The organism is Pantoea nemavictus (assembly GCF_037479095.1).
GTDB classification, from domain to species: domain Bacteria; phylum Pseudomonadota; class Gammaproteobacteria; order Enterobacterales; family Enterobacteriaceae; genus Pantoea; species Pantoea nemavictus.
In genome coordinates, this window is record NZ_JBBGZW010000001.1 from 2,647,062 (window position 1) to 2,762,404 (window position 115,343).

Sequence of the window (115,343 nt, forward strand, 5' to 3'; positions counted from 1 at the left end):
ACCTGCGGCCGGCGCGCTCTGCTTGTCTTCTAATACCAGCAGGCGCGAATGGAGACCGGCGAGAAAGCCCGCCAGCCAGTATTTCTGCTCACCGTTAAACGGTGCATCTTCAGGAATGTAAGGAATTTTCATCGGTAAGGCACTCAATCCTGTTCAAAATTTTTTCCCCGTCATACTTCAAGTTGCAGATGCGTTGGCTGCTCTCGCTCACCCGAATCACTTACTTGAGTAAGCTCATCGTGATGCCCTCGTTTGCCGCCTTCCTGCACCCCGAATTATTTAGGGGAGGGTCTAAATTACACATGTTCAGTAGTGCTGTAATCAGGAAAGTTTCCCGACCGCAGCAGCGATTTCTGGCAATGCAGCACGGGCAAACAGCTCTTCAAAATCAGGGAGATGGCCAAGGACTTCACGGTTGCAGGCATCCTGATAAATGATCCAGCCGTAAGTCGCCAGGCTATCCATGGAGCGAATGTTACGTTGCGTCAATGCCGCTTTGTAATCTGCCATACGTTTCGCGGCGATCAGGCTGGCCAGCTCGTCATCGCTGTAGCTCTCAATCGCGGAGCGCGCGTGACGTTGCAGCTTGCTAATCAGCGTAAAATCTTCGGTCATCAGCAGATTACGTACCGCTTTCTCGACTGCCGCATCCTCCACCGCGGTGCCTTTCGGCAGCTTGCCCAGCGCCAGCTGCTGCGCAAGGCTGAGAACGGTGTAGTTGTTCAGCAGCACAAACATCTCCAGCGTGTCGGTCGCGCCGTAAGCCGGTACTGCGCCGTTGGCAATGGTTTTACCGTCACGCCAGGCGGATTTGAACTTCGCTACCTGATGCGCAGCCAGCGACGTCGACAGCTCTTCGAGCAGATCTTTGCGCGATTTGGCCTTCAGAATCTCGGTGCCATCCTGATACAGCAACAGCGAACGCGGCATCACGTAAACAAAGTGGTGGCACTCGGTTTCCCAGTTATCCAGCAGCCATGCGGCACGTGGGGATTGGGTCGCTTCCAGATGCCAGTTCAGCATGGTCAGCACCGCTTGTTTATGCACCTGCGCCATTTCATCTTCATCGGCGATGGATCCAAACAGTACTGAATCACCCGCTGCGTGTGCCGCCAGCGATCCATACGGGTCGTACTGGTAAGCGAAACCGCCGCTCATGCCGTTGCCGAAGCCTTTACCGAAGGTGCCAAGGTTGAGGATGGCGCCGTTGGTCATGTATTCGCAGCAGAAGTCGCCGACGCCTTCCACTACCGCGGTTGCGCCAGAGTTACGCACCGCGAAGCGGTCACCCGCCTGGCCCTGAACAAACAAACGACCACCGGTAGCACCAAACAGGGCGAAGTTACCGATCAGCACGTTGCCGTCGCTATCCTGTGCGCCGCCGCCCGGTGACATCACCACCAGCTCGCCGCCGCATTGGCCTTTACCGACGCCATCGTTACAGGTGCCGTAATGTTTCATCTGCATGCCGTCGTTGCAGAATGCGCCGAACGACTGGCCGGCAGAACCGCTGGTGTTGATCAGCACGGTGGCTGGCGCCAGATAGTGACGACCGCGATCGTCTTTCAGCACCGCTGGCAATGCTGCCAGTTGCTCTTTCGAGAGTTCATGGTTCAGCATGCGTTCGATATCGATCGCCAACTGGCCACCCACGCTCTTGTTACGGTTGTTCAGCGTGATGCCGGCGCCCAGCGCGATTTCACGGCTTGCCTCGCCAACCAGCTGGGTTTTCAGTTCGTTGACCCAGCCATCATCCAGTTCAAAGTCTTTTTCCAGATAGACCGGCTTAGCAATTTTCTGCTCTGGCACCACGGTTAACATCGCGCGCAGATCCAGTTTGCCGACTTCCAGCGGGTGATCCATCAAGTGCAGCAGATCCGAACGGCCACGCGCTTCACGCAGTGAACGCAGACCAAGGCGGGCAAGAAACTCACGCACTTCCTGCGCCACGTTGATGAAGTACTGCGCCAGCTGACGTGGATCGCCATCAAAGGCTTCGGCGTTAGTGGTTAAACCGGCCGGGCATTTGACGTTACAGTTTTTCGCCATCACGCACTTCAACATCATCAGCGCGGTGGTGCCGAATTCGAAGCTGTCGCCACCGAGCAGGGCAGATTTGATGACATCGCTGCCGGTCTGCTGCGCGCCGGAGCAGCGCAGCTGTACTTTGTCGCGCAGGCCATTGGCACACAGCGCCTGGTGTACTTCGGCGATACCGATTTCTGCCACGCGGCCGGTATATTTCAGGCTGGTAACCGATGCTGCACCGGTACCGCCGGTGTTACCCGCGACGTTAATCACATCGGCGCCGGCTTTTGCCACGCCGACGGCGATGGTGCCGATGCCTTCAGATGAAACCAGTTTTACAATGACGCGTACGCGCGCGGCTTTGCAATCGTGGATCAACTGAGCCAAATCTTCGATCGAATAAGTATCATGGTGCGGTGGCGGTGAAACCAGCTCAACGCCCGGCGTACCGCCACGCGCTGCCGCAATCTCAACGGTCACTTTCGGTGCCGGCAGCTGACCGCCTTCACCTGGCTTCGCGCCCTGACCGATTTTGATCTCCAGCTCTTCCAGCATTGGGTCAGCCAGATAAGCCGCCCACACGCCAAAGCGACCTGATGCCAGCTGTTTAATACGTGACGCGCGGATGGTGCCGTGACGTGAATAGTGCTCGCCACCTTCACCACAGTTACTCATGCCGCCAACCATGTTAGTGCCGTGTGCAACCGCTTCGTGCGCAGGCGCCACCAGCGCACCGTGGCTCATCGCGCCCGACGCAAAGGTCCGGGTGATTTCATGTGCCGGTTGAATCTCTTCCAGCGGCAGCGATGGCAGCGCGGTGAAGATCAGTGATAGATAATCCGCGGCTTTGCCGTAAGCGGTGATGTGCAGTACACCATCAGCCACATTGCTGCTTTCGATATCATCGATAAAGCGGGTTTTCAGTGCACGTGACAGCGCTTCCAGACGCTCATTCTCTGGCTTCAGGCCAGCAATCGCATCAATCAGGCGCAGCTCAAACTGGTTCAGGCTGCCATTCACCGCTTCGCATTGCAGACCACGCGTAGCGAAGCCGTTGTTGACCAGCGAGTAGCGGCCCAGCTTGCGACCGAATTCGGCTTCGCTATCCACGTGCGTTAAATCGCACGGCAGCGCGAGGATGTCACGCAGCGCCGCAGGACGACGTTTACGTTCAGCGTGCATCAGGCCGGAGAACTGACGGTAATCTGGTGTGATGGCAAAGGTGTCGATCACATCATTCGGGATGCGCTCGAAGCTGCTGTCTTTAAAGGCTTCCGCTTTGATATTGAAAGCGTTATCCAGCTTGGCCAGCGTCATCAAACGAATAAAGTTGTCCTCTTCGCGCTCTTTGTTAGCAAAGCGAATCGGTTGTTCCGTCATATCAATGAAGGTACGTACCGCAATGGTGCCGTACGAGTGGCCAGCACCTTCTGCGCGCTCTTTGAACAGGCCGAGCAGCGGGACTTCCGCTTCGCCCTGAATTTTTAACGAACTCTGATGCCAATCAACCGCCATCTGGGCGATAGCCGGGAAGCCTGCGCCGCCGACCGGCGTTTTGATATTCGGGAAGTATTTCTTCAATACCGGATCTTCAGTATCGAGGAAATTCGGCTCAAAGAACTCGCCGCAGCTGTAGCTCTCAACCGTACACAGGCCCACTTTGCCCATGGTTTTCATCAGCGCTTTTTCAGCGGCTTTGGCATAGCGTTTAAACGCTTTATTGCCCTCTACACCTTCACCGAACTTCTCTTCCGCACGCATCTGCACGCCGAGTGGGTAAACGGCAGAAGCACCGAAGCCCAACGTGGCGGCGATATGGTGTGAAGAGATGCTCTGACCGCTTTCTACTACCAGCGAAACATCCAGACGCAAACCTTCCTGCACCAGACGCTGGTTGATCGCCGACACCATCAACAGCATCGGGATCGCTGCATGGGTTGAGGAGATATGGCGGTCGGTAATCACGGCGATGCCGCCTTGCTGGCGTGCGAAATCCACCACCTGCTGCGCTAAGTCATCGATGGCTTTTTCCAGCGCGTTGGCGTTGGCTGCACGGCTGACGATATCTTTACCGACTACCGGCTCATACAGCATCTCGAAGCGCGCGTAAGGAGCGACGGTTTGCTCGCGCAGGCGCAGCATGTCGAGGTGCGTCAAAATCGGTGTTGGCACAATGATCTGCTGGCCCTTGCTGCGGCCAAGGTGCGGCTTAGCGCCGAGGGCAACACGCAGCGTCATGCCGTCCGCTTCACGGATGGAGTCGAGCGGTGGGTTAGTCACCTGCGCAAAGCGTTGCGAGAAGTAGTGCGCCATGCCGCCTTCATGGTCGGACAGGCCGTTGATGGCGTTGCCGTAACCCATCGCCGAGATCTTCTCAGCGCCGGTTTGCAGCATCGGGTCCATCATGAATTTGAAGCTTTCCTGGTTGTAGTAGTAAGCGACAAAACGCTGATAGGTTTGCAGGTCACCACGATAACGCAGCGGAGAACCTAACTGTTCAGCCTGGATTTCTGGCAGATCTTCCAGATCGACGCGTGCTTTGCTCAGCAGGGAGAGGTAATCCTTCTCTGCTGCCAGTTTTTCCAGCGCTTCCACGGTGGTGTAAGAGCGCTTCTCTTGGTGATCGTAATAAAGCATGCCGCCGGCTTCGATACGGCCACGACGCAGCACGCTTTCTGGTGGGAAGGCGATCTGGCCCGCTTCAGACATGGCACCGATATACTCCGCCGTTTCAACGGAACGCAGCGGACGCAGGCCAAGGCGGTCCAGACGGGCGCCAATCACTTCTCCGTTACCAAAGATTAGCGCGGCAGGGCCATCGTTCTTCTCTTCATATAATGAGAAGTACTCGAGCATGGCGCGTACTTCATTAGAGAGCGAGGTATCGTTCTCCCAGGCCGGAGGCATCATGGACACCACCGCGGTGATCAGGTCGAGATTATCTTCCATCAAACGGCTGTGGATGCTTTGGTCCAGACGCGAGCTGTCGGACTGACCTTTAGGACGGACAATTTTCTTACCGCGCGCCAGCATCAGTGCCGCTTCGGCGATACGGTTTTTACGATCGGTGTTCAGCTCGCCGTTGTGCGCCATCAGGCGGAACGGCTGAGCCATGGTGGTATGTGGATCGGTGTTGGTGGAGAAGCGGGTATGGAAGAACAGCCCGCGCACCTGATGGTCCGCATCGGTTAAATCTTTGAAGTACGGAATCACTTCGTTGGAGTTCAGGCGGGCTTTAAACACCTGCGTGCGCGAGGAGAGCGACAGCGGATACAGACCGCCGAATTCGCTTTCGGTAAAGGCACGCGCTTCGATATCCAGCAGCGCGCGATAAATCTGGCGTTCGAACTCCAGTTGTTCAGTCACTTCCTGCGGCGCAGCAAACACCCACTGCACAATTGGCAGCTGGAATGGCAGGGCGGCCGGTCGTGTTACGCTGCCGTCGAGCGGCATATCGCGTTTCACTAATACCGGGAAGTTGTGTGCCGCCAGCGTTTCTTCTACCAGACGCTCAGCATTGGCTCGCAGTTCAGCGTCTTTAGGCACAAAGAAGTTACCCACGCCAAACCGACCGGCTTCCAGCGCCATGCCCGTAACCTTACGGAAGAAGTTCAGGGAGAGATCGACGTTAACACCCGCACCATCGCCCACGCCTTCGGCAGACATGCCGCCACGGTGCGGGACCGTGCAAAGCGCGCTATGGGCCATCTGCAGGATCTCATGGGTCTGCTCGCCGTCCTTACGGGTAATGAAACCTACTCCACAGCTGTCACTTCCGGCTGATGGATCATACAAACCATAGGGATTCGGTTTTTGCGTGGACATTGAGAGTCTCCTTAAACTTCTTTTGACATTACCTGCATTATTTCGCGCACTGCCGCGTTACTGAGTCAGACAACGTGGCGGTATCAATTCTTGTGCCGCTCATAAAGAGCAGGCGTCGCAACACCGAGCAAGGGCTCTCCAGACACTGTTGTCACGTCCTTAATGAGCTGCTCTTTAATCCGGTCTCTTTCGGGAGATAGCTTGCATCTAGAGGGAGTCTTCTTGCTGCATAGATATGCCGAGACACAGGCCCACAAGGAAAGCTCCCAGTGGAATTCCAACTTATCGGGAAAGCGAACTCAGGTCAAATAGCCAGCTTTGTTGAGGGTAATTGGCTTTTATGTCACTTAACTAAATGATTAAAAAGACTTTATTGCGTAAATATATGTCAATCTCCCGCTGCGCATTCCCCCAGGAAGTGTGAGCCGTCTCACTGTGACCCAGCCCTCTGATATCTAAACAATGCTGGCAGGTATGCTTATAACAGCATTTAATTCTGCTGAGGGGGGTTCACACACAGCATGTATCTGTTTTTCTTATGGCGTCATATTTGAATCAAAATGGGGCTGCCATTAGTAAAATTAATCATGCGGGGCGTGATTAAAAAATCATTTAAGTTGAATGGGTATGCAATAAAGGCGCGCAACCATTACGACGAATGGCTGCCAGAGTGCTGATTAGCACAGGATGTTGAGAAAAGGCCCGCAAAAGCGCGGCCCTCCAGATTATTCAGTTGGCAGAATTAGTCAAGCGCTTTGCGCATATAGAAGGGAACGTCGGCGAAATGCCGCTGTGGTGCACCATTACAGGGCATAACCCGCGCGATATGGCAAGGTGAAGCGGCGCGGCGCGGCGATAAATACGCTATCATGAGCCAGATTTCGTTCAGGGAGCTCGTAATGAAACAGATTCGTCTTTTAGCGCAGTATTACGTTGATTTGATGGTCAAACTCGGCCTGGTGCGCTTTTCACTGCTATTGGCATCGGCGCTGGTGGTACTGGCGATGGTGGTACAGATGGCGGTCACCATGGTGTTGCGCGGCCATGTTGAGAGCATCGACGTGGTGCGTTCGATCTTTTTCGGTCTGTTGATAACGCCTTGGGCAGTCTATTTTCTTTCGGTGGTGGTCGATCAATTGGAGGAGTCACGCCAGCGCCTGTCAAAACTGGTGGATAAGCTGGAAGAGATGCGCACGCGCGATCTTGAGTTGAATCAGCAGATGAAAGAGACCATCACCCAGCTTAATCAGGAAATTAACGACCGTATTAAAGCCGAACAAGCGCGTGAGCAGGTGATGGACAAGCTGCGCGAAGAGATGGCGCGGCGCGAGCAGGCACAAATCGAGCTGGAACAGCAATCCTCCTTCCTGCGCTCCTTCCTGGATGCATCGCCGGACCTGGTGTTCTACCGCAATATTGATAAGCAGTTCTCCGGCTGTAACCGCGCCATGGAACTGTTAACCGGCATGAGCGAAAAGCAGCTGATCGGCCTGACGCCGCGCGATATTTACGATGATGAAGCCGCCACCAAAGTGCTGGAAACCGATGAGAAGGTGTTCCGTCACAATGTGTCGCTGACGTACGAACAGTGGCTGGAATATCCCGATGGGCGCAAAGCCTGCTTCGAGATCCGTAAAGTGCCCTATTACGACCGCGTGGGAAAACGCAGTGGCCTGATGGGCTTTGGTCGCGATATTACCGAGCGTAAGCGCTATCAGGACGCGCTGGAGAATGCCAGCCGCGAGAAGACCACCTTCATCTCTACTATTAGCCACGAGCTGCGTACGCCGCTTAATGGCATCGTTGGGCTGAGCCGCATCCTGCTGGATACCGATCTCAATCAGGAGCAGCTCAAGTACCTCAAAACCATTCATGTTTCGGCTATCACGCTGGGCAACATCTTTAATGATGTCATCGAAGTGGACAAAATCGAACGCCGCAAAGTGCAGCTGGATAATCAGCCGCTGGATTTCACCGGCTTCCTCGCCGATTTGGAAAACCTCTCCGGTCTGCTGGCGCAGCCCAAAGGACTGAAGTTTGTCATGGCGCCAGAGTTGCCGTTGCCGCATAAAATCTCGGCGGATGGCACTCGCTTGCGTCAGATTCTATGGAACCTGATTGGTAACGCGGTGAAATTTACCCAGCAGGGCGAAATCGTGGTGCGTGTTGCTTATCGTCAGGACGAAACGCTGCACTTTGAAGTGCAGGATTCTGGCATGGGCATTCCGCAGGAAGAGCAGGATAAGATCTTCGCGATGTATTACCAGGTGAAGGATCAGCATGGCGGCAAACCGGCGACGGGCACCGGTATTGGTCTGGCGGTATCGCGTCGGCTGGCACAGGCAATGGGCGGCGATATCAGCGTGAGTAGCGTTGCGGGGCAGGGTTCCTGCTTCACCGTCGAGATCAACGCGCCACGCGTCGCTGAGGAGGTTGAGGACGACAATCTGGATGACAGCATGCCATTGCCGGCGCTGCACGTACTGCTGGTGGAAGATATTGAACTCAACGTCATTGTGGCGCGTTCGGTTCTGGAGAAGCTGGGCTGCAGCGTTGAAGTCGCAATGACCGGTACGGACGCGCTGGCGATGTTTGATCCGCAGGAGTTCGATCTGGTGTTGTTAGACATCCAGCTGCCGGATATGACCGGGCTCGACGTATCGCGCGCCATTCATCAGCGTCATGCTGGCACATCCTTGCCGCCGCTGGTGGCCCTGACGGCAAACGTGCTGAAAGACAAAAAAGAGTATCTCGATGCAGGCATGGATGATGTGTTGAGCAAACCGCTTGCCGTACCGGCGTTGACGGCGATGATCAAAAAGTTCTGGGATTATCAGCCGGAACAGGAGGCGTTAGTTATTGAGTCCTCAGCCGAGCAATCACGCATGCTGTTAGATGTGCCAATGCTGGAGCAATACATTGAACTGGTTGGCCCAGGATTGATTACGCAAAGTCTTACCATGTTTGAGCAGATGATGCCGGGCTATCTCGAGGTGCTGGATTCCAACATGATGGCGCGTGACCAAAAAGGCATTGCGGAAGAAGGGCACAAAATCAAAGGCGCGGCGGGTTCGGTTGGTTTACTGCATTTGCAACAGTTGGCGAAGCAGATTCAGTCGCCGGAGTTGCCAGCGTGGTGGGACAACGTACAGGAGTGGATCGACGAGCTAAAACAGGAGTGGCTGCAGGACGTGAACGTGTTACGTGAGTGGGTTGCGGAGCGGGAAAAAGTACAGGACGTTAGAAAAAAATGACCCCAGTCGAAACTGGGGTGCGCGAATACTGCGCCAACACCAGGGAAATCGGTACTGCTGCTATTATTAGAGGTCGAATAAAAAAGCAACAGTTTGGTATTGGTTAACGCTTCAAAATCACCTTAACAAATTCGCCAATGCTTGCGACAAGATTCATTAAATTGTGTGATGTTGAGCAGCGATTAAATACAGAAAACATTAATTTGCTGACACAGTCAAGCAAGGAATTAATTTCTTTGCCATATTGCACCTTTTTTGACCAATTAATCTGTTTTTTGCCTGGTTTTGCTTCACTCGACAGCAGGAAAAGGCCGGCAGATGCGGCGAAAAACTCAATCGGGCGAAAAATTGAAGTTAAGTAAGATTAACGTGCTGATATTAAATAGTAAATTTCCATTTCCCGCTGGGTTGTCCAAAACGTTTTGGAAACCATCAGCAGAAAGTTCCAGTTTCCAGTTTAATGAATTATGTAAACCAAACGTGCGATAAATCGCTTTACCAATACTGCGCCAGAATGTGCACAGGATGGCACCAATTCAGCGGTGTTTTTCAGAATGGTCTTGCTCAACAATGAGCATCTTCGAACACTACTAAAAATTATAGTTAAGCTTTGTGAAAGATTTTACGTGAGCGATATCACATTTAGTTAAGTGTGCAAGCCTGCAGCATCTGCCCGGTGTAACGCGATGGAACCGATTCCTTTTTAATGGAAGTGCTTGATGTGATTGGCTCTAATAGAGGAACGTTGGTTGCGTAGGCAACAATTAACCCTCATGGCATTGGGTGTATGTGGATAAATTTTGGTGGTGAGACGCGAGTGTTCGCTATCATGACTTGGGTGATTGATTAATACAGGGAACAGGTAAGAGAAAATTGCATGAGTAAGAGTAAAGGGACGCTGGGAAAACGAATTAAACTGCTGATTGCAAAAGTACTGCTCGCCTGGCTTGGCATCTGGCTAGCGGGCATTTTGTTGTTTGCGTTTATACCTGTGCCGTTCTCCGCGGTGATGGTCGAGCGGCAGATTGGTGCCTGGTTCAATGGGCGCTTTGATTATGTGGCGCACTCGGATTGGATCGGCATGGATGAGATTTCACCGTGGATGGCCCTGGCAGTGATTGCTTCGGAAGATCAAAAGTTTCCTGAGCATTGGGGTTTTGACGTCGATGCCATCCAGTCAGTGCTGGATAACGAGGGTAAAGAGCGCATGCGCGGCGCATCAACTTTGTCACAGCAGACGGCGAAAAATCTGTTTCTCTGGGATGGGCGTAGCTGGATGCGCAAAGGGCTGGAAGCGGGATTAACGGTGGGAATTGAAACCGTCTGGACTAAGCGTCGTATCCTGACGGTTTATCTGAATATTGCTGAATTCGGCGACGGCGTGTTTGGAGTCGAAGAGGCTTCCCAGCGCTACTTCCATAAACCCGCCAGCCGCCTGACGATGTCGGAAGCGGCGTTATTAGCGGCGGTATTGCCCAATCCGATCCGTTTCCGCGCCGATGCGCCCTCAGGCTACACTCGCCAGCGTCAGCAATGGATTATGCGTCAGATGCGGCAGTTGGGCGGAGAGGGCTTCCTGAATCGTTACAAGCTGCACTAAAACGCTCAGTCTTCGTCGAAGCCCGCTTCAAACAGTTCAATAACTGCTGCCAGTGCCTGCACTTCCTGCGGACCACTGGCTTCGATTTCAATATGGCCGCCTTTGGCTGAGTCGAGCATCAGCAGCGCAATCACGCTGCTGGCTTCGGCTTCAGTGCCGGACTCATTGCGCAACAGCACTTCCGCATCAAAGCTCTGCACCAGCTCAAACAGCTTCATTGCCGGGCGCGCGTGCATGCCCAGTTTGTTTCGAATCTCAACGGTTTGCTTCACGCTCATGATTTACGTTTTTCCAGAGTGCGATGACGAGACTGCACGTTTTTGCCGCGTGAGCGGAAATAATCTGCTAGTTGTTCAGCGATATACACTGAGCGATGCTTCCCGCCGGTACAACCAATGGCGACGGTCAGATAGCTACGGTTATTGGTTTCCAGCATCGGCAGCCACAGTTCCAGATAGCTGCGCGTTTGATAGATGAAATTATGCACTTCAGTGTGACGATCTAGGAACGCCGCTACTGGACGATCCAGACCGGTCATTGGACGTAGTTTGGGATCCCAGTGTGGGTTCGGCAGGAAGCGCACGTCGAAAACATAATCGGCGTCGATCGGAATGCCGTGCTTAAAGCCGAACGACTCAAACACCATGGTCAGCTCACGCTCACGTTTGCCTAGCAGGCGCGTGCGCAGCATTTCTGCCAGCTCATGGACTGACATTTCTGATGTATCAATGATCAGGTCCGCGCGCGATCGCAGTGGCTCCAGCAGATCGTTCTCTTCATCAATGGCGCTTTCCAGCGACAAATTTTTGCTCGAAAGCGGATGCAAGCGACGTGTATCGCTGTAGCGACGGATCAGTGTATTGCGATCGGCATCAAGAAAAAGTAGCTGCGGCGAGAAGGTGTCGGGCAAATTATTGAGCGCGGCTTCGAACACTTCCGGCGATTCAGGCATGTTACGCACGTCAATGCTAACCGCCGCAGAGATGTTGCGTTCAGTTAAGGTATTCGCCAACTCTGGCAACAGCACGACCGGCAGGTTATCAACACAGTAAAAACCCATGTCCTCAAGGGCACGCAGCGCAACTGACTTTCCTGAGCCTGAACGACCGCTAACGATCATCAGCACCATCACATTTCTCCCGTTTTAAACCGGCGAAGACGCCGGTAAAAGTATTTGTCGCTTAAGAGTGTGCTTCCTGAGCTTCTGTGATAATGGCGTAGAGCTCTTCGTCGCTTTGTGCCGCGCGTAAACGACGGCAGACGGTTTTATCCGCCAGACGCTTGGCGACAAGCGAAAGCGTATGCAAGTGGGTTTTGCACTGGTCCGCAGGCACCAGCAGAGCAAACAGGAGATCAACCGGCTGGTTATCAACCGCATCAAAAGCGATAGGCTGATCAAGGCTGATAAATACGCCTACAGCGCGTAACGTGTCCTCCTCCAGCTTGCCGTGTGGAATGGCGATGCCGTTGCCAATGCCGGTACTGCCCATACGTTCGCGGGTGAGGATTGCTTCGAAAAGCGTCTGGTGCGGCAGATTGAGCTGCTTCGCTGCCAGCTCGCTGATAATTTCCAGCGCGCGTTTTTTACTCTGGCAGTGTACGCCGCTACGGGTACAGTCCAGGGAAAGGACCGAGCTCAATTCCAGTGTTAGATCGTTGTTCATCATCGTTTCACTTGCGAGTTCACATAGCCGCGAGGAGCAGACAATGGGTTTCATTGCCCTACGCCCGTTGGCGCTTGCGCAGATGACAAAACGGGGCGGTTAAATCCGCCCCATCCTGGCTCTAAGTGCCGAATCAGTCAGCACTCTGCAAGCGTGAAGGTTAGTGTTTTTTCAGTTTGTCTTTGTGTTTGGTCAGCTGACGGGAGAGCTTATCGATTAACCCGTCGATGGCCGCGTACATGTCTTCCGCTTCCGATGTGGCGTGCAGCTCCCCGCCGTTGACGTGCAGTGTTGCATCCGCAATCTGCGTTACCTTCTCTACTTTTAGAACAATATAAACCTGATTGATACGATCAAAATAGTGTTCCAGTTTGGCAAATTTGCTATTTACAAATTCACGCAGAGGTTCGGTAATTTCAACATTATGTCCGGTAAGGTTTAGCTGCATAGGTCTTCCTTCTTCGTTCGGTCAAACCAATTGCTTACGCTGGTTTGATGGCGGTATAGATAAAGACTCGCGATATTTAGCAACCGTACGTCGCGCTACCATGATGCCCTGATCGGATAACATGGAGGTCAGTTTGCTGTCGCTCAAGGGTTTTGCGGGATTTTCCGCAGAGATCAATTTTTTTACCAGTGCACGAATCGCCGTGGAAGAGGCTTCGCCGCCGCCTTCGGTGTTGACGTGACTGGAGAAAAAATACTTCAATTCAAAGATGCCACGCGGGCTGTGTAAATACTTCTGCGTGGTGACGCGGGAAATGGTGGATTCATGCATATCAACGGCCTGAGCGATATCCGCCAGTACCATCGGACGCATGTGCTCCTCACCTTGCTCAAAAAACGCCTGCTGCTGTTCAACGATACAGCGTGTCACCTTCAGCAGCGTGTCGTTGCGGCTCTCCAGGCTCTTAATCAGCCACTTGGCTTCCTGTAAGTTGCTGCGAATAAACTGATTGTCACTGTCATTACGTCCGGCACCGCCCATCGCAGCGTATTGCTGATTGATCTTCAGGCGCGGCATGCTGTCGGAGTTGAGTTCAACCGTCCAGCGTTTGCTGACTTTGCGCACCAGCACATCGGGAATCACATATTCCGGCTCGCTGGTATTGATCGACTGGCCTGGACGCGGATCGAGCGACTGAATCAGCAGCATCGCGTCCTTTAGCACCTCTTCCTTTAGACGCGTGACGCGCATCAGGCTGCGGAAGTCGTGATTAGCCAGTAAATCGAGATGTTCGCTAACAATCAAACGAGCTTCTGTCAGCATGGGTGTTGCGGCGGAATATTGCGATAGCTGAACTAACAGGCAATCACGTAAATCGCGCGCACCTACGCCCACCGGATCGAAACGTTGTACGCGTTTCAGCACGGCTTCGACTTCTTCCAGCGTCAGCTCTTCATCGCCAATACTGTCATAAATGTCTTGTAAGCTGACGGTGAGATAGCCGGTGTCGTCAATGGCATCGACAATGGAGGTGGCAATGGCGCGATCGGTATCGGTGAAAGGCGTCAACTCAACCTGCCACATAAGGTAATCCTGCAGCGATTGAGTCGTTTCACCCTGATAGACCGGCAGTTCGTCGTCCTGATAATCGGTACCTGTGCCGGAAGGGGTGCCAGCGGTATAAATTTCATCCCAGGTCGCGTCGAGCGGCAGCTCCTCGGGCATATCCTTCTGTTCAAGTGCTTCGCGCGTGTCTAACGAATCGCTTTCCTGATCCTGAAATTCGCGTGCGTCGACTTCTTCATGCAGATCGGTTTGTTCAAGCAGCGGATTGCTTTCCAGCGCCAGTTGGAGTTCTTGCTGGAGTTCAAGCGTAGAGAGTTGCAGCAAGCGAATTGCTTGCTGCAACTGTGGTGTCATCGCCAGCTGTTGGCTGAGCCTGAGTTGCAAACCTTGCTTCATAATTCGGTTAGAATTTCCTAAGCAAACGTAGGGTGTTACAACACCTTATCAGAGTCTGAACTCTTCGCCCAAATAAACACGCTTAACCTGCTCATCTACAAGAATTTCATCAGGCGTGCCATGGGCAATCAAATGTCCCTGGCTGACGATATAAGCGCGTTCACAGACTGCGAGGGTTTCACGCACATTGTGGTCGGTAATCAACACGCCAAGGCCACTGTCGCGTAAATGCTCAATGATTTTTTTGATGTCGATAACCGAAATGGGGTCAACGCCAGCAAATGGTTCATCCAGTAGAATAAATTTCGGATTCGCTGCCAGTGCACGAGCAATTTCCACACGACGACGCTCACCGCCTGACAGCGCCTGGCCCATGCTGTCGCGCAAATGTGCAATATGAAACTCTTCCATTAGCTCGTTGGCACGATCCTGGCGCTGCTCTTCCGTTAAGTCATCACGAATTTGCAGTACAGCCATCAGGTTGTCGTACACGCTCAGGCGGCGGAAAATCGAGGCTTCCTGTGGCAGATAGCCGATGCCGCGACGTGCGCGTGCGTGCAGCGGCAGAATGCTGATATCTTCATCATCAATCACGATACGCCCCGCATCGCGCGGCACAATACCTACTACCATGTAAAACGTGGTGGTTTTACCCGCACCGTTGGGGCCCAGCAGGCCGACAATCTCACCGGATTTTACCTGCAGGCTAACATCTTCCACCACGCGGCGGCCTTTGTAGGCTTTCGCCAGGTTCTCAGCGATTAGTGTGGCCATAGCAATCAGTTACTCTTTTTAGGGCTCGCGGAGGAACCGTTTTTATCCTGCAGCTGCGACGGTACCAGAACGGTGGTCACGCGCTTGCTCTCACCCTGGCTGAAAGCCTGCATCTTCTGCTCTTTCACCAGGTATGTGATGCGGTCGCCTTTAATATTGCTATCCTGCTGCTGAATAAAGGCATTTCCCGTCAGCTCAACGAAATCGTTCGCCAACTCATAGTGCAGCTTACTGGCATGGCCTTGCACCGGCTTACCGTTATCCTGCATTTGATAGAAGGTGGCTGGATTACCGTAGGCATCAACGATAGTTTTCTTACTGTCGCCACCAGGACGTGTTACCACCACTTTATCGGCGGTAATCTTGATTGAACCCTGGGTCACAATCACGTTGCCGGTAAAGGTCGCGACGTTGCCTTGTAGGTCCAGCGCCTGATTGACCGAGTCAATATTAACGGGCTTGTCTGAGTCGCCAGTTAACGCCAGCGCGGGCAAACTGGTTGCCAGCAGGGTACTCACCAGCAATAACTTAAGGCTGTTTTTGTTCATTTTGAATTTCATAGGAAGTTTTGACCTTTTCAAGCAGCTCAGCATGTTTCGTCCGTAAATTGCCGCGCATTTTCATGCCAGTGGAATTAAAACTGCGGCCAAAAAGGGTGACTTGATCGTCAGACGTCACGTCCTGGGTGACCAAATTTACCTGAGCATTATCGGTAAGGATGCGCTCAAGCTGTGAATCCTGAGTCAACGTATTGACGACAACGTTGCCATACAGATAAAGCATACGATCTTTAGTCAGCTTTGCCTTATCGGCACGCACCGACCACGTCGGCACTTTATTTTCGTCATACGTGGTCATCACCGGATGATCAAACCAACTTACCTCATCGGCTGAAAAGTAGGTCACTTTATCCGAGACAAGCTTATAGCCCAGCGCACCCGTAGGGTTATACACCACCGTATTGGATTTCTCGCTGGTGTAAGTTGGCTCTTGATCGTTGGTCGCCACCGGCGTTTTGTCGTCATCCTGGTTGGTGAGATTCCAGCCGATCAGCACCAAGGCGATCAAGGCTAAAATCAGCGTCATCCAACGCCTGCTCTTACTCATATTGATTGCCCTTTGGCATCCTCAAATTTGTTCTGCGCGATCAAAATCAGATCGCACAACTCACGTACTGCACCGCGTCCGCCGGCAATGCGGGTAACATAATGCGCGCGCGGCAGTAAAACCGGGTGAGCATCGGCAACGGCAACACTTAACCCCGCCTGCGCCATTACCGGCCAGTCGATCAGGTCATCGCCAATGTACGCCACCTGCTCGGCCGTTAGTGACAGTTTATCCAGGAGTTCACGCCAGGCCAAAAGCTTATCTGATTGTCCCTGGTAAAGATGCGTAATGCCGAGCGTCTTGCAGCGATCTTCCAGCAGTTTTGCTTTGCGGCCGGTAATAATAGCCACTTCAACGCCGGAGGTCAGCAGGCAACGCACGCCATAACCATCGCGCACGTTAAACGCTTTCAGCTCTTCACCGCTGTTACCCATATAAATCACACCATCGGACATGACGCCATCGACATCACAAATCAGCAGGCGAATCTGCGCGGCACGCGCCATCACCTCTGCGCTCACCGGACCGTAGCAGGTCTCAACCATCGCCGTTTCAGCACTCATTATCTCTTCCTGTTCAGACCACGCCAGCGCGCAGCATGTCATGCATATGTACCACACCGAGCAGGCGATCGTCATCGGCCACCAGCAGGGCGGTGATGTTTTTGTTTTGCATCAGATTAAGGGCGTCGACCGCCAGCATATTAGGGCGTACGCGAATGCCGCCGCTGGTCATGACATCCTTAATGCTGGCCGTCTGGAAATTGATGCCCATATCGAACACGCGACGTAAGTCACCATCGGTAAAAATGCCTTCGATTTTCATCAGGTCATCAACAATTACCGTCAGGCCGAGATTCTTACGCGTAATTTCCAGCAGGGCATCGCGCATGGACGCATCCCGGCTCACGTGCGGGATCTCATCGCCGCTGTGCATAATATCGCTGACGTGCAGCAGCAATTTGCGGCCCAGCGCACCGCCAGGATGCGAGAGCGCAAAGTCTTCCTGGGTAAAGCCGCGTGCTTCCAGCAGCGCCACGGCCAGCGCATCGCCCATCACCAGCGTTGCCGTAGTGCTGGTGGTCGGCGCCAGGCCAAGTGGACAAGCTTCCTGCGGTACTTTTACGCACAGATGCACATCTGCAGCGCGGCCCATTGCGCTATCCGGGCGGCCGGTGACGCAAATAAGTTGCACCTTCTGGCGCTTTAATACCGGTATCAGCGCCAGAATTTCACCGGATTCACCGCTGTTGGAAATCGCAATGACCACATCGTTAGTGCTCACCATGCCGAGATCGCCATGGCTGGCTTCACCGGGATGAACAAAAAATGAAGGCGTACCGGTACTGGCAAAGGTCGCGGCCATTTTTTTACCGATATGCCCGGATTTACCCATGCCCATCACCACCACTTTGCCGCGGCAGGCAAAGATCATCGCGCAGGCGCGATCGAAATCATCATTGATATATTGATCAAGCTGCTCCAGCCCTTCGCGTTCGATGCGCAGCACCGCTTTTCCCGCTCGCTGAAAATCGAAATCCGGTTGCTGATATGACATGCCAGTCCGTCCTTAATAGCTTGTGATAAGCATGGGGCTGAACCACAACCACAGCACCCACGCGACAAATCCACCTAATAATAGCGTGCCTGCGATACGACCAATGCGGCGCTTGCGCAGCAGACAGAGCAGGGCGAACAGCACGCTAACTGCCAGCATCACCCAGTAATCACGCGCAAAGGCATGCGCATCAATGCTGCCGGGATGAATCAGTGCCGGCAGACCGAGCACAATCGCCAGATTGAAGATATTGGCGCCGATCAGGTTGCCGATGGCGATATCGTCTTCACCTTTCAGCGCGCCTGCCACGACGGTCGCCAATTCAGGCAAGCTGGTGCCAACGGCAATCAACGTCAGGCCCATTACCAGTTCGCTCACACCGAAGTAGTCGGCAAAGACGGTGGCGTTGTCGATTACCATGCGTGTCGACATCGGCAGAATAATCAGCGCGACCGCCAGCCAAAGAAAAGCCACGGTATTGCCAGCTTCATCGCGCGGCAGTTCGGCCAGCTGTTCGCGGGTGAGAGTGTCGTTATTATCACGTTCAGCACGGCGGGCGATGCGGATCACCACCAAAAGATAACCCAGCGCAATCAGCAGCAGCGCGACGCCGTCGAGACGACTGAGATGATTATCAAACAGCATGATGCCGCTGAGCAGCGAGACGAGCAGCATTAATGGCAGTTCGCGCCGAATCAGATTGGAGTGTACTGTCAATGGGTGCAGCAGCGCCGCGCCACCCAGAATTAAAAGTATATTTGTGATGTTGGAACCCAGCGCGGTGCCAACCGCTAAATCCATTTGTCCGTGCTGTGCGGCCGAAAACGAAATAATCAATTCCGGTAATGATGTGCCAATGCTCACCACCGTCATGCCAATAATCAGCGGTGGGATGCCAAAGGATCGACAAAGGATCGCGGCACTGAATACCAGACGGTCAGCACCGTAAACCAGTAAAATCAATCCGATAAACAGCAAGGCAGAGGCTACGAACATTAAAAATCCTTGATGGATGGAGGTGTCGGCGAACCTTGTCCGACAGGTAAATAGATGCTGCGTGCGGTAATAGGCGCTGATTTTGACTGTCTGAGAGGCAAAAGTAAATTTTAAGGCCGTTTTCGCCACACCAAGTGGGTAAGTTTCTGTAAAACTATCGTGCATTCGAGGTTAACAGGCTAACATCCACAGCTTTGATAACGCCCGATCCGCATAAAAGAGGTAAAGATGATCCAGCAGCAAACGAATCTGGTTGAGGTTCGTGGCGTCAGTTTCACGCGCGGAGATCGTACCATCTTCGACGACATCTCTTTAACCGTACCCGCCGGTAAAGTTACGGCAATTATGGGTCCGTCAGGTATTGGTAAAACCACGCTGTTGCGTCTGATTGGTGGACAATTGCAGCCTGATAAAGGTGAGATTTGGTTCCGCGATCAGAACATCCCGACGCTCTCACGCACCAAATTGTATGAAGCACGCAAAAAAATGAGCATGCTTTTTCAGTCAGGTGCACTTTTTACCGATCTCAACGTGTATGAAAACGTGGCCTGGCCTTTGCGTGAACATACGCGGTTACCGCCGGAATTATTGCATAGCACCGTGCTAATGAAGCTGGAAGCGGTGGGTTTGCGTGGGGCAGCTAAACTGATGCCAGCAGAACTTTCTGGCGGCATGGCGCGCCGTGCCGCACTGGCGCGCGCAATTGCGCTGGAGCCGGAACTGATTATGTTCGATGAACCCTTTGTGGGGCAGGATCCGATCACCATGGGCGTGCTAGTTAAGTTAATTGATGAGCTTAATCATGCATTAGGTTTGACATGCATTGTGGTTTCACACGATGTGCCTGAGGTCTTGAGCATTGCCGATCATGCCTATATTGTTGCCGGACAAAAAATCATTGCCCAGGGCAGTGCGCCGGAACTGCGGGAAAATCCTGATCCGCGCGTGCGCCAGTTTATTGAGGGTCATGCGGATGGTCCGGTGCCGTTCCGCTTTGCCGCTGGCGATTATCTCAGCGACTTGACCCGCTCAGGGAGAACGTAGACTGATGTTGTTACAGGCGCTAGCGTCATTTGGACGTCAGGGGATTAATACCTGTGCCGCTTTTGGCCGCGCAGGCCTCATGCTATTTCATGCGCTGGTGGGTAAGCCGGCGTTTCGTCGACATGCGCCGCTGCTGGTAAAACAGCTATATAGCGTGGGCGTGTTATCGTTGCTGATCATCGTGGTATCCGGGCTATTTATTGGCATGGTGCTGGGCCTACAGGGCTATCTGGTGCTCACCACCTACAATGCGGAAACCAGCCTTGGCATGTTAGTGGCGCTTTCGCTGCTGCGTGAACTGGGGCCCGTGGTGACGGCGTTGCTGTTCGCGGGTCGTGCGGGTTCCGCATTGACGGCGGAAATTGGGTTAATGAAAGCGACTGAGCAGCTCTCCAGTATGGAGATGATGGCGGTGGATCCGCTGCGTCGCGTTGTCTCTCCACGTTTCTGGGCTGGCTTCATCAGCATGCCGTTGCTGGCGCTGATTTTTACCGCGGTGGGTATTGCGGGTGGTGCGCTGGTTGGGGTGAGCTGGAAAGGTATCGATCCCGGCTTCTTCTGGTCGGCGATGCAAAACGCAGTGGATTTCCGCACGGATGTCGTTAACTGCATGATCAAAAGCGCGGTCTTTGCCGTCACGGTAACCTGGATTGCGCTGTTTAATGGCTATGATGCCATCCCGACCTCGGAAGGGATTAGTCGGGCGACGACGCGTACTGTAGTGCATGCTTCACTGGCGGTACTCGGTTTGGATTTTGTGCTGACAGCACTGATGTTTGGGAATTGATGCAATGCAAAGCAAGAAAAGCGAAATCTGGGTAGGCGTCTTCATGCTGGCTGCGCTGTTAGCGCTGTTATTCCTCGGTCTGCGCGTTGCCGACCTCAAAACCATCGGCACCGAGCCGACGTGGAAGATGTATGCCACCTTCGATAATATCGGCGGATTAAAAGTTAGCTCGCCGGTAAAAATTGGCGGTGTGCTCATTGGTCGGGTAGCGGATATTTCATTGGATGAGAAGACGCTTTCGCCGCGTGTGACCATGGATATCAGCGATAAATATGCCAATAAAATTCCGGACACCAGCTCATTAGCGATTCGTACTCAAGGTCTGCTCGGCGAGCAGTTCCTGGCGCTTAATTTAGGTTTTGACGATCCCGAACTAGGTTCGGCCATGTTGAAAGATGGCGGTACTCTGCGCGATACCAAGTCGGCATTAGTACTGGAAGATCTAATTGGTCAATTCCTTTATAAGAGCGGTGACAACAAGCCCGACGATAAATCCCAGGGTGCGGAGAGCGCACCAGCAACACCTGCAACAACGGAATAACCTACGAGGTAAAACATGATGTTTAAACGTTTCCTGATGATTGCCATGTTGGCAATTGTACCGCTGGCTGCGACGGCTGCGGACCAGAGCAATCCTTATAAGTTGATGAATGAAGCGGCGGACAAAACCTTCACGCGCCTGAAGAATGAACAGCCGAAGATTAAGCAGGATCCCAACTATTTGCGTGAAGTAGTGCGCCAGGAATTGATGCCATACGTGCAGGTGAAGTATGCCGGTGCGCTAGTCCTCGGCCGCTATTATCGTGATGCGACGCCCGCTCAGCGCGATGCCTACTTCGCTGCGTTCGGCGATTATCTGGCGCAGGCCTATGGCCAGGCGCTGGCGCTGTATAACGGCCAAACTTACCAGATTCAGCCGGAGCAGCCGATTGGTGATGCTAAGATCGTGGCGATTCGCGTTACGATTATTGATCCAAATGGCCGCCCACCGGTGCGCCTTGATTTCCAGTGGCGTAAGAACAGCCAAACGGGCAACTGGCAGGCTTATGACATGGTCGCCGAGGGCATCAGCATGATTACCACCAAACAAAATGAGTGGGGCGATCTGCTGCGTACCAAAGGTATTGATGGCCTGACGGCTCAGCTGAAAACCTATGCAGCACAGCCGATCACCCTGGATAAAAAGCAATAATGAGTGAACCGTTACGCTGGCAGCGCACTGCCAGCACGCTGGCCCTAAGCGGCAAATTAGATCGTGATACATTGCTGACGTTATGGCAGGAACGTGACACCGCGGTAGCAGATATCGCTACTATTGATGTCTCGGGGCTGGAAAGAGTGGATTCAGCTGGTCTGGCGCTGCTGGTGCATTTGCGTGAAATCGCGCGGGCACAAGGCAGCGCACCGCTTTTCAGCGGGATCTCCGATAAACTCCAGTCATTAATTACGCTGTATAACCTGCAGCAGATTATTGTTTCTGCAGAAAAAATCGCCTGATTTCCGCACATCCATGCTAAGCCCCTGATTTATTCAGGGGCTTTTGCGTATTTAAGAGTCAGGCGCTTTCCTCTAAGATGTCTCCCTTATTATTATTAAGTGAAGTAACGAGCGATGGAAAATAGTGAAGTTCAGGCCGTGCTGATGCAGGCGCTACCATTAGAAGAAGTACACGTACTCAGCAACGATGGCAGTCATTTTCAGGTCATCGCGGTGGGCGAAATGTTCGGTGAACTGAGTCGCGTGAAGAAGCAGCAGGCTGTGTACGCGCCGCTGATGGAATACATTGCGGATAACCGTATTCATGCGGTTTCCATCAAAACTTATACCCCAGCCGAGTGGGCGCGCGACCGTAAACTCAACGGTTTCTAAGCGTCCTGTCGGTTGTTTTGTTGATAGATAATTGAGAGCCGTGTTAATGGACAAATTTCGTGTGCAAGGCCCCACCCGTTTAAGTGGTGAAGTGACCATTTCCGGGGCGAAGAATGCTGCGTTGCCGATTCTGTTTGCTGCGCTGCTGGCTGAAGAGCCGGTAGAGATTCAGAACGTGCCGAAGCTGCGTGATATCGATACCACCATGAAGCTGTTGAATTTGCTGGGTGCTCGCGTTGAGCGCAATGGTTCGGTCCACGTTGATGCTCGCGAAGTTAATGTCTTCAGTGCGCCCTATGATTTGGTAAAAACCATGCGCGCATCAATCTGGGCGCTAGGTCCATTAGTGGCGCGTTTTGGTCAGGGACAGGTTTCTCTGCCAGGCGGCTGTGCCATTGGTGCACGTCCGGTTGACCTGCACATTACTGGCCTTGAACAGCTGGGTGCGGAAATTAAGCTGGAAGAAGGCTACGTTAAAGCTTCGGTAAATGGCCGCCTGAGAGGCGCGCACATCGTAATGGATAAAGTGTCTGTCGGCGCTACCGTTACCATCATGAGCGCTGCGACGCTGGCAACCGGCATCACCATCATTGAAAACGCCGCGCGTGAGCCGGAGATTGTCGATACGGCAAACTTCCTCAACACGCTGGGTGCGAAAATTAGCGGTGCGGGCACAGACAAAATCACCATTGAAGGCGTTGAGCGTCTGGGCGGCGGCGTTTATCGCGTGCTGCCAGACCGCATCGAAACCGGGACTTTCCTGGTCGCGGCTGCGATTTCACGCGGTAAAGTGCTGTGCCGTAATACCCAGCCGGATACGCTGGATGCGGTGTTGGCGAAACTGCGTGATGCAGGCGCCGACATTGAAGTTGGCGCAGATTGGATTAGCCTTGATATGCACGGTAAGCGTCCAAAAGCGGTTAACATCCGCACGGCGCCGCATCCGGGCTTCCCAACTGACATGCAGGCGCAGTTTACGCTGTTAAACCTGGTGGCCGAAGGAACCGGTGTGATCACCGAAACCATCTTCGAAAACCGCTTTATGCATATCCCTGAGCTGATTCGTATGGGTGCGCATGCGGAAATCGAAAGCAACACGGCGATTTGTCACGGTGTTGAAACGCTGTCGGGTGCGCAGGTCATGGCAACCGATCTACGTGCATCTGCGAGTCTGGTATTGGCGGGTTGTATTGCTGAAGGCACCACCATTGTGGATCGTATTTATCACATTGACCGTGGCTATGAGCATATCGAAGACAAATTGAAAGCGATGGGTGCAAATATCGAGCGCGTTAGCGGCGAATAATTGTTTCCAGCGTGGATTAAAAAAACCAGTCACGATAACGCGGCTGGTTTTTTTTCGGCTGTATGAATGTCAGACTTTTTTACGATCCTTAGGCGATCGTATGCGTTGCTTACGATCCAGCAGCATGCCACTGGCAGGATCAAAGTAACGACTTGGCCAGATCTCTGCAGGATGAACCTTGATCGCATTGGCAATCAGCCACTCACCTTTTGGCCAGGGGCGCGACAGCGCATTGGCAAGCGTTGAAGAGCTCAGCCCTGATTGCCGTGATAATGCCGCCAGTGATGTGCCTTTCTTGCGTAGTGCAGCAATGATATCTGCCGGGTGCCAATCCTCTTTCCTTGTGTACATAACTTTCTTCTCCGTGTCCGTGTTGTTGCTTCATCTCTGCTGCAAAATATCTCTCCTATCGCAGAGCTATTTGGAAAAATATCCGGAATTTTATAGCAAATGTTTCCCATAAATTTCCAGTAATTGTTTGACCAGCACGCGAAACTGCGTCGCTTTTCGCAAAAGCAATGCAAGGGATGTAAGTTAAAGAGGAGAAGGGGAGGAGAGGAAACGGGGCCAATGCTGGCCCCATTGAAATCAGAAGTCGCGCTGTACTGACATGTGCGCCAGCGCTTCCAGTGCGCTACGCCACGGGCTTTCGGGTAATACCTGCAGCGCCGAGATGGCTTTATCAGCCTCTTCCTCAGCGCGTTTGCGGGTCCATTCCAGCGATCCCGTTTGTTGCATCGCCGCCAGTACCGGTTCCAGCAGATGGCGACCGTTGCCTTCTTCAATGGCTTTACGAATCATCTGCGTCTGTTCTGGCGTTCCATTGTGCATTGCATGCAGCAACGGCAGCGTCGGCTTACCTTCGCTCAGGTCATCACCGGTATTTTTACCCAGCGTTTCACCATCCGCGCTGTAATCCAGCAAATCATCGATAAGCTGGAAAGCCGTGCCAAGGTAGCGACCATAATCCTGCAACGCCTTTTCCTGCGCTGGCGTCGCATCGGCTAAAATCGCAGAAGCCTGTGAAGCCGCTTCAAAAAGGCGCGCGGTTTTGCTGTAGATCACCCGCATGTAGCTCTCTTCGGTGATATCCGGATCGTTGCAGTTCATTAACTGCAGCACTTCCCCTTCCGCGATCACGTTGACCGCTTCAGACATCAGCGCAAGGATCTTTAAGGATCCCATACTGGTCATCATCTGGAATGAGCGGGTATAAATAAAATCCCCTACCAGCACGCTAGCCGCATTACCAAATGCCGCGTTGGCCGTTGCTTTGCCACGGCGCATATCGGATTCATCCACGACATCATCGTGCAGCAGCGTGGCCGTATGGATAAATTCAATCAGCGCCGCATTGGTGATATGCAACGATCCCTGATAATTCAGCGCGCGTGCAGACAGCACAGCGATCATCGGACGGATGCGTTTTCCCCCGCCGCTGATGATGTAATAGCCCAACTGGTTAATCAGTGAGACTTCTGAATTCAGCTGCTCGAGGATGGTCTGGTTGACGGCCGCCATATCCTGCGCGGTTAATTCATTAATCTGTTCTAAGTTCATTCGTCTTTTCAGCTTTACTCGTTTTTTGCATGGTAAGCGCTTTACACAGCGTGAGTTCAGGTAATCTGTTACTGATTGTACTTGAAAAATCGGGTTGCGAAACGTTTGCATTCGCCTTGCGCTTTTTTTCTGCAAGAGAGTGCAAAGTGCTCTTGTCTTCTGCTGGAGTATTGCGTAGAATTCGCGCCCTATTGTGAATATTTATCGCGCCGCCTGATGAACAGAAAGGCACGCGCAGAAGCGGAGTTTTATATGTACGCGGTTTTCCAAAGTGGTGGTAAACAACACCGAGTAAGCGAAGGTCAGACCGTTCGCCTGGAAAAGCTGGACATCGCAACCGGTGAAACCATTGAGTTTGACCAGGTTCTGATGATCGCAAATGGCGAAGACGTGAAAATCGGCGCGCCACTGGTTTCAGGCGGTGTGATCAAGGCAGAAGTTGTTGCTCACGGTCGTGGCGAGAAAATTAAAATCGTTAAGTTTCGTCGTCGTAAACACTACCGTAAGCAAGCTGGTCACCGTCAGTGGTTCACAGATGTGAAAATCACTGTGATCGGCGCGTAAGAGGAGATCTGACAAATGGCACATAAGAAGGCTGGTGGCTCGACCCGTAACGGTCGCGACTCCAATGCAAAACGTCTGGGTGTAAAACGTTTCGGTGGTGAATCTGTTTTGGCAGGTAGCATCATCGTTCGTCAGCGTGGCACCAAATTCCACGCAGGTAGCAACGTAGGTTGTGGTCGTGACCACACCCTGTTTGCCACCGCAGACGGCAAAGTTAAATTCGAGATTAAAGGCCCGAACAACCGTAAATATATCAGCATCGTTGCTGAGTAAGGTTGTCGTGCTGCAGACGTTTACCGTCTGAATACACGAATGAAAGGCCCCGCAGCTTTGCGGGGCTTTTTACATTCTGCTGAAGCTTGCTGGATAACAGCGACGTTGCAGCACAGTTCTTGTACAATTTATGTACTCCTGGCTTTGCCAGTTTTGTATTATCCGCCGTCGGTCAGCGCAGAAGACCCTGGCGGACCCGTTTGCGGCCTGCAAGCTGCCGTGAACGACAGCGTGACGGAGAAATAAAATGAAGTTTGTAGATGAAGCGACGATCCTTGCGGTCGCGGGTGATGGCGGCAACGGTTGCGTAAGCTTCCGCCGTGAAAAATATATTCCAAGAGGCGGCCCGGATGGCGGCGACGGCGGCGACGGCGGCGACGTATATCTGTTGGCGGATGAAAACCTCAACACCCTGATCGATTATCGCTTTGAAAAGTCTTTCCGTGCCGAACGTGGCCAGAATGGCCAGAGCCGTGATTGCACCGGTAAACGTGGTAAAGACATTATTGTTAAAGTGCCAGTCGGTACCCGCGTAATTGACCAGGGTACGGGCGAAACGCTGGGCGACATGACGCGCCATGAGCAGAAGCTGATGGTGGCGAAGGGCGGCTGGCATGGACTGGGTAACACCCGCTTTAAATCATCCGTTAACCGTTCACCGCGTCAGAAAACCATGGGCACACCGGGCGAAAAGCGTGATTTGCAGCTGGAACTGATGTTGCTGGCTGACGTCGGTATGCTGGGTCTGCCGAATGCCGGTAAATCGACCTTTATTCGTTCGGTTTCTGCAGCCAAACCCAAAGTGGCGGATTATCCGTTTACCACTCTGGTACCAAGCCTTGGCGTAGTCCGCATGGATAGCGAAAAGAGCTTTGTTGTGGCCGATATTCCTGGCCTGATTGAAGGTGCAGCGGATGGCGCGGGTCTGGGTATTCGCTTCCTGAAACACCTTGAGCGTTGTCGTGTTCTGTTACACCTCATCGACATTGCACCAATCGACGAATCTGATCCGGTTGAAAATGCCCGCATCATTCTTGGCGAACTGGAAAAATACAGCGATAAGCTGTTCCAGAAACCACGCTGGTTAGTCTTCAACAAGACTGACCTGCTGAGCCGTGAAGAAGCGGAAAGCCGTGCTAAGGCGATTGCAGAAGCGTTGGGTTGGGAAGATAAATACTACCTGATCTCTGCCGCAAGCCGCGATGGCGTGACTGACCTGTGCTGGGATGTGATGAGCTTTATCATCGAGAATCCTAAAGAAGCCGAGCTGGAAGAGAAACAGCCGGAGAAAGTGGCCTTCATGTGGGATGACTATCACCGTGAAGCCATGGAAACTGCGCAGGAAGTTGAAGAAGACGACGATTGGGATGATGACTGGGACGAAGAAGACGACGAAGGTGTCGAAATCATTTACCAGCGTTAATCGCAGCAGAGAAAGCGGCCAGATGGCCGCTTTTTTTATGTCCTAACCCAGCACCGCCACCGTCAAACGCGACGTACAGCACAGCTGATCGCGGGCGTTGCGGATCTCAATCTGCCAGCTCTGATTGCGCGCACCAAGGTGCAGCGGACGGCAAATCCCGCGCACTTCACCGCTGCTCACCGCGCGGTGGTGGCTAGCGCTGACTTCAATCCCCACCACACTTTTGCCTTCCTCAATACTGAGGTAACCGGCGATAGATCCCATCGACTCCGCCAGCACCACCGAGGCGCCGCCGTGCAATAGGCCAAACGGCTGCTGCGTCCGGACATCCACCGGCATGGTGGCCTCAAGGTAATCTTCACCGATGGCGGTGAACACAATGCCCACGTGTGCCACCAGCGAGTTTTCACCCAGCTTATTTAGCGTCTCAAGATCGACTGATCGTTTCCAAATTGCCATCTGTTAGGATCCCAGCGTTGCGCCACCGTCGACCACAATATCCTGCAGTACCACGTGGCTGGCAAGATCCGAAGCGAGGAACATCACGTTAGCCACGATCTCCTGCGGCTTAGCGATCTTACGCAACGGAATCCCCAGTTTGTACTGATCCGGGAAGCCATTGATCATCTCCTGTTCCGCTTCAGGCGTATGCCACAGGCTGCGCTGCATATCGGTATCGGTCGAACCCGGTGACACGATATTGCAGCGCACGCCGAAAGGTGCCATCTCCAGCCCAACGGTCAGACACAAGCTGCGCAGCGCCGCCTTGGATGCGCCATAGGCGGACATGCCGATGCGTGGTGCGTGCGCGGCGTTCGAGGCGATAGTGACAATCGCGCCCGCGCGCTGCTGGCGAAACACCGGCAAGGTTTGCTGAAACATATTGAACGCGCCACCGGCATTTACCGCCAAACAGGCTTGCCAGTCCTCGAACGTCAGCTCATCAGTGCTGCCAATGCGCAGGATGCCGGCACCGTTTACCAGCACATCCAGACGGGGCTGATCCGCCAGCAAACGCTGGCAAACCGCTTTGACTTCAAGCGCATTCGCCACATTCAGCACCTGGGTAGTAAACGGATAGTCAGCCTGATCGAAACGCAGATCGAAGCCGATCACCTGTGCACCCGCCTGATGAAAGCTCAACGCCGTGTGATAACCAATGCCTTTGCCCGCGCCGGTGACCCAGACAATTTTTCCACTGAAATCAAAGGTATTCATTTGGCTGGCACCCGTGACAGCAGCGCCCACCAGCCATCAATGGTTGGATTTTTAGCCAGGCTGACGAAATCGATATCGCTGTGCACCTGGCGCCAGCGCGCCGCCAGCGCCATGACGCGTACTGAATCCAGACCGTAATCGATCAGGTTCTCGTCATCCTCAGGCACATCGTCATCTTCCAACAGCGGTAAAATCAGCGCGCGCAGATCGTCTTTGCTCAGCGGCAGCGGCATCAGATCGGCGGTCATTACCACTTTCCCACTGCGGCCAGCGGTGTAAGTCAGCGCCATCATGTGCTCTTCACGCGTAAAGTCGGCCAGCGCATCGGCCACCATAAACGGCTGAATGTTACGCATAAAGGCGTCTGTCGCGGTGGTCAGGCAGCCAATGTGCGCGTAAACGCCGGTGATGATCAGCTGGTCGCGCCCCATTTCTTGCAGGATCGACTCAAGCGGCGAGCGCACAAATGCGCTGTAGCGCCATTTGGTCAGCACCTGGTCGTCCTGATCCGGTGCCAGCGCATCAACGATCTTCTGCTGATCCGGATGCTTGTTCAGGCCCGGTCCCCACATGTCGTTAAGCAGCGCGCGATCGGCATCGCTCTGCTCATTTGGCTGTGCGGTATAAAACACCGGAATGCCCTGCGCCTTGCAGTAGGCGCGCAGGCGCGCGATATTTTCGACTACCTGATCCACCAGCGGGCTGTTTTCTCCCCAGAAATTGAGGAAGTACGCCTGCATATCGTGAATCAACAGCGCGGCACGCTGCGGTTCCAGTGCCCACTTCACTTTGTTGGTTGGCAGTTCTGTCGCTGCAGGCAGCGCATAGGAATTGAGTTTTGGAATAGCCATTACATTCTCCGGAACAGGTCACGCTTGCGCTTGTTGATCGGCAAGCTGTTGGCGTAAACGTTTTTTATCCACCTTGCCGACTGGCGTCAGCGGCAGGGCATCTACGCAGGTAATACGGTCAGGTAATTTGAACTCGGCGACGCCCAGTTCACGCAGATGACGGCGCAGCGCCACCGCTTTAATCGGCTGGCTGGCGACGATAAAGGCGCAGCTCTTTTCACCCATCAATTCATCGTTCATCGACACCAGCGCGGCGTGGATCACATCCGGATGGCGCTGTAGCAGATTTTCGATCTCTTCAGCTGCGATCTTCTCGCCACCGCGATTGATCTGATCCTTTTCGCGCCCTTGCACGGTGATGTAACCCTGCGCGTTGATCTCAATCAGATCGCCGGAGCAGTAAAAGCCATTGGCGTCGAAGCTGGCGGCATTGTGTTCTGGGCTCTTGTAGTAGCCACGGAAGGTGTAAGGTCCGCGCGTCATCAGGCGACCGATGGTGCCGGTTGGCAGCGCATTGCCATGCTCATCCGCTACCCACACTTCATCGTCCGCAGAGATTGGGCGGCCTTGCGTGGTGAGAATGGTGTTCTCATCGTCGCCAAAGCGGGTGTAGTTCACCAAACCTTCAGCCATCCCGAACACCTGCTGCAGCTGACAACCAATCTCGCGCTGAATGCGTGCCGCCAGAGTTTCACCCAGCTTGGCGCCGCCCACCTGAATGCGCTGCAGCGAGGCCAGCTGTTGATTGCTGCCCCATTCCTGAATCGCCTGTAACCACAGGCTCACTGCCGGCGGCACCAAACCAGTATCCGTCACCTGATGCTTTTCAATCAGCGGGAAACACAACGTCGCGCTGGGATCGGCGGCCAGAATCACCTGTCCACCCGCGTAAAATACGCCGAGTGAGCCGGGTGAACTCATCGCAAAGTTATGCGGGGCGGGCAGGGCGATGAGATAGCGCGTATCGGCGGTTACCTCACAGATCTCATCACTGGCGCGGATGCTGTAGTAATAGTCGTTGTGGGTGCGCGGAATCAGCTTCGGTGTACCGGTGCTGCCGCCGGAGAGCTGGAAAAACGCGACTTCATCGGCGGCGGTTGGCGTGGCGACGAAATCACCCGCGGCTTCCGCCATCAGCGCTTCCAGCGTGTTTTCCGGCTGGTTGTCATTACGCAGAATCACCTGCTGCAGCGAAGGCTGCGCGGCGCACAGGGCGCTGATAAAGGTGTCGTCAGCAAACAGTGCATGGGTGCGATCGACAATCAGCAGCTTAGGTTCGATCTGCGCGGCATAGGCGCTGAGTTCGGTACGCTGATGGCTGAACAGGGCGAATACTGAGGCTACGCCGAGCTTAAACAGTGCGAATACTGTGACATAAAAATCAGCCACATTGCCGAGCTGCACCAGCGCGGTATCGCCATTCTGCAGGCCGCGCCGCTGCAGCGCGGCAGCCAGATTGCTGCTTAGCACATCCATTTCGCGATAGCTGATTTGACGATCGCCATCAATCACCGCAATGGCATCGTTGTGCTGATGACGCGCCAAAATATCGGTCATCGGCACATCCAGCCAGTAGCCTTTTTCACGGTAGCGCGCGGCCAGATCGTCCGGCCAGCGAGTATAGGGAATGCTCATGCTCTTTCCTTTATTGCAGTCCAAAGGCGCGCAACATGGTATCCAGCTTCACGCCGGTTTCGCGCCATTCTGATTCGGGTTGGGAGTCGGCCACAATGCCCGCGCCGGCAAACAGCCGTACACGCGTGCCATGCACGGTACCGCAGCGGATGGTGACGACCCATTCGCCATTGCCTTCGCTATCGCACCAGCCGACGATGCCGCCAAACAGTTGGCGATCAAAGGGTTCCAGCTGCTGAATCAACTGTTGGGCACGTTGATGCGGAAAGCCGCTCAGCGCCGGCGTTGGATGCAGCAGGCAGGCCAGCGACAGGGCGTTTTCGCGCTCGTCCTGAACTTCGCCGTCGATTTGCGTCGCCAGATGCCACAGCGTAGCGGTGGTGATCAGCGAAGGCGTGGACGGTACTGAGAGCAAACGGCTGCGCGGCTGCAGCGTGGTACGCATCGCGTCGGTCACCAGTTTGTGTTCATGGCGATCTTTGCTGGAATTCATCAGCGTGTTACCGGCCGCGCGATCCTGCTGCGCATCGCCATGATTGCGCCGCGCAGAGCCCGCCAGTGGGCAGGAGCTGAAATCGCGCCCCTGTTTACGCAGCATCAGTTCCGGGCTGGCACCGATCAGCGCACCGCCTTGCGGCAGCGGCAGATGGAAATGGTAGCTATTCGGGTTCTGCGCAATCACGCGCTGCATCAGCGCCCCAGTATCCACCGGCTGCTCAGTGACGATATCCATCAGGCGCGACAGCACCACTTTATCGAGATCGCCGCGCTGCGTGGCCGCTACCGCATCTGCCACCATATCGATAAAGACATCGTGGTCCGGCACCGGCGTGCGGCGACGCACCTCAGGCAGATCGCTGATGCCTTGCGGCAGTGCGTTTTGCAGGTCGTCACGATTAAAGGTCTGATAAGACTCGGGAATAAACAAAGCCGCAGGTTGGCTGACATCGAAGGGAATCGCGCCGACCAAAATCGGATTGGCGATGCCCTGTTTTTTCGCGGCGTCAAAGTGCTGACGCAGCTGTTGTTGGAAATCACCCTGCAGCGACGCGGCGTCATGTACCGGCGTGGTAATAGTGGTATAGCATCCTTGCGTTGCCAAACTGCGCCACGGCGAGGTAAACAGGAAACCACGGCTTAGCGCGGAATAATCCTTCAGCCAGGCATTTTCAAACGTGGAAGATTCCACCATAATTTTCACCTATAAATGATAAGATTATTAAGAATGATTATCATTTTTATTATGGGCCTGTAACCTACGTCGATTGGGCAAAAGTGTCAATCCATTCGCGGGATTTCAGCTGCGTTTAACCGTAATCAGGTGCCGAAGCCAATCAGGGCAATATGCTAAAAAGTGGACCAAAACTTATGAATAAATGCGGTTTTTGGGGTATTGCTGCCCTATTGTGTGTTTTCCAGACGTTCGCCAGCGTCGCGCACGCCGAACAAGCCTGGCCGCGCACCGTTCAGGGCGCTAACGGACCGCTCACCTTAAGCAAAGCGCCGCAGCGCATTGTCTCCACCAGCGTGACACTGACCGGATCGCTGTTGGCGATTGATGCGCCGGTCATCGCCTCGGGCGCCACGGCCCCCAATAGTCGCCTGGCCGACGATCAGGGTTTCTTCCGTCAGTGGAGCGACGTGGCCAAACAGCACCAGCTCAAACGCCTGTACATCGGCGAGCCAAGTGCCGAAGCAGTGGCAGCAGAAGCGCCGGATCTGATTATCGTCAGCGCCACCGGCAATGATTCCGCCATCAAACTCGCCGACCAGTTCTCTGCCATTGCGCCGACGCTGGTGGTCAACTATGACGACAAAAGCTGGCAGGATGTGGTTACGCTGCTAGGCCAAGCCACCGGCCACGACGCGCAGGCTGCACAGCGTGTTAAAGCCTTTGACGATCGCGAAGCGGCGCTGAAGAAAGCCATCACGCTGCCACCGCAGCCGGTCTCCGCCATGGTGTGGAACGGCGGAGGACGCGCGGTCAACCTGTGGACCGCCGCCTCAGCGCAGGGCAAGCTGCTGGAACAACTGGGTTTCACCCTGGCGATGCCGCCAGCAAGTGTGGCGCAGAGCCACAGCATGGGGCAGCGTAAAGATATCGTTCAGCTATCGGGTGAAAACGTCGCCAGCGGCCTAACGGGTAAAACCTTCCTGCTGTTTGCCGCCGACGATAAAACCACGCAGTCGGTGCTGGGCAACCCGTTCCTTGCACAGAACGCCGCAGTACAAGGCAAGCAGGTTTACGCGCTGGGTGTTGATTCGTTCCGTCTCGATTACTACAGCGCCAGCAATCTGCTGGCGCGTTTGGAAAAACTGTTCGTTAAATCATGATGCCTGTTCCGCCAGCTCCGGTGCTGGCGGATGGTAACGACGTAAACGCCCCATCATCAACCACATCCCGATGCCCAGCAGCGCCGCCGCAAAGCCAAACACGGCGGCGGCCTGCGGTGGCAGCAGCCATGAACCCATCGCACCAATCACTGCCGCACCTATCGCGTCGCCGGTGACGTTCTGTGCCGTCCATAATCCGTTGATGCGGCCTAGCAAATGATCGGGCGTTAGCGCCTGAATCATTGCGTACTGCATCAGGCTATTGATGGCGCTGAAGTAGCCGAAGGCGACCAGACAAGCTAACGCCAGCGGCAGATTCGGCATCAGGCTAAACAAGCCAAGGGCGATAAACGCCGCAATCGCGCTGCCGAGCACCAGCTGTCCCGGACGTGCAGCGTGCTTGAGTTTACCGCTGGTGAAGGCGCCCACCGCCGCACCGAGCGGCACTGCGGCGTAGAGCAAACCCAGCTGGTCAGCACTCACTGACCAATGGGGCGCGAGTGCGGGATAGAGCACGCGCACTGCGCTGGCTAAGGTCACCAGCGCACCAATCAGCGCCACCATGCCGACAATCGGGCTGGCAAAGAGAAACTGCACGCCAGCGGCGAGGGATTTGAGCGGATGTTCGCGCGGCTGCGGCGGAGGCGGCAAGTTCGGTAATTTTAACAGGGTTAGCACGGTAAGCAGCGTGCCGAACGCGGCGAGTCCGTAGTTCCAGGTCACGCCGCCGTGGGCAATCACCAGACCGGCAATCGCAGGTGACAAAATCGAGCCAAAGCGCACCGTTAACATGGTGATAGCACCGGCCTGCATAATATTTTCCCGCCCCACCAGCGCGGGCGTGGCGGCTAACAGTGCAGTGACGCCAATCGCTCCGAAGAAACCATCCCAGAAGCCCAGCAGATAAACGGCGATTAACGAAGGTTCCGGCAGCGCCGCATTGATCGCCAGCGCGATAAAGCCCAGCCCGCAGGTTGAACGGGCGAAAAGAATCAGCTTCTTACGCTCATGGCGATCCGCCAAAACGCCGCCGGTCAGCAGACCAATAAACATGCCCGTAGCGGCCAGCGTCACCGCCAATCCCACCAGCAGCGGTGAATTTGTCATGTGCTGGATCTGCACCGGAACCGCGACGGCAAGCATGCCGAGCGCGACAATCGAGATAAAGCGCGCAATAAATACCGCGCGAAAAGCCGGATGGGTTTTCAGCAGTGAGAGATCGATAAAGTGGGATGATTTGTTCATAGGTTCGCCTTTTTGCACCAATTTTCCTCATCGTCCGCGAGGCGAGTCATGGTAACATAGCTAAACGCGAGTAATAACGATAACCATTATCAAGTTGCATCGCGCATGCGACGACGTTGAACAGTGAAGGTTTAGAACGCTATGCGCCAGATCCGTGCATTGGCAGGCTCAGGGATTCTGCTCTTGCTCCTCATCGCGCTCAGCTTAATGCTGGGAGCAAAATCAATACCGCTTCCCGATGTTTATCATTCGCTTACCGCCAGCTGTAATAGCGCGGAGTGTGTGATTGTGCGTGACGCGCGCTTGCCGCGCACCCTGGCTGGTTTGCTGGCGGGCGTGGCGCTCGGGCTGGCCGGTGCCTTGATGCAGAGCCTGACGCGCAACCCGCTGGCCGATCCCGGCATTCTCGGCGTCAATGCCGGTGCTGGTTTCGCAGTGGTGATTGGCATTGCGCTGTTTGGTGCAGATTCGCCGGTAGATTGGCTCGGCTTCGCTTTTGCGGGCGCACTGCTCTCTTCGTTGCTGGTGGCATTGACCGGTGCGATTGGCGGTGGCCGCGTCAATCCGGTACGTCTTACGCTGGCGGGCGTCGCGCTGGGCGCAGTGCTGGATGGGCTGACGTCTGGCCTGTCACTGCTCAATCCTGCCATCTATGATCACCTGCGTTTCTGGCACAGCGGCTCGCTGGATATCCGTAACTTTACCGTGCTGCGCACACTGTTTCCGGCGGTGCTGGTGGGCAGCGTGGTAGCGATTTGTCTGTCGCAGGCGCTCAACAGCCTCAGCATGGGCGGCGATATGGCCACCGCACTCGGTACACGCGTGGGGCGGACCCAGCTGCTTGGCCTACTGGCGATTGCACTGCTGTGCGGTGCAGCGACGGCGGCGGTGGGGCCAATTGCCTTTGTCGGTCTGATGACGCCGCACTTTGCCCGCTGGCTGGTGGGCAACGATCATCGCTGGATGCTGCCGGCGACGGCGCTTATCACGCCGATTCTGTTACTCGCCGCCGATATTCTTGGCCGCCTGCTGGTGGCGGGGGAGCTGCGGGTTTCCATCGTCACGGCAATGCTCGGAGCGCCGATGCTGATTGTACTGGTGCGCCGCAAACTGGGCCGGGGTGCGCTATGACGCGTCGAACCTGGTTACACGCGCTATGGCTGCTGCTTTGCTGCGCAGTGCTGGCGTATCTGGCGATGACGCGCGGGGCATTGCAGATTAGCGGCGAACAAATCGGGCAACTGCTGCTCGGTCAGGTCGCCGGTAACGTCAAACTGATCGTGCTGGAGTGGCGCTTGCCGCGAGTGCTGATGGCGCTGCTGATTGGTGCCGCATTAGGTATCAGCGGAGCGATTTTTCAGTCGCTGCTGCGCAATCCGCTCGGCAGTCCGGATATTCTCGGCTTTAACACCGGCGCATACAGCGGCGTGCTGGTGGCGCTGGTGCTGTTCAATCAAAGTGTAACGGCGATGACCGGCGCGGCACTGATTGGCGGCATCGCCACGGCGGCGCTGGTGTACCTGTTTGCCTGGCGCAACGGGGTGGAAACCTTCCGGCTGATTATCGTTGGTATCAGCGTGCGCGCGCTGCTGATGGCGTTGAACTCGTGGCTGATTATCAGCGCCTCGCTGGAGTCGGCGCTGAGTGCCGGCTTGTGGAGCGCCGGATCGCTTAACGGGATTACCTGGGCGAAAACACCGCCGGTGATTGCCGTGCTGCTGCTGGCATTAGTGCTGATGGCGCTGCTGGCGCGGCGTATGCGCCTGCTGGAGATGGGTGACGATACCGCCAATGCGCTTGGCGTGCCGGTGGAGCGCAGCCGGATGTGGCTGATGCTGATTGGCGTGGTGTTAACGGCAGCATCAACGGCGCTGGTGGGACCGATTTCGTTTGTCGCGCTGCTGGCGCCACAAATTGCACGGCGTCTTGGCGGTGGTATTAAAGGTGCATTGCCGCTGGCAGCGCTGTGTGGCGCGTTGCTGCTGATAGCCGCTGACTTCGCCGCACAGCATCTGTTCCTGCCTTATCAATTACCGGTTGGCGTAATTACCGTCATCCTCGGTGGACTCTATCTGATGGCTTTACTGGTGCGGGAGGCGCGACGCCAATGATCGATATCCCTTCACGTCTGCGTGGCGAAGGTTTGACGCTGGGCTACGACAAAAAAGTGGTGGCAGAGAATTTATCGGTAGCGATTCCCGAAGGGGAGCTGACGGTAATTATCGGCCCCAACGCCTGCGGAAAATCGACGCTATTACGTACGCTCAGCCGTCTGCATACCCCACTGAAAGGGGAAGTCTTGCTGGATGGCGAAGCGATTGCGCGCTATCCGACCAAAGAGGTGGCGCGCCGCCTTGGCCTGCTGCCACAGAGTTCGAATGCGCCTGCCGGCATTAGCGTCACGGAGCTGGTGGCGCGCGGGCGTTATCCGCATCAGGCGCTGTTTGGTCGCTGGCGCGCGGAAGATGAAGCTGCGGTGCAACAAGCGATGCGCGCCACGGGCGTGAGCGATTTAGCGCAGCAGTCGGTGGATACCTTATCGGGCGGGCAGCGTCAGCGCGTGTGGATCGCCATGGTACTGGCGCAGGAAACGCCGCTGCTGCTGCTGGATGAGCCAACCACCTGGCTGGACATTACGCATCAAATTGAGTTGCTGGAGCTGATGCAGGAGCTGAATCAGCAGCATGGTCGTACGCTGGTGGTGGTGCTGCACGATCTCAATCACGCCTGCCGCTATGCCACGCACTTGATTGCGATGCGTTACGGCAAGATTGTCGCCGAGGGGAAACCGGCGGAGATCGTGACGCCAGCGTTGATCGAGCAGGTGTATGGTTTGCGCTGCGTGATTGTGGAAGATCCAGTGGCGCATACGCCGATGATTGTGCCGCTGGGGAGCGGAAGATAATTGAGGTGGTCGCCATAAATGGCGACCCTACAAAATCACACCGGCACATCGTAGGGTCGCCATTCATGGCGACCTGGTTTGCATCTAACCCAGCAACCGCTGCAACAGTGGCCCAATCTGCTCAAACATTTGTGGTGAAATGATCTCCACGTGGGCGCAATCCATCGGCCACACCTCTAGCTCATCCACATAGGGTGCCCAGGCACGACGCGCATCTTGTCCCGGCTGCTGCGTCTGCTCGGCGAGGAACAGCGTGGCGCGACCGTTAAAACGCGCACTGCGCGCGGTAGCCAGCAGGCGCACTGAACTGGCGTAGTTAGCCTCGATGGTATCAAACATCGCACGCATCTCTTCACCGGCCTGATGGCGCTGTGCAGCGATAAACTGCTCGCGTTCGCGATTCACCTCTTCCAGCACCGCAGGATCCAGCACGTTCTCGCCGCGCTTCTCATCCCAGTTTTGCGTTTCTGGCGGCCAGGTATCCAGCAAGCCAAGGAATGCGACCTCTTCGCCCGCCGCTTCCAGCCGTGCTGCAATGCCTTGTGCCAGCGTGCCGCCGAGTGAATAGCCGAGGAAATAGTAAGGCCCGTGCGGCTGCACCTCGCGCAGGGTGTGCAGATGCGCCTCGCACACCTCATCCAGATGCGTGCTCTGGTTCAGCGGGCTGTTGATATCCGGCGACTGAATGCCGATCAGCGACCAGCTCGGATCGAGATAGCGTTGCAAGATGCTGAACTGCCAGGCAAAACCTGACGCCGGATGGAAGCAGAATAGCGTTGGGCCGTTGCTCTGACGCAGCGGCAGCACCGCTTCGAAGCCAGCCTGCTGATGTGATTGTGCATCACTGAGCAGTGTCGCCAGTTTCTCTACCGTCGAGGCCACCATAATCTGCCCCACTGAAACCGGCTGTTGCAGCTCGCGACGCAGCTGCGCCGCTAAGCGCATCGCCAGCAGCGAATGACCGCCAAGGGCGAAAAAGTCATCCTGCGCGCTGATGGCATCGCGTGCCAGCAGCTGGCAGAAGGCATTTGCCAGCGTGGTTTCCAGACCAGCGTAGGGGGCACGTCCCGCGCTGGCACTGGCGGACTCTGGCAACGGCAGCGCTTTGCGATCCAGCTTGCCATTGCTGCTGAGCGGGAAAGCATCAAGCTGCACAATGGCAACGGGCACCATATGCGCGGGCAAGCGTTGCGCCAGCGCCTGACGCAGTGCTTCGCCATCAACCGGCTGCGCGGCTAGCACGTAACCCACCAGCTGGCGTGCATCACCCTGTGCCGCCGCGCCGCCCAGCACCACGGCGTGCGTTACCGCTTGCTCAATGCCCGGCTGGGCGCTGAGCACATGATCAATTTCATTCAGCTCGATACGCTGACCGCGAATCTTTAGCTGATCGTCGCTGCGGCCGAGATATTCCACCGCACCGTTATCCAGCCAGCGCGCCACGTCGCCGGTGAGGTACATGCGCTCGCCGGGGCTGAAGGGATCGGCAATAAAGCGGCTGGCAGTAAGATCGGGACGACCAAGATAGCCATGCGCCAGCTGTACGCCGGTTAAATAGAGATCGCCCGCGACGCCCGGTGGTACCGGCTGCATGCGGGCATCGAGGATGCGCAGCCCGGTGTTCCACACCGGGAAACCAATCGGCACGCTGGCCCCTTCGACGGCAGCCAATGCATCACCAAACGCTGGATACCAGCTGACATCCACCGCGGCTTCGGTTGGACCATACAGATTGTGCAACGGCACTCGCGTCAGAGTTTCCCACTCGCGAGACAAGTCGGTCGGCAGCGCTTCACCGCTGCAGAACACGTTGCGCAGGCTGGCACAGCAGGCAATCGCCTGTTGATCATCAAGGGCCGCGACAAAGGCCGCCAGCATCGAGGGTACGAAATGCGTGGTGGTGACTTTGTAGCGGGCAAACAGTTGCTGCAGCGCTTCAGGATCGCGATGCGCCTCTGGCGGCGCCATCACCAACTGCGCGCCGACCAGCAGCGGCCAGAAGAATTCCCATACTGAAACATCGAAGCTGCTCGGCGTTTTTTGTAAAACCACATCATCGGCTTGCAGCGGGTAGCGATCCTGCATCCACAACAGGCGATTGACGATGGCTTCATGGCCCACCAGCACCCCTTTAGGACGGCCGGTAGAGCCTGAGGTGTAGATGATGTAAGCACCATCCTGCGGCGTCGGCGCGCTGGCCGGTTGTGGCGCAGTTGGCGTGCTATACAGCGCATCAAAATGCAGCTGATTGACCGACGCGATGGCGCAAAAGCGCGCGCTGAGTGCCGCGCAGGTGATCAGCGTTTTCGGTGCGGCATCTTCCAGCATCAGCTGCAGGCGATCGTCGGGATAGCCGGTATCGAGTGGTAAATACGCGGCGCCAAGCGAAACAATGGCCTGCAATGCCAGCGACAGCTGCACTGAGCGCGGCAGCGCTACCGCGACAATATCGCCGCGCTGCACGCCTGCGGCAGTCAACTCTGCCGCCAGCGCAAATACCTGCTGTTGCATTTGGTGATAGTTCAGCTGGTGCTGCGCATCGGCGAGCGCCGGGGCATCCGGCGTACGTGCCGCCTGCTGGGCCAGCAGCGAGGCCAGCGTTTCTGCCGGCAGCGGATAAGCGGTTTGGTTAATCGCGGTAATCTGCGCGTGTTCCTCAGCAGTGAGCAGATCGAGTTCGCCACACGGGCGCTGCGGTTGCTCAGCCAACTGATTCAGCAGCAAGGCAAAGCGGCTGGCATGACGCTGCAAGGTCTGTTCGCTGTAGCGCTCGGCATTGGCCAGCAGCTCAAGGGTTAATTCACCTTGCTCACTGATATAGATAGCGATTTCCAGGTCGCGTACCGGTCCGGAAGCCAGTTGATGGGTGATGCCCTCAACGCCGGCGAAATCGAGCTGGTAATCAAACATCTTCAGGTTGATCACCGGACCGTACAGCGGATCGCCATCGCCAAGACGACCGAGATCGCGCTGCACCTGTTCGGCGTCATAGCGCTGATGACGGCGCATCTTTTTCACTTCACCCGCCAGCTGCGCGGCGAGGGCGCTCAGTGGCTGCGTGGGATCGTAATGCACCGCCATCGGCAATACGTTGATCACTGGACCGGTAGCGCACAAGGCGGCGGAACCGATACGACGCATAAAGATGAAGCCGGCGGCAAAGTCGTTTTGGCCGCTGAGACGTGCCAGCCACAGCGCAACAAGGGCGAAGGCAAGATCGGCGGCGCTGGATTGCGGGTGCTGCTGCACCAGCGTTTGAAAGGTGCTGCGATCCAGCGTCACGCTGTGGCGAAGTAGATCGGTGCTGGCGGTTTGTCCGGCAAGCGGTAGCGGCGAGAGCGACGCCGGTGACGGCAGCGCCGCCCCTTTTTCGCGCCAGAACTGGCTGTCACGCGTGAACGAGGAGGATTCGCGATAGCGCTGATACTCTTCAACCACCTCGCTAAACGGGATAAACGGCGTCGGTTCGGCCGACTGCTGGTGCACTGCGGCACTGTAGAGGTTAGCGATGCGGCGCGTTAGTGCGGTAAAGCTGAAGCCATCCACCACTAAATGGTGATAGCGCTGATACCAGAACCAATGCTGCTCGCCGAGGCGGAACAGGCAGTGATGCCACAGTTTTGCGCCGCTCAGCACGCGCAGATCGCTGTTCATATCTTCGCGCATTAGCACGCGTGCTGTGGCGACGGCATCGGCCTCGCCGCGCAGATCGATAATCTGCGGCGGACTAAATTGTTGTGGCTGGAGCCACTGCAACGCTTCGCCTTCCACTTCGCCGAAGGCCATGTTTAGCGTATCGGCTTCCTGCATGCCCGCGACAATTGACTGGGCGAGTAAGGCGCTATCAATGTCACCGCGCAGCTCGACAAAGTGCGCTACCGCGTAAGCGTTGCGGTGCGGGGACAGCTGATCGGCAATCCAGATACCGGGCTGTGCCGCGACTAACGGCAGGGTTTGTTGGTCAATCATAGATTTATTCATCAGGGATTCGGACATGGATGCTCCGGTTGATTCAACAGGGCTTGTAAGCCACTCAGCAGGCCACCGCGCCAACAGAGCGCGTCATGCCCGCCTTCCACCGGCTGGTAATGCACCTGATAACCGGCAGCGTGCAGTTGCTGCTGTAACTGTTGATTAGCTTGCAAAATTAAGCCTTCGCGCTTGCCCGCTTCCAGCCAGAAGCGCAGCGGCTGGCGTGGTGTAAGGCCACTCTCCAGCGCCTGTAGCAGCCAACCGTGCGGATTGCCGCGTTCCGGCCACCAGAAGGAGCCGGAGAGGCTGAGCGCATTGCCAAAGGTTTCCGGCCAGTGCAGCGCGGCATAAACCGAGGCGAGGCCGCCAAAACTTTGCCCGGCGACGATGGTGCTATTGGCCTGCTGGCGATAGGGCACTGACTGGGCAATCTGCGGTAGGAGTTCTTGCTGGAGAGCTTGCCAAAACTGCGCATTGCACGGCAGCTCGCGGCTGCGGTGGTCGCGGTCGATGATATCGATAAACAGATATACCGCAGGCGGCAAGGTGCCGGCATCGGTAAGCTGCTGCAGCGGCCCGGCAATCGGCATGTTGTGCGCCCAGAATTGCCCATCCAGCAGGATCGCCAGCGGACGCTGCGCGGGATTGGCGTCGCCGGTGGTGTAAATCCATACCTTGCGGCTGTTGCCCAATATTGCGCTGTGCCATTGCTGCTGCTGCAGCTCCACGGCTGGCGCCGTGCCCTTATCTACCGCTTGCCATACCTGCTGATTCGGGGCCTGCGGCAGATGCAGCGGTGAGACACTCATGCCACGTCCGCCAGACCAGCCGCGTAAATAATTCAGCGGATCGGCCTGTGCAGTGGGGAATTTATCGCGCCACCAGTTGCGCAGCGAAGACATGTCGGCTTCACCAGAAAAGTCGGTGGCCTGTTCATCGGGTATTAAACAGTAGCTGCCGCGCCAGTTAGCCGGTAGCGAAGTCTGCCAGTACCAGACGTTAGTGCCCGTCACGCGCATCAGCGACTGTGGTGGGCGGCGCTGGTGGTGATCGGTGACGCCGGTAATGTTGATCCATACGCGCTGGGTCGACGATTGTGTTTCATCACCTTGCGGGTCGCGCCAGAAGAAGGTGACCTGACATTGGCCATCGTCTGCTAACTCAATACGGGGAATCCCCTGGGATTGTTGCGCCTGCCACCAGGCTGCACTGCCGGTTACATCATTTCGCCAGGTCATAGGGCTGCCAGTCGGTGTTTACGCGGAGATTTACATAAGCTTGATGAATAATACTATTGATAATAATTTGCATTTGCAATAGGGTGACTGCGCTCAAAAATGAGCACGCTCGTTCCGCCTGATGCTTACCGTTCGGTAAGGTTGCGCTACGGATGGTTTGAAGGGTCTGGAACTGGGCGCGATAGGAACAGGGATCTTCTCACCGGCTCGCCAGTCAGCATGCAACGGCTTTTGCTGGCCATCCAGGAACGTATAAAATGAAAAATTACTCGCGGTTATCATTAGCTATTCTTCTTGAATTGGGGCTCAGCGCCTCACTGTTCTCCAGCGGCGCCTGGGCAGCAGAGACTTCCTCCAGCAAAACCTCAGCGAGCACCACTGACGCACAATCGATGGACGGCGGCACCTTAATGGTTACCGCGCAGCAGCAGAACCTGCAGGCGCCGGGCGTCTCAACCATCACCGCCGACGAAATCAAAAAGCATCCGCCCGCGCGCGATGTATCAGAAATTATCCGTACCATGCCAGGCGTGAACCTGACCGGTAACTCCACCAGCGGCCAGCGCGGCAACAATCGCCAGATCGATATTCGTGGCATGGGCCCAGAAAATACCCTGATCATGGTGGATGGCATGCCGATCACCAGCCGCAACTCGGTGCGCCTTGGCTGGCGTGGCGAGCGTGATACGCGCGGTGATACTAACTGGGTGCCGCCGGAGATGATCGACCATATCGACGTGATTCGTGGACCTGCAGCGGTACGTTACGGTAACGGTGCAGCGGGCGGCGTGGTGAATATCATCACCAAAAAACAGACCGATCAGCAGTGGCACGGTTCATGGAACACCTATTACAACGTGCCAGAACACAAAGCCGAAGGCGCCACTAAACGCACCAACTTCAGCCTGGAAGGACCGCTGGGCGATGATTTCAACTTCCGTTTGTACGGCGGTTTAGCCAAAACGCAGGCCGATGCCTATGACATCAATGAAGGTCATGCGGCGGCGCGTACCGGTAGCTATGCCGGCAGTTATCCATCGGGCCGCGAAGGCTCGGTGAATAAAGATATTAATGCATTACTGAGCTGGGCATTTGCGCCGATGCAAACGCTGGAGCTACAGGCCGGCTTCAGCCGTCAGGGCAACCTTTATGCCGGCGATACGCAGAACACTAACACCAGCGCGCTGGTGAAAAGCCTGTACGGTGATGAAACCAACCGCCTGTATCGTCAAAACGTCTCACTGAAGTGGACCGGCGCGTGGGATAACGGCGTCAGTACCAATACCTACGCGCGTTATGAGAAAACCCGCAATTCGCGCATCAACGAAGGTTTGGCGGGCGGCACCGAAGGTATCTTCTCCAACAGCGGTTTTAACACCATTCAGCTGGATGATGTGCTGCTGCACAGCGAAGTCAGTATTCCGTTTGAACTGCTGTTTAATCAAACCGCGACGCTGGGTACCGAATGGAACCAGCAGCGCATGAAAGATGGTTCATCCAACGCCCAGGCGGCGAACTACGGCGCGGTGCCGGGCATCGACAACACTGGCCGCAGCCCCTATTCCCAGGCGGAGATTTTCTCACTGTTCGCTGAAGACAACATGGAGCTGACCGACAGCACCATGCTGACGCCAAGCCTGCGTTTCGATCACCACTCAATTGTGGGCAATAACTGGAGTCCGTCGCTCAATTTGTCGCAAGGTCTGGGCGATGACTTCACGCTGAAGATGGGCATCGGGCGCGCTTATAAAGCGCCGAGCCTGTATCAAACCAACCCAAACTATCTGCTGTACAGCAATGGCCAGGGTTGCGCTGCCAGCACCGGCCCCTGTTATCTGCAAGGTAACAGCGATCTGAAAGCCGAAAATAGCATCAACAAAGAGGTGGGACTGGAGTGGAAACACGAAGGTTATCAGGCCGGTTTGACTTGGTTCCGCAACGATTATCGCAACAAGATCGAAGCCGGTTACTCGCCAGCGGGCAAAGCCTCTAACGGCACCACCGATATTTATAAGTGGGAAAACGTACCGAAAGCGGTGGTGGAAGGGCTGGAAGGTACGGTTAACGTGCCGTTCTCCGACAGCGTGACGTGGAACAACAACTTCACCTATATGCTGCAGAGTAAGAACAAAGAGACCGGCGATCGCTTATCGGTGATTCCGGAGTACACGCTGAACTCGACGCTGAGCTGGCAGGCAACGCAGGATCTGTCGCTGCAAACCACGCTGACCTGGTACGGCACACAAACGCCGAAGAAGTATGATTACAAAGGCAATGCTTCGACCGGCAGCGCGACTGATAAAGTCAGTCCTTACTCGATTATCGGCATGAGCGGCACCTACGATATCAACAAGTACGCCAGCGTCACGGTGGGTATCGATAATCTGTTCGATAAGCGTCACTATCGTGAGGGCAATGCGCAAACCACCGGCAACGCCAACACCAACTCTTATCTGTATGGTGCGGGTGCCAATACCTATAACGAATCAGGTCGTACTTACTTTATGAGCCTGAATACCCATTTCTAAGGCGAGTTAGCCAATAAGTTGATGCGGTAAATAGCAGCGGGCAATCAGTCCGCTGCTATCCTCACGATTGACCAGTTCCAGCCTGCCGCGATGCATCTGCACGATGCGCAGCACGATATTCAGACCCAGCCCGCTACCGCCGTAACGCTGATCGCGTCGACGGAATGCCTGCGTCAGCTCTTCCGCGGCGGCGGTATCAATGCCCGGTCCCTGATCCCACACTTCAATAATCACCTGCTGCTTGTCCTGCTGCATTTTCACCGCTACCTCGCTGCCTTCCGGGCTGTAGCGTGAAGCGTTCTCCAGCAGATTGCGCAGCATCAAACGTAGCAGCACCGCTTCGCCTTGCTGCGGCACATCGTTGACCTGCGGCCAGTGCAGCGTTTGCTGGCGCTGTTGCAACAGCTCTGCCATTTCCGGTTCCAGCGGCTGCATGATGTCTTTCTGCCACAGCAACTGCTGATAGTGACCGCCAGCCAGCGCCTGACCGGCGCGCGACAGCATCAGCAACTGTTCAACGGTGTGCATCAGCTGGTCGATGCGTTCGATCAGCATCTCGCTTTGCGGCACGTTCTGCTGGTGCAGCAGCTCCAGATGCAGGCGCAATCCCGCCAGCGGCGTGCGCAGCTCGTGCGCCGCGTCGGCGGTGAATAATCGCTCCTGCTGTAGCGTGTGATCGAGGCGTGAAAATAGCTGGTTGATCGCGGTGGTGACCGCCACGATCTCATCCATCTCGGAATAGACCGGCAACGGCGTCAGGTTATCCGCTGATCGGTGTGCGAGGCTGTCTTGCAGCGATTTCAGCGGGCGGATGATCCAGGTAATCGCCCAAAACGACAGCAGCAAGGTGAGGGCGACCATCACTAAGGAGGGCAGAAGCAGCGAGGCGATCGCTTCGCGAATCTCATTTTCGACACGATCGTTACGCGCCTGAGCGGAAAGCGTTTCATTGACTAAAAAACTGATCTGCTCGCGGCTCTCATGCCACAGCCAGATGGCGCTCATCACCTGACAGGTGAGGAGAATCAGCGCCAGCATAATCAGTAACCGCTGACGCATGCTGTTCATTCGCGGATTTCCAGACGATAACCGACGCCACGCACAGTTTTGATACGATCTTTTCCCAGCTTGCGACGCAGATTGTGGATGTGAACTTCGAGGGTGTTGGATCCAGGATCGTCATTCCAGCTGTAGAGATCCTGCTGCAGCGTTTCACGATGAACATTTTGCCCAACGCGCATCAGCAAACGGGTGAGCAGTGCGAACTCTTTCGGCGTGATCTCCAGCGGATGTTCTTCCAGTAGCACCTGTTGTGAACTGAGGTTGAGCGTCAGATCGCCCTGTTGCAGCAGATTATCGCTGTGGCCCTGATAACGGCGGATCAGCGCCCGCACGCGAGCCTGCAGCTCGACCAGCGCAAACGGCTTCACCAGATAATCATCGGCGCCGGCATCCAGGCCATCAACGCGATCCTCCAGCGCATCGCGCGCTGTGAGGATCAACACCGGTACGGCAATGCCGTCGCGGCGCCACTGTCGTAGCAATGAAGCGCCATCGCGATCCGGCAAACCCAGATCGAGCACGATCAGGCTGTACTGACCGCTGCGCAACATGGCGTTACTCTCGGCGGCGGTGCTGGCGCAGTCGATAGCGTAACCTTGTGCGCTGAGCGCTTGCGCCAGACCCGATTGCAACAGCGCATCATCTTCGACAATTAGCAGTTTCATCAGTTGTTTTTATTGATATCCGTGTAGAGGCGGCTCTCAAAACGTACCAATGGAATGCGGCGCGTTTTCTGATCTTCCGGCGGCACAGCATAGCCGGACAGGAACTGCACAAAGGCCACGCGCGCACCGCTGGAGGTGGTGATGAATCCAGCCAGATTATAGACGCCCTGCAGTGAACCGGTTTTCGCCGAGACTTTGCCGTCGAGGCCTGCTTCATGCAGACCGCCACGATATTGCAGCGTGCCGTCGTAACCGGCCAGCGGCAGCATCGAAATATAATTCAGCGTCGAGTCGTTTTTCGCAATGAATTGCAGCACTTGCATCATGGTATCTGGTGCAATCAAATCATGACGCGACAGTCCTGAGCCATCCACCTGAATGCTGTTGCCCATATCGACACCGGCTTTTTCACGCAGAATGCGGCGTACCGCATCCGAACCCGCGCGGAAAGTGCCCGGCACGTTGAAGTAGTGATGGCCGATGGTGCGGAACACGGTATCGGCAATCATGTTGTCCGATTTTTTCAGCATGGTATGCAGCAGCGTGTGCAGCGGCGCAGATTGCGTTGAAGCCAGCACGGTGCCCGGCGAGGTCACTTGCGCCTGACGCACCAGATGGCCGCTGTAATCGATATCGGCGGCACGCAGTTCGGCTTTAAGGATCTCACCGGCCCACGCGGCACCGTCCTGCACGGCAAATGCCAGCGGCAGCGGCTCAGCGCGTTGACGCATACAGCCGGTTAAGGTGTAGCGATTGAGCTCGCCCGGCACCACATCCAGCTCGCAATATTGCCCATCACCACTGTTACGTCCGATGGTGCGCACCTGGCTGAACATATGTGCCGGGTAATAGGAGGCAATGCGCACGAAGGCATTTTCGCCCGGCGTATTGGCGCTATATAGCGATACTGAGAAACAGTTTTTATCGACAATCGCAGCACCTGGCGGTGCACTAAAGCACTGCGTCAAATCGTTCCATGGCCAGCCGGGCGCCATATCGTGGCTGGCGAACACCGAGGTGTCGACCACCAGATTGCCTTTAATATGCGTGATGCCCTGTTTTTTCAGCGCGGCCACCATATTGCGCAGATCCTGACGGCTCAACGTTGGATCGCCGCCGAAACGCGCGACCAGATCGCCATTCAGGGTGCCATCATTGACCGCGCCTTTGGTCTCCATGGTGGTCTGGAAACGGAAGTCAGGACCGAGTTCCAGCAGGGCCGCCAGCGCCGTCACCACTTTCATGGTGCTGGCCGGTAATGCCATCTGTTTGCCGTGATAATCGATTATCGGGGTTGATGCGCCCACTTTTTGTACCATCAGCGCCAGGTTTGCGCCGTCTGGCAAATACTGCATGTATTCTTCAACGGGAGCTGCTTGTGCCTGCAGCATAAACGCACAGGTTAATCCGGTAACAAGTCGTGAAAATCGCATAATCTCGCGGTAACTGACGGGTGAAGGCGTCAATACTACGTCCCCGGACGGTGCAAAGTAAACGATGACCCACAGGGAACTCTGGGGTAAAATACGTATCAAAATGCAAAACCGAACCTGACCCGGAAAGCTTTCCGGGTCAGGCTTCTTTTGCTTGTGAAAAGAGGTAACGCGCCGCAGAAGCTGTTTTCTGCTGTCACCGGTCAGGATGACGCCGTTAACCAGGATAGATGACGAGGAGCCAAAATGAATCAGATTCCGATGACGTTGAAAGGCGCTGAGAAGCTGCGCGAAGAGCTGAACGAACTGAAATCCGTAAAGCGTCCGCGCATTATCGCCTCCATCGCCACAGCCCGTGAGCACGGCGATTTAAAAGAGAATGCCGAATATCATGCGGCTCGCGAAGAACAAGGTTTTTGCGAGGGTCGTATTCAGGAGATCGAAGCTAAGCTCTCCAATGCGCAGGTGATTGATATCACTGCAATGCCGAAAACCGGCCGCGTTATTTTTGGCGCAACCGTGACCATTCTGAATGTGGAAACGGATGAAGAGTTCACCTACCGCATCGTGGGTGACGATGAAGCTGACTTCAAACAGAACCTGATCTCCGTGAATTCGCCGATGGCGCGTGGATTGGTGGGAAAATCAGCGGATGATGTCGCGATTGTCAAAACCCCGGGTGGGGATGTGGAATATGAAGTGCTGAAGGTGGAATACCTTTAAGATATTGCTACGCTTTGCAATATGTCGCTGCATTTTGTAAAGAAAGGAAAAAGGCCGCATTGCGGCCTTTTATCACATGCAGGAGCGTGGCACTTTCTTTGCCCGTCGCCGCCTTTAGGGCATGATTAACGCGGAAGAGTGATTTTACGCTCTTTGGCAGGGCGATATAGCACCAGCGTGTTGCCGATGACCTGTACGTTGCCTGCTTTAGTTTCACGCACGATAGCGTCAACGATCAGCTGCTTGGTTTCACGATCTTCCGAGGCAATTTTTACCTTGATCAATTCGTGATGCTCGAGCGCCAGTTCGATTTCGGCGAGCACGCCTTCAGTTAGGCCATTACCGCCCAGCATGACAACCGGCTTAAGCGGATGGGCAAGGCCTTTCAGGTGCTGTTTTTGTTTGGTACTCAGATTCATCGTATTTTTTGCTTACTCAGGGATTGAAAACGGTTCATTCTACCGCCATCTCGGGTATATCGCCAAATCAACGCGACCATTGCGTGCTGATTTATCGCTACGATGACGATTTAATTGGAAAAATTATGACGGGTAAAAAGCGTTCGGCCAGTTCCAGTCGCTGGCTACAGGAACACTTTAGCGATAAATATGTGCTGCAGGCACAGAAAAAAGGGTTGCGTTCGCGTGCCTGGTTTAAACTTGAGGAAATACAGCAGGGTGACAAGATTTTCAAACCCGGCATGACGGTGGTTGATCTGGGCGCTGCACCCGGCGGTTGGTCGCAATATGTGGTACAGCTTATCGGATCAAGTGGTCGTATCATTGCCTGCGATCTGTTACCAATGGATCCCATTGTCGGCGTTGATTTCCTGCAAGGCGATTTTCGTGATGAAGCGGTGCTTAACGCCTTACTGGAGCGCGTTGGCGACCAAAAGGTGCAGGTGGTGATGTCAGATATGGCACCCAACATGAGCGGGACACCTGCGGTTGATATTCCACGTTCGATGTATTTGGTAGAATTGGCGCTGGAAATGTGTCGGGATATCCTGGCACCAGGCGGCAGTTTTGTCGTGAAAGTGTTTCAGGGAGATGGCTTCGATGAATACCTGCGGGAAATTCGCTCCCTGTTTACGAAAGTGAAAATTCGTAAGCCGGACGCTTCGCGATTACGTTCGCGCGAAGTGTACATTGTGGCGACGGGGCGCAAACTTTAGCCTGAATTGCCGGAATCAAAGCAAGACGACCAATGCGTTTACTCTGATGTCTAATTCTGAGTTTCAAGGTAAACAAGCAAAATCATCCGCACTGCGATTCCAGGTATGAAGGATCTATAGTACCCTACGCTGTCTGTTAACATCGTTGTAATATGAGGTTAATCCCTTGAGTGACATGGCGAAAAACCTGATTCTCTGGTTAGTCATCGCGGTCGTGCTGATGTCTGTATTCCAGAGCTTTGGGCCCAGCGAGTCGAATGGCCGTAGGGTTGATTATTCAACTTTCCTATCGGAAGTGAACCAAGATCAGGTCCGCGAGGCACGAATTAACGGGCGTGAGATTAACGTTGTCAAAAAAGACAGCAATAAATACACCACCTATATCCCCGTCAACGATCCTAAGTTACTCGATAACCTGTTGACCAAAAACGTCAAAGTAGTTGGCGAACCGCCTGAAGAACCAAGCCTGCTGGCTTCAATCTTCATCTCATGGTTCCCAATGCTGCTGCTGATTGGCGTGTGGATCTTCTTTATGCGGCAGATGCAGGGCGGCGGCGGTAAGGGCGCGATGTCCTTCGGCAAGAGCAAAGCCCGCATGTTGACCGAAGATCAGATCAAAACCACCTTTGCTGATGTGGCCGGTTGTGATGAGGCCAAAGAAGAAGTTGGTGAGCTGGTTGAGTATTTGCGTGAGCCGAGCCGTTTCCAGAAACTGGGCGGTAAAATCCCGAAAGGCGTCCTGATGGTCGGCCCTCCGGGTACCGGTAAAACGCTGCTGGCGAAAGCCATTGCAGGCGAAGCGAAAGTACCGTTCTTTACCATTTCCGGTTCTGACTTCGTTGAAATGTTCGTAGGTGTCGGTGCATCACGTGTGCGTGACATGTTTGAACAAGCGAAGAAAGCCGCGCCGTGCATCATCTTTATCGATGAAATCGATGCGGTTGGCCGTCAACGTGGCGCCGGTTTAGGCGGTGGTCACGATGAACGTGAACAAACGCTGAACCAGATGCTGGTTGAGATGGATGGCTTTGAAGGTAATGAAGGCATCATCGTGATCGCGGCAACTAACCGTCCAGACGTTCTTGACCCGGCGCTGCTGCGTCCAGGTCGCTTCGACCGCCAGGTTGTGGTTGGCTTGCCAGACGTCCGCGGTCGTGAGCAGATTCTGAAAGTGCATATGCGTCGTGTGCCGTTGGCTACCGATATGGATCCCTCTGTTATTGCACGCGGTACGCCGGGCTTCTCCGGTGCGGATTTGGCTAACCTGGTCAACGAAGCTGCGCTGTTCGCTGCTCGCGGCAATAAGCGTGTGGTTTCAATGGTTGAGTTTGAAAAAGCCAAAGACAAAATCATGATGGGTGCAGAACGTCGCTCCATGGTGATGACCGAAGAGCAGAAAGAATCGACGGCGTACCATGAAGCGGGTCACGCGATCGTGGGTACTCTGGTTCCGGGTTACGATCCGGTGCACAAAGTCACCATCATCCCGCGCGGTCGTGCCTTAGGTGTTGCCTTCTTCTTGCCAGTGGGCGATGAGATCAGCGCCAATCGTCAGAAGCTGGAAAGCCGTATTTCAGTGGCTTACGGCGGGCGTCTGGCGGAAGAGATCATTTATGGTCCGGACTATGTTTCTACCGGTGCTTCATCTGACATTAAAATGGCGACCAGCGTAGCGCGCAACATGGTTACGCAGTGGGGCTTCTCCGAGAAGCTGGGTCCGTTGCTTTACGCTGAAGAAGAGGGCGAAGTGTTCCTTGGACGTTCAGTGGCGAAAGCGAAACATATGTCAGATGAAACGGCGCGCATTATCGATCAGGAAGTTAAACACCTTATCGATACTAACTACCAACGTGCTCGCCGCATCCTGAACGAAAACATGGACATCCTTCACGCGATGAAAGACGCGCTGATGAAGTATGAGACCATCGATGCACCACAAATCAGCGATTTGATGGCACGTCGCGAAGTACGTCCACCTGCAGGTTGGGAAGAGGCTAAGGTTGCTGTTGGTAACGGCGACTCAACCCAGGCTCCTCGCCCTGTAGATGACCCGAAAACACCGGGTTCTGATAAGATTATGTGATGGCAATCTGGCGGGACGATAACTCTACCGCTAGATTTACAGCCCACACTGCTTGTTATAATGCAAACCCCGGCCGGTCCGGGGTTTTTTTATTTCGCGATTTAGTGGTCCCTCAAGGAGATTTTCGCCATGAAGTTGTTCGCCCGTGATTCCCATCTCGATCTCTCTTTTCCCCATGTGATGGGTATTTTGAATGTCACGCCGGACTCCTTCTCAGATGGCGGAACCCACAACACCTTGGTCGATGCGCTGACGCACACCAATGAGATGGTGAACGCGGGTGCCACCATCATTGATGTTGGCGGTGAGTCTACGCGTCCCGGGGCTGATGAAGTCAGTGTGGAAGAAGAGCTGGAACGTGTCATTCCCGTAGTAGAAGCCATTGCACAGCGTTTTGAGGTGTGGATTTCAGTCGATACCTCCAAGCCAGAAGTGATCCGCGAGGCCGCGCGAGTGGGCGCTCACATCATTAATGATATTCGCTCGCTATCCGAACCCGGTGCACTGGTGGCTGCTGCGGAAACCGGTCTGCCGGTATGTTTGATGCATATGCAAGGCGAACCGCGCACCATGCAGCAGGCACCGGAATATCACAATATTGTGAGCGAAGTGGACGCTTACTTCGCTGCTCAGATTGCGCGCTGTGAAGCGTCTGGAATAAAAAAAGAGAATCTGCTGCTCGATCCTGGCTTTGGATTCGGTAAGAATCTCAGCCACAACTATGAATTGCTGGCGCATTTGAGCCATTTCCACCATTACGGTTTACCGCTATTAGTGGGAATGTCGCGTAAATCGATGGTTGGACAGCTATTAAATGTTGGTCCGGCGCAGCGCCTGACCGGCAGCCTAAGCTGTGCGGTGATCGCCGCTATGCAAGGGGCACAAATTATTCGCGTACATGATGTGAAAGAGACGGTCGAAGCGATGCGCGTCGTCGAAGCGACACGAAGAGCAAAAGGATAAAGGCATGAGTAATCGTAAATATTTCGGTACAGATGGTATTCGCGGCAAAGTCGGTGAAGCGCCGATTACCCCTGATTTTGTCCTCAAGCTGGGCTGGGCAGCAGGTAAAGTGCTGGCGCGCCAGGGCTCTCGCAAAGTATTGATTGGTAAAGATACGCGTATTTCAGGTTATATGCTGGAATCGGCGCTGGAAGCGGGGCTGGCGGCAGCGGGATTGTCTGCGGCCTTTACGGGACCAATGCCGACGCCGGCTATCGCCTATCTAACGCGCACCTTCCGTGCGGAAGCGGGCATTGTGATTTCGGCATCGCATAATCCGTTTGACGACAACGGCATTAAATTCTTTTCTGCTGAAGGCACCAAGCTGCCGGATGAAGTTGAAGAAGCCATTGAGCTGGAGATGGAGAAACCTATCACCTGCGTCGAGTCCGCTGAATTGGGCCGCGCTAGCCGCATTGTTGATGCTGCAGGCCGTTATATCGAATTCTGTAAAGGTACCTTCCCGAGCGAGCTGAGTCTCAATGGGCTTAAAATTGTGGTCGATTGCGCAAACGGTGCGACTTACCACATTGCTCCCAACGTGCTGCGTGAACTCGGCGCAACCGTGATTGCTATCGGCACACAGCCGGATGGTATGAACATCAATAAAGATTGCGGCGCGACCGATTTGCGTCTGCTGCAACATCGCGTGTTAGAAGAGAAGGCCGATCTCGGATTGGCTTACGATGGTGACGGCGACCGCATCATGATGGTTGACCATCTGGGCCATAAAGTTGATGGTGACCAGATTCTTTATATCATTGCGCGCGAAGGGCTGCGTCAGGGCCAGCTGCGCGGCGGCGTGGTGGGCACGCTGATGAGTAACATGGGGCTGGAACTGGCACTGAAGCAGCTGGGTATTCCGTTCACCCGTGCAAAAGTGGGCGACCGCTATGTGCTGGAAAAAATGCAGGAAAAGGGATGGCGTTTAGGGGCGGAAAACTCCGGTCACGTCATTCTGCTGGATAAAACCACCACCGGCGACGGCATTGTGGCAAGTTTGCAAGTGCTCACTGCTGTAGTACGAAATCATATGACGTTACACGATTTGTGCAGCGGTATGAAAATGCTGCCGCAGATTTTGGTTAACGTGCGCTTTGCTGGCGAGCACGATCCGCTGGAAAGCGAGAGCGTGAAAGCCGTGACCGCAGAAGTGGAAAAAACGCTGGCGGGACGTGGTCGCGTGTTGCTGCGTAAATCCGGCACCGAACCGCTGATCCGTGTAATGGTGGAAGGTGAAGATGAGGCGCAGGTTAGCGCGCTGGCGCACAAAATCGCAGATGCAGTAAAAGCGGTGTAATTGAATTCAGGCGGAGAAATTTTGCACTTTCCGCCTGCAAAATCACCGGGATGGTGCTTTTTTCCGCAATCGAAAGCGATGGTGAAAATTGCACTTGCAGAGGTATGTGCCATTGGTTAGTATTCACACCCGCTTCTGATGGGTGATGACGAGACTTCCCATCGATATTGGTTGAAGCTTTAACTGTGCAGATAACGCGCAAGGAAACAGGTTGATTATGTACGAAGCTCTGTTAGTTGTTTTCCTTATTGTAGCGATTGGCCTCGTAGGTTTGATCATGCTGCAGCAAGGCAAAGGCGCTGATATGGGAGCCTCATTCGGTGCAGGCGCTTCTGGTACGCTGTTCGGTTCTAATGGGTCAGGCAACTTTATGACTCGTATGACCGCGGTACTGGCTACCCTGTTCTTCATCATCAGCTTGGTTCTGGGTAATCTGAACAGTAATAAAACAGCCAAAGGAAGTGAGTGGGATAACCTCACTGCGCCGGCGCAGTCTGAACAGCAGACTCAGCCAGCTAAACCGGCAACGCCGGGCAATGATATCCCGCAGTAAGATCGTCAACGCTGTAGTGCGACAAATTAGCGTCGCAGTCTAGTGATGTACCGAGGTGGTGAAATTGGTAGACACGCTACCTTGAGGTGGTAGTGCTCGAAAGGGCTTACGGGTTCAAGTCCCGTCCTCGGTACCAAATCTCAGTAAAACTTGCATTTTTTGCAAGGCCGGCGTATTATTCGCCACGTTTTCGGACGCGGGGTGGAGCAGCCTGGTAGCTCGTCGGGCTCATAACCCGAAGGTCGTCGGTTCAAATCCGGCCCCCGCAACCACTTTCCCTTAGAGTTCTTTTTCAAATATACTGTATGCATCGACGGACGCACTCATCAGTGATTTTGAAAAAAATTCTTTTGGATTGTGCTCCGAAGCCGCTATGCGGCGTACAGGGTCCAGTCACAAAAAGCCCCGAATATTCGGGGTTTTTTGTTATCAGGAAATCGACACACTGGGCTATAGGCCCTTTTTTTATGTCTTGGGGGTGGGCTTGTCCACATTAGAGCAAAAATTGACAGAGTTGATCTCTGCTCCAGTAGAAGCGCTTGGCTACGAATTAGTCGGTATCGAGTTTATTCGTGGTCGCACATCAACATTGCGCATCTATATTGATAGTGAAGAGGGTATCAATGTTGATGATTGCGCCGATGTTAGCCACCAGGTCAGCGCAGTAATGGATGTGGAAGATCCAATTACCGTGGCTTACAACCTTGAAGTTTCCTCGCCGGGTCTCGAACGTCCTCTTTTCACTGCTGAACACTATGCACGTTTTGCCGGTGACGAGGTGAGCCTGGTACTATGCATGGCCGTACAAAACCGCCGTAAATGGCAGGGTATCATCAAGTCTGTTGAAGGTGAGATGATCACGGTGACCGTTGAGGGTAACGATGAAGTGTTCGCGCTGAGCAACATTCAGAAAGCGAACCTGGTCCCCCACTTTTAAAAGTCCGGATTGAGGCTAACCAGGATGAACAAAGAGATCTTAGCTGTAGTAGAAGCCGTTTCTAACGAAAAAGCCCTGCCGCGTGAGAAAATCTTCGAAGCGCTGGAGAGCGCTTTGGCCACTGCGACCAAAAAGAAGTATGAGCAAGAGATCGAAGTGCGAGTCAGCATTGACCGTCGCAGCGGCGATTTCGACACCTTCCGTCGCTGGCAGATTGTTGAAGAAGTCACGCAGCCGACTCGCGAGATCACGCTGGATGCAGCCCGTTATGAAGACGAAGCGTTCAATCTGGGCGAATTTGTCGAAGATCAGATTGAATCTGTCACCTTCGACCGTATCACCACCCAAACTGCTAAGCAGGTTATCGTACAAAAAGTACGTGAAGCTGAGCGCGCAATGGTGGTTGATCAGTTCCGTCAACACGAAGGCGAAATCATCACTGGCGTGGTGAAGAAAGTGAACCGCGACAACATTTCACTGGACCTCGGTAGCAATGCCGAAGCGGTGATTGGACGTGAAGACATGCTGCCGCGTGAAAACTTCCGTCCAGGCGACCGCATCCGCGGCGTGCTGTACGCCGTTCGCCCTGAAGCACGTGGCGCACAGCTGTTCGTCACGCGTTCTAAGCCGGAAATGCTGATTGAGTTGTTCCGCATTGAGGTGCCAGAAATTGGCGAAGAAGTTATCGAGATCAAAGCGGCAGCGCGCGATCCGGGTTCACGCGCCAAAATCGCAGTGAAAACTAACGATAAACGTATTGATCCAGTAGGCGCTTGCGTCGGTATGCGCGGTGCGCGTGTGCAGGCGGTTTCAAGCGAGCTGGGTGGCGAGCGTATCGATATTGTGCTGTGGGACGACAACCCGGCGCAGTTCGTTATCAACGCTATGGCGCCTGCTGATGTGGCGTCAATTGTGGTGGACGAAGACAATCACACCATGGATATCGCTGTTGAAGCCGGCAATCTGGCTCAGGCGATCGGTCGTAACGGCCAAAACGTGCGTCTGGCTTCCCAACTGAGCGGTTGGGAACTGAACGTGATGACCGTCGATGATCTGCAGGCTAAGCACCAAGCTGAAGCCCATGCAGCAATCGATATGTTCACCAAACATCTCGACATCGACGAAGAGTTCGCCACCATTCTGGTGGAAGAGGGCTTCTCTTCGCTGGAAGAATTGGCTTATGTGCCAATCAACGAGCTGCTGGAAATCGACGGCCTCGATGAAGAGACCATTGAAGCCCTGCGTGAACGAGCAAAAAATGCGTTAACTACCCTGGCATTAGCGAAAGAAGAGAGCCTTGGTAATCAGGAGCCCGCTGAGGATCTTCTGAATCTTGAGGGCTTGGATCGTGCGCTGGCGTATCGCCTGGCGTCGAAAGGCGTTTGCACGCTGGAAGATCTCGCTGAGCAAGGTGTTGACGATCTGACAGATATTGAAGGGCTGGATGATGAGAAGGCCGGTGCGCTGATTATGGCTGCACGTAATATCTGCTGGTTCGGCGATGACGCGTAATAACAGGAAGGAACAGCATGACAGATGTAACCGTAAAATCGCTGGCCGCCGAAATTCAGACCCCGGTCGATCGCCTGGTACAGCAATTTGCTGATGCAGGGATCCGTAAGTCTGAAAATGATGCGGTGTCCCAGCAAGAGAAAGAAACCTTACTGTCTCACCTGAATCGTGAGCACGGTCAGACCGGTTCAAGCAAGCTGACTTTGCAGCGCAAGACGCGCAGCACCTTGAATATTCCCGTCACCGGGGGTAAAAGTAAGTCGGTACAAATCGAAGTCCGCAAAAAGCGCACATACGTGAAAGGCGACGCAGAGTCTGAGCAAGCTCAGGCAGAAGCGGAAGCCGAGGCGCAGCGTGAAGCGGAAGAGCAGGCGCGTCGCGAGGCGGAAGAACAAGCCCGTCGCGAAGCTGAACAGAAAGCGCAACGTGAAGCCGAAGATAAAGCCAAGCGCGAAGCCGCTGACAAGGCCAAACGTGAAGCAGCGGAAAAAGAGAAATTGACTAATCAACCTACCGACGTAGTAGCCAAGGCTGCGCAGTCTGATAAAGCCCGTCGTGAAGCAGAAGCTGCCGAACTGAAACGTAAAGCAGAAGAAGAAGCTCGCCGTAAGCTGGAAGAAGATGCGCGCCGCGTGGCCGAAGAAGCCCGCCGCCTGGCTGAAGAAAAAGGCGCTGAATGGGCAAAACCTGAAGAAGAGGATAAAGGCGACTATCACGTCACTACCTCTACTCATGCCCGTCAGGCAGAAGACGAGAACGATCGCCAGGTTGAAGCTGGCCGTGCACGTGCTCGCACCACCAAAGCTGCTCGCCCGGTGAAGAAAGGCAACAAGCACTCTGAAGCCAAAACCGATCGTGAAGAAGCTCGTGCTCAGGTACGTGGCGGCAAAGGCGGTAAGCATCGTAAGCCAAGCACCCTGCAGCAAGGCTTCAACAAGCCAGCTCAGGCTGTGAACCGTGATGTTGTCATCGGTGAAACCATCACCGTTGCTGAACTGGCCAATAAAATGGCAATCAAAGGTTCTCTGGTCGTTAAGGCGATGATGAAGATGGGCGCAATGGCGACCATCAACCAGGTTATCGACCAAGAAACCGCTCAGATGGTCGCGGAAGAGATGGGCCACAAAGTGATCCTGCGCCGCGAGAATGAGCTGGAAGAAGCGGTAATGGACGATCGTGATACCGATGCTGCGCAGGAAAGCCGCGCGCCAGTCGTGACCATCATGGGCCACGTTGACCACGGTAAAACCTCTCTGCTTGACTACATTCGTTCTACGAAAGTGGCTTCAGGCGAAGCAGGCGGTATTACACAGCATATCGGTGCATACCACGTTGAAACTGACAACGGTATGATCACCTTCCTCGACACCCCGGGCCACGCCGCGTTTACCGCAATGCGTGCACGTGGTGCGCAGGCAACGGATATCGTTATCCTTGTGGTTGCGGCTGATGACGGCGTGATGCCTCAGACCGTCGAAGCTATCCAGCATGCGAAAGCAGCCGGTGTGCCAGTGGTTGTTGCAGTCAACAAAGTTGATAAGCCTGATGCAGATCCAGATCGCGTTAAGAATGAACTGACCCAATACGGCATCCTGCCGGAAGAGTGGGGCGGTGAGAACATGTTCGTTAACGTCTCTGCGAAAGCCGGTACCGGTATCGACGACCTGCTGAATGCGATTCTGCTGCAAGCTGAAGTCCTGGAACTGTCTGCAATCCGTGAAGGTATGGCGAGCGGCGTGGTGATTGAATCGTTCCTCGACAAAGGTCGTGGTCCGGTTGCTACCGTGCTGGTACGTGAAGGTACGCTCAATAAAGGCGATATCGTGCTGTGCGGCTTCGAATATGGCCGTGTTCGTGCGATGCGTGATGAATTGGGTCGCGAAGTGTTTGAAGCGGGTCCATCCATTCCAGTGGAAATCCTCGGTCTATCCGGTGTGCCGGCAGCGGGTGATGAAGCGACCGTGGTACGTGACGAGAAGAAAGCACGTGAAGTTGCACTGTATCGTCAGGGCAAATTCCGTGAAGTTAAGCTGGCGCGTCAGCAGAAGTCTAAGTTGGAGAATATGTTCGCCAACATGACCGAAGGTGAAGTGTCTGAGCTGAACATCGTGCTGAAATCCGACGTACAGGGTTCTGTGGAAGCGATCTCCGATTCCCTGCTCAAACTCTCTACCGACGAAGTGAAGGTGCGGATTATCGGTTCGGGTGTAGGTGGAATCACTGAAACCGACGCAACGCTGGCTGCAGCTTCCAACGCGATCATCCTCGGCTTCAACGTACGTGCTGATGCATCTGCTCGCCGCGTCATTGATTCTGAAAACGTTGACCTGCGTTACTACTCTGTCATCTATAATCTGATCGACGAAGTGAAAGCAGCAATGAGCGGCATGCTGGCACCTGAGTTCAAACAGCAGATTATCGGTCTGGCTGCGGTGCGTGACGTGTTCAAATCACCGAAGTTTGGTGCTATCGCGGGCTGTATGGTTACCGAAGGTAACATCAAACGTCACAACCCAATCCGTGTACTGCGTGACAACGTGGTTATCTATGAAGGCGAGCTGGAATCTCTGCGTCGCTTCAAAGATGACGTTAACGAAGTTCGTAACGGCATGGAATGTGGTATCGGCGTGAAGAACTACAACGACGTTCGCGTTGGCGATATGATCGAAGTCTTCGAAGTGATTGAAATTAAACGCACCATCGATTGATCATCATTTGATGTGTTGCAATTTGGGAGGCCTCTGGCCTCCCGAATTATTTGGGAGAAAGAATAATGGCAAAAGAATTTGGCCGCCCACAGCGCGTTTCCCAGGAGTTGCAGAAAGAGATTGCAATCATCCTGCAGCGCGAAATTAAAGATCCGCGTCTCGGTATGATGGTGACGGTTTCGGGCGTAGAAGTGTCCCGCGATCTGGCTTATGCCAAGGTGTTTGTGACCTTTCTGAATGACAAAGATGAAGAAGCGGTGCAAAACGGCCTGAAGGCGCTGAAAGAAGCCTCTGGCTATATCCGCACGCTGGTAGGTAAAGCGATGCGCTTACGTATCGTGCCGGAACTGACCTTCTTCTACGACAACTCGCTGATCGAAGGTATGCGTATGTCGAATCTGGTCAGCAACGTTATCAAGAGCGATGTTGAGCGTCGTGGCGATAGCCCGGCGGAAGATGACAAGGAGGACTAATGAGTCGTCCTCGTCGTCGCGGTCGCGACGTCCACGGTGTGTTTCTGCTGGATAAGCATCAAGGCGCATCCTCCAATGATGTGCTGCAGAAAGTAAAACGTCTGTTCAATGCGAATAAAGCGGGCCACACCGGCGCACTCGATCCGCTGGCAACCGGCATGCTGCCGGTGTGCCTCGGCGAAGCCACTAAGTTTTCGCAATATCTGCTGGATTCTGACAAACGTTATCGCGTGATAGCTCGTCTTGGTGAACGCACCGATACGTCAGATGCCGATGGCAATATTGTTGAAACGCGTGAGATTACTTTCAATCAGGCTGAGCTGGATGCGGCGCTGGAGTACTTTCGTGGTGACACCATGCAGGTGCCGACCATGTTCTCCGCGCTGAAGTATCAGGGGCGTAAGCTGTATGAGTACGCGCGTGAAGGCATTACCGTGCCGCGAGAAGCGCGTCCGATTAAAGTGTTCGAACTGCAGTTTATTCGCTGGGAAGGGGATGAGCTGGAGCTAGAGATTCACGTATCCAAAGGCACTTACATTCGCACTATCATCGACGATCTCGGTGAGCGGTTGGGCTGTGGCGCGCACGTTATCATGCTGCGTCGTCTGCAGGTGGCACGTTATCCAATCGAAAAAATGGTGACGCTGGAGCAGCTTCAGGAAGTGGCGGCCACCGTCAATATGGCGGAAGCACCGGATTACAGCGCGCTTGATGCGTTATTGTTACCGATGGATAGCCCGGCAGAAGAGTTCCCTATCGTGAATTTACTGCCTGCCGTGGCGGCTTATTTCAAACAAGGTATGCCAGTTCAGGTGGCTGATGCGCCGGAACAGGGATTGGTGCGTGTGACCGAAGGTGATGAGCACAAATTCATTGGTATGGCCGAAATCGCTGATGACGGGCGCGTGGCGCCGCGTCGTCTGGTGGTAGAATTTCCTGCATAATCAAGCGACTCAAATCTGACGTAACGGCGCATTTGCGTTGCTATCAGGCGAAGAGTAGAATGGCGCGGCTTTAAAAGCGGGCTGCTGAATTAGAGATCGGCACCCATACATTCATTTATTACTGGAGTTTATTATGTCTCTAAGCGTAGAAGCTAAAGCAGAGATCGTTGCTAAATACGGTCGTGGTACCAACGACAGCGGTTCAACTGAAGTTCAGGTTGCTCTGCTGACTGCTCAGATTAACCACCTGCAGGGTCACTTCTCTGAGCACAAGAAAGATCACCACAGCCGTCGCGGTCTGCTGCGCATGGTATCTCAGCGTCGTAAGCTGCTGGACTACCTGAAGCGTAAAGATGTTGCTCGCTACACCGGTCTGATCGAAAGCCTGGGTCTGCGTCGCTAAGTCTGAAGAATCTGATCAAGGGTGTAGCGCATGCACTATGCAAAAAAACGCATCTGACGATCAGATTTGTGCGAGTTTCGCGAAAAGGGGGCCTTTATGGCCCCTTTTTTCGAGCAATCCGCAGCAATCCGGACCAAACTCATGTATTGTTGCAGAGAGTGATCTTTGATTGCAGAGGTTCGCGCGGCTAATGAGAGGCTTGACCGCATGGGTGGTTAAGATTGTCATTAGTCGCGAGGATGCAACTGAAGATCGGTAATCCCCGGCGCGCCAGAATGGGCTGCGCCCCTCGAATTTAAGGACTTAAATTTTGCTGAACCCGATCGTACGCAAATTCCAATATGGTCAGCATACCGTCACGCTGGAAACCGGTATGATGGCGCGCCAGGCCACCGCGGCAGTTATGGTGAGCATGGATGACACTGCTGTATTCGTGACTGTTGTTGGCCAGAAAAAAACTAAACCAGGTCAGGACTTCTTCCCGCTGACGGTTAACTATCAGGAGCGTACTTACGCTGCTGGTCGTATCCCGGGTAGCTTCTTCCGTCGTGAAGGCCGTCCAAGCGAAGGTGAAACCCTGATCTCACGTCTGATTGACCGTCCTGTACGTCCGCTGTTCCCGGAAGGCTTCATTAACGAAGTTCAGGTAATTGCGACCGTTGTGTCTGTTAACCCACAAGTTAACCCGGACATCGTTGCAATGATCGGTGCATCTGCAGCGCTGGCTTTGTCTGGCCTGCCGTTCAATGGTCCAATTGGCGCAGCGCGCGTAGGTTATATCAATGACCAATACGTACTGAACCCAACTGCAGATGAAATCAACGAATCTCGTCTGAACCTGGTGGTTGCCGGTACTCAGAACGCGGTGCTGATGGTTGAATCTGAAGCTGACATTCTGACCGAAGAGCAGATGCTGGGCGCCGTAGTATTTGGCCACGAGCAGCAGCAGATCGTTATCGAAAACATCAATGCGCTGGTTGCCGAAGCGGGTAAACCACGCTGGGATTGGCAGCCACTGCCAACTAACGATGCACTGATTGCACGCGTTACTGCCCTGGCGGAAGCGGGCATCAGCGATGCGTATCGCATCACTGATAAGCAAGAGCGTTACACGCAGGTTGGCGCCGTTAAAGATGCCACTATCGCCGCTCTGCAGGCTGAAGATGAAACTTTGGATGCTGGCGATATCGCTGACATCGTGCATGACCTCGAGAAGAGCGTTGTTCGTAGCCGTATTATCCGTGGCGAACCGCGTATCGATGGTCGTGAAAAAGATATGATTCGTGGCCTCGACGTGCGCACTGGCGTACTGCCACGCACGCACGGTTCTTCACTGTTCACCCGTGGTGAAACGCAGGCGCTGGTTACCGCGACCTTAGGTACCGCACGTGACGCGCAGAACCTGGATGAGTTGATGGGCGAGCGTACCGATAGCTTCCTGTTCCACTACAACTTCCCTCCATACTGCGTGGGCGAAACCGGCATGGTTGGCTCTCCAAAGCGTCGTGAGATTGGTCATGGTCGTTTGGCTAAGCGTGGCGTGTTGGCAGTGATGCCTAAGCAAGCTGATTTCCCATACACCGTGCGTGTGGTGTCAGAAATTACCGAATCTAACGGTTCTTCTTCAATGGCTTCCGTATGTGGTGCTTCTCTGGCACTGATGGATGCAGGCGTACCGATCAAAGCAGCCGTTGCCGGTATTGCGATGGGTCTGGTTAAAGAAGCGGACAATTTTGTTGTTCTGTCAGACATTCTGGGTGACGAAGATCACCTCGGCGACATGGACTTCAAAGTTGCAGGTAGCCGCGACGGTATCACTGCACTGCAGATGGATATCAAAATCGAAGGTATCACCCGTGAAATCATGCAGGTTGCCCTGAATCAAGCTAAGGGTGCACGTCTGCATATCCTGAGCGTGATGGAACAGGCAATCAGCACGCCGCGTCAGGAAATCTCTGAATTCGCGCCGCGTATTTACACCATCAAAATCAGTTCAGACAAGATCAAAGATGTCATCGGTAAAGGCGGCTCGGTAATCCGTGCGCTGACCGAAGAAACCGGCACCACCATCGAAATCGAAGATGATGGCACCGTGAAGATCGCTGCAACTGATAGCCTGAAAGCTAAAGAAGCCATTCGTCGCATCGAAGAGATTACTGCTGAGATCGAAGTGGGCCGCGTTTACTCAGGCAAAGTGACACGTATCGTTGATTTTGGTGCCTTCGTGGCAATCGGCGGCGGTAAAGAAGGTTTGGTTCACATCTCTCAGATTGCTGACAAGCGTGTAGAGAAAGTGACCGACTATCTGCAGATGGGCCAGGAAGTTCCAGTTAAAGTGATGGAAGTGGACCGTCAGGGCCGTGTACGCCTGAGCATCAAAGAAGCGACAGAGCAGAAACCAGCGGAAGAAGTTGCTACCGCTGCAACTGATGCATCTGACGCCGAGTAAGCGTTTACCGATTGGCCTCTCCCTGCTCTGTGGGGAGAGGTATTTAGATCATCGCGAGGGCGGGAATCCTTGTGCACAGCAGGAGGATGACAGGATGGTTGTCCCAATGTTTGTATTCGGGAGTGGGAAATGAAGCCTTTTTTGCGCTGGTGTTTTGTTGCGACAGCTATCACGCTGGCAGGATGCAGCAACTCCAATTGGCGTAAGAACGAAGTTCTGGCTGTACCTTTGCAGCCCACACTGCAGCAAGAGGTGATCCTGGCACGCATGGAACAAATTCTTGCCAGTCGTGCCCTGACCGATGATGAACGCGCACAGCTATTATATGAGCGCGGAGTGTTGTATGATAGTTTGGGTCTGAGGGCATTAGCGCGGAACGATTTTTCGCAAGCGCTGTCTATAAGACCAGATATGCCTGAGGTATTTAATTATCTCGGTATATACTTAACGCAGGCAGGCAACTTTGATGCTGCCTATGAAGCGTTTGATTCTGTACTTGAGCTTGATCCAACTTACAACTATGCGCATTTAAACCGTGGTATCGCCCTCTATTACGGCGGTCGATACAAGTTAGCGCAAGATGATCTGCTGGCGTTTTATCAAGACGATCCTAACGATCCTTTCCGCAGCCTTTGGCTCTATCTCGTTGAAAGCGAAATGGATGCCGACAAGGCAAAAGTTACGCTGAGACAGCGTCATGACAAAGCGGTCCGGGACCAATGGGGATGGAATATTGTCGAGTTCTACCTTGGCGACATCAGTGAAAAAACATTGATGGAACGTCTCAAGGCGGACGCAACGGATAACACCTCGCTCGCTGAACATCTCAGTGAAACCAACTTCTATTTAGGTAAGTACTACCTAAGTCTGGGGGAGAAGGACGACGCGAAAGCGTTGTTCAAACTGGCGGTGGCCAACAACGTAAACAACTTTGTTGAACACCGATACGCATTGTTGGAACTGGCGCAACTCGGCCAGACACAAGACGATTTATCAGAATCTGACCAGCAATAGCTGACGAACTTTTATTGCCTGAATACCTGTAAAGTCATCATCTTCAGAGATGAGGGCTTTTCTGTTCGTCAAAACTTCTAATTTGAGCCGGTTCACACTTTTTGATGAAAATGACTGAAAGTTTTCACGACGAGTTATGTAGACTGGCCGCCGCAATCTAAGAGGCACGTGTACTACATGACTGATATTCAAACCACTTTTGCTGACCTTGGCCTGAACGCCGACATCCTCGAATCACTGAACGGTATGGGCTACGTTAAGCCTTCTCCAATCCAGGCTGAGTGTATTCCTCACCTGCTGGCTGGCCGTGATGTGTTGGGTATGGCGCAGACCGGTAGTGGTAAAACCGCGGCATTCTCGTTGCCGCTGCTAAACAACATTGATCCTACTGTTAAAGCACCGCAAATTTTGGTGCTGGCACCTACCCGTGAATTAGCGGTGCAGGTTGCTGAAGCCGTCACAGAATTCTCTAAACACATGCGTGGCATTAACGTTGTAGCCCTGTACGGCGGCCAACGTTATGACGTGCAGCTGCGCGCACTGCGTCAGGGACCACAAGTCGTTGTGGGTACGCCTGGTCGTCTGCTGGATCACCTGAAACGCGGCACGTTAGATCTTTCTAACCTGCGCGGTCTGGTACTGGACGAAGCTGATGAAATGCTGCGTATGGGCTTCATCGAAGACGTTGAAACCATCATGGCGCAGATTCCAGACGGTCATCAGACCGCGCTGTTCTCAGCCACCATGCCAGAAGCGATTCGTCGTATTACTAAACGCTTCATGAAAGATCCGCAGGAAGTGCGCATCCAGTCAAGCCTGACTACGCGTCCAGACATTTCTCAGTCTTACTGGACCGCTTACGGCCGTAAAACTGATGCGCTGGTTCGCTTCCTGGAAGCTGAAGATTTCGATGCAGCTATTATTTTCGTGCGTACCAAAAATGCCACGCTGGAAGTGGCCGAAGCGCTGGAGCGTAGCGGTTATAACAGTGCAGCATTGAACGGTGACATGAACCAGGCACTGCGTGAGCAGACGCTGGAGCGCTTGAAAGATGGTCGTCTCGACATCCTGATCGCTACCGACGTTGCCGCACGTGGCCTGGACGTTGAGCGTATCAGCCTGGTTGTAAACTTTGATATCCCAATGGATGCAGAGTCTTACGTTCACCGTATCGGTCGTACTGGCCGTGCAGGTCGTGCAGGTCGCGCATTGCTGTTCGTTGAGAACCGCGAGCGTCGTCTGCTGCGCAATATTGAACGTACTATGAAGCTGACCATTCCAGAAGTTGAGCTGCCTAATGCAGAACTGCTGGGTGAGCGTCGTCTGGCCAAGTTCGCGGCTAAAGTACAGCAGCAGCTGGAAAGCAGCGATCTGGACCAATATCGCGCACTGCTGAGCAAAATGCAGCCGGGCGAAGATCTGGATATCGAAACTCTGGCCGCAGCACTGCTGAAAATGGCTCAGGGCGAACGTCCACTGATTCTGCCACCAGAAGCACCGCGTCCAGCGCGTCGTGAATTCAGCGATCGTCCTGAGCGTAGTGAACGTCGTGATTCACGTGATTCTCGCGGCCCACGCGAAAGCCGTGACAGCCGTGATGGCGATCGCCCACGTCGTGAACGTCGTGATGTTGGTGAAATGCAGCTGTACCGCATTGAAGTTGGCCGTGATGATGGTGTTGAAGTTCGTCACATCGTTGGCGCGATCGCTAACGAAGGCGATATCAGCAGCCGCTATATCGGTAACATCAAGCTGTTTGGCACGCACTCAACTATCGAGCTGCCGAAAGGCATGCCGGGCGAAGTTCTGCAGCACTTCACTCGCACGCGTATTCTGAATAAACCGATGAATATGCAGTTGATGGGTGATGCACCAGTGCATGAGCGTAGCGAACGCCGTGGTAGCGGTGCTCCGCGTGATGGCGCACCACGTGGCGAAGGCGCTCCACGTCGCTTCTCCGAACGTCGTGAAGGTGGCCGCGAAGGCGGACGCTTCAGCCGTGAAGGTGGTCGTGGCCCACGTCGTGAAGAGGGTGCAGCTGCTGCACCACGTCGTCGTGACGCATAAGCGATAAACGCTAAAGAGTAAAAAGGGACGCTGATGCGTCCCTTTTTTTATGCTGGTGGAAACTAAATTTTACACGCCACCGGCAATCAGCACGCGCTCGCCGCTAACGTAAGCTGACTCTTCTGAAGCCAGGAACAGCGCCACCTGCGCCACATCTTCTGGCAGGCCAAAGCGTCCTAATGGCGTTGCCGCAATCAGCTGTGCTTTTAATTCCGGATGCATCTTCTTCGCTGCCAGCAAGCCTTCGGTCAAAATGATGCCAGGCGCTAACGCATTGACGCGAATATTACGCGGCCCCAATTCCCGTGCGAGACCCTGGGTCAGCGTGTCAATTGCGCCTTTAGTTGCCGCCCAAAGCACCGAACCGGGCGTGCTGCGTTGGCTGTTAAGGGCGCTGAGGTTAATGATGGAACCGCCACGAGCCGGGAAATGTTTTGCCGCCAGCTGACAAACCAGCAAAGTGCCAAGCAGATTCACATTCAGCTGCTGTTGCATCTCGCTGATGCTGAGATCGCTGAAGTCGCCGTGGTGAAAAATACCGGCATTGTTCACCACAATGTCGGGTGCGCCAAACTGCTCAATGCTGCTAGCGAACAGGCGCTGCACATCGGCCTCGCGCGAGATATCTGCCTGTACAGCGATGGCGTCACTACCCAGCGCCTGAATGTCAGTGACCACATCCGCGGCGCCCACTTCATCCTGAAGATAGTTGACCACCACACGAGCACCGGCCGCCGCGAAAGTCATGGCGATGGCAGCACCAATGCCTTTCGAAGCGCCCGTCACCAGCGCAATTTTGCCTTCAAGTGTTTTCATCGTGTCTCTCCACCTGAGATTTCGGGGAAGATAAAGCATGCGCTGCCCGTACAATTTGGTGGTAGCGCAATCCTGCAAGCTTTTTGCACAATCCTGCAAATCTGCTGTGCAAGGACTAGGCGTAATTCCTGCGACAAGCGAGAATATCAGCTTAGTGATTTCTTATCGCGGAGCGCATATCGCATGATTCATCAGCAGCAATGGCAGCAGTTAGTGGCGATTATCGCCCGTCATGCGCCGGAAGATGGTCGCCATAATAGCCCGATCGATTTTCTCTCATTTGGCCGCAGTTCCAAGCCCACCAGCTTGACGCACGTAGCGACCTGGGCCAGTTTCGCGCTGGTAGCGCAAGGACAGAAAGCCCTGCGCATGGGCGATGATGTGATGCATTACGGACCGGGCGATTTGCTGCTGGTGACGCTCGATATGCCGGTGCAATCCTGCGTAGTAATGGCGACGCCAGAAAAACCGAATCTCGGCGTGGGCATCACCATCAACGAAACGCGTCTAATGCGTTACCTTGAGCATTTTCCACATCATCATGTTGGTAGCAGTGCCATCAGTGAACGCGGTATTGCCGTGCATAAAGTTGCGCCACCGTTGGTCGATGCGGTGATGCGTCTGGTTGAATTAGTGGATCAGCCACAGGATATAGCCGCACTGGCGCCGTTAATTGAGCAGGAAATTTTCTATCGTTTGCTGACCGGACCAGAAGGACCACGCATTCTCAACATGGCGCTGACGGAACGACCAGGCAACAAAGTGGCGCGCGCAGCACGTTGGCTACGTGAAAACTTTCATCAGCCACTAAAAATGGATCACCTGGCGAGCAGCGTAGGAATGAGCATTTCGTCGTTGCATCATCACTTCAAAGCGGTGACGGCGATGACGCCGATGCAGTATCAAAAGCAGCTGCGGCTGAATGAAGCGCGGCGCCTGATGTTAATTGAGAAGCTGGATGCCGGAACGGCGGGCTATCGGGTGGGGTATCAAAGTGCATCGCAGTTCAGTCGCGAATACAGCCGTTTTCACGGCCAGTCTCCGGCACGTGATGTGCGAACAATTGCGGTGGGTCAGGAGTGGTTAAACCCACCGCAATAACCGTTACAGCGAGCGCGCGGCTTCCATTGCCAGTGCGAAGGAGCGCAGACGTGCCTGTGAGTCGTAAATCTGGCCGTTAACCATGATCTCATCCGCCTGAGTTTCACGTACCAGCGCTGCCAGTCCGTTACGTACTTTTTCGCTGTCGCCGACAATCGACATGCTCAGCGCTTGCTGCACGCCATATTGTTCAGACGGTGACCACAGATTATCCATGTTCTCCACCGGCGCGGGTAGCGGACCCGGCTTGCCACGACGCAGATTGATAAACTGCTGCTGCATTGAGGTAAACAGGAAGCGCGCATCACGTTCGCTATCGGCCGCGACGACGTTAACGCACACCATCGCATACGGTTTCGCCAGACGCGCGGAAGGTTTGAATTTCTCACGATAGAGATGCAGTGCCTGGAACAGCAGGTCTGGCGCAAAGTGCGATGCAAACGCAAACGGCAAACCAAGCTGAGCGGCTAGTTGTGCGCTATACAGGCTGGATCCCAGTAGCCACACCGGAATCTTCAGGCCTAAACCTGGCACCGGCTGAACGGGCGGATGTTCGCCTTCTTCGGCGTCAAACCAGCGAATCAGCTCAGAGACATCTTCCGGGAAACTATCTGCCTGGCCGCTGGAAAGATGACGACGCAACGCCAGCATGGTGCGTTGGTCCGAACCTGGCGCGCGGCCTAATCCCAGATCGATACGGCCAGGATAAAGCGATTCGAGGGTACCAAACTGTTCGGCGATCACCAGCGGCGCATGGTTTGGCAACATGATGCCACCCGAACCAAGACGCAGGGTTTCGGTGTTTGCCGCTAGATAGCCAATCAGTACCGACGTGGCAGCGCTGGCAATGCCGGTCATATTGTGGTGTTCGGCCAGCCAATAGCGGTGGAAACCAAGCGCTTCAGACTGACGCGCCAGCGCCAGCGAGTTATGGAACGCGTCGCGCGCAGATGAACCTTGTGGAATAGGGGCCAGATCCAACACGGACAGGCGAACAGTTTTTTTCTCAGACATTGGCACTCCAAATAAGGATGGCGCAGGTGTTTAATCGGACCTGCGTCTGTGAGTATTACTCATCGTTACCTATATTAAAACTGCTAATAACAGCTGGAATATAGCCGGAATGTGCCTTTATCCGCCGCCTTCCAGTGCCATTCCGGCCAGGCGACGCCAATAACCGTTACTATCACTGCCACGCGCCATCATCAGCGGTGCCTGGCCGGCTTCATTGGCACGAAATCTATCGACTTCTTCCAACGTGCTTTCGCCCTGGGGTGACAGGCGCACAATGTCGACCCAATTATGCATGCCGCTCAGATCGTTGCCGAGGTTGTAGCAATAGCCGCTCATGGTTTGAATGCCGTTTAGCACAAACACCTGCTGGCCCTCCTGCGACAACACACGACGCCCGGTTGGGTAGTTAATACAGCAGGTTTGGCAGTCATCTTTGGCACGATTCTCAGCGCGGGCGGTAAAGCAGCGCGCCGACAGCGCCAGCGGCAGATGCCCATAACCGAGCACCTCCACCTCAAACTTATCGCGGACGCCTGCTGCATCGCACTGTTGCAGCAGTTGAATCAGCCAGTCGCGCGACATCTCCACCGGAATGCACCAGCGCGTCATGCCCTCTTTTAATAATAGTTGCAGCGTCTGTGCGTTATACACATTGAGCGTCGGGCCCGCGACAAACGGCAATCGGCGCTCCGCCGCCATATTTACCGTACCCATATCGTTGGCTTCCAGCAGGAATTCGCCGTTTTCGACATAACGACGCAGCTCTTTCACTTCCGACGGCGACTGCAGCAATGCCAGCGTACTGAGCACCACTTGCTTGCCGTGCTGCGCCAGCAGGCGGGCGATTTCCATCCATTGATTAAATGAGGTGGCGCGACGTTTACTGCACACCGCTTCGCCGAGATAGACGATCTCGGCGCTGCTTGCGGCAGCATGTTGATAAAAGTTTTCCAGCGTTTCAGTTGGCCAGTACCACAGCACCGGCCCAAGGGCGTATTTCATGCGATCTCCTTATTGCCAGTCGCGGTGATAAGCACCAAGCGTGGTTTGGCTGCCTTCAGACAGTTCACCCAGCGCCTGCATCCACGGTTCCTGCACCGCATAGTGCTCCGGCGCGGCCATACAGCGGTCAATTGCCTGACGCCACACTTTTGCCACCTGGGCCACATAGGCCGGACTGCGCTGACGCCCTTCGATTTTCACCGAGGCGATATTGGCGCGCAGCAACTCGGGCAGCAGCGACAGCGTATTCAAACTGGTGGGCTCTTCCAGCACGTGATAAAGCTGGTTATCCACTTCGTATCGGCCTTTGCACAGCGTGGGATAGCCAGCGCTTTCGTTGGGTGCGTATCGATCAATCAGCACTTCGTTCAGGCGCGACTCCATCCCTTTTGGCGTTTGCTGCCAGCGGACAAATTTGGCCGGGGAGCAGGCTCCAGCGCTATTCGGCGATTCGCCGGTCAGCCAGGAAGAGAGGTAGCAGCGGCCTTCGGCCATAATGCACAGGCTGCCAAACGCGAACACTTCGAGCGGTACCGGCGTCTCTCGCGCCAGCTGTTTTACCTGGTGCATCGACAGCACGCGCGGCAGTACCACGCGGCTAAGTTGAAAATGCCGATGATAAAAATGGATGGCCTGCAAATTAGTGGCAGAGGCCTGCACCGAAAGATGACGCTCAACCTGTGGATAGTGTTTGGCCGCGTACGCCAGCGTGGCGATGTCAGCCAGAATCAGCGCATCGGCACCGTTCTGCGCGGCAACGTCAATCGCCGTCTGCCAGCGATTCATACCGTCAGGATGGGCAAAGGTGTTGATTGCCACATGCAGCTTACGGCGATGCTGGTGCAGATAGCGCGCGGCCTCGGCCAGTTTCTTGTCGGTAAAATTGAGGCCAGCAAAGTGGCGGGCATTGGTATCATCTTTCAGGCCGACATACACCGCGTCAGCACCATGCTCCACCGCCGATTTCAGCGCAGGTAAATTCCCCGCTGGACACAGCAGTTCCATACGTTTTCCTCCCCGGATTCTGAAGCCGAAGAGTGTAGATAACTGACTCGCCAGCAATGTTGATTTAAGGCAGTGAAAGCGCCATTGATGATGCGGAGTGCAGCATTTTCGTCCGACCGGGTAGTGATTTCCTTGATCTCAGTAGAGGCGATGCCGGGCAGATGTGGCAAAATAGATGAAATTTTCTGAAGGGAATGTCGATAATGTTTGCGCGCTTACGTGGCCTGATGGTTGAAAAAGGTCCAGAATTCCTGGCTTTACCGGTTTCAATTACCCCTTTCCCGCTGAAAAAAGTTATTCTGCAACAACTCCTAAACTGGCAATTTCGTCATGCTTTGTCTGAAGGTGAGTTAGACTTTCTGGAAGGGCGTTATCTGGGGATTGAGATTGCCGATGTGAATCTGCGCTGGATCACTACCCTGCAAGCAGGACGCCTGACCGTTTCGCGCGACACCGAGGCTGATGTCTGGTTTCGCGGTGAAGCCAACGATCTGTTGCTGGTGGCAGCACGCAAAGCGGATCCCGATATGTTGTTCTTTCAACGCCGCCTGGTGATTGAGGGTGACACGGAGCTGGGACTTGAGGTGAAAAACCTAATGGATGCCATTGAACTGGATGCCATGCCCACGCCATTACGCACGGGATTGCAGCAGCTCGCTGCTTTTATTGAGGCAGGAATGAAACAGGACGCGAAGGCCGCTGAGGCGCGCGCGGAGATCTCATGTTAATTCGTACTGAAATTGGCGTTGATGCAGCAGGCATCGATAGCCTGTTAAAGCGCAGTTTTGCTACCGCCGCCGAAGCGGAACTGATACAGCAACTGCGCGAAGATGGCTTGCTGACTCTCGGTGTGGTGGCCACGGATGATGAAGGCCAGGTGTTGGGTTACGCGGCGTTTAGTCCGGTAACCCTGCAAGGTGAAGACCGCAACTGGGTCGCTTTGGCACCGCTCGCTGTGGATGAATCGGTGCGCAAGCAAGGGCTTGCTAAAAAGCTGGTGTATGAAGGGCTGGATTCACTCAACGAGTTCAGCTACAGCGCCGTGGTGGTGCTGGGCGATCCTGAGTTCTATAATCCGCTCGGCTTTGAGCCCGCTGCGCGCCATGGCTTGCACTGTCGTTGGTTAGGCAGCGAAGCCGCCTTTCAGGTGTACAAACTGGCAGACGACGCGTTTGTCGGCGCGGAAGGGCTGATTGAATTCGCGTTACCGTTTAATCGTTTCGACTAAACCAGGTCGTTAAGCAGGGCGGCTGCTGAGCAACCAGCCGCAGCTTTTGCGCGCGGCTAAGTTGTTTCACCTGGTATTCCAGACGTGACGCCGCAGCTCGATCGCCCGCGTCGCAGTGAAACACCAGCGTCAGCGGGCCTTTGCCGCGCAGCGCGCGCGCGCCGCGTCCCTGCTGATGCTGCTGCAGGCGGCGGTTAACATCCGTGGTGATGCCGGTATAAAGCATGCCTGCGGCGGTTTGGAGCAGGTAAAGCTGCCAGCCTTGTTCCATCTTACTCATCTCGAAAAATAGCTGGCAGGCAGTGTAGCGCGCTTAAGTCCGCACTGCTATTCGCCGCACGGAGTTGTACTTTGTCTGACCATCCCCATCTGATTCGTTATTTAAAAAAACAGCACGTGCTTTCGCTATGCACATCCGATGGCGACGACATCTGGTGCGCTAACTGCTTTTATGTGTTTGATGAAACTAGCATGGCATTTTGGCTGATGACTGAGCCCAACACGCGTCATGGCGCATTAATGCAGAGGAATCCGCGCATCGCGGGTAGCGTCAACGGCCAGCCGAAAAGCGTGCTATTGATCAAAGGCGTGCAGTATCGGGGAGTGATTCAGCGACTCGACGGAGAGCGGGAAACGGTGGCGCGTAAAGCCTATCAAAAGCGTTTTCCGGTAGCGAAAAAAGTGACCGCGCCGCTGTGGGAGATTATTCTCGACGAAGTGAAGATGACGGACAATGCGCTGGGTTTTGGCAAAAAGATTGTCTGGACTAAGCCGTTGTAAGGTCGCCACTGATGGCGACCACAATGCGAAAAACGAGATTAGGCCGCGTTCAAAATCCGCAGTGCTTCGTGATTAAACGCGGGCAGATCTTCTGGCGTGCGGCTGGTGACGAGCTTGTCATCATCGACCACCACTTCTTTATCGTAAAAATCCGCGCCAGCATTGCGCAGATCAATGGCAATCGCTTTTACGCAGGTCATTTTGCGGCCGCGCACGCCATTAGCGCTGATCAGCAGCTGCGGGCCGTGACAAATGGCGAATATCGGCTTGCCGCTGGCCACAAATTCTTTGGTGAAGCTGACGAAGCGATCGTCACCGCGCAGGGAATCGGGGGAGTGTCCACCAGGTAGCAGCAGCGCATCGAACTCCGCCGCGCTGACATCATCAATGCCCTTGTCGATTTTAACCTCAGCCTTACCCTGTTTCCCTTTGACGACGTTACCCGCCTTAAACTCAATGGTGACAACCTGATGGCCCGCTTTGGTGTAAGCCTCGGCCGGCGAGGTAAACTCTGAGTCTTCAAATTCATCGGTAATCAGTACCGCTATTTTCTTGCTCATCTTTTCCTCCTTGCTGATTACGAACGGGTGTTCGTTACACATCTAACCATCAAGTCTGGTTGCCATGACGCAAAATGCAAGCCAGGCGGCTGCGCGCAATCGGGTTAAATTTCCGAGATGGATCAAGTTTGCATCGTTTCGACATAGCAGATTTTATTGACCTGAATAACAATGCGGTCTTTCCGCTGCACCCTCCGGCGCGGCACTCGTTATTCAGTTGAATACGGAATTCGTGATGAATCAACTTACCTCGCCTACATCAGCGATGCGCTTCGCCTGGTGGAAACCGCTGCTGTTCCTTGCCGTGGTGGTCGCCGGCCTGTGGTATGTGAAATGGCAGCCTTACTACGGCAAAGCCTTTACTGCCGCCGAAACCCATTCTATCGGTAAATCGATATTGGCCAACGCGGCTGACTCACCGTGGCGGGCGGCGCTCGATTACGCCATGATCTATTTTCTGGCCGTGTGGAAAGCAGCGGTGCTCGGTGTCATCCTGGGTTCGCTGGTGCAGGTACTGATTCCGCGCAACTGGCTACTACGTTTGATGGGAAGCTCGCGCTTCGGCTCCACGCTGATTGGCACCGGTCTGGGTTTGCCGGGCATGATGTGCAGCTGCTGTGCGGCACCGGTGACTGCCGGCCTGCGTCAATCGCAGGTTTCGAGTGGTGCAGCAATGGCCTTTTGGCTGGCGAATCCGCTGCTCAATCCCGCTACGCTAATTTTTATGGGCTTTGTTCTCGGTTGGAATTTTGCCGCCATTCGGCTGGTGGCCGGTCTGATGATGGTGTTGGGGATCGCCTGGCTGGTGCAGCGCAGTGTGCCCGATCAAGCCGTTGTCGCTCCCGTCAATGTTACTCACGATGAACAATCGTTTCTGACACGCTGGCTGCGGGTGATGTGGCGCTTGTTCTGCAACACGATTCCGCTGTATCTCGTCGCGGTGTTGTTGCTGGGAGCCGCGCGCGTTTGGCTGTTCCCGCATGCCGATGGTGCGGTAGGCAATACGCTGTTTTGGGTGATGTTGATGGCAATTGCCGGCTGCTTGTTTGTGATCCCAACCGCAGCGGAAATCCCCATTGTGCAGACCATGATGCTGGCGGGCATGGGCATTGCGCCCGCGCTGGCACTGTTAGTGACGCTGCCCGCCGTCAGTGTGCCATCGTTATTGATGCTGCATCGCGCATTTCCCGCCCGGGCGTTGTGGATCGCGCTGTTCGGCGTGGCCTTCAGCGGTATGCTGCTGGGCGTGCTCGCCCTGTGGCTGGCGTAGCGTCCAAATCTTCTGATTGCGGCTGCCGCGCCACAGCAGCCGCGCATCTTTTTCCGCTTCAATAAAGCGCCCGTCAATCAGCACATCAATCTCATCCACCACCTCGCGCTGCGCATCACTCAGCTCCGCCATTTCGTAACCGGTCCACAGCCAGATATCCTTATCCGGGCATTCTTGCCGCACGCGTTTCACCAGGCGACGAATATGCGGCACGTTGTGCGGATGCAGCGGATCGCCGCCGCTCAGCGATAAGCCCTGACGTGGTATACGCCGATCGTTGAGATCGGCGATCAGCTGCTCTTCCAGCTCCAGCGTAAAGGGCTCGCCGGAATCCAGCCGCCACGTGCTCTGGTTATAGCAGCCGCGGCACTGATGTTCACAGCCCGCAACAAACAGCGTGCAGCGCGTGCCGGGACCGTTAACGATATCGACCGGATAATAGCGGTGAATACGCATCATCCCAGTGGTCCCGTCTCCAGATGCTTAACCCGGCGCTGCACCTCTTCCTGCTTACCGGCGTTAAACGGGCGTGCATCCGGGCTGCCGAGATAGCCACACACGCGGCGCGTCACCGACACGCGCGCCGGATCGTGATTACCGCAGCATGGGCAGGTAAAGCCTTTGCTGGTGCAGCTGAACTCGCCGCTGAAACCGCATTCGTAGCACTCGTCTATCGGCGTGTTGGTGCCGTAATACGGCACGCGGTGATAGCTGTAATCCCACACATCTTCCAGCGCCTTTAGGTTGTGCTGGATGTTGGGGTATTCGCCGTAACAAATAAAACCGCCGTTAGCGATGGTTGGATAGGGCGCTTCAAAGTCAATCTTGTCGTACGGATTGACCTTCTTCTCGACGTCGAGATGGAAGCTGTTGGTGTAATAGCCTTTGTCGGTAACGCCCGCCACCACGCCAAATTCGGCGGCATCAAGGCGGCAGAAGCGGTCGCACAGATTCTCGCTCGGCGTGCTGTACAAGCTGAAGCCGTAGCCGGTCTCTTCTTTCCAGGCATCAACTGCGTTTCGCAGATGCCTCACAATCGCCACGCCTTTTTCACGCAAATAATCGGCATCGTAAGGATGCACTTCGCTGCCGCTCAGCGCATTGAGCGTCTCATGCAGGCCGATGTAGCCGAGGGAAATCGAGGCGCGGCCATTGCGGAAAATGGATCCTACTTCATCGTCGGCCTTCAGCCGCACACCGCAGGCGCCTTCCATATAGAGAATGGGTGCCACGCGCGCTTTGGTCTTTTCCAGCCGGGCGATGCGCGTCATTAAGGCGCGTTTCGCCAGCGCCAGGCGTTGATCCAGCCGCTGCCAGAACTGCGCTTCGTTGCCTTGCGCTTCCAGCGCAATGCGCGGCAGATTGAGGCTGATCACGCCAATGTTGTTGCGACCTTCGTGAATCTGCTCACCGTTCTCTTCGTAGACGCCAAGGAAGCTGCGACAGCCCATTGGCGTTTTAAATGAGCCGGTCACTTCAACCACTTTTTCGTAGTTAAGGATATCCGGATACATGCGCTTGCTGGCGCACTCCAGCGCCAGCTGTTTGATGTCATAGTTAACATCACCCGGACGCCGATTAACGCCTTCACGAATAGCAAACACCAGTTTCGGAAACACCGCCGTTTTGTGATTTTTACCCAATCCGGCGATGCGATTGCGCAGAATGGATTGCTGAATCAGGCGCGCCGCCCAATCGGTGCCGAGGCCAAAACCAAAGGTGACAAACGGCGTCTGGCCGTTGGCGGTGTGCAGCGTATTCACTTCATATTCCAGCGACTGAAATGCGTCGTAGCACTCTTTCTCCGTGCGCACGCGCGCATAGGCTTCCGCATCAGGAATCTGCCACTCCTGCGCCACCGTGCGGTGCTTTTCCAGGCTGAGATTCACAAAAGGAGCCAACACTTCATCAATGCGATTAATGGTGGTGCCGCCGTAAATATGGCTGGCGACCTGAGCAATAATCTGCGCGGTGACCGCCGTGGCGGTGGCGATCGATTTGGGCGGTTCTATCTCGGCGTTGCCCATTTTAAAGCCGTTGGTCAGCATGCCCTGCAGGTCGATCAACATGCAGTTAAACATCGGGAAAAATGGGGAATAATCGAGATCGTGATAATGAATTTCGCCACGCTCATGCGCCAGCACCACATCGCGCGGCAACAGTTGCTGCTGGGCATAATGTTTAGCGACGATGCCGGCGAGCAGGTCGCGTTGGGTGGGAATGACCTTGCTGTCTTTATTGGCGTTTTCGTTGAGCAGCGCCGCATTGGTTTGTTCCACTAAACCCCGGATGGCGTGATGCAGTTTACCGCGCTGTTCGCGCGCCAAATCGCGATCGTGACGGTATTCGATATAAGTGCGCGCCAGCTGTGGCCAGCGTCCGCTCATCAGCGTCTCTTCTACCGCACACTGAATATCGCGGATATCCACTTCGCGGTGCTCGGCCATTTGCTCACCGACCTGCGCCGCTACCTGTGCGCACCATGCGGCATCATCAATCTGTGCCGCCTGTGCGGCAGCACGTACCGCTGCCTCAATTCGCTGCGCATCAAACGGCACTCTGCAACCGTCACGCTTAATCACCACCGTCGCCATTTTCTCTCCGTGAAACTACATATGGATATTTTTAAGGAGTTTAACCGCTATATGTGGTGCTATGACGTGAATTAATTCGCCACTGTTTGACCTACAGCAAAGAAGCCACGACCAGGATTGAAAGCCGCGCAATGGTTAATCCGGCTAAACTACAAAAGTTTTAAGCCGACTTGATTTCAGCCGGTCGCTACTTGCTTTGCAAAGCGAAACAGGTTTAATGGGCCTTTTGCCCATTTTGGTCCGCCGTTTCATTTACAAGGATGCCCGCATGCTTTTGCAGAGAACGTTGCTTGCCTGTTGTATATCCATGACTTTTTCCGCCTTTGCCGCCCCCGCGGGTGATTTACCACTCATGCCGTGGCCGCAGAAAGTTGAGCAGCCGGGCGGTGGCGGCGCGTACTCGCTAACGCCACAGCTCACCTTGCATATTGCCGGCGACCATCTGGAAGGCGCAGAGTCGCGCTGGCGGGCGCGCATTGCGCGTCAAACTGGCTGGCCGCTGTTGCCGGCCAGCGCATCCAGCGATCATCCCAATATTCAGGTGCAGATCGCCCAGGCTGTTGATCCGATTCCGCAGCCGGACAGCGATGAAAGTTACCACCTTGTCGTCAACAGCGATGGCGTTTTGCTGCAAGCGAATACACGCTTTGGTGCGATGCGCGGCATGGAGACCGTGTTGCAGCTGATTGAAAATACGGAGAATGGCACGGAAATCCCTTACGTCACCATTGACGACAAACCGCGTTTTCCGTGGCGCGGGGTGCTGATTGATTCGGCACGTCACTTCCTGCCGATTGAAACCGTAAAACGACAAATCGACGGCATCGCCGCCGCGCGCATGAACGTGTTTCACTGGCACTTAACCGACGATCAGGGTTGGCGCTTTGCCTCCAGCCACTATCCGCAACTGCAGGAGAAAGCCAGCGACGGCTTGTACTATACGCAGCAGCAGATGCGCGATGTGGTGCGCTATGCCACGCAGCGCGGCGTGCGCGTGGTGCCGGAAATCGATCTGCCGGGCCATGCATCGGCGATTGCGGTGGCGATGCCTGAGTTAATGAGCGCGCCGGGGCCTTATCAAATGGAGCGCGGCTGGGGCGTGTTTAAACCGCTGCTCGATCCCAGCAACGAAGCGGTATTTCGCTTTATCGACACCTTAATGGGTGAAGTGACGGCGATCTTCCCGGATCCCTATATCCACATCGGCGGCGATGAAGTCGATCCCACGCAGTGGAATGATTCGACGCGCATTCAGCAATTTATGCGCGATCATGGCCTGAAAGACACGCATGCGCTGCAAGCCTGGTTTAACCAGCGCGTCGAGAAAATTCTTGAAGCGCACCAGCGTCGCATGATCGGTTGGGATGAGGTTTACCATCCGGATCTACCGAAGAGCATTTTGATCCAATCCTGGCAGGGGCAGGATGCGCTTGGTACCGTGGCGAAAAATGATTTCCGCGGCATTCTCTCCACCGGTTTCTATCTCGATCAGCCGCAGACCGCCGCTTATCACTACCGTAATGAACCCTGGCCGCAAGGCCTCAACGGCGCGGATCAGGTGCAATCCGGCGAACAGACGCAGAGCTGGCAGTTCACCATGCCACGCCTGAAAGGCAGTGCACTCAAAGGCAGCTTTACGCTGATTGAAGGCAAAAATGGCTGGCGCGGTTTTATTGATTTCAGCGGTAAAGCGCGCCGCATGGTCAGCGATGTGCGCTGGCTTTCGCCGACGCAGCTGACGTTCAGCGTCGATACGTGGATGGGGCCTTTTCAGCCGATGGTGACGCTGACGCAAGACAAATTGACCGGATATATGCTGGTGGGCAACGTGCGCTATCCCACCGAAGGCAGCAAGCTGGCGCAGGTGCCAAAAGGCATTGCGCCATCGCTGCCCACGCCAGAGCAGATGAAAAATAATCTGATTGGCGGCGAAGCGGCACTGTGGGCGGAGAACGTCAACAGCCGGGTGATCGACACACGTTTGTGGCCGCGCGCTTTTGTGGTGGCCGAGCGTTTATGGTCCGCGCAGGATGTCACCGACAGCGACAACATGTATCAACGCCTGAGCGCGGTGGATCGCTGGGGCACCATTTCGGTGGGCTTGCAGCAGCATCAACAGGCTGAAGTGCAGATGATGCGGCTGGCGAATAGCAGCGACATCACGCCGCTGCGTGTGTTGGCCGAAGTGTTAGAGCCGGCGCAGTATTACACGCGTCAGCACCTGAAATTCCAGGCAGGACATTACGACTATTTTGAGCCGCTGAATAGGTTAGCGGATGTGTTGCCTGCCGAGAGCAACGCGGTGCGTTTGCTGGACAAGCAGATTGATCGACTGATTGCCAATCGTGCCGATCACGCGGCGGCACATGCTATCCGCCAGCAATTGCAGCGCTGGCAGAATAACAGCGATGCGGTGATGCCGCTGATTCTGGGCAATTATCAGCTCAAGCCGTTACAGCAGCAGGTACAGCAAGTGGCGCAACTCAGTCGTATGGGGCTGGATTTAGTTAACGCGCTGGAGCGGAATCAGGCTTACGGGGCGGGAGAGGTGGCGCAGATGCATGCACAATTGGATGCCGCAGCGCAGGTGCAGGATGAAACGGTGCTGGCATTGGTGAGGCCGCTGGAGAAGTTGCTGCGATCGTTTAAATAGGATTGTGCTCGTTGTCCCCCATCCCGGCCTTCCCCCGCAAGCGGGGGAAGGAGATGCTGCCACATGCAGCTTCATAACTCACATATGGCAGCATCTTCCTCCTCCATTTATGGGGGAGGACCGAGGAGGGGGACAGCCAGCACCGGTCAGAAAGTGACAGCCAGCCCTACTAAATCAACGACGTACCGCGATCGCCTCGATCTCAATCTTCACATCTTTCGGCAGACGCGCCACTTCCACACAGGAGCGCGCCGGGAAGCTGGCGTTATGCTCGGTAAAGAACGCTTCATAAGTCGCGTTTACCGTGGCGAAATCATTCAGATCTTTGACGAACACGGTAGTTTTCACAATGTCGCCCACTTTCAGGCCTGCAGCTTCCACAATCGCCTGCACATTTTCCAGTGACTGACGCGCCTGAGCAGACACATCGTCGGCCACGGCGCCGGTAGCAGGATTAACCGGAATCTGGCCAGAGGTGATGATCATGCTGCCGAGATCCACGCCCTGTACGTAAGGGCCAATCGCTGCGGGTGCGTTTGTAGTACTGATTTCGCGAGACATTGTTTCTCCTTAGAAGTGCGCGGCCGACCGTTGTCCGCCGCGAAATGAATCGTCCCATTATAGGGACGACGCGGGCGATTACCAGTGACCGAGCACCACGTGGCGCGCGAACTCTTTCTCGCAATATTTGCACTTCAGATGCACATCATCTTCGCGCTTTTTCACCGCAAAGCTGGTAAATACCGGCTCGTTACGGCTGATGCAGTTACTGTTCGGGCAGGTCAGCACGCGGTCGATACGATCCGGCAAAGTTGGGGCGATCTTCGCCACCACTTCGTACTCGTCAATGCGGTTCACCGTGGCGAGCGGCGCATACACCGCTAGCTGGTTGATCTGATCGTCGGTCAGGAAGGTATTCTCGATTTTGATCAGATCCTTGCGCCCCATTTCACCCGAGGGCAAATTGAGGCCGATGGTGATGCGCTGATCGGTTTCGGTCAGGCGAAACAGGGACAGTAACTTAAAGCCAACCTGCGCCGGGATATGGTCAATCACCGTGCCGCGCTTGATGGCTTCAACCTGCAATTTATTATCGTGAGTCATCGGGTTGCTCCTTACAGTGCCAGTTCGCTATTCAATACCAGTGCCAGCAGTGCCTGGCGGGCGAAGATGCCGTTACCGGCCTGCTGGAAATACCAGGCATGCGGCGTGCTATCCACGTCGGTGGTGATCTCGTCGATGCGTGGCAGCGGATGCAGCACTTTCATGTTGTCGCGCGCACCCGCTAAATCGGCGGCGCGCAGGATGAATTGCGCTTTGACATTGGCATATTCCGACGGATCGAGGCGCTCTTTCTGCACGCGCGTCATGTAGAGAATGTCGAGTTGTGGCATCACTTCTTCAATGGTGTCATGGCGCGACCAGGCAATATTCTGCTCATCCAGCATATCGGTGATGTACGACGGCATCGCCAGCGCATCGGGCGCGATAAAGAAGAAACGGTTGCCGTCAAATTTCGCCAGCGCCTGCGTCAGTGAATGCACGGTACGGCCATATTTCAGGTCGCCGACCATCGCCACATTCAGGTTATCGAGGCGATGTTGCGTTTCGCGGATGGTGAAGAGATCGAGCAGCGTTTGCGTCGGATGCTGGTTCGCGCCGTCACCGGCATTAAGTATTGGAACGCCGCCGGAAAATTCGGTCGCCAGACGCGCCGCGCCTTCCTGCGGATGACGCATCACGATGGCATCCACGTAGGTACCAATCACCGAAATGGTATCGGCGAGGGTTTCGCCTTTCTTGCCAAGCGAAGTGTTGCTGCCATCAGCGAACCCCACCACCGACGCGCCGAGACGATGCATCGCCGTTTCAAACGACAAGCGCGTGCGCGTTGAGGCTTCAAAGAAGCAGCTGGCGATAACGTTATGCTTCAGCAACTCCGGCTGGGGATGGGCTTTCAGCTGGGCGGCGGTATGCAGCACCAGCTCCAGCTCGTCGCGGTTGAGATCGTTAATGGAAATGATGTGCTTGCGATATAGCGGGTTGGCCATAGCGTTCTCCTCTGCGCTGCCGGATTGCGGACAAAAAAAAGCCCCTGCTTAAGGGGCTTTTTTTACGATCGATTGATGACGGAAAGAAACAGGTGCGCCGCCCGCTGTCAGGCGTCGTTGAGCGTCAAATTGTGCGCTGCGCTGTTGCATGTTTCCTCCGGCAAATTGGGCCGCATTATACGCATTCACTGATTTGCAGCAAGCAAATATCGCGCGCAAGGTAAACGTTTGCTTCGCTATATTTATCGCTTACCTAAGGTGGCGACCATCACCGCTTTAATGGTGTGCATGCGGTTTTCTGCCTGATCGAACACGATGCTGTGTGCCGATTCAAACACTTCATTGCTCACTTCCATGCCATCGTGCAAACCATACTGTTCAGCCATCTGGCGGCCGAGCGTGGTTTTATCGTCATGGAAAGCCGGCAGACAGTGCAGGAATTTCACCTGCGGATTACCGGTCAGGGCCAGCATCGCGCTATTCACCTGATAAGGACGCAGCAGGGCGATGCGATCTTCCCACACCGATTTGGCTTCGCCCATCGACACCCATACATCAGTGTAGATGAAGTCGGCACCTTGCACGCCTTCGGCGATATCTTCGGTCAGCGTGATTTTGCCGCCGGTTTGCTGCGCGGCCACGCGGCATTGTTCGACTAATTCAGCTTCTGGCCAGCAGCCTTTCGGTGCCACCAGACGCAGATCCAGCCCCACTAGCGCTGCAGCTTCCAGCATGCTGTTGCCCATGTTGTTGCGCGCATCGCCCACATACACCAGCGTCATTTGATTCAGCGATTTGCCGGGCAGATGTTCCTGCATGGTCAACAGATCGGCCAGCAGCTGCGTAGGGTGAAATTCGGTGGTCAGCCCGTTCCATACCGGCACGCCAGCGAACTCCGCTAAGGTTTCCACCAGTTCCTGGCCGTAGCCGCGATACTGAATGCCGTCATACATGCGGCCCAGCACACGTGCGGTGTCTTTCATCGACTCTTTATGGCCGATTTGGCTGCCGCTCGGGCCGAGATAGGTGACGTTAGCGCCCTGATCGTAAGCGGCAACTTCGAAAGAGCATCGGGTACGAGTCGAGTCTTTTTCGAAGATGAGCGCGATGTTTTTGCCTTTCAGGAACTGCGTTTCGCCGGCATTTTTCTTTGCGTGTTTTAATTCACCTGCCAGACTCAGCAGAGAATCGATTTCGGCCGGGGTGAAATCCAGCAATCTCAGGAAATGTCTTTGATACAGCTGACTCATACAGCGCTCCAGTTGCCCACATGAAATGAATTAAAATTCAATCTAACCGTATGAATATGCATTTTCAACCCCGGCGTTAAGAAACTTGTTGTTTTGTGTAGTGGCGCGCGAGGCAGTGTGGGAAAATAATCTTATTCAGCCGAATATTTTGAGGACACACCCATGGCATATGAAGCATTGCTGGAAGAACAGCGCGAAGAGACGCGACTGATCATTGAAGAGCTGCTGGAAGACGGCAGCGATCCCGATGCGCTTTACACTATCGAGCATCATCTCTCCTGCAACAATTTCGACTCGCTGGAGAAGGTGGCGGTTGATGCCTTCAAGCTGGGCTATGAAGTGAGCGAGCCAGAGGAGCTGGAGCTGGAAGACGGCAGCAAAGTGATGTGCGTTGATATCCTGAGCGAAGGCGCGCTGAAGCCGGAGCTGATTGACGCGCAGGTTGAGCAGTTGGTGAATCTGGCGGGCAGCTACAACGTCGATTACGACGGTTGGGGCACCTACTTTGAAGATCCCGATGCCGAAGATGAAGACGACGATGGCGAATTCATCGACGACGAAGAAGACAACGGTGTACGCCACTAAGCCTTCCTTAACGGGCGGCGCCCGCCGCCCCGATTCCTTCTCCCCGTAAGACAAAAGATTGCCCATGAATTACGCTCCGCTATTAGAACCGATCTATCAATTCCTGCATTGCCGCACGCCACACGCGTGGATTGATGAAGCGCGCAAGCCGGAAAATCTGACGCTGCTGCTCACCGATCATATGGTTTGCGAATTGAAGGCCGCGCAAACCGCGGTGTTTATCATCCGTAAATACGTGGCGGATAAGCCGAGTGGCGATGCCATTCTGGCGTGGCTTAAGCCGTATGAAGATTTTATCTACCGCGATGAACCGGACAGCAACTTTATCAACGCCCACAAAAATCTGACCAAAAGTATCATTGTGCGCAATGAGCTGCCGTGGGCCGACGATTTGGTAGAGATGATGGTGCTGCTGATCAAAGAGGAGTTGCATCACTTTTATCAGGTGTGGGAAATCATGCAGTCGCGCGGTTTGCCCTATCGTAAAATCACCGCCAGCCGTTATGCCAAAGGGCTGATCCGTGAAATCGCCACGTATGAGCCAGATGCGCTGGTGGATAAGTTGATTTGCGGAGCGTACATCGAAGCGCGATCCTGCGAACGTTTCGCCAGCCTGGCGCCGTATCTGGATGAGCAGCTTGAGAAGTTCTACATTTCGCTGTTGCGATCGGAAGCGCGTCATTACCAGGATTATCTGAAGCTGGCGCAGCAGATTTCGCCGAAGGACATTGCGCCACGCGTACAGGCGTTTGGTGCGACAGAAGCGCGCTTAATCAGCGAGCCGGATGGCGAATTGCGTTTTCATAGCGGTGTGCCGACGGTTTAGATATGTGCTCGCAGTCCCCCATCCCGGCCTTCCCCCGCTTGCGGGGAAAGGAGATTCTGCCACATGCAGCTCCCAACCCACATATAGCAGCATCCTCCTCCCCCATTTATGGGGGAAGACCGAGGAGGGGGACAGCGAGCACATCACAGCGAGCACATCAAATCACAACACCTTCAACATCCGCACTTCGCAATCCACGTGCCCGGTACAGCCCATCGCGCTGTCAATCAGCTCAAAGCCCAACGACTCATATAATTTAATCGCGCGCGTCAGGCTGCCGGTGGTTTCCAGATAACAGCGGCGAAACCCCTTTTGACGAGCATGTTCCATGGCGCGCAGCGCCAGATCGCGCGCCAGACCTAAGCCACGCACCTGCGGCAGGAAATACATTTTCTGCAGCTCGCAAATATCCGGTGCGCTACAAGCCAACGGTGCAACGCCGCCGCCGCCCACCACTACGCCTTCATGTTCAACAATCCAGTAGGCGCTATTGGCTTCACTGTACAGTTCGAAAAGGCGATCCAGATTGGGATCGGACACGGTGTAACCTTTGTCCGCCGTCAGCCCAAATTCGGCTGACACATCGCGGATCACCTGCGCGATCAGCGGATTATCGGCGGCTGTAATCGGGCGCACCTTTAAATTGATGGGGGCGTCGGTGGTCATCATTATCTTCCGGTATAAAAAAGCCGGGCAGTGCCCGGCTTCGATTAAGCAGTTGGACTGAAGCGCTTACAATGCCGCAATCACGCCCTGCTGTTCAAACAGTTTTGCTTTAGATTGCTCAAGCTCGGCTACGCGCTCACGCTCTTTGGCAACAACCGCTTCCGGCGCACGTGACACAAAGCCTTCGTTGGCCAGCTTGGTCTGGATCTTCTCGATTTCCACATCAAGTTTCACCAGCTCTTTCGCCAGACGCTCCAGCTCGGCTTCTTTGTTCACCAGATCCGCCATTGGGATCAGCAACTCAGCGCCTTCAACAATCTTCGTCACTGAAACCGGGCCTTTCTCGCCCGCAGGCAGAATGGTCAGGCTTGCCAGACGCGCCAGACGCGCCAGGAAAGTACGGTTCTCTTCCACGCGACGCTGCGCCGCAGCCGAGCAGTCACGCAGCAGCACATCGAGCGGCTTGCTTGGCGCGATGTTCATCTCAGCGCGAATATTACGTACCGCGACGATCGCCTGTTTCATCCACTCAATATCAGCTTGCGCCTCGGCATCTTCCTTCGCCGCTTCATACTGCGGGAACGGCTGCAGCATAATGGTATCGTGATCGATGTTTTTCAGGCCTTTCACACGCTGCCAGATGGTTTCGGTGATGTAAGGAATAATCGGGTGCGCCAGACGCAGCAGCGCTTCCAGCACGGTGACCAGCGTATTACGCGTGCCGCGCAGTTCCGCTTCGCTACCGCTGGTCATCACCGGCTTCGTCAGCTCCAGATACCAGTCACAGAACTGGTTCCAGGTGAAGTCATAAAGAATATTGGCTGCGATATCAAAGCGATAGCTATCCAGCGCTTCACGATACGCCTTCACGCTGCGGTTGAATTCGCTCAGAATCCAGCGATCAGCCAGCGACAGCTTCATTTCGCCGCCGTTTTGTCCGCAATCCTGCTCTTCGGTGTTCATCAGCACGAAGCGGCTGGCGTTCCACAGCTTGTTACAGAAGTTGCGGTAGCCTTCGAGGCGCTTCATGTCCCAGTTGATGTCACGACCGGTAGAAGCCAGCGCGGCGAGGGTAAAGCGCAGCGCATCGGTACCTGATGGCACGATGCCGTCCGGGAACTGCTTCTCGGTACGTTTGCGGATCTTTTCAGCCAGCTGCGGCTGCATCATGTTGCCGGTACGCTTCTCCAGCAGATCTTCCAGCGAAATACCGTCAATCATATCCAGGGGATCGATGACGTTGCCTTTCGACTTGGACATCTTCTGGCCTTCTTCATCGCGGATCAAACCGGTCATATAGACGGTTTTAAACGGTACCTGCGGCTTGCCGTTTTCATCTTTGATGAAGTGCATGGTCAGCATGATCATGCGCGCAATCCAGAAGAAGATAATGTCGAAGCCGCTCACCAACACGCTGGTTGGATGGAAGGTACGCAGCGCTTCGGTGTTCTCTGGCCAGCCAAGAGTAGAGAAAGTCCACAGACCGGATGAAAACCAGGTATCCAGGACGTCGTCATCCTGGCGCAGCGCAACGTCGGCGGCCAGATGGTTTTCCTGACGCACTTCGTCTTCGGTGCGGCCAACGTAGACGTTGCCGTCGTTGTCGTACCACGCCGGAATGCGGTGTCCCCACCACAGCTGACGCGAAATACACCAATCCTGAATGTCTCGCATCCACGAGAAGTACATGTTTTCGTACTGTTTTGGCACGAACTGGATGTCGCCATTCTCAACCGCTTCAACCGCAACTTTCGCCAGCGGGGCGGTGCGCACATACCATTGATCAGTCAGCATAGGTTCAATCACCACGCCGCCGCGATCACCGTAAGGAACGGTCAGATCGTGCGGTTTGATCTCTTCCAGCAGGCCGATTTCGTCAACGGCAGCGACAATCGCTTTACGCGCAGCAAAACGCTCCATTTTCTGGAACTGTGCTGGGATATCGTCGGCACACTCGTCGCTCACTTCGCCATTAGTATCGAACACTTCCGCGCGCTCGCGGATATCGCCATCGAAGGTCAGAATGTTGATCATTGGCAGCTTGTGACGACGACCGACTTCGTAGTCATTGAAGTCATGCGCTGGCGTGATTTTCACGCAGCCGGTGCCTTTTTCCATATCGGCGTGTTCATCGCCAACGATCGGAATACGACGGTTCACCAGCGGCAGGATCACTTCTTTGCCGATCAAATCTTTATAGCGCGGATCTTCCGGGTTAACCGCGACGCCGGTATCGCCCAACAGGGTTTCCGGACGGGTGGTCGCCACCACCAGATAATTTTTGCCTTCCGCGGTTTTCACACCGTCAGCAAGCGGATAGCGGATATGCCACATCGAGCCTTTGCTCTCGCGGTTTTCCACTTCCAGATCGGAGATGGCGGTACGCAGTTTTGGATCCCAGTTTACCAGGCGTTTACCACGGTAAATCAGGTTCTCTTTATACAGGCGGACAAACACTTCGCGCACCGCGTTGGACAGACCGTCATCCATAGTGAAGCGCTCGCGCTCCCAGTCAACCGAGTTGCCGAGACGGCGCATCTGGCGGGTAATGGTGCCGCCGGATTCCGCTTTCCACTGCCAGATTTTGTCGATGAACGCATCGCGACCGTAATCCTGACGCGTTTTGCCCTCTTCAGCGGCGATCTTACGCTCAACGACCATCTGCGTGGCGATACCGGCGTGATCGGTACCGGCCTGCCACAGGGTGTTTTTGCCCTGCATACGCTGGTAACGCACCATGGTGTCCATGATGGTTTGCTGGAAAGCGTGACCCATATGCAAGCTGCCGGTGACGTTCGGCGGCGGGATCATGATGCAAAAGCTTTCCTGGCTGGTGTCGCCATTCGGTTTAAAGTAGCCCTGCTGTTCCCAGTGCTCGTAGAGCGGCTGCTCGATATCTTGCGGGTTATATGTCTTTTCCATTTCTACACTGTCGTTTGCGGCGAGGGTGGCGTCGCCGTATTCAATTGGAAACCAACGCTGCGATAGGCTTTATAGCGATCGCGCGCCAGTTGTTTTAGGGATTCTTCATAAGGTACGAAGTCTATCACTTCATGGAAAGCAGTAGCAAAATCTGCGAACTGTGGCAGCAGGCTGATCAACAGATCGCGCGGCGAACTGCCACGGCGCTGCGGCCATGCCAGTTCAACCGGTGCGCCATAGCGCGGGCCTTCGCCGGCCAGATTGTGCGGCACAAAGGCGTTAGCCGGCAACTGCCAGAGTGCTTCATCCAGCCGATTGGCTTGTTCTTCATTTTCGCAGGCAATCAGGATGCGTTTGCCGTCACGCCAGCGTGTTTCGGCAAGAGAGCATACCAGGGCTTCGATGGCGGTTAAGCCGTCGCCTGCGCTCTCAGACTCCATCACATAGAAAGTGGCGTTTTTCATGGGATCCTTTGGATGAGAGGGGGGCTCGCTGTCCCCCATCCCGGCCTTCCCCCATAAATGGGGGAAGGAGATGCTGCTACATGCAACTTCACAACTCACATAGGGCAGCATCTTCCTCCCCCACTTGTGGAGGAGGACCGAGGAGGGGGACAGCCATCACCAAATCAATCGTCGCCGTTCAGTCCAGCACGGTTCAGCAGGAACTGCGACAGCAGCGGCACCGGACGACCGGTTGCGCCTTTGGCTTTACCTGAACGCCATGCGGTACCGGCGATATCCAGGTGCGCCCAGTTGAACTTACGTGCAAAGCGCGCCAGGAAGCAGGCTGCGGTAATCGCGCCGCCAGGACGGCCGCCAATGTTTGCCATATCGGCAAAATTGGATTCCAGCTGTTCCTGATACTCATCCGCCATCGGCAGACGCCAGGCGCGATCGCCTGATTGCTCAGACGCGCTGATCAGCTCGTGCGCCAGCGGATTGTGGTTCGACATCAAACCGCTGACATGATGGCCCAGCGCAATCACGCAGGCACCGGTCAGCGTTGCGACGTCAATCACCACTTCTGGCTCGAAACGCTCGACATAGGTCAGCGCATCGCACAGCACCAGTCGGCCTTCAGCATCGGTATTCAGCACTTCCACGGTTTGGCCGGACATAGTGGTTAACACGTCACCCGGACGCATTGCTTTGCCGTCTGCCATGTTTTCACAGCCTACCAGCACGCCGACGACATTCAGCGGCAGATTCAGTTCTGCCACCATGCGCATCACGCCGTACACCGAGGCCGCGCCGCACATGTCGTACTTCATCTCATCCATCGCTTCGGCTGGTTTAATCGAAATACCGCCGGAATCGAAGGTTAAGCCTTTCCCCACCAGCACGATGGGGCGCGCTTCGGGATCGTTATTGCCTTTGTACTCAATCACCGACATCAGCGATTCATTATGTGAACCGGCTCCGACCGCCAGATACGCGTTCATGCCCAGCTCTTTCATCTGCTGCTCGCCGATGACGCGCGTGGTGACATTTTTGCTGTACGCATCCGCCAGCTGACGCGCCTGTGACGCCAGGTAGGCGGCGTTACAGATATTTGGCGGCATATTGCTGAGATCTTTGGCCGCTTTCACGCCTGCAGCCACGGCCAAACCGTGCTGAATGGCGCGCTCGCCGCTGGTCAGTTCACGACGGGTTGGCACGTTGAACACCAGCTTGCGCAGTGGACGGCGCGGTTCAACTTTGTTGCTTTTCAGCTGATCAAAGTTGTAGAGCGCTTCTTTCGAGGTTTCGACCGCCTGGCGCACTTTCCAGTAGGTATTGCGGCCTTTTACGTGCAGTTCTGTCAGGAAGCACACTGCTTCCATCGAACCGGTGTCATTCAGCGTATTGATCGTCTTCTGAATCACCTGCTTGTACTGGCGCTCATCCAGCTCGCGCTCTTTACCGCAGCCGATCAGCAGGATGCGTTCGGAGAGGATATTTGGCACATGGTGCAGCAGCAGCGTTTGGCCCACTTTTCCTTCCAGTTCACCGCGGCGCAGCAGGGCGCTGATGTAGCCATCGCTGATCTTATCTAACTGCTCAGCAATGGGTGACAAACGGCGCGGTTCGAAAACGCCAACAACAATGCAGGCGCTACGCTGTTTTTCCGGGCTACCGCTTTTTACACTGAACTCCATGCACTCTCCTGAATCTTAAAGACAACGGCCTTAGCTGTCGTTAGAATGTAGCGCGTTCGTAACCCATTAATTTGTTGCGACGCCATGACAATTCAGCGCCGGTAGTCATAATGAGTTGTGGTGACAATATGTTGTTTTTTCACCACGCTAACGCGTTCGTCATACTATTTTAGCTACGATGACGGCCATTGATGAAGAAAAATGGCTGATAAGCGTTGAAACTAGCGATTTTCCTGCAAAAAGACAAGTTATCACAGGCGTACTAAGCGTGATCATCATTAGATATCTGGTTCGGGAAACGCTCAAAAGCCAGCTGGCTATCCTCTTCATCCTGCTACTGATCTTCTTTTGTCAGAAGTTAGTGCGGATTTTGGGAGCTGCGGTGGATGGCGAGATCCCAACAAACTTAGTTCTGACATTGTTAGGACTTGGCGTGCCTGAAATGGCACAACTTATCCTGCCCCTAAGCCTATTTCTGGCGATTTTAATGACCCTTGGGCGGCTGTACACCGAAAGTGAAATCACGGTGATGCATGCCTGCGGCCTGGGTAAAAGCATGCTCATTAAAGCCGCGATGATCCTGATGCTGTTCACCTCGCTGGTGGCGGCGGTCAATGTCATCTGGTTAGGGCCGTGGTCGTCGCGTTATCAGCAAGAAGTGACGCAAAACGCCAAAGCGAATCCGGGTGCGGCAGCGCTGGCGGCTGGACAGTTCCAGACGTCCAGTGACGGCAACGCGGTGCTGTTTGTCGAAAACGTGAAAGGCAATACCTTCGGCAACGTGTTCCTGGCGCAGCTGCGTCCGAAAGGCAACGCGCGTCCCTCGGTGGTGCTGGCAGACAGTGGTCACATGGAGCAGCGTAAAGATGGCTCGCAGGTGGTCACGCTGGATAAAGGCACGCGCTTTGAAGGTACCGCCTTGCTCCGCGATTTCCGCATTACGGACTTTGTGAACTATCAAGCGCTGGTGGGCTACAAAGAAGCCACGCTGGATCCGAACGATGCCGATCAGGCGGATATTAGCGCGTTGCTGCAAAACAAGACGCCGCAGTTCCAGGCGGAATTCCACTGGCGTTTGACGCTGATCTTTGCGGTGCTGGTGATGGCGTTAATGGTGGTGCCGCTTAGCGTGGTAAACCCGCGTCAGGGGCGCGTGCTCTCAATGTTGCCCGCCATGCTGCTGTATCTGATCTTCTTCTTGCTACAGAGTTCTCTGCGTTCCAACGCAGCGAAAGGCCGGTTCGACCCTGCCATCTGGATGTGGGTAGTGAACTTCGCCTATCTGGCGCTGGCGGTGCTGCTGAACCTATGGGATACCGTGCCGATGCGTCGCATCCGTGCCCGTTTTAGCCGTGGAGGATCGGTCTGATGTTTAAGGTTCTTGACCGCTATATCGGCAAAACTATCTTCAACACCATTATGCTGACGCTGTTCATGCTGGTGTCGTTGTCAGGCATCATTAAGTTCGTGGATCAGCTGCGTAAAACCGGGCAGGGCGCGTACACCGCACTGGATGCCGGTTACTACACGCTGCTCAGCGTACCGAAAGATATCGAAATCTTCTTCCCGATGGCGGCGCTGTTGGGCGCGTTACTCGGTTTGGGCACGCTGGCGCAGCGCAGTGAGCTGGTGGTGATGCAGGCATCGGGCTTTACTCGCATGCAGGTGGCGCTGGCGGTAATGAAAACCGCCATTCCGCTGGTGCTATTAACCATGGCGGTGGGCGAGTTCGTTGCGCCGCAGGGTGAGCAGATGGCGCGTAACTATCGTGCGCAACAGCTGTACGGCGGCTCGCTGGTCTCCACGCAAAACGGTCTGTGGGCGAAGGACGGTAACAACTTCATCTACATCGAGCGCATCAAAGGCGATAACGAGATTGATGGTGTCAGCATCTATAATTTCAGCGACCAGCGCCGTTTGCTGAGCGTACGTTACGCGGCGACTGCGACCTGGAACGCCGATAAGAAGCTGTGGGTGTTATCGCAGGTAGATGAATCTAACCTGCAAGATGCCAAACAAATCACCGGTTCACAGAGCCTGAGCGGCGAATGGAAAACCAACCTCACGCCAGATAAGCTCGGCGTGGTGGCGCTGGATCCAGACGCTTTGTCGATCAGTGGCCTGTATAACTACAGCAAATACCTTAAGCAGAGCGGCCAGGTTTCGGGACGTTACCTGCTGAATATGTGGAGCAAAATCTTCCAGCCGCTGTCGGTAGCGGTGATGATGCTGATGGCGCTGTCGTTTATCTTTGGTCCGCTGCGTAGCGTCTCAATGGGCGTGCGCGTGGTAACGGGGATTAGCTTTGGCTTCCTGTTCTACGTGCTAGATCAGATCTTTGGCCCGTTAAGCCTGGTCTACGGTTTACCGCCGATATTAGGCGCGATTTTGCCGAGCGGCGCGTTCTTCGCCATCAGCTTGTTCCTGCTGATGAAACGCCGGTAATTGTCATGGGCCAGCCTCGATGCTGGCCCATCCTCTTCAGTAAAATCGCCTTTTCTGACGTCCCCTCACTGCAACTGCTGAACCCATCCTGGCACCTGCGACAACAAATACAAAATCAGGCCAATGGTGCCGCCCACCAGCGTGCCGTTAATGCGGATGAACTGCAGATCGCGACCTATATTCAGCTCGATTTGCTGTGACATATCGCGTGCATCCCAGCTTTTCACGGTGTCGCTGATATGGCGCGTCAGGAAGGTGGCGAACTCCGGTGCCACGCTGCGTGCCGCATCTTCCAGATGTTGATTCATTGAGGCGCGTAGCGCTTCATCGGCAGCCAGGGTTTCACCCAGCCACAGCGCGGCCAGTCTGACGCGCTCCTGCACCCGTGAATCCTCACTGTTCAAATCGTCTTTCAGCCAGCCACGTAAATCCTGCCACAGTTCGCCGATATAACGATTGAAAGACTCATCCTCCTTCAGCCAGTTCTTGATGCCTTCGGCGCGTTCCGCCATTTCCGGATCGGTTTTCAGTCGCTCAATCAGCCGCTGCACCGCACGGTCGAAGCCCAGACGCAGCTCATGTCCCTGATCGAGCGCCACCTGGTCGAGAATTGAGTCCACCGCATTCGCCACCAAATCGGCGCTGTGCTCGCCAAGCCATTCGGTCGGCAGCATTTTGGCTTTAATCGGATGTTCGCGCTTCAGCCAGCGTACAATCTGCGCGGCGATAAACTCACGTGTGCCGGGCTTGTGCAGCAGGCGCAGCAGCTGTTGCACCGCGGCATCGAGCAACTCCTGATGACGATTGTTCTTGGTCAGGCTATCCAACAGCAGTGCGCTGGATTGGGTGAGATCAACTTTATCTAGCGCGCGATGCACCGCGCGGCGTAAAAAGCGCTGAATGCGTTGGTCGTCAGTGAGATCGAGAAAGCCGCGCATTACCTGCAGCAGATGACGACCAATGCGATCGGCGTTGCCCGGCGTGTTCAGCCACTGTGCCAACATTTGCGACGGATCGTGGCGGCGAATCAGCGCCAGTAGCGAATCGGTATCGAGGAATTTCTCCTGCACGAAGCGACCAAGATTCTCCCCAATACGATCTTTGTTACGCGGAATAATCGCCGTATGACGTGAGATAAACGGCACCGGCACGCGCCGGAACAGCGCCACCACGGCGAACCAGTCGGCTAAGGCCCCGACCATCGCCGCTTCCGCGATCGCTTTGAGTCCGAGAACCCAAAAGTTGGGCGGCAGAAACAGCGTTACGACAAAAGTCGCGGCGGCAATCACCAGCAGCGACAGCGCCAGACGTTTGCTGCGTTTGAGTTGTTGATATTTATCCATAAATCCTTTTTTTAACGACGACGGCCGCCCAATAAACTGCCGAGCACACCGCGAATGATCTGATTGGTAACCTGACGCGCAGCGCTTTTCGCCACGCTCTGCACCACGCCATCGCGCTTGCCACCACGCGGACCGGTGGTGCCGAACAGAATGTCCTTCAGGCCGCCGAGAATGCCGCCATCAACATCGACGCTATTACCTTTGGCTTCTGGCGCGTTGGCTTGTTGCGTTGCGACCTGCACGCCTTTTTGCAACATTTCGAAGGCGGATTCACGATCCACTTCAGTATCGTATTTGCCGTACAGCGGCGAGTTGTTGATCAGGCTGTTACGTTCATCCAGACTCACCGGGCCCATGCGCGAGCCGGGTGCAATCACCATCGCACGCTGCACCATCGAGGGACTGCCTTTTTCATCAAGGAAGGAGATTAGCGCTTCGCCGGTGCCGAGCGCCTGAATCGCCTCGACGATATCAAAGTCTGGATTGGCGCGCATGGTTTCAGCGGCGCTTTTCACTGCTTTCTGGTCTTTCGGCGTAAAGGCACGCAGTGCATGCTGCACGCGGTTGCCGAGCTGTCCCAGCACGTTGTCGGGAATATCGCCAGGATTCTGCGTGACGAAATAGACGCCAACGCCCTTGGAGCGGATCAAACGAATCACCTGCTCAACCTTCTCCAGCAGCACCGGCGGCGCATCGGTAAACAGCAGGTGCGCTTCGTCGAAGAAGAACACCATTTTTGGCTTGTCGAGATCGCCCGCTTCCGGTAACTGCTCATACAGCTCTGCCAGCAGCCACAGCAGACTGGTGGCGTAAAGTTTTGGCATTTGATAGAGCTTTTCCGCCGAGAGGATATTGATAAAGCCTTTACCGTTGCTGTCGCAGCGCATCCAGTCGCGGATATCCAGCATGGGTTCGCCAAAGAAGTGCTCGGCCCCTTGCTGTTCCAGCGCCAGCAAGCCGCGCTGAATCGCCCCCACCGACGCGCTGTTGATGTTGCCGTATTGCGTCTGAAATGCCTTGGCGTTGTCGCCGATGTACTGCGTCATGGCGCGCAGATCTTTGAAGTCCAGCAGCAACAAGCCTTGATCGTCGGCGATGCGGAAGATGATCTGCAGTACGCCGGATTGCACGTCGTTGAGATTGAGCAGACGTGCCAGCAGCAGCGGGCCGAGATCGGACACCGTCGCACGCACCGGATGCCCCTGCTGGCCAAAAATATCCCACACCATCACCGGATTTTTCTGCGCCTGCCAGTCGGTGACGCCGATCTTCGCCAGACGCGCCAGCAGCTTTTCAGAGCCGTCGCCTGCAGCGGAAATACCGGTGAGATCGCCTTTCACATCCGCCATAAACACCGGCACGCCGATGTCGGAGAAGGATTCCGCCAGCTTTTGCAGCGTCACGGTTTTGCCGGTGCCGGTGGCGCCAGTAATCAAGCCGTGGCGGTTCGCCATGTTGGAGAGGAGATGCAATTGAACGTCGGGCGTTTGGGCAATCAGCAACGGAGTGGTCATGATTATTTCGCTCTCAGGCAATAGGTTATGCCAGAAAGGATAGCAAGCGGCGCGCGAGGAGGGAGGAGGATTGTGCCGAAAAGGTTGTGCCAACTGTCCCCCATCCCGGCCTTCCCCCATAAATGGGGGAAGGAGACGCTGCTACATGCCACTTCAGAACTGACATAGAGCAGCGTCTTCCTCCTCCATTTATGGGGGAGGACCGAGGAGGGGGGATGGCAGCACGATCTAAATTATTTCTGCACCGTATCAAAAAACAGCAAACTCACGCCAATCCCTTGCTGCACATGATTAACGTTATTGCGCACCGCGACCTGCTGCGCGCCCTGCAGCGTTACCACAAACGGGGAATTCTGCTGCATCGTTTTTTGCAAATCGGTATATAACGCACGACGTTTAGCCGCATCGCTTTCACCGGCTGCCGCACGGGTTTTGGCACTGAGCTCCGGAATATCCCAGCCAACGCGCCACGCCAGGGTTTTGGAGCCGCCCGGCACGTTATAGGCGAAGGCGCTGGCATTGGTGTTGGGATCGACATAGTCCGCGCCCCAATAGATAAAGATCGACTGGAAATCGCGGCCGCGCATTTTGCTCCACAGCTCTGACTCCGCCACCGGCTGCAGCTCAATCTGCACATCCGCCTTGGCAAAGCTGGCCTGCAGCGCCTGCGCCACATCAATGTAAGGCGGCTGATTGATCACCGTCAGCGCAAACTTCGTGCCTGGCTTGATGCCGCCTTTGGCTAAAATCTCTTTGGCTTTCGCCACATCGTAATGGAAAGGCTGATCCTCCAGCGCGCCATCAAAGCCTTGTGGCAGGAAGCTTTGATGAATGCGGTACTGGCCTTTCAGCAGATCTTGCGAAATTGAGTGGTAATCCACCAGCCAGCGCGCGGCTTGCCACAGCGCCGGGTTGCCCAGCGCCGGTTGCGCTTTATCTTTGGTGTTGAAACCAAGGTAATAGACCAGGCTGGATGGGAACGCCTCAATGCGCAGATTTTTGTCGCTCTTCAGCGCATCAATCTGATCCGGTCCGAGCTGATAGGCGACATCGACATCACCTTGCTGAATCAGCAGGCGACGCGCACCGGCATCCGCCACACCCTTTAACAAAATACGCTTCAGCTTCGGCTGAGGATTGGCTTGTTTGTTGGCGCTCAGCACCAGCGCCTGCTGCGGCACATACTGCTGAATGGTAAACGCGCCGCTACCGGCCGAATTGGTATGCAGCCAGCCGTTGCCGGCATCATTATTCACCACATGCTGCTGCACGGTTTTACTGTCAACCACGGAGGCCACTGGCGCCGTCAGCAGGCGCAGCGCCAGGTTCTGACCAATCTGCGCTGGCCACTGAATCTCCAGCTGATGGTCATTCAGCACGTTAAACTGACTGGCGATGTTTTCAGGGGTCCAGCCAAATTCGGCGAGAATGAAAGAGGGCGCTTTATTCAGCTGCACCGCGCGCGTCAGTGAGAAGATCACATCCTGCGCCGTCACCGGATTGCCGCTGGAGAAGTGGGCGTCAGGTTTAATGTTAAACACTAAGCTGTGCGGCGTGCTGCCCTGCTGCCAACCGGTTGCCAGCAGCGGTGCCAGCTTCTGCGGCGAATTGCGATCCGCTTCTACCAGCGTTTGGTAAATATTGCGCTGCACGCTATTGCTTACGGTTTCGAAGCTTTCAGCGGGATCGAAGCTAATAATGCCGTCGAGCGGTACGGCAACGACAAGGGTATCTTTCGGCGTGGCGGCATGCAGTGCAAAACTGCTGCCCCATAAAGCGACGAGCAAAATCAGTGAGCGCATTATTGTTTTCCTGGAGAAGAGATAATCAGACTCTATCTCTGCCGCCGCTCAGGCAAAATGCCGGTTTGTTCTGAGCTGTGCCGGAAAATAACAATTGATTGCGTTCAGGTATTATTGCGTTTATTTTGTGCGCTATCTGTCATTTCCGGGAAATAGATCGTTCATCTGCTGGTCAATTAAGTAAATGAAATGTTATAAATGAGAATAATTCTCTGGTATAGAAGTATGATTTTTTTTCATTGATTCATTTTGGCGATTATTTCTCTGCGCGATAATACCTGGTCAATTGCCCATCAAATAACCTCAATATCCCAACAATTGTACGGTTAAAACCTCATTTTCTGCCTCGAAAGCCTTTTACCAAGCCTTAACCTAAATTCAACATGATGATTGAATTTCATCAAAACATATCCTTAATTGAATTTTTACATTCTGAAATACCTATATCCCTAATATTGCCAGGTTATTTACCGATTTATAAAGCTATTAACAAAAATAATTATCTTTCTTAGCAAGTGAGAGTCGTCGCGCCATGCTTCTAAATAAACCGACCACCAGACGTAAGTTTTTACTTGGGTCGCTATTGGCTTTGCCATTAAGTGACCTGGTATTTAAGGGATTAACTGCGGCGCAAGCTGCGGAAATGGCAGCACCCGAGCTCGCCGATTATAAACCGATCTTTTTCAGTGCCGATGAGTGGCAATTTATTCTGGCTGCAGCCGATCGTCTGATCCCCGCTGGCGGCAAAGGTAAAGCGCCAGGTGCACTGGAAACCAACGTGCCGATCTTTATCGATCAGCAGCTGCACAGCCCGGAGTTCGGCGCCGAGATCTACATGCAAGGTCCGTTTGACGTGCACGCGCCTGCCACCATGGGATACCAAATTCCGTTTACGCCACAGCAGATGTACCAAACCGGTATCAAGCTGGTGAATCAGTGGACGCAGAGCAACTTCCAGAAACCATTCCATGCGCTATCACTGGAAGAGAAAGATGCGGTGCTGACCAAAGTGAACAAAAACGACGGTATCGACTTCGCCGCTCTGGGCGAAGAGAACCTGAAGGCCTCACAGTTCTTCAGCCAGCTGCTTTCAGATACCAAACACGGCTACCTCGCTGACCCGATGTACGGCGGCAACAAAGGCATGAAAGCCTGGATTGCTATCGGCTTCCCGGGCGCACGCGCCAGCTTTACCGAATGGGTGAAGCAGCACAACGTGCCGTACCCGCTGGGACCGGTCAGCCTCTTGGGTGAAAGCGCGTAAGCACACCCCCGTTTTTGGTATGTGAGACAGGATTAACATGGCACAGATTACAAAGAAAGAAGTCGACGTCGTCGTATGCGGCCTCGGCTGGGCCGGCTCGCTGATGAGCATTGAGCTGGCGATGGCCGGACTGGAAGTGCGCGCCTTAGAGCGTGGCGGCGAGCGTGACTACCCGGATTTCGCCTATCCGAAACCGGCCGATGAGTACGCCTACAACGTGCGTAACAAAGTGTTCGCGACGCCAAAAGAAGTGGCGGTCACCGTGCGTTACAACAGCAGCCAGACGGCGTTACCCACCCGTAAGTGGGGCGCGTTTGCGCCAGGCACCGGTGTGGGCGGCGCGGGCATGCACTGGACGGCGGTGCTGATTCGTCCAACGCCGACTGACCTGAAGCTGAAAACCTACGTGGATGAGGCTTACAAGCCGGGCATCCTGCAGGAAGATATGCGCGTGATGGACTTCCCGTTCACCTGGGAAGAGATTGAGCCGTATTACTACAAGTTTGAGCTGATCTGCGGTCAATCCGGTAACACCGGCAACCTGCGTGGTCAGATTCTGGAAGGTGGCGATCCGTTTGAAGGTCCGCGTTCAGAACCTTATCCGCTGCCTGCGCTGGAAGACACGCTGAACAATGTGATGTTCAAGGAAGCGGCGACCAAACTCGGTTATCACCCGTTCCCGAACCCGTCAGCGTGCGTATCCCGCGCGTGGAAAAACCCGTACGGCAACCAGATCGCACCGTGCAACTACTGCGGTTACTGCTCGAAATATCCATGCCTGAACTACTCGAAAGCCTCACCGCAAACGGCGGTCATGGATTCACTGAAGCGGATGCCAAACTTCTCTTACGAAGTGCACGCCGAAGTGGTGAAAGTGGTGCTGCATGACGATCAGAAAACCGCCAAAGGCGTGATTTACTACGATGTGGATGGCAACGAAGTGTTCCAGCCAGCCAAGATCGTGGTGCTCTCCAGCTTCCAGCTTTACAACGTGCGTCTGATGCTGCTATCCGGTATCGGCAAGCCGTATAACCCGATTACCGAAGAGGGTGTGGTGGGGCGTAACTATGCGTTCCTGTCGAACGGCGGCGCAACCCTGTTCTTCAAAGACAAAAACTTCAACTCTTACGCCACCGCTGGCGCAACTGGGCAGATGTTCAACGACATCTCACCAGGCAACTTCGACGGTCCGGGTCTGGGCTTCCTGGGTGGCGCTAAGATCCACAGTTCGCAGGCCACCGGTACGCCAATGGCTGCTGCACTGCCGAAAGGCACGCCGAGCTGGGGTCTGGGCTACAAGGAAGGTCTGGAGGAGTGGTACAACCACTCCATGAAGATCAGCATCACCACCACCTGTCAGTCGTATCGCGATATCTATCTCGATCTCGATCCGCACTACACCGACCATCGCGGTCAGCCGCTGCTGCGTATGACCTTTAACTGGAAAGAGAACGAACTCAAGCTGCAGCAGCACTTGAAAGGGATCGTCGGTAATATCGCCAAAGAACTTAACCCAGACAGCATGAGCATGAGCTTCCTGCCGATGGGCGCGGACTTTGACCTGACCAAGTACGTTTCGACCCACAACGTCGGCGGCGCGGTAATGGGCGATAACCCGAAAACGTCTGCACTGAACAAGTACCTGCAGAGCTGGGATGTTCATAACGTGTTTGTGCCGGGCGGCAACGCCTTCCCGCAAAACTTCCAGGCGAACCCGACCGATACCATCGGCGCGATCACCTTGATGGCGGCACAAGCCATCAAAGAACATTATCTGAAAAATCCCGGCCCACTGGTACAGGCATAAGCGCATGAAATTAAAATCATTGTTAATCGCCAACGCCGTGCTGCTGGGCAGCTTTGTCCTGCAGGCTCACGCGGAAGATGAAGCTCAATTGATCAAGCAGGGTGAATACCTGTCGCGCCTCGGCGACTGTATGGCGTGCCATACCGTGTCGGGCAAAGGCGATTACGCGGGTGGTTTGGCGATTGAGTCGAATCTCGGCACCATTTACTCCACCAACATCACGCCGGACAAAGAGCACGGCATCGGCAACTATAGCGAGCAGCAGTTCTCTGACGCGGTGCGTAAAGGCGTGTTGCCGAACGGTTCACGACTCTATCCAGCGATGCCGTATCCGGATTACGCCAAAATCTCTGATGCCGAGATGCACGCGCTTTACGTCTACTTTATGAAGGGCGTCAAGCCGAGCAGCGAGCAGCCGCCGGAAACCGATCTCAGCTTCCCGTTCAGCCAGCGTTGGGGTATGCGCTTCTGGAACTGGGCATTCACCTCAGATAAACCGTTCCAGCCGATTGGTGGCGCATCGGAAGAGGTGAATCGCGGTGCTTACATCGTCGAAAGCCTTGGCCACTGCGGCAGCTGCCACACGCCGCGCGGTCTCGGCATGAACGAGAAAGCGCTGGATAGCGGCGACGATCAGTTCCTCGCCGGTGGCAGCCTGAACAACTGGGATGTGCCGTCGCTGCGCGGTCTGCCGCGCTGGAGCGAGCAGGAGATCGTCGATTACCTGCAAACCGGACGTAACGACAAGGCCGCGGTAGGCGGTGAGATGAAGTCGGTGATTGAGCACTCCAGCTCGCACATGACGGATGCTGACCTGAAAGCCATTGCCGCCTATCTGAAGTTCCTTGGCGGTAATCCGCCGCTGCAGGCGTACAACGTGCAGAAGCAGCAGGCGACAGAAGCGAAGCTAACGGCGGCGAAAGGTTTGTCGGAAGGTGAGCGTCTGTATATCGACAACTGCGGCGCCTGCCACTTTGTCACCGGTAAAGGCGCGCCGGGGATCTTCCCGGAGCTGGATCAGGCGACGATCGTCAATGCTAAAGATCCAAGCGGTTTGATCCACACCATTTTGGCCGGTGCGCAGCAGCCATCGACTGAGAAGGCGCCATCAACCCTGGCGATGCCGGATTTTGCTAAGCGTCTGGATGATGATCAAGTGGCTAAACTGGCAACCTTCATTCGTCAGGGCTGGAGCAACAATGCGCCAGCGGTGACTAAAGATCAGGTAGCAGAAGTTCGTAAGACGTTGAAGTAATAAGGTAATTCCAGGTGCGCATGCATGCGCACTCTACAACAGCGTAGGGTCGCCATTCATGGCGACCTGGTTTTACAAGACGGTTTAATGGAAATTGTGGATCACTTCCAACACGCCGTTGATGATGAACTGCACGCCCATACACACCAGCAAGAAGCCCATCAAGCGCGAAATCGCTTCGATCCCGCCTTTCCCCACCAGCTTCATAATGGCGCCAGAACAGCGCAGCGAAATCCATAGGATCACCGACACGGAGAGAAATATCAGCGTCGGCGCGACCATGACGACCCAATCAGGAAAATCGACCCCGGATTTTACCGTGGAAGCCGAACTGATGATCATCGCGATGGTGCCTGGGCCAGCGGTGCTTGGCATCGCCAGCGGCACAAAGGCGATATTTACGGTTTCACGATTATTGTCGTTGGCATCCAGCTCATCCTGCTTATGTTCGGCTTCGACCGAATGCCCAACCGGTTTTGCCGGAAACAGCATGCGAAAGCCAATAAACGCCACAATCAATCCGCCGGCCATGCGCAGGCCGGGAATAGAAATACCAAAGGTGTGCAACACCGCGCTGCCGGCGTACCACGCCACCATCATGATCAGGAAAACGTAGATCGAAGCCTGCATCGCCTGGCGATTACGCTCCTGGAAGTTCATATCACCGGCAAGGCCGAGAAACAGCGCCACGGTGGTCAGCGGATTGGCCAGCGGCAAAATCACCACCAATCCCAGCCCGATGGCTTTAAAAAGCTCCAGCATGGAGACATTCCCATTTGAAAAAGTGATTCAACACTTGCACGTTCTGTAGCTACCGTCTTGAACGTCAAGCGGTAGCTACGTAGTTTTCGTTCCACGGCTCTCGTGTTTTAAGCACACCGAAGCAGAGATGGACCAGTTTGCGCATCACCGCTCCCAGCGCCACTTTGGCTGGCTTGCCCTTCGCCATCAGCCTTTCATACAGCGCTCTTACGGGGCGATTCCACCTTGCCGCTACTATCGCGGCCATATACAGCTTCGCTCTCACGTCGGCGGGACCGGTTTTCGACATCCGGGCCAGCCCTCTCACCGAACTGCCTGACGTCTTCTCGACCGGCACCACGCCCAGCCACGCCGCTACCTGACCCGCATTGCGGAACTGGCACGTACGCAGCACCGACAGCATGGTCGTTCCCACTACGCCGCCGATACCTTTTATCGACTCCAGCAGCTTAAGATCATCTTTCAGACCATCATTCTTATCCATGTGGTCGTCAATCAGCGCGTTTATTCGCTTCAGCTCCTTTTCATGCGATTTTTTTGTTCTTTCAAGCGAGTCGGTCACCTCGCCCGCCGTCTGGGTTGAGTTCGCCTTCTCGAGCCTGTTCGTCGCGCGCTGCACATCTTCAACGATGGCGTCACGCAGACGCAGCAGGTCTTTCAGCTTGCGGACTTCCGGTGGCGGCGGAACCCAGGCATCGGGCTGTTTCAGCTCGCCGTAACGGGCCAGCACCCAGGCGTCGACCGCGTCATTTTTGGTCAGGATACCCATTCCGCGGGCAAACTCCCTGACCCGTTGCGGATTGCCGATACAGACCGTCACGGGCGTGTTCCCGTGCAGCCCGTAAGCGACGTTTTCGTGATAGACGCTGGTCGCTTCCATCACCACCATCACCTGCTCTGGCGGGCACTTCTGCTTCTGGAGCCAGTCGCAGATGTCACGTTCTACGCCGACCTGATTTTTGATGGATTTCGTTTTCTTTTTGCCGTTGCCGGGGAACAGGCAGAGGTCGAGTTTGTTTTTGCTGACATCAATACCAAGACAGAACATCGGATATCTCCCTTTCACTTAAACCATCACGCCATCTAGCCTTGTACATACGAAGTCAGAGCTTCTGGTTACCGTTCAGAGTAGTTGCTGGCGTGAAAGGAGAAACGGAGGGCTTAAAGCTACGAAGCAAGATCGGGTCTTAAGCGGCGCAAAAAGCTGCCTCCGTTTCATGTTGCTGGTAGCTAACCAGCAACACATTCAAGATACAAGCGGCGCAATTTATTGCGCGATTGACCGCATCAGATAAGGCCAACATCGCGCAATAAATTGCGCCGCTACGGTATATGCGTCGATTTATCAGTGCTTCGGCGTATCCAGCGCTTCAATCAGCTCGGGGAAGAAATCCTGCAACAGTTCAGGCGTCATCAATTCAGGATAGCTAATTAAATGCTCGCGAATGCGCTCATTCACATCCGGCAGCAGGCGCTGCGCAGCATCTTGTACCGAGATCTTCTTCTGTTTCATCAGGCGCAGCACGTCGTCAGGCAGATTATCTTCATCTTCGACCTCATCAACCCCTTCGAGATCGTCGAGTTCATCCAAAAGATCCATCAACGCTTCAATTTGCGGCGTACGGGACTGATATTCGGAAGGCTGCTCGTTCTCAAGATAGCGCAGCAGCGCGCGCACCGGCGAACCATCCGGCTCGGCGGGCGGTTCATTGGCGAACCAGGTCAGAAGATCGTGTTGCGTCACCTGATGGACATGAAAACCGTTATCCACCAGTTCGTCGGCGAGAATATCGGCGGTATCGTGCTCAATCAGGCAAATGTGGGTGCGATTAGGCGTGAACTGCTCCAGCCACTGGTAAATCTCTTCAATTACGCTGTCGTCGTAAATAAAGCTCTGGCTGAGATGGCTGTCATCCTGCTGGTGGACGCAGATATCAATCTGGTCGGGATCGAAATAAATCGCAATGTTGATGCCTTTCATGTGCGCTGTCCTGTGTGGTGCAAAAACTCACTATAGCCTCAGGCAGCGCAGATGAACATGGTGCCGCCAGCAGCGTGGGCAACTGGCGGTAAAAATTAACGTAAATCAGCGCGATCCAGCCCATAAGCGCTATCGAGTGCGCCCGGCGTCATGCGTGAAAGTACCATCAGGCGGTTCCAGGTATTGATCACCGCGATGCAGAAGGTCAGTTCGCTGGTTTCCACTTCAGAGAAGTGCGCGCGCACTTCACTGTACAGCGCATCATCAATGCCGTTATCGCTCAGGCGCGTCAGCGCTTCAGTCAGCGCCAGCGCCGCTTTCTCTTTGGCGGTAAACAACGGCGATTCGCGCCAGATAGCGACATGGTGCAGACGCAGTTCGCGCTCGCCGTGCAGTTTGGCCTCTTTAACATGCATATCGACGCAGAAAGCGCACTGATTGAGCTGAGAAGCGCGCAGGTCGACCAGATGCTTAATGGTGGTATCAAGTGACGATTTTCCCAGCGCTGCAGTCGCATCGCCCACGGTTTTCACCAGCGCAGGAATATTTTTAAAATGATTAACGCGTGACGTCATGATGGTGTCCTCTCTATTCAGAATAAATTTTCAATGCATTGAAGTGCATGGGGTAACGCGGTGGTGCGAGTGACGGGATCGTGCGTGCCGTCAACGCGGATAAATTCCACATCAGTGATGCCAATGTATTCGAGCGCCACGCGGATATACGGCGTGAACTGGTCATCGGCGACAAAAGGGCCGTGGGCAAACACGCTGCCGCTGGCAACCACGCAATACACCTTCTTGCCCTGCACCAATCCGACTTTGCAGCCATCGGCGCTAAAGGCGAAGGTGCGCCCGGCGCGGGTAATATGGTCGAACCAGGCTTTCAGTACCGACGGTAATCCGAGGTTCCACATCGGCGATGAGATAACCAGCGTGTCGCAGGCAAACAGCTGATCCACTAAATCTTCCGATGTCTGAATGGCGGCGCGCTGTGCGTCATCGCGTTGCTCCGGCTTGGTAAAAAAGGCGCCAATGGTGAAGGCATCAAGATGCGGCAACGGATGTTGTGCCAGATCCAGCTCCGTCTCGATAAGATCGGCCTGCTGCGCACGTAATTTTTCCACCAAACGCGCCGACGCAATGCGCGACGCCGAACCCGCTAAATCCGGGCTGACTTTAATGTGCAGCAGTTTCATTCATTTCTTCCTTTAGCGTGATGGCGATGCATTGCGTGGTTGATGCGGTCATCTTAAACTTCTATGTCTGAGGTGAAAGGGCCAAAAACAAACAAAATAGGTAGGACAAGGCGTGGGATATAAAGAGATTTATCTGCGCTATCGCCAGCAGATTCTGGCAGGGCGCCTGAAACCCGGCGACCGCGTGCCGGCGATTCGTACGCTGGCGAGTGAACTGCAGGTAGCGAGAAAAACGGTAGAAGTCGCTTATGAAATTCTCATTGGCGAAGGCTATTTCGTCAGTCAGGGCGCGAAGGGGACACGCGTCAATCCGGAGCTGACGCTGGCCACGGCGCCAGAGAAAATGTCGCTGTCCGTGCCGCTTGCTAACCAGCACTCAGCGCGCGAAAGCAGTGGAGAATTTCGGCTGGGGATTCCCGCGCTGGATGAGTTTCCCCATAAGAAGTGGCTGCTGATCTCCGGCAAGGCTGCGCGCACGCTGCGGCCGGATGAGATGATTTTACCGCCGGTGATGGGTTACCAGCCGCTGCGCGAGGCGATCGCCAGCTATCTAAGCATTTCGCGCGGGCTCAACTGCCAGCCGGAGCAGGTCTTTATCACCAGCGGCTATCGCGCCAATCTGCGGCTGATCCTGGCGGTGCTGGCACAACCGAGCGACAAGGTGCTGTTTGAAGATCCTGGCTACTTCTTCGGACAAAAACTGCTGAAGCGCATCGCGCCGAATCTGCATTATGTGCCGGTGGATCGACAGGGCGTGGATGTTGATTATCTGCTGCGTTATCACCCTGACGCACGTTTCGCCGTGGTTACGCCAACCCATCACAGCCCGCTGGCAGTGACGTTATCGCTGCCGCGCAAACATCAGCTGCTGGAGTGGGCGCAACAGAACGACAGCTGGATTATCGAAGATGATTACGACGGCGAGTTTCACTACACGCGCAAAGTGATTCCTGCATTGAAAAGCCTGGATGTGCACGATCGGGTGATCTACACCGGCACCTTCAGCAAAACCATGATGCCGGCGATGCGCGTGGGTTACTTAGTGATGCCAAAAGAGACCATCGCGCGCTTCAGCGAGCTGGGTGAGATTCTTGAAACCGGTATGTCGCTGCTGCCGCAAAAGATTCTGGCGCAGTTTCTGAGCGAAGGGCACTTCTATCGTCACATCAAGAAGATGCGCATTCTCTACCAGCAGCGGCGTCGCATGATGCTGGATGCACTACAAATCTCTTTCCCAACGCTGTTCGATTTCGAGCTGACCGATGGTGGCATGCATATTGTCGCCTTTCTGCGTCGCGGCACGCAGGATAACGCGCTGGCGGAGATATGGCAGCGACATCAGCTGCGCGTGCTCCCGCTTTCCGGCTGGTATATGCAGACGCAGAAACGCTACGGGCTGGTGATTGGTTACACCAATATCCGTTCGATGGAACAGGCACGGGAACTGTTGCAGAGGACGGTGCAGGAGACGCGGGAGTTATTGCAGTAAAGAAAAGGCGCGAGGGACAGCTCGCGCCTTGATATCGGCGCGTCCTTACATGCCGATATATTTTTTACCCTGCTTCAGTACCACGTCGCAGGCTTTGGTTTTTAGCTTCTCACCCATCGGCGAGCTGCTCAGGCTTTGCAGATTCAGCTGCTGGCCGTTGCCGGTATTCAGCAAGCCTTGCAAACCCTGCTGATAATCGGTTTTCTGCTCCTGCGCGGCTGGGCTGCTTAAGCCGAGCTTGCTCAGTACCTGATCCTTCACCGACGTCACGTTGTTATCCACCACGTTATGCTGCACGCAATAGGACATCACGCCCGCGGCGTTGGTCATGCTGTTGGCGCTTACCGCTTTATCGCCGCCGTTCAGCAGGCCGGTCAGCGATGAGAGTGACAATCCGCTATTCTGCGCGTTGTTGGTGTTCGTGTTGCTGGTGCTGTTATTTTGCTGCGACAGTTGTGATGCTGCGCTGCTCAGCTGATCCTGCCAGCTTGCCGCCGATGCGCTCCCCGCCACCATAGCTGCCGCGATGCCCCATCCCCAAATCATGCGTTGTAATTTCATCTCAACCTCGTTGTCTTTTATATTCTGACTGCGTCAGTTGTGGTTAAGAGAGGTTTGGTTTAGGAAAGTTCCAGATAAGTAGGTGCATAAGGGCAAAATGGGACCGTTCTGGGTTTTGCTCTGCAGGCTGCGACGGCTGGGATTGGCGCGATAACAAGCGGTTAGCGCTGAAATGCTGTTTTTTTCAACGCTTAGCGCACATCCCCAACGATTCCAGTTGCGCACTCTGCTCGTAACGGTATAATCCCCAACGTTTTCCGCATCCTCTTCAGTGCCGAAGTGGCGAAATCGGTAGACGCAGTTGATTCAAAATCAACCGTAGAGATACATGTCGGTTCGAGTCCGACCTTCGGCACCATCGATTGATGCAAAATTAAGTCGCTTACGAGCGGCTTTTTTTTGCCTGAATGGCCTCGTTTTACTCTTCGTTTCTACTGAGTTTTTAGCTCTAACAGATGGATGTTCGAAGTAAAATCTTGTCTTATTGGTAATTAATAGGCGCCTCCTGGCTGACGTTACGACAATACCTATCGAATCTAATATCGATATTAACGTGCTTAACTTCATGACATTTCCCCCTAAAATTTCTTTCTAATAGAAGATAATAACTCTATCTTACCCATGCAATTCACAGAGTTTTTTAAGCAATCTACTCATTAAAAATGACGGTGTTTCTTGCCTTTATAAGCTATTTTTAAACTGTAGGTGTTAACCTCCAGACTCCAATAAGGCATGAAAAAAAACCGGGTGAAAGACCACGAAATAACTATGTGTTATTTAATTTTTTGTGTATGTTTGTTGAAAGGATAAATAACAAAGGACGATGTAGAATGCCCATTCCAGCAAATCTCTGGCTCAAAGATGATGGCGGTGCTGATATTCGTGGCTCCGTTGATGTACAACATCGGGAAGGCAGTATCGAAGTAACAGGATTTTCCCATAACGTAAGACTTCCAACTGATCCACAAACAGGTAAGCCTACTGGTACAAGAAAGCATGCGCCTATTATCATTCAAAAAGAATTTGATGCTTCTTCACCGTGTCTCTATAAGACTGTAGCAACAGGACAAAACTTAACGTCGGCTGAATAATGCTAAACGCTCAGGCTTTTAAGAAACGTCATGCTTTATGGATCTTTTTAATCCTGGCGATTGTCTATGCCATTTACATGTTGTCGAAAATTTCCCCACTTGAACAATCAATAATCCATGAAGAGAAAATTAATAACCAGGTAAATATTTTTATTACTGAAGCAAGTGCGGGCGCTACGACAAATTTCTCATATAATTTTTACTTGTATGATTCTAGTAAATCTGCGGAAAACTTTAAGAGTGCATTAAAGGATGATTATTCTCCGTTCCTCATTACTTCTGATGCTAATGCGTTAAGCAAGGTTGAAAGAGGAGTTATTTATTTGGATGTAAAAGGAAAAGTTTTTGTATTTAACAACACTCCTGCGTATAAATACAATAATTCTATCTATACCGTCCCCGTAGTTATAACTGCAAGGCCTTATTGATATTGTTGTCAATGATGGTGATGATTCGTCTGGTAACACGGGATGATGCTCACGATTTCTGCAACTAATGCAAAATAAGTCGCTAATAGGTGGTTTTTATTTTTCAATTTTTATAATCGATCATTTTCAAATGTACTGAAGCACCAAAATGCTTGTCGAGGTTAACCTGCCGAGAGAGATGCGCTTGCAGCCTTAAGATCCTCTTAAGAACTCCCCGTATAATGGCGCCATAAATTCCAACGATGAGTTCACCATGAAAAACACCCTGATTTCCCTTTCGATTCTTTTCTCCGCATTGACCTTTACTTCTGTTCAGGCGGCAAATCCAGCCACCGGCTGTGAAGCTAAAAAGCAGGATATCCAGCAAGAGCTGGCGATGGCGCGTGAACACGACAATGCAGCCCGCATCGCCGGTCTGGAGAAGGCGTTGCGTGAGAATGATGCGCACTGTACCGACAGCGGTTTATTAAAAGCCCGCCAGGATAAAGTTGCGGAGAAGCAGTTGAAAGTACAGGAACGCGAGCAGGATTTACGTGAAGCGCAGGCCAAAGGTCGTAGCGATAAAATCGATAAACAGCAGCGTAAGCTGAACGACGCGCGTGCAGAGCTTAAAGAGGCTCAGGAAGCACTGACGCAATAAATTATGCTCCTCGCAGCGATTCAATTGGCGCAGGCGGGATGCGGATTGTAGCAATAAAAACAGGCTCATCCCGGAGCCTGTCTGCTTTCACCGTTTCACATGCACGCCAACGCCACTCTCTTCCGCGGCAAATTCCATTTTTAACGTCAGCGCCGGTATTTCATAATCGCCACCGTTCTGCTGGCGATACGCAATCGGTGCGGTTTCCGCTAAGGTATCCAGTCGTGTGGCCAGAACATCACACCAGCCAGCAAAGCGCTCTGCTGCCGATTTCTGCACGCGATAAAATACCACCGGTGGCAGCACGCTAAAGCCGGGGTAAAACAGCAAGCCGTGCTGAATGGGGAACAACAGCGCGTCCATCGGTCCATTAATGCCGCGCGGGCTGTAATGCGATTCCCATCCGCCGGTGGTGACCACCAGCATCGCCCGCTTGCCGCTGAGATTGCCTTCACCGTAACGATCGCCCCAATGTTGATCGTTGTGCTCGCCCACGCCGTAAGCAAAGCCGTTGGCGTAAACGCGATCAAACCAGCCTTTCATAATGGCGGGCATGGAGAACCACCACAGCGGGAACTGGAAGATCACCGTATCCGCCCAGCGCAGTTTTTCCTGCTCAGCGGCGATATCTGCGGCTTGCAGTTGATGATCGTAGGCGAAGCGCGAATCCACCGTGGCATCATAATGGCTGCCCACCAGCGGGGCGCGCGTATCGGCGGCGTCGAGCGGCACTTTCCATTGCATGGCATAAAGATCCGAAACCTGCACCTGATGTCCGGCTTTTTGCAAATGCTGCACGGTAAAATCTTTGAGTGAACCCGTCAGCGAGCGCGGTTCTGGATGGGCATACACAATCAGTACGTTCATGAGCTTAATCCTGTGAGATGAAATCAGCTGCAGGTTAAGTCAGCGCTGGATATAGTAGAAATCAATTGCTGATATCTCAGGTATAGACAAGGTGAATATCAATTCGCTGGATTTGAATCTGCTGCACACGCTTAGCGTACTGTTAGCCGAACAGAACGTGACGCGCGCAGCGCAGCGTCTGCATCTCTCGCAACCCTCCGTTAGCGCCCAGCTGGCGCGGCTGCGGTTAGTGTTTGACGACCCGCTGTTATTGCCCGGCCCACGTGGCATGTTGCCCACCGCACGTGCAGAGGTGTTACGCGAGCCGTTGCGACTGGCGCTGGAAGCGGTGGAGCGGGCGGTTGCAACGCCCGATATTTTCAATCCAGCCGATGCCGATGTGACCTGGCGCATCGCCGCCACCGATTACACGTCGTCCGCGCTGATGTTGCCGGCGTTGAAGCTGATCCGCATGGCTGCACCGCAAAGTCGTATGGCGGTGTTGGCGCTCAATCCGCCGCAGGTGGCGCAGCAGTTGGAGAAGGGCGAGTTGGATCTGGTGTTTCACACCGGTGATAACGCGCCGCCCACGCTGCATCAACGCAAACTTTTTAGCGAACGCTACGTGCTGGCGGGTCGACGCGATCATCCGCATTTGCAGCAGCCGCCGACGCTGGATCAGTTCTGCCGGCTGGAGTTTGTCATGGTCTCGCCGGACGGCGGTGGCTTCAGCGCCGCTACCGATGAGGCACTGGCGCAGCTGGGGCGCTCACGCCGCGTGGTACTTTCGGTGCCGCACTTCCTGTTGATGCAGGAAACGTTGGTGAACAGCGATTTAGTGGCGGTACTGCCGGAACGGCTGGTGCGGCATGCCACGCAACTCACCGTCGTTGATCCACCGCTCGCCATTGCAGGCTTCGATATTTTGCTGCTGTGGCACGAGCGCCTGCATCGCGATCCGGCCCAGCAATGGCTGCGCCAGCAGATCGTGGCGGCGTTATAAACCTGAACATCAACGCGAGGCAGAGTCGCGTTAACGCTGTAACGTCCTCCGGCATAAGCCTTTTTGGCACGATTTTTTCTGAATCCCAATGCGAATAGCGCCGCGCTTTTCCTGCCTGCATCATATTAATGCGACGAAATGGTCGCATTTTATCCTGCAGGAAGACAATCATGAAATCCAATGTATTTATAAGCTTGCTGCCGCTTACGCTGGCGGTATTTATCTCCTTTCTCACCATGGGGATGCAACTGCCAGTGCTGCCGCTGCATCTGCAGCAAAACCTCGGGATGGATACGCTGATGATTGGCGCTGTCATCGGGGCGCAGTTTATTGCCGCGCTACTCACGCGTGCCTGGGCCGGTAACTTTGCTGATATGCGCGGACCGAAACGCGCGGTGATCGCCGGGCTGGTGGTGATCGCCAGCTCTGGCTTTATCTACCTGCTTTCGCTGATGTTCATCCATCAGCCGCACACTTCGGTGGCGATTCTGCTGCTGGGGCGCGTGGTGCTGGCGCTGGGCGAGAGCCTGATTGCCACGGGGGCTCTCGGCTGGGGTTTGGGCCTGGTTGGGTCGGGCAATGCGGGAAAAGTGATGGCGTGGATTGGTATCGCGATATACGGCGCATGGGCGCTGGGGGCGCCGCTTGGCGTGGTGGTTTATAGCGGCTGGCAATTTAGTGGCATCGCTCTCGCCATCATTGTGATTCCGCTGCTGCCGCTGCTGTTTATCACGCGCACAGATGGCGTACAGCCAACGGCGACGGCGCGAATGCCATTCTATAAGGTGATGAGCGCGGTGTGGCAACCAGGCCTCGGGTTGGCGCTCGCCAGTGTGGGATTTGGCATGATTACCGCCTTTATCGCCTTGCTGTTTGCTGCCAAATCCTGGGGCAACGCATCGCTAGCCTTCACCGCGTTTGGCGTCACCTTTATTGTCGCGCGTCTGTTTTTCGCCCATCTGCCGGACAAGCTGGGCGGAGCACGCGTGGCGCTGCTGTGTGTGATGATTGAGGCGTTTGGCCAGCTGCTGATTTGGCGCGCGGACAGCGCCAGCGTAGCCTACCTTGGCGCAGCGCTGACCGGCTTTGGCTATTCGCTGGCGTTTCCTGGCTTTGGCGTTGAAGCGGTACGTCGCGCACCACCACAAACCCGCAGCCTGGCGATGGGCGCGTATGTTGCGTTTCTCGATATCGCGCTGGGGATCACCAGTCCGGTTGCCGGGGCGCTGGCGGGCCATTTCGGTATTGCATCGGTTTACCTCGCCGGGGCGATAGCGGTGGCGTGCGCGGCGCTGGTGGCGATACGTTTACTGGCGCGTCAGCCAGAGCCACAGCGTGTAATGGAATAAGCATCGCCGCAAAAAATTCACTTCTCCCGCGTCACAAAAATCATCACACTAGCCACCTTTACCATTACGGAGAGATGGCATGATTACCCGATTGCTGCTGGCGATGTCGCTGCTCGCCAGCTTGAGTGCGCCGC

General features: G+C 54.7%; 105 protein-coding genes, 3 tRNA genes and 1 pseudogene (2 of these 109 cut by a window edge). 56 read left to right on the top strand and 53 right to left on the bottom strand.

Annotation, left to right across the window (positions count from 1 at the left end):
• Together WH298_RS12070 and WH298_RS12075 are read right to left on the bottom strand one after the other, a co-directional pair.
• Positions 1 to 132: the start of a sulfite reductase subunit alpha gene (locus WH298_RS12070; RefSeq protein WP_007886604.1), read on the bottom strand. Its footprint begins 1,617 nt before the window's first position; the window shows 132 of its 1,749 coding nt (coding positions 1–132); its start codon is at positions 130 to 132; its stop codon lies off the left edge, out of view.
• 189 nt (positions 133 to 321) lie between these two features.
• Positions 322 to 5,853: a glutamate synthase-related protein gene (locus tag WH298_RS12075; RefSeq protein ID WP_007886610.1), complete on the bottom strand. Its 5,532-nt coding sequence runs from the start codon at positions 5,851 to 5,853 to the stop codon at positions 322 to 324.
• A gap of 899 nt (positions 5,854 to 6,752) precedes the next feature.
• On the opposite strand from WH298_RS12075, the gene arcB reads away from it, so the two are divergent.
• Both arcB and mtgA read left to right on the top strand, forming a co-directional pair.
• Complete coding sequence (gene arcB, locus WH298_RS12080) at positions 6,753 to 9,107, top strand: aerobic respiration two-component sensor histidine kinase ArcB (protein ID WP_007886612.1); 2,355 nt, start codon at positions 6,753 to 6,755, stop codon at positions 9,105 to 9,107.
• Between the two features lie 877 nt (positions 9,108 to 9,984).
• On the top strand, positions 9,985 to 10,707 hold the full coding sequence (mtgA, locus tag WH298_RS12085) for a monofunctional biosynthetic peptidoglycan transglycosylase (protein ID WP_180822954.1): 723 nt from the start codon (positions 9,985 to 9,987) through the stop codon (positions 10,705 to 10,707).
• Between the two features lie 5 nt (positions 10,708 to 10,712).
• Here mtgA and npr read toward each other — a convergent pair whose 3' ends face one another.
• The 11 genes from npr to WH298_RS12140 form a co-directional block, all read right to left on the bottom strand.
• The gene (npr, locus tag WH298_RS12090) at positions 10,713 to 10,985 is read right to left on the bottom strand and encodes a PTS phosphocarrier protein NPr (protein WP_007886615.1); all 273 of its coding nucleotides are present in this window, start codon (positions 10,983 to 10,985) and stop codon (positions 10,713 to 10,715) included.
• Positions 10,982 to 11,836: an RNase adapter RapZ gene (gene rapZ, locus WH298_RS12095; RefSeq protein WP_049851350.1), complete on the bottom strand. Its 855-nt coding sequence runs from the start codon at positions 11,834 to 11,836 to the stop codon at positions 10,982 to 10,984. The genes npr and rapZ overlap by 4 nt, the downstream gene beginning before the upstream one ends.
• Before the next feature lie 52 nt (positions 11,837 to 11,888).
• A complete protein-coding gene (gene ptsN / locus WH298_RS12100; RefSeq protein WP_175501705.1) occupies positions 11,889 to 12,371 on the bottom strand; it encodes a PTS IIA-like nitrogen regulatory protein PtsN in 483 nt (160 codons plus the stop codon).
• Positions 12,372 to 12,531: 160 nt separating this feature from the next.
• Positions 12,532 to 12,819, bottom strand: coding sequence for a ribosome hibernation promoting factor (gene hpf, locus WH298_RS12105; protein WP_007886619.1), 288 nt, complete (start codon positions 12,817 to 12,819; stop codon positions 12,532 to 12,534).
• 21 nt (positions 12,820 to 12,840) lie between these two features.
• Positions 12,841 to 14,280, bottom strand: coding sequence for an RNA polymerase factor sigma-54 (gene rpoN / locus WH298_RS12110; protein WP_007886620.1), 1,440 nt, complete (start codon positions 14,278 to 14,280; stop codon positions 12,841 to 12,843).
• Positions 14,281 to 14,328: 48 nt separating this feature from the next.
• Entirely contained in the window at positions 14,329 to 15,054 is a 726-nt protein-coding gene (lptB, locus tag WH298_RS12115) for an LPS export ABC transporter ATP-binding protein (RefSeq protein ID WP_007886624.1), read from the bottom strand.
• Between the two features lie 5 nt (positions 15,055 to 15,059).
• On the bottom strand, positions 15,060 to 15,614 hold the full coding sequence (gene lptA, locus WH298_RS12120; protein WP_007886625.1) for a lipopolysaccharide ABC transporter substrate-binding protein LptA: 555 nt from the start codon (positions 15,612 to 15,614) through the stop codon (positions 15,060 to 15,062).
• Positions 15,583 to 16,161 carry an LPS export ABC transporter periplasmic protein LptC gene (gene lptC, locus WH298_RS12125; RefSeq protein WP_049851351.1) on the bottom strand — a complete coding sequence of 193 codons (579 nt, stop codon included), beginning with the start codon at positions 16,159 to 16,161 and terminating at the stop codon, positions 15,583 to 15,585. The genes lptA and lptC overlap by 32 nt, the downstream gene beginning before the upstream one ends.
• Positions 16,158 to 16,724 carry a 3-deoxy-manno-octulosonate-8-phosphatase KdsC gene (kdsC, locus tag WH298_RS12130; protein WP_007886627.1) on the bottom strand — a complete coding sequence of 189 codons (567 nt, stop codon included), beginning with the start codon at positions 16,722 to 16,724 and terminating at the stop codon, positions 16,158 to 16,160. The genes lptC and kdsC overlap by 4 nt, the downstream gene beginning before the upstream one ends.
• Before the next feature lie 13 nt (positions 16,725 to 16,737).
• Positions 16,738 to 17,718, bottom strand: coding sequence for an arabinose-5-phosphate isomerase KdsD (kdsD, locus tag WH298_RS12135; RefSeq protein ID WP_007886630.1), 981 nt, complete (start codon positions 17,716 to 17,718; stop codon positions 16,738 to 16,740).
• Positions 17,719 to 17,730: 12 nt separating this feature from the next.
• Positions 17,731 to 18,714: a calcium/sodium antiporter gene (locus WH298_RS12140; protein WP_007886631.1), complete on the bottom strand. Its 984-nt coding sequence runs from the start codon at positions 18,712 to 18,714 to the stop codon at positions 17,731 to 17,733.
• A gap of 228 nt (positions 18,715 to 18,942) precedes the next feature.
• Here WH298_RS12140 and mlaF point away from each other — a divergent pair, with 228 nt between their 5' ends.
• The 7 genes from mlaF to murA all read left to right on the top strand — a co-directional run bounded on the left by mlaF (position 18,943) and on the right by murA (position 23,720).
• Complete coding sequence (mlaF, locus tag WH298_RS12145; protein ID WP_007886632.1) at positions 18,943 to 19,758, top strand: phospholipid ABC transporter ATP-binding protein MlaF; 816 nt, start codon at positions 18,943 to 18,945, stop codon at positions 19,756 to 19,758.
• 4 nt (positions 19,759 to 19,762) lie between these two features.
• Positions 19,763 to 20,545: a lipid asymmetry maintenance ABC transporter permease subunit MlaE gene (gene mlaE / locus WH298_RS12150; RefSeq protein WP_007886633.1), complete on the top strand. Its 783-nt coding sequence runs from the start codon at positions 19,763 to 19,765 to the stop codon at positions 20,543 to 20,545.
• Positions 20,546 to 20,549: 4 nt separating this feature from the next.
• Positions 20,550 to 21,086, top strand: a complete 537-nt coding sequence (gene mlaD / locus WH298_RS12155) for an outer membrane lipid asymmetry maintenance protein MlaD (protein WP_007886634.1) — start codon at positions 20,550 to 20,552, stop codon at positions 21,084 to 21,086.
• An 18-nt stretch (positions 21,087 to 21,104) separates the two neighbouring features.
• Complete coding sequence (mlaC, locus tag WH298_RS12160) at positions 21,105 to 21,737, top strand: phospholipid-binding protein MlaC (protein WP_036620259.1); 633 nt, start codon at positions 21,105 to 21,107, stop codon at positions 21,735 to 21,737.
• Positions 21,737 to 22,042: a lipid asymmetry maintenance protein MlaB gene (gene mlaB / locus WH298_RS12165; RefSeq protein WP_007886636.1), complete on the top strand. Its 306-nt coding sequence runs from the start codon at positions 21,737 to 21,739 to the stop codon at positions 22,040 to 22,042. The genes mlaC and mlaB overlap by 1 nt, the downstream gene beginning before the upstream one ends.
• A 114-nt stretch (positions 22,043 to 22,156) precedes the next feature.
• Positions 22,157 to 22,414: a BolA family iron metabolism protein IbaG gene (gene ibaG, locus WH298_RS12170; RefSeq protein WP_007886637.1), complete on the top strand. Its 258-nt coding sequence runs from the start codon at positions 22,157 to 22,159 to the stop codon at positions 22,412 to 22,414.
• Positions 22,415 to 22,460: 46 nt separating this feature from the next.
• Positions 22,461 to 23,720 carry a UDP-N-acetylglucosamine 1-carboxyvinyltransferase gene (murA, locus tag WH298_RS12175; protein WP_180822955.1) on the top strand — a complete coding sequence of 420 codons (1,260 nt, stop codon included), beginning with the start codon at positions 22,461 to 22,463 and terminating at the stop codon, positions 23,718 to 23,720.
• A gap of 69 nt (positions 23,721 to 23,789) precedes the next feature.
• Here murA and WH298_RS12180 read toward each other — a convergent pair whose 3' ends face one another.
• Complete coding sequence (locus tag WH298_RS12180; RefSeq protein ID WP_180822956.1) at positions 23,790 to 24,071, bottom strand: helix-turn-helix domain-containing protein; 282 nt, start codon at positions 24,069 to 24,071, stop codon at positions 23,790 to 23,792.
• Positions 24,072 to 24,308: 237 nt separating this feature from the next.
• The gene (gene ispB / locus WH298_RS12185; protein ID WP_007886642.1) at positions 24,309 to 25,280 is read right to left on the bottom strand and encodes an octaprenyl diphosphate synthase; all 972 of its coding nucleotides are present in this window, start codon (positions 25,278 to 25,280) and stop codon (positions 24,309 to 24,311) included.
• Between the two features lie 252 nt (positions 25,281 to 25,532).
• Between ispB and rplU the strand changes: the two genes are divergently transcribed.
• The 3 genes from rplU to cgtA all read left to right on the top strand — a co-directional run bounded on the left by rplU (position 25,533) and on the right by cgtA (position 27,540).
• Positions 25,533 to 25,844 (top strand): 50S ribosomal protein L21, encoded by a 312-nt coding sequence (gene rplU, locus WH298_RS12190; protein ID WP_007886644.1) that lies wholly within the window; start codon positions 25,533 to 25,535, stop codon positions 25,842 to 25,844.
• Between the two features lie 15 nt (positions 25,845 to 25,859).
• Positions 25,860 to 26,117 (top strand): 50S ribosomal protein L27, encoded by a 258-nt coding sequence (gene rpmA / locus WH298_RS12195; RefSeq protein WP_007886647.1) that lies wholly within the window; start codon positions 25,860 to 25,862, stop codon positions 26,115 to 26,117.
• Positions 26,118 to 26,364: 247 nt separating this feature from the next.
• Positions 26,365 to 27,540: an Obg family GTPase CgtA gene (cgtA, locus tag WH298_RS12200; RefSeq protein ID WP_180822957.1), complete on the top strand. Its 1,176-nt coding sequence runs from the start codon at positions 26,365 to 26,367 to the stop codon at positions 27,538 to 27,540.
• Positions 27,541 to 27,582: 42 nt separating this feature from the next.
• Here the strand turns inward: cgtA and WH298_RS12205 are convergent, their stop codons facing one another.
• The 5 genes from WH298_RS12205 to WH298_RS12225 are packed head-to-tail and all read right to left on the bottom strand — an operon-like array spanning position 27,583 to position 32,436.
• Positions 27,583 to 27,999: a hotdog fold thioesterase gene (locus WH298_RS12205; RefSeq protein ID WP_049851354.1), complete on the bottom strand. Its 417-nt coding sequence runs from the start codon at positions 27,997 to 27,999 to the stop codon at positions 27,583 to 27,585.
• Positions 28,000 to 28,002: 3 nt separating this feature from the next.
• The gene (dhbA, locus tag WH298_RS12210; RefSeq protein ID WP_180822958.1) at positions 28,003 to 28,758 is read right to left on the bottom strand and encodes a 2,3-dihydro-2,3-dihydroxybenzoate dehydrogenase; all 756 of its coding nucleotides are present in this window, start codon (positions 28,756 to 28,758) and stop codon (positions 28,003 to 28,005) included.
• Positions 28,755 to 29,609 carry an isochorismatase family protein gene (locus WH298_RS12215; protein ID WP_049851356.1) on the bottom strand — a complete coding sequence of 285 codons (855 nt, stop codon included), beginning with the start codon at positions 29,607 to 29,609 and terminating at the stop codon, positions 28,755 to 28,757. The genes dhbA and WH298_RS12215 overlap by 4 nt, the downstream gene beginning before the upstream one ends.
• Positions 29,610 to 29,627: 18 nt before the next feature.
• On the bottom strand, positions 29,628 to 31,244 hold the full coding sequence (locus WH298_RS12220; protein WP_180822959.1) for a (2,3-dihydroxybenzoyl)adenylate synthase: 1,617 nt from the start codon (positions 31,242 to 31,244) through the stop codon (positions 29,628 to 29,630).
• Positions 31,245 to 31,254: 10 nt separating this feature from the next.
• Complete coding sequence (locus tag WH298_RS12225) at positions 31,255 to 32,436, bottom strand: isochorismate synthase (RefSeq protein WP_180822960.1); 1,182 nt, start codon at positions 32,434 to 32,436, stop codon at positions 31,255 to 31,257.
• Positions 32,437 to 32,612: 176 nt separating this feature from the next.
• Here WH298_RS12225 and fepB point away from each other — a divergent pair, with 176 nt between their 5' ends.
• Positions 32,613 to 33,578, top strand: coding sequence for a Fe2+-enterobactin ABC transporter substrate-binding protein (gene fepB / locus WH298_RS12230; RefSeq protein ID WP_180822961.1), 966 nt, complete (start codon positions 32,613 to 32,615; stop codon positions 33,576 to 33,578).
• Here fepB and entS read toward each other — a convergent pair.
• Complete coding sequence (entS, locus tag WH298_RS12235) at positions 33,573 to 34,823, bottom strand: enterobactin transporter EntS (protein WP_180822962.1); 1,251 nt, start codon at positions 34,821 to 34,823, stop codon at positions 33,573 to 33,575. The genes fepB and entS overlap by 6 nt on opposite strands.
• 141 nt (positions 34,824 to 34,964) lie before the next feature.
• On the opposite strand from entS, the gene fepD reads away from it, so the two are divergent.
• The 3 genes from fepD to WH298_RS12250 are packed head-to-tail and all read left to right on the top strand — an operon-like array spanning position 34,965 to position 37,728.
• Positions 34,965 to 35,954: a Fe(3+)-siderophore ABC transporter permease gene (gene fepD / locus WH298_RS12240; protein ID WP_180822963.1), complete on the top strand. Its 990-nt coding sequence runs from the start codon at positions 34,965 to 34,967 to the stop codon at positions 35,952 to 35,954.
• A complete protein-coding gene (gene fepG / locus WH298_RS12245; RefSeq protein WP_180822964.1) occupies positions 35,951 to 36,934 on the top strand; it encodes an iron-enterobactin ABC transporter permease in 984 nt (327 codons plus the stop codon). Before fepD ends, fepG begins: the two co-directional genes overlap by 4 nt.
• Positions 36,931 to 37,728 (top strand): ATP-binding cassette domain-containing protein, encoded by a 798-nt coding sequence (locus WH298_RS12250; RefSeq protein WP_180822965.1) that lies wholly within the window; start codon positions 36,931 to 36,933, stop codon positions 37,726 to 37,728. The genes fepG and WH298_RS12250 overlap by 4 nt, the downstream gene beginning before the upstream one ends.
• Before the next feature lie 84 nt (positions 37,729 to 37,812).
• Here WH298_RS12250 and WH298_RS12255 read toward each other — a convergent pair whose 3' ends face one another.
• Together WH298_RS12255 and fes are read right to left on the bottom strand one after the other, a co-directional pair.
• Positions 37,813 to 41,724, bottom strand: coding sequence for an enterobactin synthase subunit F (locus WH298_RS12255; protein WP_180822966.1), 3,912 nt, complete (start codon positions 41,722 to 41,724; stop codon positions 37,813 to 37,815).
• Entirely contained in the window at positions 41,709 to 42,938 is a 1,230-nt protein-coding gene (gene fes / locus WH298_RS12260; protein ID WP_180822967.1) for an enterochelin esterase, read from the bottom strand. The genes WH298_RS12255 and fes overlap by 16 nt, the downstream gene beginning before the upstream one ends.
• A 257-nt stretch (positions 42,939 to 43,195) precedes the next feature.
• Between fes and WH298_RS12265 the strand changes: the two genes are divergently transcribed.
• Positions 43,196 to 45,466, top strand: coding sequence for a TonB-dependent siderophore receptor (locus WH298_RS12265; RefSeq protein WP_180822968.1), 2,271 nt, complete (start codon positions 43,196 to 43,198; stop codon positions 45,464 to 45,466).
• Between the two features lie 6 nt (positions 45,467 to 45,472).
• Here the strand turns inward: WH298_RS12265 and pmrB are convergent, their stop codons facing one another.
• From pmrB to dacB, 3 genes are read right to left on the bottom strand one after another with little or no spacing between them, the layout of a single operon-like run.
• Positions 45,473 to 46,534 (bottom strand): two-component system sensor histidine kinase PmrB, encoded by a 1,062-nt coding sequence (gene pmrB, locus WH298_RS12270; RefSeq protein ID WP_180822969.1) that lies wholly within the window; start codon positions 46,532 to 46,534, stop codon positions 45,473 to 45,475.
• The gene (pmrA, locus tag WH298_RS12275; RefSeq protein ID WP_180822970.1) at positions 46,531 to 47,193 is read right to left on the bottom strand and encodes a two-component system response regulator PmrA; all 663 of its coding nucleotides are present in this window, start codon (positions 47,191 to 47,193) and stop codon (positions 46,531 to 46,533) included. Before pmrA ends, pmrB begins: the two co-directional genes overlap by 4 nt.
• A complete protein-coding gene (dacB, locus tag WH298_RS12280; RefSeq protein ID WP_049851549.1) occupies positions 47,193 to 48,626 on the bottom strand; it encodes a serine-type D-Ala-D-Ala carboxypeptidase in 1,434 nt (477 codons plus the stop codon). The genes pmrA and dacB overlap by 1 nt, the downstream gene beginning before the upstream one ends.
• Positions 48,627 to 48,872: 246 nt before the next feature.
• On the opposite strand from dacB, the gene greA reads away from it, so the two are divergent.
• The gene (gene greA, locus WH298_RS12285; RefSeq protein WP_007886682.1) at positions 48,873 to 49,349 is read left to right on the top strand and encodes a transcription elongation factor GreA; all 477 of its coding nucleotides are present in this window, start codon (positions 48,873 to 48,875) and stop codon (positions 49,347 to 49,349) included.
• 125 nt (positions 49,350 to 49,474) lie between these two features.
• Here greA and yhbY read toward each other — a convergent pair whose 3' ends face one another.
• Entirely contained in the window at positions 49,475 to 49,768 is a 294-nt protein-coding gene (gene yhbY / locus WH298_RS12290; RefSeq protein WP_007886683.1) for a ribosome assembly RNA-binding protein YhbY, read from the bottom strand.
• Between the two features lie 125 nt (positions 49,769 to 49,893).
• On the opposite strand from yhbY, the gene rlmE reads away from it, so the two are divergent.
• The 17 genes from rlmE (at position 49,894) to WH298_RS12370 (ending at position 67,968) form a co-directional block, all read left to right on the top strand.
• A complete protein-coding gene (rlmE, locus tag WH298_RS12295) occupies positions 49,894 to 50,523 on the top strand; it encodes a 23S rRNA (uridine(2552)-2'-O)-methyltransferase RlmE (protein WP_007886684.1) in 630 nt (209 codons plus the stop codon).
• Between the two features lie 175 nt (positions 50,524 to 50,698).
• On the top strand, positions 50,699 to 52,606 hold the full coding sequence (ftsH, locus tag WH298_RS12300; RefSeq protein ID WP_036620266.1) for an ATP-dependent zinc metalloprotease FtsH: 1,908 nt from the start codon (positions 50,699 to 50,701) through the stop codon (positions 52,604 to 52,606).
• Positions 52,607 to 52,735: 129 nt separating this feature from the next.
• The gene (gene folP, locus WH298_RS12305; protein WP_180822971.1) at positions 52,736 to 53,569 is read left to right on the top strand and encodes a dihydropteroate synthase; all 834 of its coding nucleotides are present in this window, start codon (positions 52,736 to 52,738) and stop codon (positions 53,567 to 53,569) included.
• Between the two features lie 4 nt (positions 53,570 to 53,573).
• The gene (gene glmM, locus WH298_RS12310) at positions 53,574 to 54,908 is read left to right on the top strand and encodes a phosphoglucosamine mutase (RefSeq protein ID WP_049851367.1); all 1,335 of its coding nucleotides are present in this window, start codon (positions 53,574 to 53,576) and stop codon (positions 54,906 to 54,908) included.
• 217 nt (positions 54,909 to 55,125) lie between these two features.
• On the top strand, positions 55,126 to 55,461 hold the full coding sequence (secG, locus tag WH298_RS12315) for a preprotein translocase subunit SecG (RefSeq protein ID WP_007886689.1): 336 nt from the start codon (positions 55,126 to 55,128) through the stop codon (positions 55,459 to 55,461).
• A 49-nt stretch (positions 55,462 to 55,510) separates the two neighbouring features.
• Positions 55,511 to 55,597, top strand: a tRNA-Leu gene (locus WH298_RS12320).
• A 59-nt stretch (positions 55,598 to 55,656) separates the two neighbouring features.
• Positions 55,657 to 55,733 (top strand) — tRNA-Met (locus WH298_RS12325).
• A 212-nt stretch (positions 55,734 to 55,945) separates the two neighbouring features.
• Entirely contained in the window at positions 55,946 to 56,398 is a 453-nt protein-coding gene (gene rimP / locus WH298_RS12330; RefSeq protein WP_180822972.1) for a ribosome maturation factor RimP, read from the top strand.
• 24 nt (positions 56,399 to 56,422) lie between these two features.
• The gene (gene nusA / locus WH298_RS12335; RefSeq protein ID WP_007886691.1) at positions 56,423 to 57,910 is read left to right on the top strand and encodes a transcription termination factor NusA; all 1,488 of its coding nucleotides are present in this window, start codon (positions 56,423 to 56,425) and stop codon (positions 57,908 to 57,910) included.
• Between the two features lie 17 nt (positions 57,911 to 57,927).
• Positions 57,928 to 60,618, top strand: a complete 2,691-nt coding sequence (gene infB / locus WH298_RS12340; protein WP_007886692.1) for a translation initiation factor IF-2 — start codon at positions 57,928 to 57,930, stop codon at positions 60,616 to 60,618.
• 65 nt (positions 60,619 to 60,683) lie between these two features.
• On the top strand, positions 60,684 to 61,091 hold the full coding sequence (rbfA, locus tag WH298_RS12345; RefSeq protein ID WP_007886693.1) for a 30S ribosome-binding factor RbfA: 408 nt from the start codon (positions 60,684 to 60,686) through the stop codon (positions 61,089 to 61,091).
• On the top strand, positions 61,091 to 62,035 hold the full coding sequence (gene truB / locus WH298_RS12350; protein WP_180822973.1) for a tRNA pseudouridine(55) synthase TruB: 945 nt from the start codon (positions 61,091 to 61,093) through the stop codon (positions 62,033 to 62,035). Before rbfA ends, truB begins: the two co-directional genes overlap by 1 nt.
• Before the next feature lie 133 nt (positions 62,036 to 62,168).
• Positions 62,169 to 62,438, top strand: coding sequence for a 30S ribosomal protein S15 (rpsO, locus tag WH298_RS12355; RefSeq protein WP_036620269.1), 270 nt, complete (start codon positions 62,169 to 62,171; stop codon positions 62,436 to 62,438).
• A 310-nt stretch (positions 62,439 to 62,748) separates the two neighbouring features.
• Entirely contained in the window at positions 62,749 to 64,887 is a 2,139-nt protein-coding gene (pnp, locus tag WH298_RS12360) for a polyribonucleotide nucleotidyltransferase (RefSeq protein WP_007886696.1), read from the top strand.
• A 129-nt stretch (positions 64,888 to 65,016) separates the two neighbouring features.
• Complete coding sequence (gene nlpI / locus WH298_RS12365) at positions 65,017 to 65,901, top strand: lipoprotein NlpI (protein WP_007886697.1); 885 nt, start codon at positions 65,017 to 65,019, stop codon at positions 65,899 to 65,901.
• Between the two features lie 104 nt (positions 65,902 to 66,005).
• Complete coding sequence (gene yrbN, locus WH298_RS23700; protein ID WP_098053093.1) at positions 66,006 to 66,062, top strand: protein YrbN; 57 nt, start codon at positions 66,006 to 66,008, stop codon at positions 66,060 to 66,062.
• A 16-nt stretch (positions 66,063 to 66,078) separates the two neighbouring features.
• Entirely contained in the window at positions 66,079 to 67,968 is a 1,890-nt protein-coding gene (locus tag WH298_RS12370) for a DEAD/DEAH family ATP-dependent RNA helicase (protein ID WP_007886698.1), read from the top strand.
• 69 nt (positions 67,969 to 68,037) lie between these two features.
• On the opposite strand, the gene WH298_RS12375 is transcribed toward WH298_RS12370, so the two are convergent.
• Positions 68,038 to 68,784 carry an SDR family NAD(P)-dependent oxidoreductase gene (locus tag WH298_RS12375; protein WP_007886699.1) on the bottom strand — a complete coding sequence of 249 codons (747 nt, stop codon included), beginning with the start codon at positions 68,782 to 68,784 and terminating at the stop codon, positions 68,038 to 68,040.
• Between the two features lie 183 nt (positions 68,785 to 68,967).
• On the opposite strand from WH298_RS12375, the gene WH298_RS12380 reads away from it, so the two are divergent.
• Positions 68,968 to 69,885: an AraC family transcriptional regulator gene (locus tag WH298_RS12380; protein WP_007886700.1), complete on the top strand. Its 918-nt coding sequence runs from the start codon at positions 68,968 to 68,970 to the stop codon at positions 69,883 to 69,885.
• Between the two features lie 3 nt (positions 69,886 to 69,888).
• Here WH298_RS12380 and WH298_RS12385 read toward each other — a convergent pair whose 3' ends face one another.
• From WH298_RS12385 to ubiU, 3 genes are all read right to left on the bottom strand, one after another.
• Positions 69,889 to 70,899 carry a luciferase-like monooxygenase gene (locus WH298_RS12385; RefSeq protein ID WP_049851370.1) on the bottom strand — a complete coding sequence of 337 codons (1,011 nt, stop codon included), beginning with the start codon at positions 70,897 to 70,899 and terminating at the stop codon, positions 69,889 to 69,891.
• Between the two features lie 117 nt (positions 70,900 to 71,016).
• Positions 71,017 to 71,901 carry a U32 family peptidase gene (locus WH298_RS12390; protein WP_180822974.1) on the bottom strand — a complete coding sequence of 295 codons (885 nt, stop codon included), beginning with the start codon at positions 71,899 to 71,901 and terminating at the stop codon, positions 71,017 to 71,019.
• A 9-nt stretch (positions 71,902 to 71,910) separates the two neighbouring features.
• Complete coding sequence (gene ubiU / locus WH298_RS12395) at positions 71,911 to 72,906, bottom strand: ubiquinone anaerobic biosynthesis protein UbiU (RefSeq protein WP_180822975.1); 996 nt, start codon at positions 72,904 to 72,906, stop codon at positions 71,911 to 71,913.
• A gap of 203 nt (positions 72,907 to 73,109) precedes the next feature.
• Here ubiU and ubiT point away from each other — a divergent pair, with 203 nt between their 5' ends.
• Both ubiT and WH298_RS12405 read left to right on the top strand, forming a co-directional pair.
• A complete protein-coding gene (gene ubiT, locus WH298_RS12400) occupies positions 73,110 to 73,634 on the top strand; it encodes a ubiquinone anaerobic biosynthesis accessory factor UbiT (RefSeq protein WP_049851373.1) in 525 nt (174 codons plus the stop codon).
• Entirely contained in the window at positions 73,628 to 74,134 is a 507-nt protein-coding gene (locus WH298_RS12405; protein WP_007886708.1) for a GNAT family N-acetyltransferase, read from the top strand. The genes ubiT and WH298_RS12405 overlap by 7 nt, the downstream gene beginning before the upstream one ends.
• Here the strand turns inward: WH298_RS12405 and WH298_RS12410 are convergent.
• Entirely contained in the window at positions 74,118 to 74,405 is a 288-nt protein-coding gene (locus WH298_RS12410) for a GIY-YIG nuclease family protein (protein ID WP_180823722.1), read from the bottom strand. The two genes, WH298_RS12405 and WH298_RS12410, sit on opposite strands and share 17 nt — an antisense overlap.
• A gap of 80 nt (positions 74,406 to 74,485) precedes the next feature.
• On the opposite strand from WH298_RS12410, the gene WH298_RS12415 reads away from it, so the two are divergent.
• Positions 74,486 to 74,914, top strand: coding sequence for a YhbP family protein (locus WH298_RS12415; protein ID WP_180822976.1), 429 nt, complete (start codon positions 74,486 to 74,488; stop codon positions 74,912 to 74,914).
• Positions 74,915 to 74,952: 38 nt separating this feature from the next.
• Here WH298_RS12415 and WH298_RS12420 read toward each other — a convergent pair whose 3' ends face one another.
• Entirely contained in the window at positions 74,953 to 75,474 is a 522-nt protein-coding gene (locus WH298_RS12420) for a type 1 glutamine amidotransferase domain-containing protein (protein ID WP_180822977.1), read from the bottom strand.
• A gap of 235 nt (positions 75,475 to 75,709) precedes the next feature.
• On the opposite strand from WH298_RS12420, the gene WH298_RS12425 reads away from it, so the two are divergent.
• Positions 75,710 to 76,744 carry a permease gene (locus WH298_RS12425; RefSeq protein ID WP_180822978.1) on the top strand — a complete coding sequence of 345 codons (1,035 nt, stop codon included), beginning with the start codon at positions 75,710 to 75,712 and terminating at the stop codon, positions 76,742 to 76,744.
• On the opposite strand, the gene nrdG is transcribed toward WH298_RS12425, so the two are convergent.
• Together nrdG and nrdD are read right to left on the bottom strand one after the other, a co-directional pair.
• Positions 76,637 to 77,203, bottom strand: a complete 567-nt coding sequence (nrdG, locus tag WH298_RS12430) for an anaerobic ribonucleoside-triphosphate reductase-activating protein (RefSeq protein WP_180822979.1) — start codon at positions 77,201 to 77,203, stop codon at positions 76,637 to 76,639. The two genes, WH298_RS12425 and nrdG, sit on opposite strands and share 108 nt — an antisense overlap.
• The gene (nrdD, locus tag WH298_RS12435; protein WP_180822980.1) at positions 77,200 to 79,338 is read right to left on the bottom strand and encodes an anaerobic ribonucleoside-triphosphate reductase; all 2,139 of its coding nucleotides are present in this window, start codon (positions 79,336 to 79,338) and stop codon (positions 77,200 to 77,202) included. The genes nrdG and nrdD overlap by 4 nt, the downstream gene beginning before the upstream one ends.
• Before the next feature lie 268 nt (positions 79,339 to 79,606).
• On the opposite strand from nrdD, the gene WH298_RS12440 reads away from it, so the two are divergent.
• The gene (locus tag WH298_RS12440; protein WP_180822981.1) at positions 79,607 to 81,991 is read left to right on the top strand and encodes a beta-N-acetylhexosaminidase; all 2,385 of its coding nucleotides are present in this window, start codon (positions 79,607 to 79,609) and stop codon (positions 81,989 to 81,991) included.
• A gap of 174 nt (positions 81,992 to 82,165) precedes the next feature.
• Here the strand turns inward: WH298_RS12440 and ridA are convergent, their stop codons facing one another.
• From ridA to argF, 4 genes are all read right to left on the bottom strand, one after another.
• Complete coding sequence (ridA, locus tag WH298_RS12445) at positions 82,166 to 82,552, bottom strand: 2-iminobutanoate/2-iminopropanoate deaminase (protein ID WP_180822982.1); 387 nt, start codon at positions 82,550 to 82,552, stop codon at positions 82,166 to 82,168.
• A 78-nt stretch (positions 82,553 to 82,630) separates the two neighbouring features.
• Positions 82,631 to 83,095: an aspartate carbamoyltransferase regulatory subunit gene (pyrI, locus tag WH298_RS12450; protein WP_007886734.1), complete on the bottom strand. Its 465-nt coding sequence runs from the start codon at positions 83,093 to 83,095 to the stop codon at positions 82,631 to 82,633.
• Between the two features lie 11 nt (positions 83,096 to 83,106).
• Positions 83,107 to 84,042, bottom strand: coding sequence for an aspartate carbamoyltransferase (pyrB, locus tag WH298_RS12455; protein WP_049851380.1), 936 nt, complete (start codon positions 84,040 to 84,042; stop codon positions 83,107 to 83,109).
• Positions 84,043 to 84,284: 242 nt separating this feature from the next.
• Positions 84,285 to 85,292, bottom strand: a complete 1,008-nt coding sequence (gene argF, locus WH298_RS12460; RefSeq protein ID WP_180822983.1) for an ornithine carbamoyltransferase — start codon at positions 85,290 to 85,292, stop codon at positions 84,285 to 84,287.
• Between the two features lie 162 nt (positions 85,293 to 85,454).
• Between argF and rraB the strand changes: the two genes are divergently transcribed.
• Both rraB and miaE read left to right on the top strand, forming a co-directional pair.
• A complete protein-coding gene (rraB, locus tag WH298_RS12465; protein ID WP_007886745.1) occupies positions 85,455 to 85,877 on the top strand; it encodes a ribonuclease E inhibitor RraB in 423 nt (140 codons plus the stop codon).
• A gap of 64 nt (positions 85,878 to 85,941) precedes the next feature.
• Complete coding sequence (gene miaE / locus WH298_RS12470) at positions 85,942 to 86,703, top strand: tRNA isopentenyl-2-thiomethyl-A-37 hydroxylase MiaE (RefSeq protein ID WP_180822984.1); 762 nt, start codon at positions 85,942 to 85,944, stop codon at positions 86,701 to 86,703.
• 162 nt (positions 86,704 to 86,865) lie between these two features.
• Here miaE and WH298_RS12475 read toward each other — a convergent pair whose 3' ends face one another.
• The 4 genes from WH298_RS12475 to pepA all read right to left on the bottom strand — a co-directional run bounded on the left by WH298_RS12475 (position 86,866) and on the right by pepA (position 92,431).
• Complete coding sequence (locus WH298_RS12475; protein WP_049851383.1) at positions 86,866 to 87,369, bottom strand: GNAT family N-acetyltransferase; 504 nt, start codon at positions 87,367 to 87,369, stop codon at positions 86,866 to 86,868.
• 66 nt (positions 87,370 to 87,435) lie between these two features.
• Positions 87,436 to 90,291: a valine--tRNA ligase gene (locus tag WH298_RS12480; RefSeq protein WP_180822985.1), complete on the bottom strand. Its 2,856-nt coding sequence runs from the start codon at positions 90,289 to 90,291 to the stop codon at positions 87,436 to 87,438.
• 2 nt (positions 90,292 to 90,293) lie between these two features.
• The gene (locus WH298_RS12485) at positions 90,294 to 90,755 is read right to left on the bottom strand and encodes a DNA polymerase III subunit chi (RefSeq protein ID WP_036620276.1); all 462 of its coding nucleotides are present in this window, start codon (positions 90,753 to 90,755) and stop codon (positions 90,294 to 90,296) included.
• 164 nt (positions 90,756 to 90,919) lie between these two features.
• A complete protein-coding gene (gene pepA / locus WH298_RS12490; protein ID WP_007886756.1) occupies positions 90,920 to 92,431 on the bottom strand; it encodes a leucyl aminopeptidase in 1,512 nt (503 codons plus the stop codon).
• Between the two features lie 268 nt (positions 92,432 to 92,699).
• On the opposite strand from pepA, the gene lptF reads away from it, so the two are divergent.
• A complete protein-coding gene (gene lptF / locus WH298_RS12495) occupies positions 92,700 to 93,800 on the top strand; it encodes an LPS export ABC transporter permease LptF (protein ID WP_180822986.1) in 1,101 nt (366 codons plus the stop codon).
• A complete protein-coding gene (gene lptG / locus WH298_RS12500) occupies positions 93,800 to 94,876 on the top strand; it encodes an LPS export ABC transporter permease LptG (protein ID WP_007886758.1) in 1,077 nt (358 codons plus the stop codon). Before lptF ends, lptG begins: the two co-directional genes overlap by 1 nt.
• 65 nt (positions 94,877 to 94,941) lie before the next feature.
• Here lptG and WH298_RS12505 read toward each other — a convergent pair whose 3' ends face one another.
• From WH298_RS12505 to WH298_RS12515, 3 genes are all read right to left on the bottom strand, one after another.
• Positions 94,942 to 96,219 (bottom strand): DUF445 domain-containing protein, encoded by a 1,278-nt coding sequence (locus WH298_RS12505; protein ID WP_180822987.1) that lies wholly within the window; start codon positions 96,217 to 96,219, stop codon positions 94,942 to 94,944.
• Positions 96,220 to 96,230: 11 nt separating this feature from the next.
• A complete protein-coding gene (locus WH298_RS12510) occupies positions 96,231 to 97,733 on the bottom strand; it encodes a helicase HerA-like C-terminal domain-containing protein (protein ID WP_180822988.1) in 1,503 nt (500 codons plus the stop codon).
• Between the two features lie 233 nt (positions 97,734 to 97,966).
• A complete protein-coding gene (locus tag WH298_RS12515; protein WP_180822989.1) occupies positions 97,967 to 99,535 on the bottom strand; it encodes an ABC transporter substrate-binding protein in 1,569 nt (522 codons plus the stop codon).
• 532 nt (positions 99,536 to 100,067) lie between these two features.
• Here WH298_RS12515 and WH298_RS12520 point away from each other — a divergent pair.
• Genes WH298_RS12520 through WH298_RS12530 form a run of 3 tightly spaced genes read left to right on the top strand, consistent with a single transcriptional unit; the run spans position 100,068 to position 103,861 of the window.
• A complete protein-coding gene (locus WH298_RS12520; RefSeq protein WP_007886763.1) occupies positions 100,068 to 100,799 on the top strand; it encodes a gluconate 2-dehydrogenase subunit 3 family protein in 732 nt (243 codons plus the stop codon).
• 37 nt (positions 100,800 to 100,836) lie between these two features.
• Entirely contained in the window at positions 100,837 to 102,606 is a 1,770-nt protein-coding gene (locus WH298_RS12525) for a GMC family oxidoreductase (RefSeq protein WP_180822990.1), read from the top strand.
• Between the two features lie 4 nt (positions 102,607 to 102,610).
• The gene (locus tag WH298_RS12530; RefSeq protein ID WP_180822991.1) at positions 102,611 to 103,861 is read left to right on the top strand and encodes a c-type cytochrome; all 1,251 of its coding nucleotides are present in this window, start codon (positions 102,611 to 102,613) and stop codon (positions 103,859 to 103,861) included.
• A gap of 84 nt (positions 103,862 to 103,945) precedes the next feature.
• Here the strand turns inward: WH298_RS12530 and WH298_RS12535 are convergent, their stop codons facing one another.
• From WH298_RS12535 to WH298_RS12555, 5 genes are all read right to left on the bottom strand, one after another.
• Positions 103,946 to 104,623 carry a MarC family NAAT transporter gene (locus WH298_RS12535; protein ID WP_180822992.1) on the bottom strand — a complete coding sequence of 226 codons (678 nt, stop codon included), beginning with the start codon at positions 104,621 to 104,623 and terminating at the stop codon, positions 103,946 to 103,948.
• Between the two features lie 64 nt (positions 104,624 to 104,687).
• On the bottom strand, positions 104,688 to 105,671 hold the full coding sequence (locus WH298_RS12540; RefSeq protein ID WP_180822033.1) for an IS110 family RNA-guided transposase: 984 nt from the start codon (positions 105,669 to 105,671) through the stop codon (positions 104,688 to 104,690).
• Between the two features lie 297 nt (positions 105,672 to 105,968).
• Positions 105,969 to 106,604, bottom strand: coding sequence for a hypothetical protein (locus tag WH298_RS12545; RefSeq protein ID WP_007886773.1), 636 nt, complete (start codon positions 106,602 to 106,604; stop codon positions 105,969 to 105,971).
• A 95-nt stretch (positions 106,605 to 106,699) separates the two neighbouring features.
• Positions 106,700 to 107,179 (bottom strand): carboxymuconolactone decarboxylase family protein, encoded by a 480-nt coding sequence (locus WH298_RS12550; RefSeq protein ID WP_007886774.1) that lies wholly within the window; start codon positions 107,177 to 107,179, stop codon positions 106,700 to 106,702.
• A gap of 17 nt (positions 107,180 to 107,196) precedes the next feature.
• The gene (locus tag WH298_RS12555) at positions 107,197 to 107,802 is read right to left on the bottom strand and encodes an FMN-dependent NADH-azoreductase (RefSeq protein WP_007886775.1); all 606 of its coding nucleotides are present in this window, start codon (positions 107,800 to 107,802) and stop codon (positions 107,197 to 107,199) included.
• A gap of 112 nt (positions 107,803 to 107,914) precedes the next feature.
• Here WH298_RS12555 and pdxR point away from each other — a divergent pair, with 112 nt between their 5' ends.
• Positions 107,915 to 109,291, top strand: a complete 1,377-nt coding sequence (gene pdxR / locus WH298_RS12560; protein WP_180822993.1) for a MocR-like pyridoxine biosynthesis transcription factor PdxR — start codon at positions 107,915 to 107,917, stop codon at positions 109,289 to 109,291.
• A 45-nt stretch (positions 109,292 to 109,336) separates the two neighbouring features.
• On the opposite strand, the gene WH298_RS12565 is transcribed toward pdxR, so the two are convergent.
• Positions 109,337 to 109,852: a YjjA family protein gene (locus WH298_RS12565; RefSeq protein ID WP_007886783.1), complete on the bottom strand. Its 516-nt coding sequence runs from the start codon at positions 109,850 to 109,852 to the stop codon at positions 109,337 to 109,339.
• Positions 109,853 to 110,125: 273 nt separating this feature from the next.
• Between WH298_RS12565 and WH298_RS12570 the strand changes: the two genes are divergently transcribed.
• The 4 genes and pseudogenes from WH298_RS12570 (at position 110,126) to WH298_RS12585 (ending at position 112,011) form a co-directional block, all read left to right on the top strand.
• Positions 110,126 to 110,210 (top strand) — tRNA-Leu (locus tag WH298_RS12570).
• Positions 110,211 to 110,682: 472 nt separating this feature from the next.
• Positions 110,683 to 110,940: pseudogene (locus tag WH298_RS12575) on the top strand (Hcp family type VI secretion system effector); the annotation flags it as partial.
• A 2-nt stretch (positions 110,941 to 110,942) separates the two neighbouring features.
• Positions 110,943 to 111,371 (top strand): hypothetical protein, encoded by a 429-nt coding sequence (locus WH298_RS12580; RefSeq protein WP_180822995.1) that lies wholly within the window; start codon positions 110,943 to 110,945, stop codon positions 111,369 to 111,371.
• A gap of 253 nt (positions 111,372 to 111,624) precedes the next feature.
• Positions 111,625 to 112,011 carry a DUF1090 domain-containing protein gene (locus tag WH298_RS12585; protein ID WP_180822996.1) on the top strand — a complete coding sequence of 129 codons (387 nt, stop codon included), beginning with the start codon at positions 111,625 to 111,627 and terminating at the stop codon, positions 112,009 to 112,011.
• A gap of 87 nt (positions 112,012 to 112,098) precedes the next feature.
• On the opposite strand, the gene WH298_RS12590 is transcribed toward WH298_RS12585, so the two are convergent.
• Positions 112,099 to 112,878, bottom strand: coding sequence for an NAD(P)H-dependent oxidoreductase (locus WH298_RS12590; protein ID WP_180822997.1), 780 nt, complete (start codon positions 112,876 to 112,878; stop codon positions 112,099 to 112,101).
• Positions 112,879 to 112,969: 91 nt separating this feature from the next.
• Between WH298_RS12590 and WH298_RS12595 the strand changes: the two genes are divergently transcribed.
• The 3 genes from WH298_RS12595 to WH298_RS12605 form a co-directional block, all read left to right on the top strand.
• The gene (locus WH298_RS12595; RefSeq protein WP_180822998.1) at positions 112,970 to 113,860 is read left to right on the top strand and encodes a LysR substrate-binding domain-containing protein; all 891 of its coding nucleotides are present in this window, start codon (positions 112,970 to 112,972) and stop codon (positions 113,858 to 113,860) included.
• Positions 113,861 to 114,030: 170 nt separating this feature from the next.
• Positions 114,031 to 115,209, top strand: coding sequence for an arabinose transporter (locus WH298_RS12600; protein WP_180822999.1), 1,179 nt, complete (start codon positions 114,031 to 114,033; stop codon positions 115,207 to 115,209).
• A gap of 79 nt (positions 115,210 to 115,288) precedes the next feature.
• On the top strand, positions 115,289 to 115,343 hold the 5' portion of the coding sequence (locus tag WH298_RS12605; RefSeq protein WP_180823000.1) for a DUF1176 domain-containing protein. 995 nt of this gene lie beyond the right edge of the window; only the first 55 of its 1,050 coding nucleotides appear in the window; its start codon is at positions 115,289 to 115,291; its stop codon lies beyond the right edge, outside the window.

Coding starts and splice junctions, on each gene's coding strand:
- WH298_RS12075 (WP_007886610.1), bottom strand. CDS start 5,853: ATGTCCACGCAAAAACCGAATCCCTATGGTTTGTATGATCCATCAGCC.
- arcB (WP_007886612.1), top strand. CDS start 6,753: ATGAAACAGATTCGTCTTTTAGCGCAGTATTACGTTGATTTGATGGTC.
- mtgA (WP_180822954.1), top strand. CDS start 9,985: ATGAGTAAGAGTAAAGGGACGCTGGGAAAACGAATTAAACTGCTGATT.
- npr (WP_007886615.1), bottom strand. CDS start 10,985: ATGAGCGTGAAGCAAACCGTTGAGATTCGAAACAAACTGGGCATGCAC.
- rapZ (WP_049851350.1), bottom strand. CDS start 11,836: ATGGTGCTGATGATCGTTAGCGGTCGTTCAGGCTCAGGAAAGTCAGTT.
- ptsN (WP_175501705.1), bottom strand. CDS start 12,371: ATGAACAACGATCTAACACTGGAATTGAGCTCGGTCCTTTCCCTGGAC.
- hpf (WP_007886619.1), bottom strand. CDS start 12,819: ATGCAGCTAAACCTTACCGGACATAATGTTGAAATTACCGAACCTCTG.
- rpoN (WP_007886620.1), bottom strand. CDS start 14,280: ATGAAGCAAGGTTTGCAACTCAGGCTCAGCCAACAGCTGGCGATGACA.
- lptB (WP_007886624.1), bottom strand. CDS start 15,054: ATGGCCACACTAATCGCTGAGAACCTGGCGAAAGCCTACAAAGGCCGC.
- lptA (WP_007886625.1), bottom strand. CDS start 15,614: ATGAAATTCAAAATGAACAAAAACAGCCTTAAGTTATTGCTGGTGAGT.
- lptC (WP_049851351.1), bottom strand. CDS start 16,161: ATGAGTAAGAGCAGGCGTTGGATGACGCTGATTTTAGCCTTGATCGCC.
- kdsC (WP_007886627.1), bottom strand. CDS start 16,724: ATGAGTGCTGAAACGGCGATGGTTGAGACCTGCTACGGTCCGGTGAGC.
- kdsD (WP_007886630.1), bottom strand. CDS start 17,718: ATGTCATATCAGCAACCGGATTTCGATTTTCAGCGAGCGGGAAAAGCG.
- WH298_RS12140 (WP_007886631.1), bottom strand. CDS start 18,714: ATGTTCGTAGCCTCTGCCTTGCTGTTTATCGGATTGATTTTACTGGTT.
- mlaF (WP_007886632.1), top strand. CDS start 18,943: ATGATCCAGCAGCAAACGAATCTGGTTGAGGTTCGTGGCGTCAGTTTC.
- mlaE (WP_007886633.1), top strand. CDS start 19,763: ATGTTGTTACAGGCGCTAGCGTCATTTGGACGTCAGGGGATTAATACC.
- mlaD (WP_007886634.1), top strand. CDS start 20,550: ATGCAAAGCAAGAAAAGCGAAATCTGGGTAGGCGTCTTCATGCTGGCT.
- mlaC (WP_036620259.1), top strand. CDS start 21,105: ATGTTTAAACGTTTCCTGATGATTGCCATGTTGGCAATTGTACCGCTG.
- mlaB (WP_007886636.1), top strand. CDS start 21,737: ATGAGTGAACCGTTACGCTGGCAGCGCACTGCCAGCACGCTGGCCCTA.
- ibaG (WP_007886637.1), top strand. CDS start 22,157: ATGGAAAATAGTGAAGTTCAGGCCGTGCTGATGCAGGCGCTACCATTA.
- murA (WP_180822955.1), top strand. CDS start 22,461: ATGGACAAATTTCGTGTGCAAGGCCCCACCCGTTTAAGTGGTGAAGTG.
- WH298_RS12180 (WP_180822956.1), bottom strand. CDS start 24,071: ATGTACACAAGGAAAGAGGATTGGCACCCGGCAGATATCATTGCTGCA.
- ispB (WP_007886642.1), bottom strand. CDS start 25,280: ATGAACTTAGAACAGATTAATGAATTAACCGCGCAGGATATGGCGGCC.
- rplU (WP_007886644.1), top strand. CDS start 25,533: ATGTACGCGGTTTTCCAAAGTGGTGGTAAACAACACCGAGTAAGCGAA.
- rpmA (WP_007886647.1), top strand. CDS start 25,860: ATGGCACATAAGAAGGCTGGTGGCTCGACCCGTAACGGTCGCGACTCC.
- cgtA (WP_180822957.1), top strand. CDS start 26,365: ATGAAGTTTGTAGATGAAGCGACGATCCTTGCGGTCGCGGGTGATGGC.
- WH298_RS12205 (WP_049851354.1), bottom strand. CDS start 27,999: ATGGCAATTTGGAAACGATCAGTCGATCTTGAGACGCTAAATAAGCTG.
- dhbA (WP_180822958.1), bottom strand. CDS start 28,758: ATGAATACCTTTGATTTCAGTGGAAAAATTGTCTGGGTCACCGGCGCG.
- WH298_RS12215 (WP_049851356.1), bottom strand. CDS start 29,609: ATGGCTATTCCAAAACTCAATTCCTATGCGCTGCCTGCAGCGACAGAA.
- WH298_RS12220 (WP_180822959.1), bottom strand. CDS start 31,244: ATGAGCATTCCCTATACTCGCTGGCCGGACGATCTGGCCGCGCGCTAC.
- WH298_RS12225 (WP_180822960.1), bottom strand. CDS start 32,436: ATGGTGGAATCTTCCACGTTTGAAAATGCCTGGCTGAAGGATTATTCC.
- fepB (WP_180822961.1), top strand. CDS start 32,613: ATGAATAAATGCGGTTTTTGGGGTATTGCTGCCCTATTGTGTGTTTTC.
- entS (WP_180822962.1), bottom strand. CDS start 34,823: ATGAACAAATCATCCCACTTTATCGATCTCTCACTGCTGAAAACCCAT.
- fepD (WP_180822963.1), top strand. CDS start 34,965: ATGCGCCAGATCCGTGCATTGGCAGGCTCAGGGATTCTGCTCTTGCTC.
- fepG (WP_180822964.1), top strand. CDS start 35,951: ATGACGCGTCGAACCTGGTTACACGCGCTATGGCTGCTGCTTTGCTGC.
- WH298_RS12250 (WP_180822965.1), top strand. CDS start 36,931: ATGATCGATATCCCTTCACGTCTGCGTGGCGAAGGTTTGACGCTGGGC.
- WH298_RS12255 (WP_180822966.1), bottom strand. CDS start 41,724: ATGTCCGAATCCCTGATGAATAAATCTATGATTGACCAACAAACCCTG.
- fes (WP_180822967.1), bottom strand. CDS start 42,938: ATGACCTGGCGAAATGATGTAACCGGCAGTGCAGCCTGGTGGCAGGCG.
- WH298_RS12265 (WP_180822968.1), top strand. CDS start 43,196: ATGAAAAATTACTCGCGGTTATCATTAGCTATTCTTCTTGAATTGGGG.
- pmrB (WP_180822969.1), bottom strand. CDS start 46,534: ATGAACAGCATGCGTCAGCGGTTACTGATTATGCTGGCGCTGATTCTC.
- pmrA (WP_180822970.1), bottom strand. CDS start 47,193: ATGAAACTGCTAATTGTCGAAGATGATGCGCTGTTGCAATCGGGTCTG.
- dacB (WP_049851549.1), bottom strand. CDS start 48,626: ATGCGATTTTCACGACTTGTTACCGGATTAACCTGTGCGTTTATGCTG.
- greA (WP_007886682.1), top strand. CDS start 48,873: ATGAATCAGATTCCGATGACGTTGAAAGGCGCTGAGAAGCTGCGCGAA.
- yhbY (WP_007886683.1), bottom strand. CDS start 49,768: ATGAATCTGAGTACCAAACAAAAACAGCACCTGAAAGGCCTTGCCCAT.
- rlmE (WP_007886684.1), top strand. CDS start 49,894: ATGACGGGTAAAAAGCGTTCGGCCAGTTCCAGTCGCTGGCTACAGGAA.
- ftsH (WP_036620266.1), top strand. CDS start 50,699: ATGGCGAAAAACCTGATTCTCTGGTTAGTCATCGCGGTCGTGCTGATG.
- folP (WP_180822971.1), top strand. CDS start 52,736: ATGAAGTTGTTCGCCCGTGATTCCCATCTCGATCTCTCTTTTCCCCAT.
- glmM (WP_049851367.1), top strand. CDS start 53,574: ATGAGTAATCGTAAATATTTCGGTACAGATGGTATTCGCGGCAAAGTC.
- secG (WP_007886689.1), top strand. CDS start 55,126: ATGTACGAAGCTCTGTTAGTTGTTTTCCTTATTGTAGCGATTGGCCTC.
- nusA (WP_007886691.1), top strand. CDS start 56,423: ATGAACAAAGAGATCTTAGCTGTAGTAGAAGCCGTTTCTAACGAAAAA.
- infB (WP_007886692.1), top strand. CDS start 57,928: ATGACAGATGTAACCGTAAAATCGCTGGCCGCCGAAATTCAGACCCCG.
- rbfA (WP_007886693.1), top strand. CDS start 60,684: ATGGCAAAAGAATTTGGCCGCCCACAGCGCGTTTCCCAGGAGTTGCAG.
- truB (WP_180822973.1), top strand. CDS start 61,091: ATGAGTCGTCCTCGTCGTCGCGGTCGCGACGTCCACGGTGTGTTTCTG.
- rpsO (WP_036620269.1), top strand. CDS start 62,169: ATGTCTCTAAGCGTAGAAGCTAAAGCAGAGATCGTTGCTAAATACGGT.
- nlpI (WP_007886697.1), top strand. CDS start 65,017: ATGAAGCCTTTTTTGCGCTGGTGTTTTGTTGCGACAGCTATCACGCTG.
- WH298_RS12370 (WP_007886698.1), top strand. CDS start 66,079: ATGACTGATATTCAAACCACTTTTGCTGACCTTGGCCTGAACGCCGAC.
- WH298_RS12375 (WP_007886699.1), bottom strand. CDS start 68,784: ATGAAAACACTTGAAGGCAAAATTGCGCTGGTGACGGGCGCTTCGAAA.
- WH298_RS12380 (WP_007886700.1), top strand. CDS start 68,968: ATGATTCATCAGCAGCAATGGCAGCAGTTAGTGGCGATTATCGCCCGT.
- WH298_RS12385 (WP_049851370.1), bottom strand. CDS start 70,899: ATGTCTGAGAAAAAAACTGTTCGCCTGTCCGTGTTGGATCTGGCCCCT.
- WH298_RS12390 (WP_180822974.1), bottom strand. CDS start 71,901: ATGAAATACGCCCTTGGGCCGGTGCTGTGGTACTGGCCAACTGAAACG.
- ubiU (WP_180822975.1), bottom strand. CDS start 72,906: ATGGAACTGCTGTGTCCAGCGGGGAATTTACCTGCGCTGAAATCGGCG.
- ubiT (WP_049851373.1), top strand. CDS start 73,110: ATGTTTGCGCGCTTACGTGGCCTGATGGTTGAAAAAGGTCCAGAATTC.
- WH298_RS12405 (WP_007886708.1), top strand. CDS start 73,628: ATGTTAATTCGTACTGAAATTGGCGTTGATGCAGCAGGCATCGATAGC.
- WH298_RS12410 (WP_180823722.1), bottom strand. CDS start 74,405: ATGGAACAAGGCTGGCAGCTTTACCTGCTCCAAACCGCCGCAGGCATG.
- WH298_RS12420 (WP_180822977.1), bottom strand. CDS start 75,474: ATGAGCAAGAAAATAGCGGTACTGATTACCGATGAATTTGAAGACTCA.
- WH298_RS12425 (WP_180822978.1), top strand. CDS start 75,710: ATGAATCAACTTACCTCGCCTACATCAGCGATGCGCTTCGCCTGGTGG.
- nrdG (WP_180822979.1), bottom strand. CDS start 77,203: ATGATGCGTATTCACCGCTATTATCCGGTCGATATCGTTAACGGTCCC.
- nrdD (WP_180822980.1), bottom strand. CDS start 79,338: ATGGCGACGGTGGTGATTAAGCGTGACGGTTGCAGAGTGCCGTTTGAT.
- WH298_RS12440 (WP_180822981.1), top strand. CDS start 79,607: ATGCTTTTGCAGAGAACGTTGCTTGCCTGTTGTATATCCATGACTTTT.
- ridA (WP_180822982.1), bottom strand. CDS start 82,552: ATGTCTCGCGAAATCAGTACTACAAACGCACCCGCAGCGATTGGCCCT.
- pyrI (WP_007886734.1), bottom strand. CDS start 83,095: ATGACTCACGATAATAAATTGCAGGTTGAAGCCATCAAGCGCGGCACG.
- pyrB (WP_049851380.1), bottom strand. CDS start 84,042: ATGGCCAACCCGCTATATCGCAAGCACATCATTTCCATTAACGATCTC.
- argF (WP_180822983.1), bottom strand. CDS start 85,292: ATGAGTCAGCTGTATCAAAGACATTTCCTGAGATTGCTGGATTTCACC.
- rraB (WP_007886745.1), top strand. CDS start 85,455: ATGGCATATGAAGCATTGCTGGAAGAACAGCGCGAAGAGACGCGACTG.
- miaE (WP_180822984.1), top strand. CDS start 85,942: ATGAATTACGCTCCGCTATTAGAACCGATCTATCAATTCCTGCATTGC.
- WH298_RS12475 (WP_049851383.1), bottom strand. CDS start 87,369: ATGACCACCGACGCCCCCATCAATTTAAAGGTGCGCCCGATTACAGCC.
- WH298_RS12480 (WP_180822985.1), bottom strand. CDS start 90,291: ATGGAAAAGACATATAACCCGCAAGATATCGAGCAGCCGCTCTACGAG.
- WH298_RS12485 (WP_036620276.1), bottom strand. CDS start 90,755: ATGAAAAACGCCACTTTCTATGTGATGGAGTCTGAGAGCGCAGGCGAC.
- pepA (WP_007886756.1), bottom strand. CDS start 92,431: ATGGAGTTCAGTGTAAAAAGCGGTAGCCCGGAAAAACAGCGTAGCGCC.
- lptG (WP_007886758.1), top strand. CDS start 93,800: ATGTTTAAGGTTCTTGACCGCTATATCGGCAAAACTATCTTCAACACC.
- WH298_RS12505 (WP_180822987.1), bottom strand. CDS start 96,219: ATGGATAAATATCAACAACTCAAACGCAGCAAACGTCTGGCGCTGTCG.
- WH298_RS12510 (WP_180822988.1), bottom strand. CDS start 97,733: ATGACCACTCCGTTGCTGATTGCCCAAACGCCCGACGTTCAATTGCAT.
- WH298_RS12515 (WP_180822989.1), bottom strand. CDS start 99,535: ATGCGCTCACTGATTTTGCTCGTCGCTTTATGGGGCAGCAGTTTTGCA.
- WH298_RS12520 (WP_007886763.1), top strand. CDS start 100,068: ATGCTTCTAAATAAACCGACCACCAGACGTAAGTTTTTACTTGGGTCG.
- WH298_RS12525 (WP_180822990.1), top strand. CDS start 100,837: ATGGCACAGATTACAAAGAAAGAAGTCGACGTCGTCGTATGCGGCCTC.
- WH298_RS12530 (WP_180822991.1), top strand. CDS start 102,611: ATGAAATTAAAATCATTGTTAATCGCCAACGCCGTGCTGCTGGGCAGC.
- WH298_RS12535 (WP_180822992.1), bottom strand. CDS start 104,623: ATGCTGGAGCTTTTTAAAGCCATCGGGCTGGGATTGGTGGTGATTTTG.
- WH298_RS12540 (WP_180822033.1), bottom strand. CDS start 105,671: ATGTTCTGTCTTGGTATTGATGTCAGCAAAAACAAACTCGACCTCTGC.
- WH298_RS12545 (WP_007886773.1), bottom strand. CDS start 106,604: ATGAAAGGCATCAACATTGCGATTTATTTCGATCCCGACCAGATTGAT.
- WH298_RS12550 (WP_007886774.1), bottom strand. CDS start 107,179: ATGACGTCACGCGTTAATCATTTTAAAAATATTCCTGCGCTGGTGAAA.
- WH298_RS12555 (WP_007886775.1), bottom strand. CDS start 107,802: ATGAAACTGCTGCACATTAAAGTCAGCCCGGATTTAGCGGGTTCGGCG.
- WH298_RS12565 (WP_007886783.1), bottom strand. CDS start 109,852: ATGAAATTACAACGCATGATTTGGGGATGGGGCATCGCGGCAGCTATG.
- WH298_RS12580 (WP_180822995.1), top strand. CDS start 110,943: ATGCTAAACGCTCAGGCTTTTAAGAAACGTCATGCTTTATGGATCTTT.
- WH298_RS12585 (WP_180822996.1), top strand. CDS start 111,625: ATGAAAAACACCCTGATTTCCCTTTCGATTCTTTTCTCCGCATTGACC.
- WH298_RS12590 (WP_180822997.1), bottom strand. CDS start 112,878: ATGAACGTACTGATTGTGTATGCCCATCCAGAACCGCGCTCGCTGACG.
- WH298_RS12600 (WP_180822999.1), top strand. CDS start 114,031: ATGAAATCCAATGTATTTATAAGCTTGCTGCCGCTTACGCTGGCGGTA.